Raw genomic sequence first — 113,224 nt, 5'->3', positions numbered from 1 at the left:
GCCGGCCCACTGTCGTTGCAGGCCCCAGCCTGTCGACAGATAGTCGGTTGCCGCGAGCACTCCGGCGGTCAGTCGGGTGGCCTGCCCCCAATCCCAATCCCTGCTCAACGCGGTGAAAGAAGGCGCCTCTCGGTCGTCCGTGCCCAGTCGCCGCACCGCGCCCAATGCAAAGTTGAACCCGCCCGGCCCGGCCCATTGCGCTTCGTGAAGACTGGCCGCCGGCACTCGCAAACGCCGCACCTGCCCATCCTGCTCGTGGACCGTAACGTCCAGATCAATCTGATTGCTCAGCAACGGCAGTGCCCTTAGCGTGAACGGACCACTCGGCACCATGGTGGTGTAGATCATCACGCCGTTCTGCCGGACTTCGATGCGGGCCGGCGAATACGCGACACCCTCCACCTGCCCGCGCGCGCCGTCCTGCGCCGTTCGTAACTGGGTGAATGCCGCTTCCGGCAGGATCTGCACACCGTTGAATGACTCACCGGCAAACAAGGTCGACGCGAGATTCAATTGCCCGACCTGCAGACTGGCTTCGATGTCCTCCAGAGTTCGCGCACCGTAGGCATACAGGTGCTCGAACCGTGAGTATTCGGATGTCGAGGTGTAGGACTGCCGGCTGCGCAGCACCCAGTTACCGGCATTCAGGCCGACTTCCGAGCCCAGGCTATCAAACCTGTCGTGCTGCCCTTCGTGCTGGCTGCCGACCATCAGCGCGTCGTAGTTGAAAATGCCGGCAGTACCGCCATGGGTGAAGTTATTTGCCGGGCGCTGCGGCAACGCCAGACTTTCGGTCGGCACCAGCAACTCAATCAGTTCGCGTCCCGGATCCAGTCGCACGACCGCACCGGGAAAACCCTCCATCAGCGTCAGACACTGCCCCGGTCGCAGCGGGGTCATCAAAGGCGGCGGACGTACTCCAGCGGCTTTCAGCCATTGAGGTTGCAGGCACAATTCTCCGCGCTCGTTGAATGACACCAGCATACGACCTCTGGCCTGTCCGTTGACCTCAAGCGCAACGGAACGCTCGCCTTGCGTGAAGCGCGGCGCCTCACGAAAGTACGCCGCCAATGCAGGGTCGATGCCACGGTCCCTCAACACCCTGATATCGAAATCCACTGACTCGGCAGCGAACAAGGCACCTGTACCGTTGACTGCAAGCGCCAGCACAATCCAACGAGCGTAAACCCTCATCACCGAGCAACCGGTGCGTCGTAATGATCGACCGCAAAGCCGTAGGTGGTGGCCGGAAAAATCCTCACCGCCATCGTCTGTGCCGAGGCGTGCAAAGGCAAATCTGCGTGCAGTCGCTCGCCGGGCAAAATGTAGGTCCGGGGCAGGTTCACCGAACGGGTGCCGGGTAGAGGCACAATGGTTTTCGCCAGCCGTACCACATAGGGGCTCGGATTGACGACCTGCACACCGCTGGCATCCATCGACCAAGTCAGCCGCTTCCACGGCTCGCGTTCGACGGGCAACCCGGCGGGGCGCAAAATCACTGGCAGGTTCTGCCGCACACCGAGGGTCACCTGCGCTCCGGCGGCGTCACTGACCGGGCTGATCCCCTCGAAGATCACCCGTTTCAGGCGTTCAGTCTTCAGTGGCTGCGGGTTTTGCAGAATGAACCGCACTTGCTGAATGCTGCCCGGCTCGACGCGGGCGATGGGCGGGGTGAAGACCAGCAGGACCTCGTCGCTGTCTTCAATGTTCTCGATGGTGGTATGCAGCAGTGCGGGACGCGTGTCGGTATTGCGCACATTCATCACCGCTTCACCCATGCCCTCCTCCACCAACAGTACCGGCGTCTGCGGAACCATGCCGGCGGCGTGGGCCATCGGTATTGAAAACCATGCGAACAGACACAGCGGTGCCTTCTTCAGAACAGACTTGAAAGAAATGAGCATCGGGGTAATCCGTGAAATCGGGAATGCGGTCCGACAGATGTCGGACCGCGCTCGTACGCACCGGTCAGACCCGGTGCCTTGAGGGGGCACCGGGCAGCCGCCGTCAGAGATAGAACATGTCGAACGTCACGGAACCATCCAGCGGGATGTCGCTGGTAATCGGCAAAGCGTTGCTTGGGCCGATGATCGGCAGCAGATGCATCGGGAAACCGTGATGGCGGGCGGCGACCGGGCCGCTCGCTGCACTGGTGCCCCACGAGTACAACTGCGGTGCGTTGCTGACCAGGGTACTGGTCGGTACACGCCATGCCGGGACCGCCAGCGTGCGGGTCAGCAGTGTCTGAGTATTGCCGTCGGTCTCCGGAATGCCATGGCGCAAGGCGAACCCGCCAATGCGCACACCGTTTATCTCACCCAGCCCGTAAAACAGCGCCGGATCACTCTGCCCGGCACCATCACTGATGCCCGGCAATTTGGTGCCGGCACGGTTGTCGCGCACCGACACTTCCACGGGGGCCGGAGCGTCGCAATTGATGTGCAGGGAAACATCGCGACCGGCCAGCAATGTTTGTGTGGTCGAGTTCAGCGTAGAGGCGGAAATCTTGCGCAGATCCACCGTGCCGCCACCGGCAAAGGCCGGAATGCAGGAGGTCGGAATAATGGTGCCGATGACATTCAGGTCAACGCTTTCTGCCATTGCCACTGCTGGCAGCAACGCCGCCGCCAGTACTGCAAGACGGGATGTCTTTTTCATAAGCCGTAATCTTCCATTTGATTGACAGTTCAGTCCCTACAAACTTGGTATGTAAGTAAGCGAGCTGATGATTGCGGCTTATGAGAGATAAATCTGTAGGAAACGGCAGCGTCTGAACAGCGAAATTACGACTTAACAAATAGGCACAAGTAGACAGATCAATAACTCCTACATTAATGCGAACAGATGCTCCCGACTGTTGAGGAACTCATGTCCAGCTGATGGTCATAAGCTACTCGCCCCTCCACCGAGCGAGTCGAATGGACCGCTCCATCGAGCGCGCAACACTCCATACTTGCCGTGCCATACTCCAGACTTTGCCCCGACCCGGAACGACCCGACTTGAGCTCCAGACACTCTTTGCCGTTTGCAATGTTGCTCGTCCTGCTGCTCGCCGGGTGCGCGTCACTGGATGTTCCACGAGAACCGAGCCAGGCTCTGCCGGCGAACGGATCAGCGTTCGGACGTTCAATCCAGGCTCAGGCCGCTCCCTATCAGGGACAATCAGGCTTTCGTCTGCTGTCCAACAGCACCGAAGCCTTCACCGCCCGCGCCGAATTGATCCGCAACGCCCAGAGCAGCCTCGACCTGCAGTACTACATCGTCCACGACGGCATCAGTACGCGAATGCTGGTGGAAGAAGTGCTCAAGGCTGCCGACCGTGGTGTGCGAGTGCGCATTCTGCTGGACGACACCACCAGCGACGGCCTCGACCTGATCATCGCCACGCTGGCGGCGCATCCGAACATCCAGATCCGTCTGTTCAACCCCCTGAACCTGGGGCGCAGCACCGGCGTGACCCGTGCGGCCGGGCGGCTGTTCAACCTGTCACTGCAGCATCGGCGGATGCACAACAAGCTGTGGCTGGCGGACAACAGCGCCGCCATCGTCGGCGGGCGCAATCTGGGTGACGAGTACTTCGATGCCGAGCCGAACCTGAACTTCACCGACATCGATATGCTCAGCGTCGGGCCGGTCGCCGAGCAGCTCGGGCACAGTTTCGACCAGTACTGGAACAGCGCCCTGAGCAAACCGATCGACGAATTCCTCTCCAGCAAACCCTCGGCCAAAGACCTGCAGAACACCCGCACGCGCCTGGAAGAATCCCTCGAAGAAACCCGCAAGCAGAACCACGCGCTGTACCAACAGTTGATGACCTTCACCACCCACCCGCGCATGGACATCTGGCGCCGGGAGCTGATCTGGGCCTGGAACCAGGCGTTGTGGGACGCGCCGAGCAAGGTGCTGGCGGACGGCAAGCCTGATCCACAACTGCTGCTGACCACGCAACTGGCACCGGAGCTGCGGGGCGTCAGCAAAGAACTGATGATGATTTCCGCCTACTTCGTGCCGGGTCAGCCGGGGCTGGTCTACCTGACCGGCCGTGCCGATGCGGGTGTGTCGGTGAGCCTGCTGACCAACTCGCTGGAAGCCACCGACGTGCCGGCAGTGCACGGCGGTTACGCACCCTATCGCAAGGCGTTGCTGGAACATGGCGTGAAGCTGTACGAGCTGCGGCGCCAGCCTGGGGATAAGTTCGGAAGTGGCCCGCACCTGTTTTACAGCAAGTCGTTTCGCGGCTCGGACTCCAGCCTGCACAGCAAGGCGATGATTTTCGACGGGAAAAAAGCGTTCATCGGCTCGTTCAATTTCGACCCGCGCTCGGTGCTGTGGAACACCGAAGTCGGGGTGCTGGTGGACAGTCCCGAACTGGCTGCCCGCGTTCGGGAACTGGCCTTGCAGGGCATGGCGCCGGCGCTGAGTTACGAGGCAAAACTTCAGGACGGGAAAGTCGTCTGGGTCACCGAGGACAACGGCCAGATGCACACGCTGACCAAGGAGCCCGGCAGCTGGTGGCGGCGGTTCAATGCGTGGTTCAGCACCACGGTGGGGCTGGAGCGGATGCTGTAGCAGCCCGCTCCAGCCGGATCATCAGGCCGGCTCCGGCACCTTGCCGAACGCCCCTTGCCGCGACAGCAGAATCACCAGACCGAACGCCCCGGCCGCCATGAACCACGGCAATGCGTGCCCGCTGATCCATTGACTGCCCGCCCCCGCCGCCAACGGCCCGATCAGGCAACCGACACCCCACAGTTGCGCGACATGCGCATTGGCCCGCACCAGCGCGTCGTCGCGGTAGCGCTCGCCGATCAGGATCAGCGACAGGGTGAACAAACCACCGGCACTGGCGCCGAACAGCACCCACAGCGGCCAGATCAGCAAGGTGTCGATCAGCATCGGGATCGCCAGGCTCGACAGCATCAGCGCCACGGCGCAACCGGTGAACAAGGTCCGCCGCGACAGGTAGTCGGCCAGCGCACCGATCGGCAATTGCAGCAGCGCATCGCCGACCACCACGGTGCTGACCATCGCCAGCGCGATTTCCGCCGTGAAGCCCTGTTGCAGGCAGTACACCGGCAACAGCGTCAGGATCATCGCCTCGAATGCGGCGAACAGCGACACCGCCCAGGCAATTGCCGGTAATTCGCGACTGAAGCCCCACAGATCGCCGAACGTCACGCTGCTGGCCTCGCTGCTCGGCGCCCCGCTGCGCCCCAGCAGCAGAAGCGGCGCAGCGATCAAAAGGCCGACACCCGCCCAGAAGCCGTAATCATGCTCGGTGCCGAGCGCACCCAGCAGTAACGGGCCAGACAGTTGGCTCAATGCATAACTGCTGCCATACAGCGCCACCAATCGCCCGCGCCACTGCTCGACCACCAGTTGATTGATCCAGCTCTCGCCGAGGATGAACACGATCGTCAGGATTACCCCGATCATCAGCCGCAGTACCAGCCAGATCGGATAACTCGGCAACAATGCCAGCAGGCCGATGGACAATGCCCCGCCCCACAGGCACAGGCGCATCAGGTTCGCCGTACCGAAGCGCGCCGCCAGATGACTTGAAACCTTAGCCCCCAGCAACACACCGATGGCCGGCATCGCCGCCATCACGCCGATGGCGAACGAACCATAACCCCAGCCCTCCAGACGCAACGACACCAGCGGCATGCTGACACCCAGGGCCAGGCCAACACTCAAGACAGACGCCAACACGGCGAAATACGTCGCCCAACGCATGGTCCACGCTCCTGTGGATAATTTTTATGTGCACCACAAAACACTGTGGGAGCGAGCTTGCTCGCGATAACGGTTTCACATTCAGCCGATGTGCTGACGGATACACCGCTTTCGCGAGCAAGCTCGCTCCCACAGGGATCTTTGTATCGTTCGGGAGCCTGCCGGAGCAGGCCCCCTCAACGGTTTACAGCTTGATCCAGGTCGCCTTCAGCTCGGTGTATTTGTCGAACGCGTGCAGCGACTTGTCACGGCCGTTGCCCGACTGCTTGAAGCCGCCGAACGGTGCGGTCATGTCGCCGCCATCGTACTGATTGACCCACACGCTGCCGGCACGCAGTGCCTTGGCGGTCAGGTGAGCCTTGGAAATGTCCTGCGTCCAGACCGCTGCCGCCAGGCCGTAAGGCGTGTCGTTGGCGATGTTGATCGCTTCCTCGGCCGTGTCGAAGGCGATGACCGACAGCACCGGGCCGAAGATTTCTTCCTGAGCGATCTTCATCGCGTTGCTCACGCCGTCGAAAATCGTTGGCTCGACGTAAGTGCCACCGGTTTCCTGAAGGATGCGCTTGCCGCCGGCCACCAGTTTGGCGCCGTCGGTGTGGCCCGACTCGATGTAGGACAGCACGGTGTTCATCTGCTGGGTGTCGACCAGCGCACCGACGTTGGTGGCCGGATCCAGCGGGTTGCCTGGCTTCCAGGCTTTCAGCGCCTCGATCACCATCGGCAGGAATTTGTCCTTGATCGAACGCTCGACCAGCAAACGCGAACCGGCGGTGCAGACTTCGCCCTGGTTGAAAGCGATGGCGCTGGCAGCGGACTCGGCCGCAGCCTGCAGGTCCGGCGCATCGGCAAACACGATGTTCGGGCTCTTGCCGCCGGCTTCCAGCCAGACGCGCTTCATGTTCGATTCACCGGAATAGATCATCAGCTGCTTGGCGATCTTGGTCGAACCGGTGAACACCAGCGTGTCGACGTCATTGTGCAGCGCCAAGGCTTTGCCGACGGTGTGGCCATAACCCGGCAACACGTTCAGCACGCCTTTCGGAATGCCGGCTTCAACCGCCAGTTCGGCGATGCGGATGGCGGTCAGCGGGGATTTTTCCGACGGCTTGAGGATCACCGAGTTACCGGTCGACAGCGCCGGGCCAAGTTTCCAGCAGGCCATCATCAGCGGGAAGTTCCACGGCACGATGGCGCCAACCACGCCCACTGGCTCGCGGGTCACCAGTCCCAACTGATCGTGCGGAGTCGCGGCGACTTCGTCGTAGATCTTGTCGATCGCTTCACCGCTCCAGCTCAGCGCTTGCGCCGCGCCCGGAACGTCGATGTACAACGAATCGCTGATCGGCTTGCCCATGTCGAGGGTTTCGAGCAGGGCCAGCTCTTCGGCGTGCTGCTTGAGCAGGCCGGCGAAACGGATCATGGTGGCTTTGCGTTTGGTCGGTGCCAGGCGCGACCAGACGCCGGAATTGAAAGTGGCGCGAGCGTTTTCCACAGCGCGCTGGGCATCGGCGGCGTCACAGCTGGCAATCTTGCCCAGCAGACGGCCATCGACCGGGCTGATGCACTCGAAGGTCTCGCCGGAGACGGCATCGGTGTACTCGCCATTAAGGTAGGCGCGGCCTTCGATCTTCAGGTCGCGGGCGCGTTGTTCCCAGTCGGCACGAGTCAGGGTGGTCATTCGAGTGTCCTCCTCTTGTTGAATACGAGCGCCGCGCGATCTTCGCCGGCGTCCTCAGGAATTCTGCCCGGCCAGCCTGTTTTCGGCCCAAGGCACCCGCCACCCTAAACCAGCGGCTGGGGTTGTTTCAATATATTTGACATAAGGCGGTTATACAGCCTTGCGGCGTTCAATTTAATCAACATAGACTTTGGCCCCTTCAAGCCACCGCGCCGTCATCACGGGAGAAAATAACAATGAACATCCAGAACGTCGTCGACATCAGCCTGACCATGGACCAGGCCGAACGCTACCGCCCGGACCCGGCAAAAGTCCTCAAGGGCGATCCCGAACAAGCGGTGTTCAATCAATACGACAGCCCTTGCGGGCAAATGGGCGTCGGCGTGTGGGAAGGTGCAGTCGGGCAATGGACAGTGAATTACTCCGAGCATGAATACTGCGAAATCCTGCAAGGCGTTTCGGTGCTACGTGACGGCGAAGGCAATGCCAAAACCCTGCGTGTCGGTGACCGCTTCGTGATTCCGGCCGGCTTCCGTGGCACCTGGGAAGTGCTGGAAGCCTGCCGCAAGGTCTATGTGATCTTCGAACAGAAGGCCTGAGGCCTTTCATCAGGCAACAAAAAAGGCCCGTATCGTGAGATACGGGCCTTTTTCGTAAGTCGGGAAAAATCAATTACTTGATTTTGCCTTCCTTGTAGATCACGTGCTTGCGAACAACCGGATCATATTTCTTGATCTCGATTTTGTCCGGGGTAGTACGCTTGTTCTTGTCGGTAGTGTAGAAGTGACCAGTACCGGCGCTCGAGATCAAACGAATCAATTCACGCATGATTAGCTCCCTTAAACCTTGCCGTCGCGACGCAGCTCGGCCAGCACAACGCTGATGCCACGCTTGTCGATGATACGCATGCCTTTGGCGGAAACGCGCAGGCGTACGAAACGTTTCTCTTCTTCAACCCAGAAGCGGTGATGCTGCAGGTTCGGCAGGAAACGACGACGGGTTTTGTTGTTTGCGTGGGAAATGTTGTTCCCAGTCACCGGACCCTTACCGGTAACTTGACATACTCTAGACATGCCTCAGCCCTCTAAAACCACATGCCCAACCCGGCATGGGTTGGCCGCTTAATCTCTAGTCATTGTGGCGCCAGGCGCCGCGATTCTTTAGAGGTCTTACCGGCTACACCTACAAGCGAAGGAACCGGGCCCCTAGAAAAGAGCGCTGCTTTATACCAGAAAGACCACGGAGCAACAACTTTCCGTGTGCAAAGAATGGCTAAAAAGCCGCTTTTTCCGCCCGCAAGCGGCTTGGGCAAAGGCTGGCGGCAATTTTTACCATTCGTCGAAGAAAACCGATCATACCCGCAATCGAGACTTTTCCTGCCGCCACTTCCGATAAATCCTCAGCCGCGCAGCCCCGAAAATGCAAAAAGGGGATAGTCATTTGCAATCGCGACCACTAGGGTAGGCCTTTTCCAGACTGCACTTGCAGATGGGCCTTCGATCTGTAAAGGAAGCCGACCATGCGCCTCGCTGCCCTCCCCCTGCTGCTCGCCCCGCTATTGCTGAGCCCCCTGGCCCATGCCGCCGCCCTGAGCGTGTGCACCGAGGCCAGCCCCGAAGGGTTCGACGTGGTGCAATACAACTCGCTGACCACCACCAACGCTTCGGCCGACGTGCTGATGAATCGCCTGGTGGACTTCGATACCGCCAGCGGCAAGGTGGTCCCGAGCCTGGCCGATAGCTGGGAAGTCAGCACCGATGGCCTGAGCTATGTGTTCAAACTGCACCCGCAGGTGAAGTTTCACACCACCGACTACTTCAAGCCGACCCGCGAGCTGACCGCCGAAGACGTCAAATTCAGCTTCGACCGCATGCTCGACCCGGCCAACCCGTGGCACAAGGTCGCCCAGAGCGGCTTCCCGCACGCCCAGTCGATGCAGTTGCCGAGCCTGATCAAGAAGATCGACGCACTGGATCCGCTGACCGTGCGCTTCACCCTCGACCACCCGGACTCGACGTTCCTCGCGACCCTGAGCATGGGTTTTGCCTCGATCTATTCCGCCGAATACGCCGACAAACTGCTGAAAGCCGGCGCGACCGACAAGCTCAACAGCCAACCGGTCGGCACCGGCCCGTTCGTCTTCACCCGCTTCCAGAAAGACGCGTCGATCCGCTACAAGGCCAACCCGGACTACTTCGGCGGCAAGCCTGCGGTGGATCCGTTGATCTTCGCCATTACCCCGGACGCCAACGTGCGCCTGCAAAAGCTGCGGCGTAACGAGTGCCAGATTGCCCTGTCGCCAAAACCATTGGACGTACAGGCTGCGAAGGAAGAACCGACGCTGAAAGTCGAAAAAACTGACGCGTTCATGACCGCATTCGTCGGCATCAACAGCCAGCATCCGCCACTGGACAAGCCGGAAGTTCGTCAGGCGATCAACCTCGCCTTCGACAAGGCCAACTACCTCAAGGCTGTGTTCGAAGACACCGCCGAAGCCGCCAACGGCCCGTATCCACCGAACACCTGGAGCTACGCCAAGAGCCTGCCGGGCTACCCGCACGATGTGGAGAAAGCCAAGGCGTTGCTGGCCAAGGCCGGATTGAAGGACGGCTTCCAGACCACCATCTGGACGCGTCCGTCCGGCAGCCTGCTCAACCCGAACCCGAGCCTGGGTGCACAACTGCTGCAATCAGACCTGGCGGAAATCGGCATTCAGGCGGAAATCCGCGTGATCGAATGGGGCGAACTGATCCGTCGTGCCAAGGCTGGCGAGCATGACTTGCTGTTCATGGGCTGGGCCGGCGACAACGGCGACCCGGACAACTTCCTCACGCCGCAGTTTTCCTGCGCGGCAGTGAAGTCCGGCACCAACTTCGCCCGCTACTGCAACGCCGACCTGGACAAACTGATCAGCGCCGGCAAGACCACCAGCGAGCAAGGCGTACGCACCAAGCTCTACGAACAGGCACAGGCGCAGATCCAGCAGCAGGCATTGTGGCTGCCGCTGGCGCATCCGACGGCGTATGCATTGACGCGTAAAGACGTGCAGGGTTACTCGGTCTCCCCGTTCGGGCGGCAGGATTACTCCAAGGTCACCCTGAAGTAATCCGCCCCGGCTTGCAGCGACTGCAGTCGCTGCAAGCTACATCCAGCCACACTCCGCCATCGACAACGGCTCGCCATCTCCGACGATGAAGTGATCGAGCACTCGCACATCGATCAGCTCAAGCGCTTTCTGCAATCGCTTGGTCAATAATCGATCAGCCTGACTGGGATCCGTGTTTCCCGACGGGTGGTTGTGGCACAGAATCACGGCCGCCGCATTGTTCGCCAGCGCACGTTTCACCACTTCCCTGGGATGTACGGCGGTGTTGTCGATGGAGCCGCGAAACAGCGGTTCGAAGGTCAGCACTTGGTGTTTTGAGTCCAGAAACAGGCAACCGAACACCTCGTGTGGCTCGTGGCGCAGCATGGCTTTGAGGTAGTCGCGTACGACCTGTGGATTTTCCAGCGTCGGTTTCTGGCGCATGCGCTCGGCCAGATGCCGCCGGGCCATCTCCAGCACCGCCTGCAATTGAGCAAATTTCGCCGGCCCCAGCCCCAATTGCTCGCTGAACGCCCCGAGATCTGCCTCCAGCAACGCACGCAGGCTGCCGAACTGATTCAACAAGTGTCGCGCCAGATCCACCGCGCTTTTCCCGGATACGCCGGTGCGTAAAAAAATCGCCAGCAATTCGGCATCGGAAAGACTTCCCGAGCCCTGTTCAAGCAGCTTCTCCCGCGGCCTTTCCGCCGCTGGCCAATCGCGAATACTCATACACATTCCTTGTCTGTGGGCGCCGCTGTTCCGTAGCGGTCGCTGTGATATCGTAGCCCATCTTTTTTGCGGGCGAATTCACCCTGGGGAGGGGGTTTCGCCACGTATGTCACCAACGAAATGAAAGGCAGACCTATGCAGCGGCTGTATCGGAAACGCATCGTTCTGGGCGTCGGCGGCGGTATCGCTGCCTACAAGAGCGCTGACCTAGTTCGCCGCCTGATCGACCAGGGCGCCGAAGTGCGCGTGGTCATGACCCGTGGCGGCAGCGAATTCATCACCCCGCTGACCATGCAGGCCCTGTCCGGCCACCCGGTTCACCTGGATTTGCTCGACCCGGCCGCCGAAGCGGCGATGGGCCACATCGAACTGGCCAAATGGGCCGATATGGTGCTGATCGCCCCGGCCACCGCCGACCTGCTGGCCCGTCTGGCTCAAGGCATTGCCAACGATCTGCTGACCACACTGGTGCTGGCCACCGACGCCATCGTCGCTGTCGCTCCGGCGATGAACCAGGCCATGTGGCGCGATCCGGCCACCCAGGCCAACCTGCAACTCCTTGAAAGCCGTGGCCTGAAGACCTTCGGCCCGGCCTCCGGTAGCCAGGCCTGCGGCGACGTCGGCATGGGCCGCATGATGGAAGCCACCGACCTGGCCCAGCTCGCGGCAGACTGCTTCCAGCGTCAGGCACTGACCGGCAAGCACGTGGTGATCACTGCTGGCCCGACCCAGGAAAACATCGACCCGGTGCGCTACATCACCAACCACAGCTCCGGCAAAATGGGCTTCGCCCTGGCGGAAGCGGCGGTGGAAGCCGGCGCCCGTGTGACCCTGATCAGCGGCCCGGTGCATTTGCCGACGCCGGATCGTGTCACCCGGATCGACGTGGTCAGCGCCCGCGACATGCTCGCCGCGTGTGAAGCCGCGATCCCTTGCGACATCTTCATCGCCTCGGCGGCGGTCGCGGACTACCGTCCGGAAGTCGTCGCCCCGCAAAAATTAAAGAAAGATCCTACGAGCGGTGACGGCTTCGTCCTGCAAATGGTGCGCAACCCGGACATCCTGGCCACCATCGCGACCCGTCCCGACCGTCCGTTCAGTGTCGGCTTCGCCGCCGAGACCGAACACCTGCTCGACTACGCTGCACGCAAGCTGAAGGACAAGAATCTCGATCTGATCGTCGCCAACGACGTCGCCAACCCGAGCATCGGTTTCAACAGCGAAGAAAACGCCTGCAGCGTCATCGACCGTGCGCTGCATGCCACGGTTTTCGCCCAGACCAGCAAGAGCAAGATCGCTCGCCAGCTGGTCACTTTTATCGCCGAACGTCTGAACCAGGTTTAATTTACATGCACGCTTTGCAAGCCAAGATCCTCGACCCACGCATCGGTACCGAGTTCCCGCTGCCGCAATACGCCACGCCAGGCTCCGCCGGCCTCGACCTGCGCGCCATGCTGCAAGAGGAAATCGTGATCAAGCCGGGTGAAACCGTGCTGATCCCTACCGGTCTGTCGGTGTACATCGGCGACCCGAACCTCGCCGCACTGATCCTGCCGCGCTCGGGCATGGGCCATAAGCACGGCATCGTGCTGGGCAATCTGGTCGGTCTGATCGACTCCGATTACCAGGGCCCGCTGATGGTCTCCTGCTGGAACCGTGGCCAGACCGAATTCACCATGCCGGTCGGCGAGCGTCTGGCGCAACTGGTGCTGGTGCCGGTGGTGCAGGCGCACTTCGAAATGGTTGAAGAGTTCGTCGAAACCGAGCGCGGCGCTGGCGGTTTCGGCCACTCCGGCACCAAGTGATCGGCTAGAAATCTGTCGTGGCGAGGGCGTGTTTCTCGCCACGAATTTCAAAATGTCATCTGCAAGGTTTAGCACCGAAAATCAAGGCATTGGCAGGCCAAAGCCACGCCGGACAAGGCGTCATGGCCCTTTCACACCACGAACTCTCTGTGAAAACCGCCGTCATACCCTTCAGTTTGAGCCAGCCGCCGAGATGATTCGTCGGCGTGTCCCGCCACTTTCGAGATGGAGCATTTCCGCAGATGAGCACCCCCGCCCAAGTCGCCCCGAAGCTTCCCGACAGCATCTTCCGCGCCTATGACATTCGCGGCACCGTGCCGGAATTCCTCAATGCCGAAACCGCCTACTGGATCGGCCGCGCCATTGGCTCCCAGAGCCTGGCCCAGGGTGAACCGAACGTGTCCGTTGGCCGTGACGGCCGCCTGTCCGGTCCCGAACTGGTTGCCGCGCTGATTCGCGGCATCGCCGAAAGCGGCTGTCACGTCAGCGACGTCGGCCTGGTGCCGACCCCGGCGCTGTATTACGCCGCCAACGTGCTGGCCGGCAAATCCGGCGTGATGCTTACCGGCAGCCACAATCCGTCGAACTACAACGGCTTCAAGATCGTGATCGCCGGCGACACCCTCGCCAACGAACAGATCCAGGTTCTGCACGAGCGTATCAAGACCGGCAACCTGAGCAGCGGCCAGGGCAGCGTGACCCAGGTCGAGATCCTCGACCGCTACACCACCGAAATCGTCCAGGACATCAAACTGGCCCGGCGCCTGAAAGTCGTGGTCGACTGCGGCAACGGCGCGGCCGGCGTGATCGCCCCGCAACTGATCGAAGCGCTGAACTGCGAAGTCATCCCGCTGTTCTGCGAAGTCGACGGCAACTTCCCGAACCACCACCCGGACCCGGGCAAGCCTGAAAACCTTGTCGACCTGATCGCCAAGGTCAAGGAAACCAAGGCTGACATCGGCCTGGCCTTCGACGGTGACGGCGACCGCGTCGGCGTGGTGACCAACACCGGCACCATCGTGTTCCCGGACCGCCTGCTGATGCTGTTTGCCCGCGACGTGCTGGCCCGCAACCCGGGCGCGGAAATCATCTTCGACGTCAAATGCACCCGTCGCCTGATCCCGCTGATCAAGGAATATGGCGGCCAGTCGCTAATGTGGAAGACCGGTCACTCGTTGATCAAAAAGAAAATGAAACAGACCGGCGCGTTGCTGGCCGGTGAAATGAGCGGGCACATCTTCTTCAAGGAACGCTGGTTCGGTTTCGACGACGGCATTTACAGCGCCGCACGGCTGCTGGAAATCCTCAGCAAGGAAAAATCCGACGCGGAAACGCTGTTCGCGACCTTCCCGAACGATATTTCCACGCCGGAAATCAATATCCATGTGACCGAAGAGAGCAAATTCAGCATCATTGATGCACTGCACGATGCACAGTGGGGCCCAGGCGCCGACCTGACCACCATTGACGGCGTGCGGGTCGATTACGCCAAAGGCTGGGGCCTGGTGCGCGCCTCCAACACCACACCGGTGCTGGTGCTGCGTTTCGAGGCCGATGACGAGGCTGAATTGCAGCGCATCAAGGCTGTGTTCCATGCCCAACTGAAACGCGTTGCACCTGATCTCCAACTACCGTTCTGATTTCTGATTCACCCGGAGCCCTGAATGACCCTCGAACGCGAAGCCGCCGCCCACACCGCCCAGGTCCTGTCCGAAGCGCTGCCTTACATCCGACGTTATGTCGGCAAGACCCTGGTGATCAAATACGGCGGCAACGCGATGGAAAGCGAGGAGCTGAAAACCGGCTTCGCCCGCGACATCGTCTTGATGAAAGCCGTGGGGATCAACCCGGTCGTGGTTCACGGCGGCGGCCCGCAGATCGGTGATCTGCTCAAGCGCCTGTCGATCGAAAGCCACTTCGTCGACGGCATGCGCGTGACCGACGCGGCGACCATGGACGTGGTGGAAATGGTCCTCGGCGGTCAGGTCAACAAAAGCATCGTCAACCTGATCAACCGTCACGGCGGCAGCGCCATCGGCCTGACCGGTAAAGATGCGGGGCTGATTCGCGCCAAGAAGCTCACCGTCACCCGCCAGACCCCGGAGATGACCCAACCGGAAATCATCGACATCGGCCAGGTGGGCGAAGTGGTCGGGATCAACACCGAACTGCTGAACCTGCTGGTCAAAGGCAACTTCATCCCGGTGATCGCGCCGATCGGCGTGGGTGAGAACGGCGAGTCGTACAACATCAACGCTGACTTGGTGGCCGGTAAAGTCGCCGAAGCGCTGAAAGCCGAGAAGCTGATGCTGCTGACCAACATCGCCGGCCTGATGGACAAGTCGGGCACCGTGCTGACCGGCCTGAGCACCCAACAGGTCGACGACCTGATCGCCGACGGCACCATCTACGGCGGCATGCTGCCGAAGATCCGCTGTGCACTGGAAGCGGTTCAGGGTGGCGTGGGCAGCTCGCTGATCATCGACGGCCGCGTGCCGAACGCGATCCTGCTGGAAATCTTCACCGACACCGGAGTGGGCACGCTGATCAGCAATCGCAAGCGTCCGTAAGCGGTAGCGCAAACAAAAAGACCCCGCTCAGCCAGGCTGAGCGGGGTCTTTTTTTGCCCGGAAGAAGCGATCAGACGCCGAACTGGGCGCGATAGGCTTCAACGGCTGGCAGGTGCTGCTTGAGCTGCGGGTCGTCAGCCAGGAATTCCAGCACCTGGTTCAGCGACACGATGCTGATGACCGGGATGCCGAAATCACGTTCGACTTCCTGAATGGCCGACAGCTCACCGTTGCCGCGCTCCTGACGGTTCAGGGCGATCAGCACGCCGGCAGCCTTGGCGCCGTCCTGGGAAGCGATGATCTGCATCACTTCACGGATCGCGGTGCCGGCGGTGATCACGTCGTCGATGATCAGCACGTCGCCGGTCAACGGCGCGCCGACCAGGCTGCCGCCTTCGCCGTGGGCCTTGGCTTCCTTGCGGTTGAAGCACCATGGCAAATCGCGGTTATGGTGCTCGGCCAGCGCCACGGCAGTGGTTGCCGCCAGCGGGATGCCTTTGTAGGCCGGGCCAAACAGCACGTCGAACGGAATTCCGCTCTCGGCGATGGCTGCGGCGTAGAAACGACCCAGCTGCGCCAGCGCGGAGCCCGAGTTGAACAGGCCGGCATTGAAGAAGTAAGGACTGGTGCGCCCGGACTTCAGGGTGAACTCACCGAAGCGCAAAACGCCGCGATCGATGGCAAAACGAATGAAATCGCGCTGATACGCTTGCATGAAAAAAACCCCAAATACCACGGATTTAGCTAATTAGCTTGACGCCGTGTATCATACACGCACGCGATTTTTGGGGCCATTTATGCGGATCATCAGTGTGAACGTCAATGGTATTCAGGCTGCAGTCGAGCGAGGTTTGCTCAGTTGGCTGCAGGCACAGAATGCCGACGTCATCTGCCTGCAGGACACCCGTGCCTCCGCCTTTGAACTGGACGACCCAGCCTTCCAACTGGATGGCTACTTCCTTTATGCCTGCGACGCAGAAGTTCCCGCCCAAGGTGGCGTGGCTTTGTACTCGCGGTTGCAACCGAAGGCTGTCATCAGCGGTCTCGGTTTCGAGACGGCCGACCGCTACGGGCGCTACCTGCAAGCAGATTTCGACAAAGTCAGTATTGCCACCTTGCTGCTTCCTTCGGGGATGAACGGCGATGAGGACTTGAACCAGAAGTTCAAGCTCATGGACGACTTCGGCAAGTACCTGGACAAACAGCGGCGCAAACGTCGCGAGTACATTTATTGTGGCTCGCTGTACGTCGCGCAGCAGAAGCTCGACATCAAGAACTGGCGCGACAGCCAGCAATCTCCGGGTTTCCTGGCGCCAGAACGCGCCTGGATGGACGAGATTGTCGGCAACATGGGCTACGTAGATGCCCTGCGCGAAGTCAGCCGCGAAGGCGACCAGTACAGCTGGTGGCCGGACAACGAACAGGCCGAGATGCTGAATCTGGGCTGGCGCTTCGACTACCAGATCCTGACCCCGGGCCTGCGGCGCTTCGTGCGCAGTGCACGCCTGCCGCGTCAGCCACGGTTCTCGCAGCACGCGCCGCTGATCGTCGACTACGACTGGACGCTGACCATCTAAGCGTCGATTCGTGGATGCAAAAAAGCCGACATCGCTGTCGGCTTTTTTGTGGGCGCTGATTTTTGCTTTTATGCAGGGGACTCGAGTTGATCGTTATTTGAGCAATCGCCAAGTGAACGGATAGCGGTAAGGGAATCCGTTGTTAGCCTTCACCCCAGCAATAATCGGCAGCACAAACGAGCAAATGACCACCGGGATAATCAGCAGATACCCAATAAGCACTACCGTCAGCCCCACGCCAATGAGCGTAGCAATGGTCATCGTGATCTGAAAATTCAGCGCTTCCTTACCCTGCGCATCAATAAACGAGTCCTTCTCACGCTTCATCTGCCAGAGGATCAGCGGCCCGATCAAACTGCCAAATGGAAACCAGATCCCCAGCAAGCCGGACAAGTGACAGAACATCGCCCATTGGCGAACCTCCTGGCTCGGCTTGGGCAGTAACTCTTGCTCATCACTCATCGCGTCTTCCTTGTGGGTACGAACCGTCTCAGTCGGCCAGTGCGGCCGTTTGCAGTTCGAAGATCTCGTTCATGCCTTTCTTGGCCAGCTCCAGCATCGCGTTCAGCTCTTCAGGCTGGAACGGCGCGCCTTCGGCGGTGCCCTGCACTTCGATGAAACCACCGGTGCTGGTCATGACCACGTTGAGGTCGGTCTCGGCGGCGGAATCTTCAAGATAGTCCAGGTCCAGCACCGGCTCGCCCTGGTACATGCCCACGGAGACCGCACCGATCATTTGCTTGAGCGGGTCGCCGCCCTTCAGGCCGCCGCGCTTCTTGATCACTTTCAAGGCATCGACCAGTGCAACCATCGCGCCGGTGATCGACGCGGTACGGGTGCCGCCGTCAGCCTGGATCACGTCGCAATCGACGTACAGGGTGACGTCGCCCAGCTTGGACATGTCCAGCGCGGCGCGCAGGGAACGGCCGATCAGACGCTGGATTTCCAGGGTGCGGCCGCCCTGCTTGCCACGGCTCGCTTCACGCTGGTTACGCTCGCCGGTGGCGCGCGGCAGCATGCCGTACTCGGCGGTCAGCCAGCCCTGACCCTGGCCTTTGAGGAAACGCGGTACGCCGTTTTCGACGCTGACGGTGCAGATGACTTTGGTATCACCGAATTCGACCAGTACCGATCCTTCGGCGTGCTTGGTGTAGTTGCGGGTAATGCGGATCGAGCGGAGCTGATCGGCAGCGCGACCACTTGGACGTTTCATAGGAGATACCTGTACTGGGGACGGAAAACTGCGGAGCATTATAGAGCTGCGCACCGCGCCTGGGCACTGCTTAAAAATTCCGGCCGTCGATCAAGGGCCCTGAAACGCACTTCGCCGACGGCCTGCAGCCCTTTGTCACACCGTGTGTTTGGGCGCATCTGCCGCACTGCGCTACAATCCTGCGCCTTTGCTGCCAGTCGGCTTAAATTCATTGATATCGAGCTGCGGAGCTTCAATCCGCGCCGATCTGTATCGCGAGGTCACCGCCATGGTGCACAGCATGACCGCCTTCGCCCGCGTCGAGAAAGCCGGCGTTCAGGGCACCCTGAGCTGGGAACTGCGCTCGGTCAACAGCCGCTACCTGGAACCCCATCTGCGCCTGCCGGAGTCGTTCCGCGACCTCGAAGGCGCCGTCCGCGAAGCCCTGCGCCAGGGCCTGTCGCGCGGCAAACTGGAATGCACCCTGCGCTTCACCGAAGAAAGCACCGGCAAGCCGCTGCAAGTGGACCGCGAGCGCGCTGCGCAACTGGTCGCTGCCGCTGAAACCGTCGCCGGCCTGATCAAGAACCCGGCCGCGCTGAACCCGCTGGAAGTGCTGGCCTGGCCCGGCGTACTGGTCGCCGACGCCACCGACCCGCAGGCGTTGAACGCCGAGGCGCTGGCCCTGTTCAATCAAGGCCTGAAAGATCTCAAGGCCGGCCGCGAGCGCGAAGGCGCGGAGCTGGCACGCCTGATCAACGATCGTCTGACTTCCATCGAGGAAGATGTGGTGACCCTGCGCGAACTGGTTCCGCAGATGCTCGCCACCCAGCGCCAGAAAGTCCTCGACCGCTTCGCCGACATGAAGGCCGAGATGGACCCGCAGCGCCTGGAACAGGAAATGGTCATGCTCGCGCAAAAGAGCGACGTGGCCGAAGAGCTGGATCGCCTGAGCACCCACATCATCGAAGTTCGCCGGGTGCTGAAATCCGGCGGTGCCGCCGGTCGGCGCCTGGACTTCCTGATGCAGGAACTCAACCGCGAAGCCAACACACTGGGCTCCAAAGCCTTCGACCCGCGCAGCACCCAGGCGGCGGTCAACCTCAAAGTGTTGATCGAGCAGATGCGCGAACAAGTGCAGAATATTGAGTAAGGCTACCCCGACATGACCCACAGCACCGGCACCCTGTACATCATTTCCGCCCCTTCGGGCGCGGGCAAGAGCAGCCTGGTCAAGGCCCTGACCGACGCCAACCCGGAAATCCGCGTCTCGATTTCCCACACCACCCGCGCCATGCGCCCGGGCGAAGTGGACGGCGTGAACTATCACTTCGTAACCCGCGAAGAGTTCGTGAAGATGGGCGAGCACGGCGATTTCCTCGAACGCGCCGAAGTCTTCGGCAACTTCTACGGCACCTCGCAAAGCCGACTGCAGCAGACCCTGGACGAAGGCCACGACCTGATTCTGGAAATCGACTGGCAAGGCGCCGAGCAAGTGCGCAAGCTGATGCCGCAGGCCCGTTCGATCTTCATCCTGCCGCCATCGCTGCAGGCCCTGCACCAGCGCCTGACCAACCGCGGCCAGGACAGCGACGAGATCATCGACGGCCGGATGCGTGAAGCGGTCAGCGAGATGAGCCACTACGTCGAGTACGACTACTTGATCATCAACGACGATTTCGCCCACGCGCTGGACGATCTGAAAGCGATTTTCCGTGCCAATCAGCTGCAACAGAAACGCCAACAAGTGCGTTTCGGCAAATTGCTGGCTGAATTGCTGGGCTGAAACAGCACTTCCCAAAACCGCTGCAAGGGCTTTACATTGGTGCTTGCAGCGCGTTGAAGAGTCTGGTCAAAAAATCAGCGCTTCCCTAATCGCTGGTGATTTTTTAAACTGTTGAGTCCGCTCGCCCAACCGGGCAGCGCGCATATTGCATTCGCTCCGAGGAATACCATGGCCCGCGTAACCGTTGAAGACTGCCTAGAACACGTGGAAAACCGCTTTGAGCTGGTCATGCTCTCTACCAAGCGTGCCCGTCAACTGGCCACCGGCGGCAAAGAGCCCCTGGTACAGTGGGAAAACGACAAACCGACCGTAGTTGCGCTGCGTGAAATCGCTGAAGGCCTGATGAGCTACGAGTTCATCGCCGAGCAGGAAATCGTCCACGAAGACCCGGTCTTCGCTGCGTTCGAGGACGAGTCCAACGAGGCCGTCTAAGCCTATGCCTGGTCGACGTAGCACGGCGCGGGATCACAGCCTACGGCAGGAGTTATCATGCCGAGCATAGACGCCCTCGCCGATCGCTTATCGACCTACCTCGGCAACGACCAGGTCAACCTGGTCCGCCGAGCGTATTTCTACGCCGAACAAGCCCACGACGGCCAACGCCGCCGCAGTGGCGAGGCGTACGTCACGCATCCTCTTGCCGTGGCAAATATTCTTGCCGACATGCACATGGACCATCAGAGCCTGATGGCCGCGATGCTGCATGACGTGATCGAAGACACCGGTATCGCCAAAGAAGCGCTGCAAGCGCAATTCGGTGAAACCGTGGCCGAACTGGTCGACGGGGTCAGCAAACTGACCCAGATGAACTTCGAGACCAAGGCCGAAGCCCAAGCTGAAAACTTCCAGAAAATGGCCATGGCCATGGCGCGCGACATTCGCGTGATCCTGGTCAAGCTCGCCGACCGCCTGCACAACATGCGCACGCTGGAAGTGCTGTCCGGCGAAAAACGCCGGCGCATCGCCAAGGAAACCCTCGAGATCTATGCTCCCATCGCCAACCGGCTGGGCATGCACGCGATCCGCATCGAGTTCGAAGACCTCGGTTTCAAGGCCATGCACCCGATGCGTTCCGCGCGGATCTACCAGGCGGTCAAACGCGCCCGGGGCAACCGCAAGGAAATCGTCAACAAGATCGAAGAGTCCCTTGGCCACTGCCTCGCCATCGACGGCATCCAGGGTGAAGTCAGCGGTCGCCAGAAACACCTCTACGGCATCTACAAGAAAATGCGCGGCAAGCGTCGGGCCTTCAACGAAATCATGGACGTCTACGCGTTCCGGATCATCGTCGACAAGGTCGATACCTGCTACCGCGTGCTGGGCGCTGTGCATAATTTGTACAAACCGTTGCCGGGGCGCTTCAAGGATTACATCGCGATCCCCAAGGCCAACGGCTATCAGTCGCTGCACACCACGCTGTTCGGCATGCACGGTGTACCGATCGAGATCCAGATCCGCACCCGCGAAATGGAAGAGATGGCCAATAACGGCATCGCCGCCCACTGGCTGTACAAATCCAGTGGTGACGAACAGCCAAAAGGCACCCATGCCCGGGCCCGTCAGTGGGTCAAGGGCGTGCTGGAAATGCAGCAGCGTGCCGGCAACTCGCTGGAATTCATCGAGAGCGTGAAGATCGACCTGTTCCCGGACGAGGTCTACGTGTTCACGCCCAAAGGCCGGATCATGGAGCTGCCCAAAGGCTCCACGGCGGTCGACTTTGCCTACGCGGTGCACACCGACGTCGGCAACAGCTGCATCGCCTGCCGGATCAACCGTCGTCTCGCGCCGCTGTCCGAACCGCTGCAAAGCGGCTCCACGGTCGAGATCGTCAGCGCCCCCGGCGCGCGGCCGAACCCGGCGTGGCTCAATTTCGTGGTCACCGGCAAGGCGCGGACCCACATCCGCCATGCGCTGAAACTGCAACGCCGCTCCGAGTCCATCAGCCTCGGCGAACGCCTGTTGAACAAGGTGCTCAACGGCTTCGACAGCGCGCTGGAACAGATTCCGGCCGAACGCGTGAAGGCGATGCTCACCGAGTACCGCCTCGAACTGATCGAAGATTTGCTTGAAGACATCGGCCTGGGCAACCGCATGGCCTACGTCGTGGCGCGCCGACTGCTCGGCGAAGGCGAACAATTGCCAAGCCCGGAAGGTCCGCTGGCGATTCGCGGCACCGAAGGCCTGGTGCTCAGTTACGCCAAATGCTGCACGCCGATCCCGGGCGACCCGATTGTCGGTCACCTGTCGGCGGGCAAAGGCATGGTCGTGCACCTGGACAACTGCCGCAACATCAGCGAGATCCGCCACAACCCGGAAAAATGCATCCAGCTCTCGTGGGCCAAGGATGTCACCGGCGAATTCAACGTCGAACTGCGCGTCGAACTGGAGCACCAGCGCGGCCTGATCGCCCTGCTGGCCAGCAGCGTCAACGCGGCCGACGGCAATATCGAGAAAATCAGCATGGACGAACGCGATGGCCGCATCAGCGTCGTCCAACTGGTGGTCAGCGTCCACGACCGTGTGCACCTGGCCCGCGTGATCAAGAAACTGCGCGCCCTGACCGGGGTGATCCGCATCACCCGCATGCGTGCATAACTCAAACATTACAAGGAGTCATACATGACCAAGACCGTTATCACCAGCGACAAGGCCCCGGCCGCCATCGGCACTTACTCCCAGGCGATCAAGGCTGGCAACACTGTCTACATGTCGGGCCAGATCCCGCTGGACCCGAAAACCATGGAACTGGTCGAAGGCTTCGAAGCCCAGACCGTCCAGGTGTTCGAGAACCTGAAAGCCGTGGCCGAAGCTGCCGGCGGTTCGTTCAAGGACATCGTCAAGCTGAACATCTTCCTCACCGACCTGAGCCACTTCGCCAAGGTCAACGAGATCATGGGCAAGTACTTCGACCAGCCGTACCCAGCGCGCGCCGCCATCGGCGTTGCTGCCCTGCCAAAGGGTTCGCAGGTTGAAATGGATGCCATTCTGGTCATCGAGTAATGCGCACGGCGCGGCCCTTCAAGGTCGCGCCGACTGCTCTGCGGTAAAGAAAAGGTTTTGAAAGGATTCCACCATGCGCAAAGCGCTTGCTCTCTCGCTGCTCGCCATTTTCCTCGGCGGTTGCGCCAGCAACCCTGCCGACCGTGACATCAGCGGCACCTGGATCAACCAGGTCGCCATCGATGCCGCCGCCAAGGGCGGCCCCCTGCGCGAAGCGCTTCAGGCCTACGGCCCGAACCTGGAATGGGACATCAACACCAAGGCCAGTCAGGCCCGCTTCACTAACGGTTTTGAGAACGTCGAAGGACGGCTGCTGGGCGAACAGTCCGGCGCCTGGAAAGTCGATTTCTACGGCAGCTCCGGCAGCGAGCTGAAGCGCGACGGTGGCCAGTTGCACCAGGCCGCCAGCGAAAACGAACCACAGCAGCTCTTCGACCGTGCCCAGATCCCCGTGCCGGAAGGCGCACCGATCGGTGCCAGCTTCGAGCGCGCACTCTACGCAGCTTATCTGGGTGGCAACTGGAAGATCGCCAGCGGCCAGGGCGAAGGCGCCACCGTGCAATTCCAGGCTGACGGGCAAGTCTCCGGCCTGCCCGGTGCCGACCGTTATGCCTTGTGTCTGGCGGGCGACTGCGCATCGATGAGCAGCGGCAACGACAGTATGTGGCTGCAGCAGAACGGTCAGGGCAATAACTGGATCTTTGTGCGCAAGGGCAAGGAACTGGAAATCCTGCAGGCCGTGAACACGGCACTGGCGGACGAACAACCGCAGTTCAGCCCCGGCGAACGCAAGTGGTTGCTCGAGAAGCAGTGATCTGCGCTTGAAACAAAAAAGGCGGAAGCAAACCATTGCTCCCGCCTTTTTTACGTCCGGAAGGAAGTCAGCAGCGACCTTCAAGAATCGCGGCATATCCCTCGCGATAACTCGCATACGTCGGTACCCAGCCCAACGCTTTCGCCCGGGCATTGCTGCAACGCTTGCTGCCGGTTCGACGCACGCTCTCGTCTTCCGACCATTCGGTGACACCCAGATACTCGCGCAGCCACGCCACCACCTCGGCCAGCGGTGCCGGCGTATCGTCCACGCCGATGTAGATGTCATCCAGCGCCACACCCTTGCGATCCGCCTCCAGCAGAAACGCCAGCAACCCCGCCGCGTCATCGGCATGAATGCGATTGCCATACAGTGGCGGATCGACCGCCACGCGATAGCCACGACGCACCTGGGTCAGCAGCCATTCACGGCCCGGGCCGTAAATGCCGGTCAGACGCACGATACTCGCCGGAATGCCGCTGCTGAGCGCAACCTGCTCGGCTTCCAGCATCAACCGACCGGAATACCCGGCAGCGACGGTCGCAGAGGTTTCATCCACCCACTCACCGTCCTGCTGTCCATAAACACTGCTGCTGGAGACAAACAGCAGCCGGTCTGGCACCTGGCCGTAGTCGTTCAACCACTCCAGCACATGCTGCAAACCCTGCACATAAGCCGCGCGATAACCGGCTTCATCGTGCTCGGTCGCAGCCGCGCAATACACCAGGTAATCCACGGCGCCGACCGGCCAGGTCTCGGGGCAATCTTCATTGAACAAGTCACCGGCCACACCGATAACGCCTTCCGGCAAACGTGAAACATCCCGGCGCAGGCCATACACCTGAAAACCGGCAGCCAGTAATTGCTTTGCCAGACGGCTGCCGACATCACCGCAACCGGCGATCAAAACAGAGGGCGCGGACATCAAAAATCTCCCATCGGAAAGCGACAGACTAGCCTTGGCAGGGGACGAGCGGCTAGCAATGAAGGAAAAAAAGCAACTCTATTACTTTTGTTAACAAGAATTACTTGCAATAATGCACGCCACTTTTGTTCTCGGCCTCACGAGGCCTGGAAGAGCATCACCGTTTTTCTATCTCAGGTCCGGCCAGCATGACACGCAATCAAATCCCCGCTTCGCCAACCAACCGACCTCGCGCCTGGAGCGCGGTGGCTGCCCTGCTCCTCAGCCTGATGCTGGCGCCAACCGCCGCTTTCGCTGACGCTCAGGCGCCAGCCACTCCAGCCACCCACGAACAGACTGCACCGGCCGCCCCTGCCGCAGCGCCAGCCGCGACCGACCCGGTTCAAGCCGTGGACGCCAGCGCCGAAGACGCACCTGAAGTCCTCGAAGCCGATAACACCCTGGGCATGGCCCACGACCTCTCGCCATGGGGCATGTACCAGAACGCCGATATCATCGTGAAAATCGTGATGATCGGCCTGGCCATCGCTTCGATCATCACCTGGACCATCTGGATCGCCAAGGGCCTTGAGCTGATGGGCGCCAAGCGTCGCCTGCGTGGCGAAATCGCCGCCCTGAAAAAAGCCACCACCCTTAAAGAAGCCAGCGCCACTGCAGCGAAGGAAGGCACCCTCGCCAACCTGCTGGTTCATGACGCCCTCGAAGAGATGCGCCTGTCGACCAACGCCCGCGAGAAAGAAGGCATCAAGGAACGCGTGAGCTTCCGCCTTGAGCGCCTGGTGGCTGCCTGTGGCCGCAACATGAGCAGCGGCACCGGCGTACTCGCCACCATCGGCTCCACCGCACCGTTCGTCGGTCTGTTCGGCACCGTGTGGGGCATCATGAACAGCTTCATCGGCATCGCCAAAACCCAGACCACCAACCTCGCCGTCGTGGCCCCGGGCATCGCTGAAGCGCTGCTGGCCACCGCACTGGGTCTGGTCGCTGCAATTCCGGCGGTGGTGATCTACAACGTGTTCGCCCGCTCCATCGCCGGTTACAAGGCTCAGGTGTCCGATGCGTCGGCAGAAGTCCTGCTGCTGGTCAGCCGCGACCTCGACCACCAGCCTGAGCGCAGCAGCTCGCAACCGCACATGGTGAAAGTGGGGTAATCGGCCATGGGCCTGCATTTGAAAGAAGGCGCAGACGACGATCTGGCCGAGAACCACGAAATCAACGTCACGCCGTTCATCGACGTGATGCTGGTGCTGTTGATCATCTTCATGGTGGCCGCTCCGTTGGCCACCGTGGACATCAAGGTTGACCTGCCTGCCTCGACCGCCAAACCGGCGCCACGGCCAGAGAAACCGGTGTTCCTCAGCGTGAAAGCTGACCAGCGCCTGTTCCTCGGCGAAGACGAAGTGAAGGCCGAAGCCCTCGGCGCCACCCTCGACGCCCGGACCAAAGGCAAGAAAGACACGACGATCTTCTTCCAGGCCGACAAAGGCGTGGACTACGGCGACCTGATGAGCGTGATGGACAACCTGCGCGCCGCCGGTTACCTGAAGGTCGGCTTGGTCGGACTCGAGAGCGCAGTCAAGAAATGATCACGACGCGCCATAAGCTGACGCGTTACAGCGGTAGCCTGGCCGTGGTGCTGGGCGTTCATGCGCTGGCCATCGCGCTGGCGCTGAACTGGACCGCCCGCCCGCCCATCGAACTGCCGCCCCAGGCAATGATGGTCGAGCTGGCACCGGTTCCGGCCCCGCCACCGCCTGCACCGCCGAAAGTCGTCACGCCACCGCAGCCACCGGCTCCGGTCGAAGAACTGCCGATCCCGAAACTGGCCGAAGCCCCCAAGGCAGAAATTGCTGTGCCCAAGCCGGTGAAGCCCAAGCCGAAACCGCAACCGCCAAAACCGGTTGAGAAGAAACCGGAGCCTGTGAAGGAAAAACCTTCCGAGGAAAAACCGGCAGAAACTCAGCAGACCCAGGCGCCGACGGAGAAATCCGCCCAGCCGGCACCGGGCCCGTCGCCAGCACAACTGGCGGCCAAGGCCAGTTGGCAAGGCACCCTGCTCGCGCATTTGCAGAAGTACAAGAAGTACCCGCAAAGCGCACAGGCACGGGGCAAGGAAGGCTTGAACCGGCTGCGTTTCGTGGTCGATGCCGAAGGCAACGTGCTGTCGTTCGAACTGGTGGGCCGTTCTGGTAACGCTGATCTGGACCGGGCTACCCTGGACATGATCCGCCGCGCTCAACCGCTGCCCAAGCCACCGGCCGACATGTTGACCAATGGCTCGATCGAAATTGTTGCGCCGTTTGTTTACTCGCTGGAACGTCGCCGGTGATCTGCACTGGCAGAACACGGCTCGATCCCGCCAGAAAGGCACCGAAAGGTGCCTTTCTCATATCTGCAAACGGCAAACCGGCATTGCCCGGTGTCGCATTCATCACTCAGTCTGATAACGTGCGTCTATCGATTGCAGCCGGTATGCTTGGCCCGCATCTTCATGGACGCTTGCTATGACCCTCACAGAATTACGCTACATCGTTACCCTCGCCCAAGAGCAGCATTTCGGCCACGCGGCCGAGCGTTGCCACGTCAGCCAGCCGACCCTGTCGGTGGGCGTGAAAAAGCTTGAAGACGAACTCGGTGTGCTGATTTTCGAGCGCAGCAAAAGCGCCGTGCGCCTGACCCCGGTCGGCGAAGGCATCGTCGCCCAGGCGCAGAAAGTACTGGAGCAGGCCCAAGGCATCCGCGAACTGGCCCAGGCCGGCAAGAACCAGCTGACCGCCCCGCTGAAAGTCGGCGCGATCTACACCGTCGGCCCGTACCTGTTCCCGCATCTGATTCCACAACTGCACCGGGTCGCCCCGCAGATGCCGTTGTACATCGAAGAAAACTTCACCCACGTGCTGCGCGACAAACTGCGCAACGGCGAACTGGACGCGATCATCATCGCCCTGCCGTTCAACGAAGCCGACGTGCTGACCCTGCAACTCTACGACGAGCCGTTCTACGTCCTGATGCCGGCCCAGCACCCGTGGACCCAGAAAGAATCCATCGACGCCGCGCTGCTCAACGACAAGAGCCTGCTGCTGCTCGGCGAAGGCCACTGCTTCCGCGATCAAGTGCTGGAAGCCTGCCCGACCCTGACCAAGGGCAACGACGGCGCCAAGCACACCACGGTCGAATCCAGCTCGCTGGAAACCATTCGCCACATGGTCGCGTCCGGCCTGGGCATCTCGATCCTGCCGCTGTCGGCGGTAGACAGCCATCACTACGCTCCGGGCGTGATCGAAGTGCGTCCACTGTCGGCACCAGTGCCGTTCCGCACCGTGGCCATCGCCTGGCGCGCGAGCTTCCCGCGGCCGAAAGCCATCGAGATCCTCGCCGACTCCATTCGCCTGTGCTCGGTCGCCAAACCCGCCGCGCCGGTCACGGCCGGTTAAGCCAGCGTCATGACGGAGCTGTCGCAGGTGTCGGTCACCGCACTCAAGGGTGTCGGTGAGGCCATGGCCGAGAAACTGGCCAAGGTCGGTCTGGAAAACCTTCAGGACGTACTGTTCCACCTGCCGCTGCGTTATCAGGATCGTACCCGCGTGGTGCCGATCGGCGCGTTGCGGCCGGGGCAGGACGCCGTGGTCGAAGGCACCGTCAGCGGTGCCGACGTGGTCATGGGCCGGCGCCGCAGCCTCGTCGTGCGCTTGCAGGACGGCACCGGCGGCTTGAGCCTGCGCTTCTACCACTTCAGCAACGCGCAGAAAGAAGGCCTCAAGCGCGGCACGCGGATTCGCTGCTACGGCGAAGCCCGGCCCGGCGCCTCGGGGCTGGAGATCTACCACCCGGAATACCGCGCCATCAACGGCGACGAACCGCCGCCGGTGGATGAAACCCTGACCCCGGTCTACCCGCTGACCGAAGGCCTGACCCAGGCCCGTCTGCGCCAGTTGTGCATGCAGACGCTGACCCTGCTCAAGCCGGCCACCCTGCCCGACTGGCTGCCGACTGAACTGGCCCGCGATTACCAACTGGCGCCGCTGGCCGACGCAATCCGCTACCTGCACAATCCGCCCGCCGATGCCGACGTCGATGAACTCGCCCTCGGCCATCACTGGGCCCAGCATCGCCTGGCCTTCGAAGAGCTGCTGACCCATCAACTGTCCCAGCAGCGCCTGCGCGAAAGCATGCGCTCCCTGCGCGCACCGTCGATGCCGAAAGCCACGAAGCTGCCTCCGAAATACCTGGCCAACCTCGGCTTCAACCCGACCGGCGCCCAGCAGCGGGTCGGCAACGAAATCGCCTACGACCTCAGCCAGCACGAACCAATGCTGCGGCTGATTCAGGGCGACGTTGGCGCCGGCAAAACCGTGGTCGCCGCCCTCGCCGCGCTGCAAGCACTGGAGGCGGGTTATCAGGTCGCACTGATGGCGCCGACCGAGATCCTCGCCGAGCAGCACTTCATCACCTTCAAGCGCTGGCTCGAACCGCTGGGCATCGACGTGGCGTGGCTGGCCGGCAAGCTCAAGGGCAAGAACCGCGTCGCCGCGCTGGAGCAGATCGCCAGCGGCACGCCAATGGTGGTCGGCACCCACGCGCTGTTCCAGGACGAAGTGCAGTTCAAGAACCTCGCGCTGGTGATCATCGACGAACAACACCGCTTCGGCGTGCAGCAACGTCTGGCGTTGCGGCAGAAAGGCGTCGGCGGGCGCATGTGCCCGCATCAATTGATCATGACCGCCACGCCGATTCCCCGGACGCTGGCGATGAGCGCCTACGCCGACCTCGACACCTCGATCCTCGACGAACTGCCGCCCGGTCGAACCCCGGTCAACACCGTGCTGGTCACCGATACCCGCCGCGTCGAAGTCATCGAACGGGTGCGCAGCGCCTGCGCCGAGGGCCGTCAGGCCTATTGGGTGTGCACACTGATTGAAGAGTCCGAAGAGCTGACCTGCCAGGCCGCCGAAACCACCTTCGAAGACCTGACCGCCGCCCTTGGCGAGCTGAAGGTCGGGCTGATCCACGGCCGCATGAAACCCGCCGAGAAAGCCGCCGTCATGGCCGAATTCAAGGCCGGCAACCTGCAACTGCTGGTCGCCACCACCGTGATCGAAGTCGGCGTCGACGTACCCAACGCCAGCCTGATGATCATCGAAAACCCCGAGCGCCTGGGCCTCGCGCAGCTGCACCAGTTGCGCGGCCGCGTCGGCCGGGGCAGCGCGGTCAGCCATTGCGTGCTGCTCTACCATCCGCCGCTGTCACAGATCGGCCGCCAGCGCCTGGGCATCATGCGCGAGACCAACGACGGTTTCGTCATCGCCGAAAAAGACCTCGAACTGCGCGGCCCCGGCGAAATGCTCGGCACCCGCCAGACCGGTCTGCTGCAATTCAAGGTCGCCGACCTGATGCGCGACGCCGATCTGCTGCCCGCCGTGCGCGATGCCGCCCAGGCATTGCTCGAACGCTGGCCCACCCACGTCAGCCCGCTGCTCGACCGATGGCTGCGACACGGGCAGCAATACGGCCAAGTGTGAGCACCGTCGCAGTTTCTCAAAGCTCGTTCCAACCAAGCTGGTTATACTCCAGCAATTGTTTCAAAAACGGATACAGACCATGACCGAAGCTGCTCTCGCCCCCGAATCCCCGCACGCTCCGTCTGTTATTCGGCTGCTGCTCAACAAGCTGGGCGTCGCCTACGAAGAAGTGCTCGACCACCACGGCCTCAACGCCTCGCGCAAAGTGCAGGCCGTGTTGCTGGACGACGCAGTCGGTGCGCTGATGGTGCTGTTTCCACAGAGCCAGTTGCTGGATCTCAACCGCCTCGCCGAGCTGACGGGCCGTCGCCTGACCGCCGTGTCCACCGAGCGCCTGGAAAAGATGCTCGGCAAACACAGCCTGAGCCTGCTGCCGGGCCTGCCAGCGCTGACCAGTTCGCCGTGCCTCTACGAAGAAAGCCTGCTGCGCGAGCCGAAGTTGCTGATCAACTCCGGCGAGCCGGGCCTGTTGCTGGAAATCGCCAGCGAAGACTTCAAGACCATGCTGACCAAGGCCAGCGCCGCCAACTTCGGCGAAGCCCTGAGCAGCATCCGCCCGAACCTCGACCGCCCGGACGATGACCGCGAGGAAATCACCCAGGCCGTGCAGGCGTTCACCGCGCGGCGCATCCAGCAACGTCTGGAAGCGACCATCGAGATTCCGCCGCTGGCCGAAACCGCACAAAAAATCATCAAGCTGCGCGTCGACCCGAACGCCACCATCGACGACATCACCGGCGTGGTCGAAACCGACCCGGCGCTGGCTGCGCAAGTGGTGAGCTGGGCGGCGTCGCCGTACTACGCTTCGCCGGGCAAGATCCGCTCGGTGGAAGACGCGATCGTCCGTGTGCTGGGCTTCGATCTGGTGATCAATCTGGCGCTGGGCCTGGCCCTCGGCAAGACCCTGAGCCTGCCCAAGGATCACCCGCAACACACCACGCCGTACTGGCAGCAGTCGATCTACACCGCCGCCGTCATCGAAGGCCTGACCCGCGCCATGCCGCGCGCCCAGCGCCCGGAAGCCGGCCTGACCTACCTCGCCGGCCTGCTGCACAACTTCGGCTACCTGTTGCTGGCCCACGTGTTCCCGCCGCACTTCTCGCTGATCTGCCGCCACCTGGAGGTCAACCCGCACCTGTGCCACAGCTACGTCGAGCAACACCTGTTGGGCATCAGCCGCGAACAGATCGGCTCCTGGCTGATGCGTTACTGGGACATGCCGGACGAACTGGCCACCGCCCTGCGCTTCCAACACGACCCGAACTACGACGGCGCCTACGCCGAATACCCGAACCTCGTCTGCCTGGCCGTGCGCCTGCTACGCGGTCGCGGGATCGGCTCCGGGCCGGATGAAGACATTCCGGATGCGCTGCTGGAGCGCGTTGGCCTGACTCGCGACAAGGCCAATGACGTCGTCAGCAAAGTACTGGAAGCCGAAGTCCTCCTGCGCGAACTGGCTTCGCAATTCAGCCAGGCCTGACTTACGCTCATAAAAAAGGCCCCACACTCAACCAAGTGTGGGGCCTTTTTTATTGCTTGGATCGTTCCTACGTCGAGGCGTCGAACCGTCTGCGTGGGAATGCAGCCCGTGACGCTCCGCGTCACCGCCTCACCTCAGACTCAAGCAGCCTTCGGCTTGGCCTTCCGCGGCTTCAAATACTTCATCAACCCCTGAAACCACATCACCAGTGCCGGGTTGCCCTTGAGCTGGATCGACTTGTCCTGAATCCCCTGCATGAACGCCAGCTGCTTGTTCTTCGCCTGCATCGTCGCAAACCCGAACGCCGCGTCTTTAAAGGCAATCGCAAACGCCGGCTCCGCCACCACCCCAGACTTGCTGGTAATGCGCTGATCCTTCACCACGAAATGCCGCGCCACTTTCCCGTCCAGAGTCTGTAGCTGAAACACTAGATCCTTGTCACCCAACTGCTGCTGGAACGCAGGATTTGTCCGACTGGCCTTACCCATCAACAGACCCAGCATCCACAGAAGAAAACGAAATTTCATGCGCACAGCCTCAAAAGGAAAATGAACGGCTGGGGGAGTGTAAGGGATTCGGACGGATTCGCCACTATCCAAGACTGATAGAAGACGATGCAGGTCTTTTCTCGCATGATGACTGCCAAGTCACGCCTTGAGCCTGATCGTTCCCACGCTCTGCGTGGGAATGCATCCCGTGACGCTCCGCGTCACACCATCCCCCGTCCTACACCTGAAGAAACACATTCCTGTAGGAGCTGCCGGAGGCGGCGATCTTTCGGTCCTCTACCCCGCAAATCCTTGGGAAATGTCCTTCAAACTGCGGTGCTGTCCATGAACTAGGCGAACTTGAGCATCATCGATAGCCTCTGTGTGTCACCGCAAAATCGGTGACTCGGACGTGCAAGTCCGATGGGGCACACAATCGCTTATGGCAATTCATCAGGCATTTTCCTATGCTCGCGGATCGTTATGGCGGCTGTGTGTGGGAGGCTTCCAAGCCTGCCGGATAGCTCCACCGGTCTTGCACACCTATGCACAGCTGCCACCACTTTCGAAGTGCGAGCGAAAACGGTGTCGGCTCCTAAAACATGGAGCAAGACCTAATGATCAAACCAACACCGAATCCCCCCGAAATTCCAGAAAACCCGGAAACCTCCCCCTACGAATCACCCGATTCGAAGAAGCTCCACGAAGCCGCCGAACGCGCCCTCGACCACCATTTCAAACCCACCGCCCCACGCCCAAAACGCCTCGGCGGCCTGTTCGCCCTCTGCCCCAATGCCGACGCCGAAGCCCTCATGGCCAACGCCTCCGAAGACCTCCTGTCCATCAGCGCCTTCGCCGCCAACCTGGCCGACGACCTCGACGGCCCCCGCCGCTCGATGGCACTGGGCCTGAGCAGAATGGCGGACGGGGTGCGCTTGATGGTGGAAGGCACGCTCGATCACATTGAGTTTCGAGATTACCAAGCAAAGCCGTAGTTGAATCGCGGGCGGAAAAAAGGGGACGTTAAGTCCCCTTTCCTAATCTTCGGCAGCAGCGACTAGCGAAAATCCTCTGCGCTTTTTGGTCGTGATTCCACCCCTTGGAGCGCCGCACGGTTTATGAAGGAATAACTTCCTGAGCCGCATCGCTGCCTGAATACAACTTTGTCCTCCTTGAGCACCGTCAGAAAACTCACGAAGGCCTGGCTAACGAGGTAGGTATAAGCACCGCTTTTGAATTTGATGATGTTCAGGTTCACGCTGCCTTCCGACGCATCTACAACAAAGAACTTTCCCTTGGGTGGCATAGCATTCTTCGGGTAGACCATCTCGATATTCCCCGGCACGCCGTAACGGTACTGAACAGAACCGGCCGTGGGCTTGCTGTTTCCCCGCGCACAAACAGAAACCGTCTTGCCGCCCTGCAGCGGGCAGCTGAAGTAAATGTCTTCGTCATCCGAGCACAACGTTCCATCCTGCCCGCCCTTCAACGGCGCCGTCTCCTGCGAAACGCGCTCCGGCTTTTTGGCGGCATCGGCACAATTGGACAGGCAAACCAGCTTCGAAAGATCCGGAACATCGCTTTCAGTGAACAGGTACGTCGCTGAACCCTCACGGTTGCGGGCGTGATAAACGGGAACACTGACGGCCAGCCCTTTGGCCGACACCGGCACCTTGGCATCCCCGCCCGAGACGACCCAGCCTTCGGCCTCTCCGCACAACGCCTCCAAAGCGACTTCACTGAACGAGTCTTTCGTTGGCACGACAAACGGCTTGGCATCACCTCGGCAGTCGTAGCCATGCCAGTAGGGCCCGGTGTTCATATCAATGTCGATCGAGAAAACATAAGCGCCGTCGAGCTCCACTTTGCCGCTGCCGTAGGTGAAAACCAGCCAGCGCCGCGTCTTCGACTGTGAGGAGTTTTCTTCCTCCAGGATGTAGCGCTCGCCATCGCGATACAGCCAGAAAACACTCCCCGCTCCGGCCGATACCGGCCTTTCGGAGAGACGCTGCCCGGACTTAGCATCCACCAGGAAATCGTCTCTCAGCGCCAGCGCACAGTCGCTATCGGCGTCCATACAAGACTCGAGTGACGGGAACATCGGCCCCGCCACCGCAGAGAAAGAACACAGCAATAACGCGATCAAACCTAATCTTTTCAACTTGCCACCTGTTTCAAAGTGAGTAATCCATCACTTCTTCCAGCCGCCAGCATTGCCCACGAACAAACCGATACTCGAAGACATAATCGGTATCCGGTTTCTGCAGGATGGCGACGGCGTGATCACCCTGCTCTTCCTTAACGGTCAACGTCAGGCCCTGGGCCTCTCGCTTCGCCAGATCCGGGATGATCGGGAACTTGAGCTGATCGCCGCTGAGGCTGCTTTTTTGCATCTCGGGCTCGGGATCACCGGCCATGGTCGTGACCATTTTCAGCGGCTGTTGGACGAAGGCTTTCTGCACGTCCGCGCGTTCAGAGAAGGCTGAGAGGAACGTTGAAAAGTTGGGTGAGGGGCAAGCAACACTGGTCACGTCATCGTCGGTCTTTAACGCTTTCTGGCGGATCTCCTTTTGCAGTTTCGAATCGGCAATGATCTTTGCATCAAGGTCTGCCAGACGCTTTTTGATACTCGCTGCATCCTTGTAGGCACACACGACATCGACGCCATGCTCAAGGTCTCGGCCGTCGCGACAGTTCTGCAATTCGGGGTCTGGTGGATCACCGCGGAAAAACCGCAAAGACAACTGTTCCCCCTGCTTGATGAGCGGCAATTCCAGCGTCCAATAGGTGTAGCCTTCAAAGTTACCGTATGACTCTTTTAGCTTCGTGAGCACGTACAGGGATTTCCCCGCTTGCTCAGGAAATTTGCGTTCAAAGAAAAACACCGACGCGATTTCATCACCCATGAGCGGCGCCACAAACGAGAGTTCCGGCTTCGTGGGACTCATCGTCGTGTAAAAAACCTCCCCACCGGGAACGTAGGCGCCTGTCGTCTGACCCTTGAGCGTGTTCTTCAAAAACAACACGGTGATCTTCTGCTCGCCCACTGATGCCACCACCGGCGGATGCATTTGCTTGATGGTTTGCAGGTCATCAGCTGCTGCCGGTTGTGCTGTAAAACCGATGATCGATACGAGCATGCACACACAACTTGAGAACCTGGTCACTTCCATTACTTCCTTGTTGATCGACAAATTGATCAATCTTCAAAAAACAGCGCGAGTGGCCTCACGATGATTCAGGTACGCCGCATTTCAGCTCTTTGATTTGCTCGTTCTGAATCGGAATTACACAGGCGAGGCGTTTTTCGCCGGTAGGACGAAGCTCTGTCAGACTAAGCGTCACGTGCAAACCGTCGTCCGCAAAGACGTGATCCTCAAACCCGGCATAGCTATAACCCGACCTGAACGACTTGCCGTCAAAACTGCAAAAGCGCCTGGACGACAACACCCTCCAATTGCCGTCCGGCGCAAGGATTTGCACATCGAGGCACGGACTACCAAACGCGGTGACATAACGAGCAACAACATCACCAAAGCGTTGAGAGGCAGAGTTGGAAACCTTGGCGACATCGACCACTTCACTCGGATCATCCGGCGCGACAGCGTCCAGATAAGCGGCTCGCTCCAGACTCATTCTGGCGATGCAGTTGTTGGTCAGCGTGGCATATGCCTTGGATCCGGTTTCAGTCTCTATGGCTTCGAGAGGGCATGTGGTGTCGCGCAACTTGATCCACGCGCGTTGCGAGTCTCTGGCCATGGCCATGTATGCCTTCGCTTGTTCAGGCTGACGCTTCCATTGAGACTCGAATCGAGTCATCAATAGTTTGTAGCTGGCATTGAGTTTTGCATCGGCACTCTTGCGGTCGGCTTCCACGCATTGGTCGTATTGCCAGCTCACTGTGATGACTTTGCAGTTGTCCTCAGCGAGCGCGATTGAAGCGGACAGCAGGCCTAAGGACAACGCGATAAAGCGCACAAACATGTTCAATGTTTCATTCCCTGAATGACGGATCGCTCAACTGCGCGTTGAGGTATTTTCTGCGCCTTGCCGTCGGCGCTCATCGCGTCGCGGTACTGGCTGTAATAGCGCTGCGCTTCGTCTTTGCGATCAAGGCGCCAGAGTGAATCGGCGATGTTCAACATCAGCACTGTGCGTTTGCCGACGGCCTCAACGCCGCGATAGAACTTCAGCGCCAGCTCATCTTTGCCGCCCTCGGCCAGGTAAAAGCCCAAGTCGTTATAGGCCTGAACATTTTGCGCCGGGGCATGACACGCCATGTAGGACTCCGGACTTAAATAGACCAGGCCCCATTCGATGGACTCTGCGCGAGACTGCGCCAGTTCGTTACTTGTGACATGTTTCAGCAAGTCCTTTGGAGACCTCGTCTCCAGGGCGGGAGTGAGCACATCGCCGTCTTCGGTAACCCATTGATTGCCCTTCCACTGCCCGACACAAAAAGTGGCCGAACGATCAGCCAACACGCAACCAGTCTCCATTGAGATAACCGTGCAATGCTGTTGCGACACCAACTTTTCTTCACCATTTTCGTCCGACAACATGCCGAATATCACTGGGTCGAGCAGCAAGGTTTTCTTGTCAGGACTGAGCATATTGGAGTGCCCATCGGCGCCAATATCGGCGCCAAAGAGCGGGAAGGTTTTGCCATTGGCGGTGAACCATGCGGTCGCCGAATCCACACCGGGCATCGTCCATTCTGTAGCCCGAAACGACACCGTGTGCCCGTCGACACCGACTATCGGCGGGTCCTCGGCAAAGGCGCTCATAGCGCTGCACAGACTGCCGATCATCAATACCCGCTTAAGGCTGCCCATAGTCGATCCTTTTAACCGAGGGACTTTCCGACTGCAGCTGCCTCTTGGTCACGCCATAAGCCTTGATCAGTTCTTCCCAGGACCCCTTCGAACCAAATGAGCGCTGATTATTATCGAAGCTGTATTGCTCCAATCGCCCCACTGTCGAGTAATACCCGTGCCATTCAGGACAGGCACCGCAACCGCCGTAGCCACCTATCGAAACAAGACTGCCCTTGGTTCCTTTCACACAATCCATCGCCACGACAACGTTACTCAGCATCTTCGCTTTCTTACCGTCAGACGTGAGCTGTGAAACCTTGTCGATGTTGCGGCGCAAGACTTTGCCGCCGATGTTGATCGTCTGGTCGGAGCAAACCGGGATGAGGTGGGTTTCCGCGTCATCCACCGTCACGGATCGGCAGGACGACACCATCACCACTTCAACGCCGCCACATTGCATGACATCGCGCTGGGTGTAGGCGTCCTTGGGAGCGGCGAAAGCTGGAAACGAGAGCAACAGCGAAAGGCTGCCCGCGAGTAGTCGGCTCATCCACTCATTCCTCATCAATTGACGGCGATTCCACGTCGGTCATGCCAAGCAGCCGGAACTCATTGTTTACGAATTCGTAGTACCGATCCCGGTTACGGTTTTCCAGGCGTTTTCCCTGGGTGTCTTCTTCACCATCGAGCGTGACGCCGGAAATGATGATCAAGCGACTATCGGGCAAATACGTCGTGTCGAAAGTGCTGCCGTCATAGGCATTCGGAAGACCGCCAACGACATCACCGGTCTGGGCGTCCAGCACTTCGCCACAAATGGCGCCGCCGCCACAGCCGAACCTGTACAGGATGTAATGGCCGGCGAAGTTGACCTTGCCTTGCAGGGCCTTCGCCCGGGTGCCGTCCATGACCGGGTTGCTTTGTTCCTGCTGCACCGGTTCATGGTTGGGGCCGCTGAAAACGGGGGTGACGGCGTAATCCTTGAAGTCGGGATCGGCGGCGAATGCCATGGAAGAGGCAGCTGATAGCAAGCTGCCGAGAACAATCGAAAATCCTTTCAAGTACTAACTCCATAACTGCAGTGGGAAACCGTTGGCTTACTCGGACTGACCTTCATAACGCTGTGTCTGCGGGTTGAATTGCCATAGATGACGCCGAGTTAACGCGTCTTTTCCCATGTAACTGATCTGGTCGCGCTTATCCCTGACGTAGGAATAGATTGCGATGTCTTTGAAGTCTCCGCCGTTCTTGGGCGGACCATCCAAGACCTTCACTCTGGCGAAATAATCTCCACCGACATGCTTCAAGTAACCATGGCACTGGATCAGGAAGGCGAAGGTTGAGTCACCCGCTGATCCGCGACTTGAGTAGGAGGTGAAAATGAAGTCTTCCTGACCGTCGTCATTGAGATCACCGCGGTACACAACCTTGCCGTACTCCACAGAAAATTGGTCCTTGTGGAGGCCGGAAAGTATGTCGTCAGGCTTGTTATCTCGACTCTCTGACCACTGAGAGAGAAAGTGCTTGGTATCAGACTCGGAATTGCACACATCCATCGCCATGCTCGCCATCGGCAACCAGGCCATACACATCAACGACAGTCGCTTCACTTCACATCCTTCGAATTCATCAATTCCAGCTCACCATCCCGATACAACACTTCGCACCCGATCCACGCCAGATCCACCTGCGGCATCACCGCCGAAGGCTTGCGCAGTTCCCGCAACAACGTCGAACCATGCGACAACCGTCCACCCATCCGCGCAATCACCGCCCGCGCGGCCTGATAGTGCGCGTGACGCCCGGGATCGAGGGTGTCTTCCAGCAAGATGTCGGCGCCAAGAATGCCCCTCACCTGCCCCGGGTAAATCATGAACCCGGTGGCCTGTTCGGCACCTTCGCGGCCGTCCTGCCAGAAGCTGCCGTCGCGCGTGCGGATGTCCGGGTGCGGCGCAAACCAGTGATCGCGATCCGCCAGAGGCATGGCGTGATGCAGGCGAAAGAAGATGCGCATCAGGTTGTCCCGATACCACTCGCGCACTTGCAGGTAGTAACCACGCAGGCCCGGCAGGCCGGTCGAATGAGCGAGCCGGATCAGCCCTGACCATTGCGGGAACGCCTGTAATGGCAACGCGCTCGACGCAGGTCGAGGTGTGGCCGGATCGGTCTCCCACGGCAGTCGATGGGGGCTGTTTTCCAGGTTGTCGTAAGCGGTGGGTGGTCGGCCCAGCCAGTCCCCGCCGCTGCTGGCCAGCGCCGTGGCGATGCACAGATTGCCCTGCACCACGAACACATAAAACCGGGTGAACCAGTCGGCCAGTTGCTGACCGTCAGCACCCTGGGCGACGAGGTCGGTCAGCTCCCGGTCGAAACGCTGCAAGCCATGCTCAAGGCTCAGCAAATGCCCGCGAGCGATACGCTGCATGCGCAAAAACAACGGCAGCGAACGCATCATCCGCAGCGGTCGCCACGGCAGATGCGGGGTCGCACCGCCGACTTCACCGGCATAGTTGCTGGCGCTGATGCCCCAGTCGGCCAACCGTGCGAGAAACAGGTCGTTGTTGATGTAGGACGCGCCGCCAAATACCGCCGTGAACGGCTCGTTGTCCTGCAACACCCGCGCATCCCAACGGGCCATGATCGCCGGAATGCTCGCGGCGGCCCGGCGCTGGGCGTACTCCACCAGCACGCTGGGTTGCAGTGGCAGGATCTCGGCGATGTTGGCGGCCGTCAGGTGCCGGCGCCAGCCGTAGTCGCTGATCGGCCGGTATTGCAGCAGCCACAGTTGCGTACCGTCCCAGGCCCATTCGACATCGCCGGGCACATAGTGAAACACCCGCAAGACATCCTGGAGAAAGCGCCACAGCACGTCTTCGGTCAAACCGTGGGCGGCCGTGAATGTTCCGCTGCGCCAGGCATCGCCGAGCCGCGAGAGCGTCGCCCGCTCCGGGCTGATCTGGCCGTCGGCAAGGGACTCAAGATGACCTTCAACCCACTCGAGTTCCACCGACAGATGACGCACAAACGCGATGCCCGACACCTGCGGCGTGATGAAGCGCTGCACCACCACTTCCTCGACACCTTCGGCAGTCAGCTCGACGATGCGCGCCGGCACGATGGCGGCCGGCTCGCGCAGATAGGTCGTGCTCAAACCGGCATTCGCCGAGTCGGCCTGATCTTCGCCGTAACTGGAGGAACGTACCGCCCAGGTCGCCTGTGGTTGGCTGGCGAGGAAGGTCGGTAGTCGCGGGTCGTTGCAATCGTTGAGAGTCAGCGCCGTCGGCACCGGTTGCCGGGCCAGTTCCGCCAGACGCAAACGCCCGCCCTTGGTGTGCGCGACAAACCCGCGTTCGCCCGACTCCAGCCACTGCGCAAACTGCGCGGGCGCGTCGATCCATGGGTAATGGCCCCAACCGGGTTTGAGGCTGATGGTCAGGTCTGCGCGCGCAAGAATTGCCGACCATGCCGCCGCTTGTTCGATGCCAAGCACCTTGTCCTGATCGCCCCAGACCAACTCGACCGGGTCGGTGATCCACTCCAGCAAGGGCAGCGCGGTGTCGGCACGGATCAGATCCCAGTGCGGCACAAACGCACGGCAGCGCGCATAACCGGCGCCCATGCGCTGGTACTGCGCGGGCGTCCAGGTCTGGTTGGAAAACTTGCGGGCGAACAGCGTGGGTTTGTTCGACAGCAGCCAGTGAATGGACTTGCGGATCGGCAGCGGTGACATCAGCGCCGGCAATCGGCGCTGCCACAAAAAGGCGCCCACCGGCGCCAGCAACACACTGCGAGAAAAGTGCCCGGGCCGACGTTGCAGTGCATGCAGCACCAGCAACGCGTTGACCCCGACGGCCATGATCGCGCTGCCCTTTTGCGTCATCGCCAACAAGGTCTGGGCGTAAGCCGCCAGATCCTCGCAGGGCGGCTGCGGGTTGGCGCCGAAGCCCGGCAGCTCCAGCGGCACCACGTCGTAACGCTGAAAATGCGGCAGCGCATCATCCCACCAATCGGCGGCGCTGCCGTTGCCGGCCAGCAGGTACATCAGAGACTTGCTCATGGGCGATCCTCAGGCCAGATCGCGCAGCGCGGCGTCGAGGGTCGGATAGCGGAACGTGTAGCCCGCCTCACTCAAACGCTGCGGCACTACGCGTTGACCGTCGAAAAACAGCTGAGCCATTTCCCCGGCCAACGCACGCACTGGCGCTGCAGGAATGTGGAACCACACCGGACGCTTGAGGACCTTGCCAACATTCTCGGCGAACGCTGCCTGACTGACGGTTTCGGGCGCGACCATGTTGTAGGTGCCACGCAAATTTTCATCGTGGAAAGATCGAGCGATCACCTGAATCACATCGTCGCGGTGCACCCAGCTCATGATCTGCTGACCATCGCCCATGCGCCCGCCGAAGCCCAGGCGAAACGGAATCAGCAATGGCAACAACGCACCGCCCGGCCCAAACACCACACCGAGGCGCAGCACCACCTGACGCACGCCAAACTGCGTCGCGGGTTGCGCCGAAGCCTCCCAACGCGCACAGAGCTCGGCCATGAAACCGTCGCCCTTGCTGGCCTGTTCATCGAGGTTTTCGCTGGCATCACGCACACCGTAAAAACCGATGGCCGAGGCCTGAATCCATAGCGCGGGTTTATGGCTCGTGTGCTTCAGCCAGGTCATCAAGGCTTCGGTGGTATCGACCCGACTGGCGAGTAGTTGCGCCTGCCGTTTGGGGCTCCAGCGTGGACCGGCGACCGGTGCGCCGGCGAGGTTGATCACCACGTCGAAGGGTTCGTCGCAGCCGAGTTCGCTCAACGACCGCACACAGCGAACGCGACCATCGAACAGGTTCGCTGCTTTCAACGGATCCCGCGCCAACACACTGACCGTGTGGCCGGCGTCGAGTAACTGATTGACCACGGCTTCACCGATAAACCCGGTGCCCCCGGTGATCAGCACGCGCTTGTAGGCCCCGCCGACAAAGGGGTTGGACTTGCTTACGGTTCTTTCTGGCGGGGACGACCGACGATCATGGCGCAGCAACCAGATCAGCGGCGGCAACAGCACCAGCAGCGCAAAACCGTCTAGCCACAGATGCGACCAGACTTGCTGTTGCGCCGAAAGCCACATGTCCTGCGGCGCCCATAACAGCACGCCCGCCATCAACCATCCCCAAATTGCGGGAGCTCTAAGACGGTTGCCGAGATGCACCAACGCGAGCATGTACAGCGAATAACTTTGCAGCGTCGCGCCGAACAGTGCGAGCCACCACACCTGCTGCTCGTGGCCGGCAGCAGGAACCGCATCGGCGCCCCAGAACGCGAGTTCGAGGGTGTGCAAATAGCCGTCGAGTAATCCGGAATGACCGGCCCAAGTCAGCGTGAGACCGGCGAGCACATGCACGATCGCGGCGGCATACAGCCACAGCACCATCGCGGGGCGAAGAGAGAAAGAGGGGGCTGGCATTCCGTGTCCTGAGCGCGTTCCTTGAGGGCGGGGAGTTTAAAGGAAAATGGGGGGTGTCAGATGCACAAGCGTTAAGCGTTTACCTTGACGGGCTCAGGCTCAGCGCTTGTGAAAGCGCGTCACACATGACTGCGACCCGTTCATTCCCCAGTAAGTGCTGAGTAATACTTTGCGTTTCTTGTCGACACGGAGGTTGACGAAACCATCGCCACAATCCGGCTGCACTTCCTCGAAGTCAGCGGTTTTCGGCCGGTAGATGAAAATACGGTGGATGGTGTAGGTGCCCATGCCGTCGTCGATCTGCCAGACCGAAAAATCTTTCATGCCATCGAAGTTGAAATCGTCGATAGCGACGTGCAGGGATTTTTCAGCGGAAAAGTCGATGGTTCGCGACTCGCGAGCATCGACTTGAACCGTCACTTTCGGCCCGCTCACTTCCAACATCACTTCAACGTTTTTAACAGGGCTGAACGATGTTGCCTCTGCCTCCGCCCCCGCCGACGCCGATTCCAACAACCCGAACAGCGCCAGACCCAAGCTCACTCGACTCATTGATCGCCCTGCTCCCACTTGCAACCACCGTCTAGAGAAACATCGACATTGGGGTCAAGCAGGAAACTGTATTCCTTGTCGTTGGACTTCTTGGTGTAAACCATCGAAACGCTCATCGCTGCCTGGGTGACCCACTCATAGGTTCCCGTGACCTTACCGTCGACAATCTCGGACCAGGTACGGGTATTTTGCGTGGGTGCGTCCGGGGCAAGTATTTCTTCCTGATGATCCGTCAGTACGATGGAAATCGGCGTTTTCGACTTGGCGTATTTGACGAAACCACCCGACCAATTGCTGTCATGATCGTAGAAGGTTCTGAGTTCGAACTTGATCGAGTGGGCGTCATCGAAGCAGTAGTTTTCGGAGGTGACCTCGCTGTGAGCAGTCAGGGGGAGGAAAACCGTGAGTAACGGGAGTAGCTTTCTCATCTTGAATCCGTTCAGAAGAAATGACGCGCCTTGGCACTAGTCACAGCGACTGGAAAAAAGAAGCGGGGCAGATCTATTTATCGAGCTCCGCTAGGGCTGAAACCACCAAACTCGAAAAATCCGGCCTGCTCATTTTTTACAAAACACTAAATAAATCCGTCCCCTTTTCTGTCCCCTTTTCTCAGTCCCCTTTTCTCACTGCGGGTAGCGAAAGGGAATAACGCCAAAAAACCAAGACATGACTTGTTAATATTTATCGAAACTCGTTAACCACAAAAAACTTATCAAGTAGCAATGCAGTATTGTTATCAACGAGCGGACAGACTTATTTACGCAGCAAAAAGAGGGCCGAATATATTTAAATAAAACCAATAAACCCGTCCCTTTTCACTCTAATAAATAGGCATCTGGAATCGCATCCGCGCAAGGCATCTCACGCTATCTTCGCCAAACAGTTTTTCTGTCAAAGCACAATTTTTTTGCGCATAATCCTGCCACTCCGGGCCAAAATCCATCGTTCCTCCGACATAATCAACTGCTTTGGCATAGTCCATAGCTGTAGTCTTTTCGTTTACGAGGGACACCGCTTTGTAGAATCCATCTCCAATGACTCCCGTCCGTAGGTAGATTAATTCACTCACCCGAAAACTGGTAAATTGTTTAATACATGAAAGTTTTTCAATCGCGGCCTCTTGACCTGCAGAGCCGTTTTCGCCATCAGCAGCGCAATAGTTTTCCTTTAACTTTATCCAAATTTTTTGCGAAGTTTGCAACTCCTGTTTCAGCGGAGCATCAATACTAGACATCAAACTCTTATATTGCTCATTAAGCACCTTATCAATTTTTTCATAGGCGGCTTTAGAACAGTTGGCAATATCCAAATTCGAAACACTTACCGCTCCGCAAGGAGTGCTTGCTGAAACATACCCTACTAAGCCAAAGAACAGGGCAAAAGTAAAAACAACTCTCCTGCAAACTATTTCCAGCAATTGCATTTTAATGCCTCCTCAAAGAAAACAGCTTCTTTTTCGCGTCTAGTAGCGACACCAGTTGTATTGGGATCGTTCTCCCATAACCTTTTCATCCCACGAAGACGCGAAGGCACTAACTCAGGCTGATCATTATCAAAATCTTCCTTCATCTGCCTCATTTCTAATCGACTTGCATGCTTAGCCGGAGTATTTCCGCTCAGAGCATTGCCTCTATTAATAACCAAAGAAAGTAGCACGCCTTGACAATCAGGATGTAGGTTTACTACTTTTGGATACACATTGACAACTTGTTGAGCATACCGCGCCTTCATAATAGTAACCAACTTAAGCGCATTTTCTTTACTTATTGAAATTGAGCTCACATTATGTACAAAATCTCTAGCTTGCTGACCTTTCTTACCCAGTGCGCCTTTTAAGCGCTCGATTTCTTCAGCCGTATAAAGATCTCTCAGCTCTGCATCCACTGCGGCGGCAGTTTGTTGACCCAGGTCATAACCATACCCAATTGTCACCCCGCTATTATCATCAGCAAGCGCGTATGGATATTGCGCATACTCTTCACTAACCAAAAGAAACTCGAACAGCTTCCTCGAAATAACATACGGCCCGACCGTTGTATTGAAAGTATAAGTTTCTGCCTTACATTTTTCGGGACACCCTGATAAAAACCCACTTAACAAACCTATTGGATGGATGTGCTGAATATTTGCATCTCCAGTTATCCCATATTTTCCAATAAGTTTCTCCCACCAACTTAATTTCTCAATTCTCGACTTTTCCTCAACCCAGTTTTTGTGAGGGTCTGAGTCAGTGTGACCCATTAATTCGTCCAAGGCGTCCCACGATTCTTTTTTATAGAACCATTCGTTCTCATAACGCGTTACCATTTGTGAGATTGGTTGTGAAAACCACGGCTTCCGCAATGCTTCTTTTATTTCTAAGGGCGTAATTTTTTTATCGCCATTTTTATCTAATATTTTGAGAAGCTCTTGCTTTGTAGAACCTTCCTCAGCACTACCGACGTTTGGAAGATAAGCAGCTCGCTCCTGCTCACTAAGACTTTCTTGTGCGTGAAGTAACTCAGCCAAATGCTTAACATTACTATCGCTCTCTTCAATGAAGCGAAATCCTTCCCACTCAAAAGGTGAGTGACGCGACAAAGTGATATCGGGTTCCGCAAACCAACCACTAATTTCATTCCCGTCGGCATCACAGAGCAAACCATCCAGACGCCACCAAAGCGTGTAGGTGGTAGTTCCATTCATAATGACTGGAGCCTTGATTTTTTTCTCTGCTGGTAACGCTTCAAGCGTGCTGACAGGGATCAAAAATTCGCGACCAACCTCCGTGTGTGTGTCTGTCACCTTAGGCGGGTGCGCTGCGCTCATCCCTTGTGCGTGAGTGACCAACACAGTGCCTACAGGTATTTTTACCAATGTTTTTTCGGCAGCTGGCAAACCTGAAGCTTTCTCCTTACTCAAAACGGTGAACGCTTTTACGTCTTCGCAACTAAAAACCTCTAAGTGAAGCAAATTTTTGGGGACAGGATCTGAATGGTTCTGATATTTCCCTACGTGACCAATCAAACTCCCGGCTTTTATAGGAATCGGGTTGGTTAACACATGAACTGCATCTTTTTCTGCTGGTTCACTTTTCGTTTCAAGTAGTCCTTCCCAAACATATCCGAGCACGTCAGTTGCGGCCAATGGAGGGACGGAGTTACCACTCACAATTTGCAAAAGCTTCTGATATTTCCCACGCGCCCCGTCATTACCGATTTTTACCTGAGTACCTTTAGGCAAAATTGCTAGTGTCTCGCTTGATACGCTGGCGGAAGCATGGACTGCCAGTCCTTTCTGTGGCGGTATCATTGGGTCTTTTGCAGCAGTACCAATGATATAGCTATTGGGTGTTGCACCCTCAGTCATCTCTTTTTTGTAAGCCCAGCCGGTGCCCACGGGAAGGCTTGCGTGCGCAGGAGTGACATTCATCACCTTGAGCCAACCGTTTTGTTCCTCGCCAGTTTCAACCAAAGTGCCGCGAGGCAGAACTGCCAAAATCGTGTCATAACCAGGTTTACCACGACGATCCTGCCGAACCCTAAGTCCAAGCATATCGTCTTTAACTGTGGTCATTACCTGCCAAGTACCGCCACCCCAAAAAGTTGGTCTACTAAGGGCAGATGTTTTTTCATAGGTGTCCCAGTGCAGCAAGTGCATATATAAACTGAAGAAAGTCAGACTGGGGCTCGTAGCTGCTGAAGCTGGCGGCCCTCCTGCCGCGGGAGCAGGCGCTGAAGGAGCTGGTGCCTCCAAACGGTGTTTAACCAAGACAAAACCCGTCGAAAACTGGGACTCAGTCGTACCGAAGAATGATTTTGGGTAAGTAGTATCAATACGATAAGCGACCACCTCACCATCAGCGATACACCTTACCTCAGTAAGGTCATTCACTAACCCTGAATCCTCATCGAAATGAACACCGCCATGCCAAAGACCATTGGCTCCCAATGGGTAGTAACCATCTTGTGCTTTAGCTAAGGCTTTGTAGAACTGCTGCGGATCGGTCGCTTCGGCTGTCCCTACTTTCAGGGGATACGACCATTTTTGAACTTTGTTCGTTGTCTCTGTCATTACCAATTACCTGAATTCTGATCCCTGGTGACTTGGATTGCCGTCGATGTCTTACCCGGAAAAATTGAGCATTCGTTTCGGCTTGCGTTTGACCTGTTCTTCAGGCGCATTCAACAACGCCTGATCCATCAAACTCCCCGCCTTATCCTTATCCGCCGCCCCCGGCAGCACCGGCGGTTTGATCCCGATCCCGGTGCCACTCCCCGCCGAACCGCCAGCATTAATCTTCACCACCGGCCCAACCACCGTCACACCACCGCCATCGAGCTTGATGAAACTGCCGCCGCCGAGAATCGTCAGCTCAGTCCCCGCCTCAATGACAATCTTGTCCCCCGCCTTGATGTGAATCTCTTTCCCGGCACTGGTCAGTTGCGCAGTCCCGAGCTTCACATGCTGGTTCTCACCAATGGTCTGGTGGTCGTCCATCCGTGCTTCGATCTTGCGGTCGCTGATGGTGGTGCGGTGTTCTTCGGCCTTGAGTTCGGTGTAGGTGTTTTTCACCACGGTGTCGTGACGTTCATTGCCGACGCGAATCTTCTGGTCGTGTTCGACGTTTTCATCCCAGTCGCGCTGGGCGTGGATGAAGATTTGTTCGGCGCCTTTTTTGTCTTCGATGCGCAGTTCGTTATAGCCACCGCCGCCCGGGGAGCTGAGGGTTTTGAAGACGGTTCGGGTTTTGTTCGCCGGGAGGGCGTAGGGCACCGGGTTTTCCTTGTGGTACAGGCAGCCGGTGACCAATGGCTGATCGGGGTCGCCTTCGAGGAAGGTGACGAGGACTTCCATGCCGATGCGCGGGATGGAAATGGCGCCGTAGCGGTCGCCGGCCCAGGAGCTGGAGACGCGCAGCCAGCAGCTGGTCTTGTCGTCGGCCAGGCCTTCGCGGTCCCAGTGGAATTGCACCTTGATGCGGCCGTATTGGTCGCAGTGGATTTCTTCGCCTTTGGGGCCGGTGACCATGGCGGTCTGGCTGCCGAGGACGCGAGGTTTCGGGTGTTCGAGGGCCGGGCGGTAGAACACGTCCCACGGGGTGGCGAGGAAGGTGTTGCGGTAGCCCTGGTGGAAGTCGTCCTTGTGGTCGGTGGTGTCGCTGGTCACCGATTCTTCGAGGACTTGCGGCTGTTTGCCTTCGTGGAAGATTTCGGTGAGCAGCCACAGGTCGTTCCACTCGCTGCGCGGGTGGTCGGACATTTCCATGAAGTGGCCGCTGACCAGTCGGGTCTGGTCGCCGCGACCTTCGGCCTGACGGTAGTCGGCGCGGTGACGTTCGAGGGCGCGCTGGCTGAGGAATTTGCCACGCGCGCGGTCGATGAAGCGGCCGGGGTAGTCGTAGTCTTCGAGATCCGGTTCTGTGCTCTCGCCGTCCGGTTTGTAGGCGGCTTCCATCTGCAGGCGCGGCTTTTCGAAATCGTAGTCGCGGCGGGTGGTGCGGCTGGTGCGGGTTTCCAGGCGCAGCCGGAAGCCTTTGATTACCGGCTCTTCGGCGACCATGCCGCTGCCCTGCACATACGCTGTCGGTTGGCCGAGGTTCGGGAACACGGTCTGGTCGTCACCGAACACCAACAGATGCCCTTTCGGGTTGTGCTGGAAGTGGTAGTGAATGCCTTCTTCTTCGCACAGGCGCTGGACGAAATGCAGGTCGGTTTCGTCGTACTGCACGCAGTAGTCGCGATCCGGGCACGGCTGGCTCAGCTGGAAGCTGTAGGCGTTACCCTTGATGCCGTGCTCGTCGAGGATCAGCGCGATGATTTTCGGCGCCGACATCTGCTGGTAGATGCGCTGGTTGGTGCGGTGATGCAGGTATTGCAGCTGCGGCACCAGCGAAACCTTGTAGCGGGTCAGGCGCTTGCCGGCATCGCCTTGGGCGACGCGGTAGATCTGGCCGTGGATGCCCGAGCCCTGCGGATCGAGGGCGAGGAACGCCTGTTTGTGCAGGAGCTTTTCCAGGTCCAGATCCGGGTTTTCGCTGACCAGTTCCAGGTCGAAACGGAACGGCTGGCTGATGCCTTCGGTGCCGGTGAACGACAGGACTTGCAGGTCGCCTACGTAGTCTTCAACGGTAAGGCTGAAGTGCGTTTCGTTAGCTGGGTTGAACATAGTGTGCTCCCTGTTCGAATGTCATCCGTTACGCCCGCAGTCGCAAACGCTGCAGCCAGGACGAGGTGGCGCCCAAGGCGTCACGCAATTGTTCGGCAGAAATGCTGCGCTCTGCCGCGTCAAAGGCCAGAGCGGTGCGCAGCGCTGGCCAGCAGTGTGTCGGCAGATTTGCCGGGGCTTGCAGTTCGCGATCCAGGTGTTCGTCACGGGCCTGGGTCGAGGGCAAGCGGCGGAACGGGTGTTTGCCGCCCGCCAGCTCATAGATCACGCAGGCCACGCCGTACACGTCCGCGCTGGCCGACAGCGGTTGGCCCTCAAGCAGTTCGGGGGCGGCGTAGCCCGGGGTCCAGGCGTTGAAGCGCTCGCGGCTCAGGTGCGGCAGGCCGGGCAGGATGCCCTCCTCGGCTTGCCCGAGACCGAAGTCGAACAGGCGCACGCCGTCTTCGCAGAGCATGACGTTGCTCGGTTTCATGTCACCGTGCAGCACGCCGCGACGGTGGGCGTAGGCCAGCGCGTCGAGCAGCGGCAGCGCGATGTCGCGCAGTTCTTTCCACGGCAGGCCCAGTGGCCGCTCGCAGAGCAGTTTGTCCAGGGTCAGGCCACGCATGAGTTCCATGGTGATGAAGGCCCGCTGGCAATCGGTGTCCACTTCAAACGTGTGCGGTCGCAGCACGTTGTCGTGGCGCAGACGTCGGGTCAGGGCGAACTCGCTGTAGAGCAAGGCACTGGCGTCCGGCGACTCGGCAAATTCTTCGCTGAGGATTTTCAGCGCAATGTAAGGATCGGGATCGCCGAACTGTTCGTGCAGCAGATCCCGGGCCCGGTAAACCGCACCCATGCCGCCGGCCCCTAGCAGACGCTCGAGGTGATAGCGGCCGGCGAGTACGTCCGGCAGTGCACCGATGCTGGCCTTGGTCGGCGCCAGCAGAGGCTCTGCCTTGTTTTCCTTGGCGAAGGCGAAATAGGTCAGGTTGTTGGCCTGCTCTTCACTCATCAGCAAATCATCGACTGAGGATTCGAGTTCAGTCATTGGCGGATCACCACGGCAGTCAGATTGTCGCGAGCGGCACCCCGCAGGGCGCCGTCGAACAGACGTTCCAGCGCCACATGTGGCGCCGCCAGGCTGAGAGCGTTGCCGAGGGCATCGCTGCTCAGGCCTTGATACAAGCCATCGCTGCACAGCAGGAACACATCGCCCGGATAGACCTCGAGTTCCAGCACATCCAGGGTCAGTTGTTCCGCCGCGCCCACCGCCCGGGTCAAGGCCTGGGCGGCCGGGTGCGCCGCAGCCTGCTCGACGCTCATCTGTTGCTCGTCGATCAGTTGCTGTTGCAGCGAATGGTCCTTCGACAGCTGATACAACCGCTGCCCGCGCCACATGTAGCAACGGCTGTCGCCGGCCCAGATGCAGGCCGCGCGATTGCCGTCCACCAGCAGCGCCACGACGGTGCTGCCCATGATGCTGTCGTGACGCCCGGCGGTGACGGTCAACTCTTGCCCCAGGCGCCGGTTCAGCCAGTGCAGGCACTGGCGGATGGCTTTGAGGCGTTCGTCGAAGTCTTCGTGTTGCGGCAATTCAGCCAGGCTGGCGACGATCAACTGGCTGGCGATGTCGCCACCCTGATGACCGCCCATGCCGTCCGCGACCACCCACAGCCCATGCTGCGGGGTATCGAGGAAGGCATCTTCGTTGCGCGACCGCACCTTGCCCGGGTCGGTTCGCGCCGCGCTGCGCCAGGGACTGGCCACCAGCATCAGAGCTGCACCGGCATACGGAAGGTGCGCATCACGCCCATGTCGAACGGGTTCGGTGTGCGCTGGCTGGTCAGCAGGTAGTTGGCGCGCAGGCCACCCACGTCGGCTTTCAGCACCAGCACGTCGCGACCGGTCAGGTACTCGGTCTGCATCAGGTCGAACAGACGGAACAGCGACCACGGGCCGGAGTTCTTCTCGATGCCGATCGGGCGGCCGGCCATCTTGTCCATGACGAGGCTGGTGCGACCGTCTTCAGCATCGGTCGGCCACTTGAAGTTCATCGGCAGGATCGGACCGTGGCGGTATTCCATGGTCTTGTCGCCGAACTTGAACTCGGAACGGCTGACCGCCGGATCGAGGGTGTACGGTTCCAGCTTGAACTGCACGGTCGGCTCGGCCGGGTTGATCGAGAAGAAGCTTTGGCGAATGTTCAGTGCGGCTGCCATCTGGTCGAGGAAGACCTTGGACACCGGCAGGCTGCGACCGTCGATGCTGCGCATCCGGTAGCTGCCCGGATCACCGCTGACGAATGGACGCATGTAGCTGTCGAAGAAGCGGTCGATGGTACCTTGAGCCCGGAAGAACTCGCGGAAATCGCTGATCGCCACGTCGCTGGTGCTCGACGCGCTGAACGGGTAACGCTGGTTGATGGTCTTGCCATACACGCTGTACAGCTCGCTCTGATAACGGCCGTTCAGGTATTGGTAGGCATCGTTGAGCACCAGGCGCCACGAGTCTTCGGCCAGCACGTTGAACCAAACGCTCAGCGGACGCGGCAGACGACCCGACGCATTGCGCAGGTTGGTCAGCGCATCACGCTGGCCGCTCATGCGGGTCTTGGCCAGTTCGAACGCGGCTTGCTCCGGCGTGCTGGAACGGGCGAGGCCCGCCAGTTGCAGTTGCAGGTCGTTGAGCGCGGCAAATGCCGGTGTCAGGTCAGCGGCCGGGCCGTTGTTGTCGTCGAGCAGTTTATGCAGCGGTTCAAAGCGACGTTGCAGCGACTTCTTGGCAGTGTCCGGCAGGTTCTTCGCCACGTTCATGGCCGCAGCCTTGTCCGTCAACGCCGAAGCAAGTTTGCCGACCTTGCCCAGTTTGCCCTTCTGCCCTGCCAGCGCATCGGCGGCGTCACCGGCTTCGTCCACCGGTTCAGGAGCTGCCGGGAAGCGAGTGTTTTCACGCACTTCGGTCAGCAGCGCCAGCACCGGCGAGTTGGCCGAAGTCAGGCCCGCCAGTTGCTCGGCGCCTTCACCGGCATCGCTGATCGGTGGCAGCGCCACCTGGCCAACGGCCTCGCTCCAGTAGTTGGCGTAGTCGCGGAAGTACAGTTGCTCCAGCTCGACCATCAGGCGACGCAGATCCATGTCGCTGATGCCGGCGCCTTCGCCCAGCACCCAGTTGTCACGCAGGATGTCGGTGACCAGCGCCGAGCCCTGTACCGAGAAATACTGCTGATAACCGGTCTGGGTGTAGAAGCCCGGGATCACGTATTCGGTGCCAATGAACAGCGAGCCCTGCGGGCCGAGGTGCTGGCTGAAGCGATAGTCCGGCAGGTTGCGCGCCTGCTCACGGAGCATGCGGTAAACCACGTTTGCCAGCGATTCACTGCGCAGAACCTGACGGGCCTGAGTCACCAGTTGCTCGTTGAGCGGGTAGATAAACGGCAGCTTCAGCAGACGCTCAAGGTGCGCGTTCAAACCGTTCTGCACCGCGGTGTTGCCGGTGTAGCGCTGCGACCAATCGGTGGCGACCCAATCCTTGAGCCAAGCCGCGTCACGACGATCCTTCATGTTCAGCATCAGGTACGCGCGCAGGCTGTTGATCAGCTTTTCGCGGTCCTTCATGTTGGCGCGGATCTGGCCTTCGAGCATGGTGGCGACGCGCGGCAGCAGTTGCTTTTCAAGCTCGCGCTCGTACGCCTCCTTGACCACCGGATTGACGTCCTGGCCCTGATACAGACCGACGCGCTCGTGGTACGCGGCGTCGCCCTTCTTCGGGAACACCTGAGTCGCGGCGTAGCTGGTGTCGAGGGTTTTCAGCGTGCCCATGGCGTCATCGCGCGGCGACAGTGCCGTGCGTTGCTGGGTCCAGTTCTGCGCCAGATTGCGCAGGTTTTCCAGACGCTCGTAGTTGGCCGAGAAACCACCGGCCCAGAGCATGCCGAACAGCGCCAGCGCGCCCAGTGCACCGACGTACAACGCGCGCTGGCCCCAATGGATGCGGCTGCGCTCGCGCTTGTCCAGACCGGCCAGATCGGCCTCCGGGAAAATCACCCGGCTGAGCAAGTGGTGGATGAAACGCGAACGACCGCTGCGCAGCGTCGGCAGCACGCCGGCGCTCATGCCCAGACTCGCGCCGATGCCGGCGGTGGTCGAATCCATTTCGTGGGTCAGGTGCGGAGCGCTGGTCAGGTAGAAACCACGCAGTTGCGTCGCTCGCTGATAGCGGTTGCCGGTGAACGCCATGTCGACGAACAGGCACAGGCGCTCGCCGATCTGACCCATCTGGTGCGGGAAGTCGAGGATGCGGCCACGGCGCTGGGTGTCGCGCTCGGAGTGCATGCGCATGATCACCTGGCTGTTGAGGCGACGCAGCAGCTCTTCGAACTCGCTGCGCAGCACAGCCACGTCGGTGCCGACCTGATCCTTGCGGAAACTGGTACCCAGCACCTGATCGCTTTCTTCGCGGGTCAGTTGGTCGAAGAACTCGTCGAAGCCCAGCAGCTTGTCAGCCTTGCTCAGCACCAGATACACCGGCACGTCGACGTGCAGTTTCTGATAGACGTCTTGCAGACGTGCACGTACCTGGCGAGCCAGAGTGTCGATGTCCTGCTCGCTGCCACTGGTGAGGGTTTCCACCGGAATGGTCACCAGCACGCCGTTCAGCGGACGGCCACGACGACGCTTGCGCAGCAGTTCCAGCAGAGTGGTCCAGGCGCTGCCGTCGACTTCCGAATCCGGCTGGGTCAGGTAGCGGCCGGCGGTGTCGATCAGCACACCGTGGTCGGCGAAGTACCAGTCGCAATGACGGGTGCCGTGGGTGTCGCGGGTCAGCTTGCGGTCGATCTTGTTGATCGGGAATTCCAGCCCGGAGAAATCCAGCAGGCTGGTCTTGCCGCTGGCCTGCGGGCCGATCAGCAAGTACCACGGCAGATCACTGCGCCAGCGCTCGCTGCGGCCGCGATACAGGCTCGAAGTCTTCAGGGTTTTCAGGGCGTCCTTGAAACGCTCCTTCAACTCTTTCTGCTCTTCTTCGATCAGGTCATCACGACGGATACGGTCCTGGCCGTCTTCGGTTTCTTCGACGGCTTTCTTGCGGATACCGGCGCGCCAGCTGACGAAGACCATGGTCAGGCCCCAGATCAGGAACAGCACGCTGATGGTCAGCAACCGGGAGGTCGAACCTTCCCAGAACTTGTAGTCATCCACCGCCAACAGCGGGCCGACAAACCACACCAGCAGCGCCACGAACAGCACCAGCAGCAAGGTCCAGACCCAGGTCTGGCGCAGGAAGGCGCCGACTTTCTTGAAAAACTTTTTCATCACACGTCCCTGTTTACGGCTGCGACTGCGGCTGGACCGCGGCCGGATCAAGCGGCTGATAAGGTTGCAGCACGGTGTCGCGCTGCTCGCCCAAGACCCAGGCGAAGCCCGAATACATCATCACCAGGCAGACGAAGGTGAACAGCACCACCATCCACGCCGGCACGATGCGCACCAGGTTGCGGCGCTGATCGTTGAGGCCTTCCCACTGCGGCGACAATTCGCGCGGCACGTCACCACGCAACTGACGGATCTGCCGGTACAGGGCGTCGCGGATGCCTTCGAGTTCCAGCATGCCGCGCGCCTGTACGCGGTACTTGCCCTCGAAACCGAGGGACAGGCACAGGTACATCAGCTCCAGCATCGGCAGGTGCTTGACCGGGTTTTTCGACAGCCGATCGAGCAGCTGGAAGAACTTCTCGCCACCGAAGGTTTCGTTGTGGAAGCTGCTGAGCAGGCTCATCTGCGACCACTCGCTTTCGTTGCCCCACGGCGTAGTCACGACGGCTTCGTCGACCACGGTGCAGAGCACGTAACGCGCGGCCATCACCTGGCTGCTTTCGGCGCCGTTGTGCAGGGCGCGCACTTCAAACAGCTTGAGCCCGGCGGTCAGGCGCTCGTTGAGCGCGTAGAGGTCTTCGCGGGTTTCGCTGTGCTTGAGCCGCACCACTTCCGACAACAGTTCGGACGACGCCGCCACCAGCGAATTGAGGCTGATGTTGAAGGCCTCCGCCGGGCGCAGGCGCGCGGCGTAGATCATCCGTTCTTCCAGTTGTTCGAAACGCGGTGGCGCAGCGAAGTCGGTCAGCGGACTCGCCGCCGGGCCATGGCCCTGACGGTCGAGCAGGACGGTTTTGTCGTCCTGGTTGTGTTCCATGTCCTTGATCATGTCGGTCAGTTCCTGATGGCCCAGAATTTCAGTTCAAGCTCGGCGAATTCGCCGGACACGTGGAACGCGAAGCCGCCGGAGCGCTCGAGTTGTGCCAGGTCTTCGGAACTGAGTTCGAGGATGAAATAGGTTTTGTTCGAGTGGAACGCGATCTGCCGCGGGGCCACCGGCAACGGTTTGACCTTGATCCCCGGCAGGTGCAGGTTGACCAGTTGGCGGATGCGCTCCACCGGGCCGACCTTGAGGTGCGCAGGCAAGCGGTTGCGCAGTTCTTCGGAGTCGCAGTTGGCACTGGCTGCCAGCACGAACGACGCCGAGCCCAGCAGTTTGTGGTCGTGCAGCGGCGACACGATGATCCCGTACTGACGCGCTTGCAGGATCAGTTCGATGGCGTGCTGTTCCAGCACCATCGACAGCACCTGACGGATCGACTCCATCAGTTTGCGGAAGCTCGCACCCTGGTCGGCGTGGGAGTAACGGCTGTCCAGACGCGGGCGTTTGCTGTCGCTGGAGAAGGTCGCCAGATCGCCGAGCATGGTCAGCAGCGTGCGGTACAACTCTTCCGGGTGAACCTGCTCCAGCCCCAGGTAATGGCGCAGCAGCAGTTCGGTGCGGTTGATCAGTTGCAGCATCATGAAGTCGCCGATTTCCGCGCCGCCGACCTTGCCGTTCGAACGAATGCGCTCGGCAATGGTGTCGCCCCGGTGACCGAGCATGCTGATCACTTCTTTCAGGCACGACAGCAGGTAGCTGGAGGCGTGGGCCTGAATGTAGGTCGGCACGAAGTCCGGGTCGAGGCTGATCACGCCGTCCGGCGTGGTGTCGAGCACGTCGCAGATCTTCAGCTTCACGTAGGCCTGGTCGCTCTGCTGCTCGCCGAGCAACAGCTTGAAGTCCGGGCGACCGCATTTGACCTGGCTCGCCGAATCGTCGCCGGCGTTGGAGTCGGCCACTTCGGTTTCGTAGGCGGTATAACGCGCCAGCACGTCGGACTGCTCCGGGCGACGGGCCTCGATGTGGTTACCGGTGACCAGCGGCAGCGCCAGGTAGATCGGCATGTTGCCGGTGTTCGGCGGCACGTCCAGCGCCAGCGGTTCGGTGTTGCCACCGAGTTCGAACAGGCTGCCGTCCGGCAGGATCCCCGAGGCTTCACTGATCACCAGTTTGCCCATGTTGAGGAACTGCAAGTCGATCTCGAGATTCAGGAAACCCCAGGTGTAGCCGCCCAGCAACTGGGTGCGGGTCTTCATCTGGTGATCGTAGTAGCGGTCGTTGTGCTGGAAGTGCTGCGGACGCAGCAGCATGCCTTCCTGCCAGATGACTTTATGGGTATTCATGATCAGTCATCCGCCTTGGCGAGCACTTCGTTGGTTTTGCGGATACCGGCCTGGTCCAGCGTCAGATCGGCTTCGGTGACTTCCAGCGGCGTGATCGGGAACGTGTGGCGCCACTTGGTTTCCGGCAGGTCACGGTAGGCGGCGAGGATGCCGATGTAGCGGCTGCCCTCCTCCACGCTGAGTTTCAGTTCCACGGTTTCACCCGGGCGCAGTTCGAGTTCTTCGCTGGCCACCAGGTCCGGGTTGAGGGATTCCTTGGCGCGCTCATAGAGGCTGAAGAAATCGGCGTTCTCGAAGGTCACCGGGTGCTTGAGTTCGAACAGGCGCACCACGATCGGCGACGGACGCCCGTTGAGGTCCGGGTTCAGTTGATCGCTGCCGGTGATCTTGAGGTTGATCTTGGTCACTTTCGAATACGGCGACATCGACGAGCAACCGGCGAGCAGCACCAACAGGGTGAGCGCGGTCAGCGTCTGGAAAAAAGCGGTCGAGCGGCGAGACATGCGCATCATCCTTGGTGGTCGGTGTGGAGGGTGGAGATCAGGCGGATCTGTTCTTCGTAAGCCTGGGCGAAGTCGCGGGCCAGCAGGCGCTCGCTCCACTCATCGTCCTGACGCAGCGCGTGGTGGTAGCGGTTGAACGCTCTCCAGCGGCCGCCGGAAGTGGCGAGCAACGGCTTGTTGTCGCGCTCGAAACGCAGGGTCAACTGCTCCGGCGAGAAGTGCTCCAGGGTGCCGCGCACCGCCGCACGGCTGGCGGTCAGCAGCGCCACCTGATGCGCCTGCAAGTCGCGGAACGCACGAGAGATTGCCTGCTCGGCCGGCAAGTGGCCCGGCTTGTGCGGCTGCAACAGGATGTCCAGCGCTTCGCTCGGATCGACGGCGAATTTCAGCGGATTCTTGTTGGTGCCTTGCACGGTGGTCTGGGCCAGGCGCAGTTCGTTTTTCAGCTCGGAGCGGGTGCGCAGGCTCTGTTGCAGGCCGCCGATGCTCTGGCGCAGCAGACGTGCGGCATTGACCGCCAGCGCTTCGCGCTCGTCATGGCTCAGGCCTTTCAGATCGACACCCAGCGCTGCACCGAAGTGATCCCAGAAACCCTGTGGCTGACGCTCGACCTCTTTCGGTGCCGGCGCAGGTTCAGGCTTGGGCTCGACGATCAGCTCCGGCACCATCAGGCTTTCCATGTCGATGCGCGCATAGTCGGCGCGCTGACGGGAGTCTTCAGGGTCGGTGACCGGCGCGAGCATTTCCTCGAACTCCGAGTACACACGCTCTTGCTGCTCCAGCGACTTCAGCGGATCGAGGTCGAGGAACGCGTCGTCCGGAATGATGGTGCCGGCGGCGCGTGGCAGGCCCGCTTCACCGTCGAACGTCGCCGGGTCGCGCACCAGACGCGCGCGAATCTCGAAGTCGCCCAGCACGTAGGTGCTGCCGTGCTCGATGCGCACCGGTTCGCCCTTGTGCAGACGTGCACCACTGTCGCCGTCCTGCACACCGTTGCTGCTGGTGTCGGTCAGGAAGAACGTGCCCTCGCGATAACTGACGATCGCGTGGTGGTTGGACAAGTGACGCTTGCGGTCTGGGATGATCCAGTCGCAGTCCTCGCCCCGCCCGATCACGCCGCCGGCCTGTTTGAAGGTCCGCTGGCACAGCTCGGTGGGCACGAACTGCTTGGTGTTCAGCATTTCGAAAACCAATTCCATGTTTGATGCTCCTTGCGGTCACTTGCCGCGATTGACCGCCTGCGGATCACCCAATGGGCGGTAATCGTTATCGTTGAATTTGTAATTGCCGCTACAGCCGCCGAGGCCGCATAGAACGACGAGGGTCAGCAGGACAGCGTACCAGTGACGAACAGACATCAGAGGGTCTCCAGGTGTAGACAAAGCACAAAGCGCCGACCCTTTCGGGCGGCGCTGATATAAGCGGACGAGGTGAAACCGACGGACTTTTGCCTACCCATCGAAGTCACCCAGATTGATGTTCAAACGGCCTAGCCGGTAAAGCAGCGTGCGCCGGGGCAAGCCCAGTTCCCGGGCGGCGAGCGTCTGGTTGCCGTCGTTCTTGCGCAGGCAATCGAGCAGCAGATTGCGTTCGACCGCTTCCAGTCGTTCGCGCAGATTGAGGCCGCAGTGGTCTTCCGGCGCCGGTGCCGGTTCCATGCGCAGCGAGAAATGCTCGGCGAGCAACTCACCGCCCTCGCACAGCAAAACCGCCCGTTCGACCAGACCTTTGAGTTCGCGCACGTTGCCGGGGAAGGTGTAACCGGACAGGTGATCCATCGCCGCTTCCGACCAGCGCACCGGATCGCGTTGCAGGAATGCGCAGGCCTTGTCGGCGAAGTGCTTGGCCAGATCGAGGATGTCGCCTTCGCGCTGACGCAGGGCCGGCAACTCGATCGGGAATTGCGCGAGGCGGTAGTACAAGTCCTCGCGGAATTTGCCTTCGCTGACCAGCACCGACAGATCGCGGTGCGTTGCGGCGATGATGCGCACGTCGATCTTGTGGGTGTCGTTGGAACCCAGCGGACGAATCTCGCCTTCCTGCAACACGCGCAGCAATTTGGCCTGCAACGCCAGCGGCATGTCGCCGATTTCGTCGAGCAACAGCGTCCCGCCATTAGCCGCGTCGAACAGCCCGGCGCGGTCGCGGTCGGCGCCGGTAAAGGCGCCTTTGCGGTAGCCGAACAGCTCGCTTTCCAGCAGGTTTTCCGGGAACGCCGCGCAGTTCTGCACGATGAACGCCTGAGACCGGCGCGGGCCGCAATCGTGGATCGCCCGCGCCACCACTTCCTTGCCGGTGCCGGTCTCGCCGCGCAACAGCACGGTGTACGGGCTGTGCAGGACCTTGCTGATCAGCGAATAGGTCTGGCGCATCGCCGCGCTCTTGCCGATCAGGCCGTAGCCGCTGGCACTCGGCAGGCTGCGCACCACTGGCGCCGCCGCATCCATGGGTTGCCGCAGGCGTTGCAGCAGGTGCAACTGACCGAGCACGAACGAGCCGAGCTGACCGAGGGAATCGGCAAACCCTTGCAGGTTGATGTGGCGACGGCTGGCGCACAGCAACAGGCCTTCGACCGCCTTCTGCCCGTTGACCAGCGGCACGCACAACAGCGACTGCCACGGCGTGGACGACGCCGGCAGAAAACTGGTTTCTTGCAGGCTGCCGCCCAGGTCGTCGAAGCACACCACGCGGTTCTGGCACAGGGCGAACTGCAGCAATTGCTCGCCGTTGTAATCCGCCGGCAGGCTCGCCGCACCACGCGGTTGCAGCAAGCCGTCGAGGCACTCGGCGTTCATTCCGAGGCTGGTGTGCGTGGCGTCGAGCAGGTACAGCTGCGTCAATTCGCAACCGCTCAACCCGGCCACACCGCGCACGAAGTCACCCAGCAGCGCAGCACCGTCCGCCGAGCGCGACAGGCTGGCGAACTGCGCCAGCAAGGCTTCGGCATAGAGCAGTGGCTGCGGCACTTGAGTGAACATCACACTCACCTCAGGCGAACTCGCAGGTCACGCTGGCGTCGCCGTCGAGCGTCGCATGCACGCGCTTGAGGCTTTCACCGGTGGCCATGGCGTCGAGCAAGCGGTCGGCCACCAGCGGCAACACGTGCTGGTCGAGCAAGTGGTCGATCAGGCGCGCACCGCTTTCGCTCTGGGTGCAGCGCTCGGACAGGTGATCGACGAGGTTCTGGCACCAGCTGAAATCCAGCTGACGACGGTTCAGGCGCTCGCCCAGACGACCGAGTTTGATCTCGATCAGCTCGCGCAGCACCGGGCCGCCGACCGGGTAGTACGGCACCACTTTCATCCGCGCCAGCAGCGCCGGTTTGAAGTGTTTGCTGAGCACCGGGCGAATGGTTTCTTCCAGCACTTCGGCGGTCGGGCGCGCGCCGTCTTCGCAGAGGTCGCTGATCTTGTCGCTGCCCAGGTTCGAGGTCATCAGGATCAGCGTGTTGCGGAAATCGATCTCGCGCCCTTCGCCGTCGTTGGCCACGCCTTTGTCAAAGATTTGGTAGAACAGGTTGAGCACGTCCGGGTCGGCCTTCTCGACTTCATCGAGCAACACCACCGAGTACGGCTTCTGGCGCACGGCTTCGGTGAGCATGCCGCCCTCGCCGTAACCGACGTAGCCTGGCGGTGCACCGATCAGGCGGGAAACAGTGTGCTTCTCCTGGAACTCGGACATGTTGATGGTGGTGATGAAACGGTCGCCGCCGTACAACAGGTCGGCGAGTGCCAGTGCGGTTTCGGTCTTGCCGACGCCGCTCGGGCCCACCAGCAGGAACACGCCGACCGGTGCGTCAGGCTTGTTCAGACCGGCAGCGGTGGCGCGCATCGAGCGATCCAGTGCGTGGACGGCTTGTTCCTGACCACGGATGCGGGTGCGCAGGTCGGTGGCGAAGCTTGCGACTTTGGCGTTGTGTTCACGGGCCAGTTGCGCCAGCGGCACGCCGGTCCAGGCGCTGATCACTTCGGCCACCAGACGCGGGCAGACTTCGAAGCTGACCAGACGCTCCTTGACCTGAGCGGCGGTCAGGGCGCTGTGGGTTTCGTTGAGTTGCGCTTCCAGCGCTTCGACGCTGAGGGTCTCGTCGATTTCGGCGGCGTGGGTTTCGATCACGGTGCCTTCGGCGTCTTCTTCAACAGTCACTGTCGGCTCGACCGCCGCCGCTTCACGGGCCTTGGCCAGTTGCTGACGCAGTTCCAGCAGGCGCTCGGCCAGTTGTTTCTGCTCGGTCCACAGGGTTTCCAGTGCGACCATTTCGTCTTCGGCTTCGTCCAGACGTGCTTCCAGTGCATCCAGCGCTTCGTGGTCGATCAGCAGACCGGCTTCGGCATCGCGGCGCAGGGCCTGACGCTGACGGCCACCTTCAGCCAGCTCGCCACGCAGGCGTTCCAGGCTTTCCGGGGCAGCGGCGAGGCTGATGCGAACGCGGGCGCACGCGGTGTCGAGCACATCGACAGCCTTGTCCGGCAGTTGGCGACCGGCCAGGTAACGGGCGGACAGTTCCGCCGCCGAGACCACCGCGTCATCGCGCAGGTAGATGCCGTGGCTCTTCTCGTAGACCTGAGCCAGGCCACGCAGGATGGTCACCGCTTCGCTCACGGTCGGTTCGTGCAACTGAACCGGTTGGAAACGACGGGCCAGTGCCGGGTCTTTCTCGAAGTATTTCTTGTACTCGGCCCAGGTGGTCGCGGCGATGGTGCGCAGTTCACCACGGGCCAGCGCCGGTTTCAGCAGGTTGGCCGCGTCGGAACCGCCGGCATTGCCACCCGCGCCGATCAGGGTGTGGGCTTCGTCGATGAACAGGATGATCGGCTTCGGCGAGGCTTTGACCTCGTCGATCACGCCTTTCAGACGACGCTCGAATTCACCTTTGACACTGGCGCCGGCCTGCAACAGGCCCATGTCCAGCGACAGCAACTCGACACCCTTGAGCACTTGCGGCACTTCACCGGCAGCGATGCGCGAGGCCAGGCCTTCGACGATGGCGGTTTTACCGACACCGGCTTCACCGACCACGATCGGGTTGTTCTTGCGGCGACGGGCGAGGATGTCGACCATCTGGCGGATCGCGCCATCGCGGCACAGCACCGGGTCGAGTTTGCCGTCGCGGGCCTGTTGGGTCAGGTTGTGGGTGAAGCGCTCCAGCAGCGATTCGCCTTGGGCAGCCGGTTTGCCGTTGGCCGCTGCTTGCGGCTGTTGCGACAGGGCAAATTCCTTCAGACGATCGATGTTCAGTTTGGCGAGCAACGGCTGGTAGCGACTGCCGGCGTAGCGCATCGGGTTGCGCAGCAGCGCGAGGATCAGCGCCGCGTCTTCGACCGAGGTCTGACCCAGTTCAAGGTTGGCCACCAGCAGCGCGTCTTGCAGCCACTGCACCAGTTCCGGAGCGAACACCGGGTTGCGCGAAGCGCTGTGTTCGACCCGCGATTGCAGTGCAGCGCTCAGCTCGCCAGCGTCAACGTCGGCATCTTGCAACGCGCGGGAGAGCAGACCGTTCGGGCGCTCCAACAGGCCCAGCATCAGGTCTTCGACCAGAATCTTGCTGCCGCCACGAGCGACGCAGCGCTCGGCCGAACGCTCCAGATCGCGACGGGTTTCGGCGTCCAGCGCCTGGATGAGTTGTTGCAGGTCTACGTTGATCATGGCTCACGTCCTTAATGAATTTTGCTGCCGAGTGTCACCACGCCGTCTGCTTTCTCGCAGCCCAGCCAACTGGTCCACCCCAGGCGACAGTCGTTCTTCTCGCCAATGCGCAGTTCGCGGATTTCTTCCGGGCGCAGCACCAGGCGAATGTCGTAATCGAGCGGGTCACGCAAGGTGAACCGCACCAGCGCGCAGAGCGGCTGGTAACCGAAACCGATGGGCAGGAATTCGTGGAAGCGTTCCCAGTCGAGTTCGGTGATGTGAATGCGGAACTTGCCGCTGCGGTCGCGCACGTGTTCGCCCAGCACCAGGTCTTCACCCAGCACGCTGTTGGCGAAGCCGAGGCGGTTGCGTTGCTCTTCGAGGATTTCCACGCGGCGCTCGATGCACTGCTCGATGACCAGGTCTTCGTGCTTGAAGTAGTAACGCAGCACCGCTTCGATCAGCGCCGCCGAGTGCGCCCGCAGGCTGAGCAGGCCGAGGTACGGCAGCAGGCGTTTCCAGTTCAGTTCCTTGGCCCGGCGGATCTCGTCGCCGCCGAGGCCGATCAGGGCGAACAGCTGCGACGAGAACGGGTCAACCGCACCGCTCTGGAAGCTCGCGCGATAGCGATACTTGCGCCAGATCGGCAGCAGCAGGCGTTGCAGGCGATGGTGGAACAGGTCGAGGAAATTGCGCGTCGGGTTGCCGTCTTCACTGTCGCCCAGGGCTTGTTCGCCGTAGAACGCCGGCAGCGGCGAACCGGAACCGACCAGGCCGATCAGGTTGAAACGCAGGCGCGCGCGCATCTGCCCGTGTTCTTCGAAAAACTCCACGCGATCGACGTCGCTGCCGGGAAATCCCAGGCTCGGGTTGGCCTGGAATTCCAGCTGGTCGTACAGGTCTTCTTCGCTCAGGTACGGGTGTGCGTCGCGCAGCCGGTCGATCACCAGCAGCACGGCCTGAAACAGCGAGTACTCGCGTATTACCCGGGTCAGCCCGCTTAAAGCAGGGGCTGCAGACCCATACGTGGTGTCCATTGGTACACCTCTCCCTGTGTGCTTTTTACCCGCAGCTCGTGGAACGAATTGAGACTGGCGTAAAGCGCGAAAAACTCGTTGAGAACCGAGGCGAAGACGAACAGGTCGCCTTCACCGATATACCCTTCCGGGTCGATGGTCAGTTCGGTGCGCAAACCGCGCACCGGCAGACCACGGTGCAGCCGGTCCACGTGGTGATGCTTGATCAGTTTCAGACCGCCGAGCAGGCGCTTGCTGACCTTCTCCGCATGCTGGTCGTAGTAGCGCGGCAGGTCGTAGGTTTCGAGAATCACCTTCAGTGCATTGACGTCGGCCAGCGACAGATAGTTAAGCGACATGTTGCTGATCAGCTTCCACAGGAAGTCACGGTTCAGCGGCGGCGCAAAACTGGACGTGGCCGGGGTGATGTTGCGGAAACTCAGGAACTCCGGGGTCTCTTCGCAGGCCATGCAGATCTGCCCGAGCTTGAGTTTGCGCGGCAGGTTCTGGTTGGTGCAGACCAGCTCGATCGACAGGGTTTCGTGGGCTTCGGTGTGGCGGATGCCGAAGCTCAGGTAGGTGTCGAGGCCGTCGTGCAACAGCGACGAACGCTGGCGGATGCTGTAATGCGGACGGCTGTTGGGCACGTCGAAACTCGGGTCGTGCTCGAAGGATTCGAACGGCACGTATTCCTGATAACCGAGGCCGCCGGGCTTCCAGCCGGTCACGGTTTCCACCGAAAACACGCCGCAGTTTTCCAGATCGAATTCCGCCGGCAGCAGCAGGTATTCATCCTGTTTGCCGTCGAGGCGGATCGGCAGCGCGTCGTGCTTGAACAGGTTGACGATCGGTGTGCAGAACAGCTTCACGTTATCCAGGGTCGGACGCATGCGCATGATGCCGCTCTTGCGGATATCGAAGCGCAATTCCAGGCCACGCATCTGCTTGAGGGTGTCTTCCGGCAGCGCCTTGAGAATGTCCAGACCGTGGACATCGACGAACAGGAACTTGTCCTGGAAGGCGAAGTATTCCTGCAGGTAGCGATAGCCCCGGAAGGTGTTCAGCGGATACGGGATCAACGCTTCTTCTTCGGCAAAACCCACTGGCTTGACGCGGTCGCCCGGAATCTTGAACGCCATCGGTTTGCCGCTCACACCGTCGATAGGCTTGCCGGCGCCGTCGAGCGGGATCAGTTCGATGCCGTCGAGGTTGCGCAGCAGGCTCAGGTAGAGCATCTGGCTGATGTAGCGCTCACCGGCAAAGTGCAGACGCAGCTTGCTCAGCTCCAGCTCGCCGAGGTGGCCGTCGGCACTCATTTCCAGGCGCAGGCTGAGCAGCGAACCGTCGCCCTTCACCGAGTAGTTCAGCGCGGCCAGATCCAGCGCCATGACTTCGGTCGGGTAGCAGGTGCGGAAGCGGCAACGCACGTCTTCGATCGGCACGCTTTCAATCGGTGTATCCCGCTCGACCTTCAGCGCCGGCCCCGAGCGCTTGAGCGGATCGAACTGCAGAATGCTGAACGCCGGCAGCGGGCGCATGTAGTTCGGCCACAGCAACTGCATCAGCGAATGGCTGAGCTCCGGCAACTCGTCATCGAGCTTCTGGCGCAGCCGCCCGGTCAGAAACGCAAAGCCTTCCAGCAACCGCTCCACGTCCGGATCCCGCCCGGCCTGCCCCAGGAACGGCGCCAACGCCGGACTACGCTCGGCGAAACGGCGGCCCAGTTGGCGCAGTGCGGTGAGTTCGCTTTGGTAGTAGTGGTTAAAGGACACGGGTTACCTGCCTGGTAGTGGAACTCATCAAAAAAATATCCTGTAGAGCGCGACCGTCACGCCGGCACAGCAGTAACCGGCGATCAGGAGATACGGCACGAGCAGAATCCAGCCGTAGGCCATGAAAGCATCGTTGAACGGCCCGGCGACCAGACTGCACAAGCCATAAAGCATCCAAGGCACCGCGTAGAAAGGGATGAACTTCAACGGCGCCAGCCAGACCATCCGCAGCGCCTGCTGCTCATTGCGGCTCTTCGCGGCCCGCGATACCCACAGCGCAAACAACAGCAGCCCGGGCATACCGAACCACAACAGATACACCCAGTGGGTCTCGGACGAATCGAATGTCGAATATTCGCCAATCCACAGGCCATAGGATGAAAACGCCAGCATGAGCAGCAATGGCGACCACAAGGCAGCCATGAAGAAATTCAGTTGTGCGCGGCTAAGCAGCGTCAGCGATGTATTCATGCGGGAGGCACCGATGAGTAGTAACCGCCGGCGATTTCGATTGTGACCAGCGAAACCAGAACCATGAACGTCAGTGCTCGATGCAACCATGACTGGCGCAGACGTTTGCTGATCGCCGTGACGATCAACATAAAACTCAGGATCGCGATGCCGCCGAACAGATTGCTGTCGGCGATGAACATCAGATACATGCGCATCTCGTCGGATACCGCGATCATGGGCAAAACACTCCATCCTTGAGAATCCAGCTGCGTTGCAGTCCATCGCGCTCGCGTTTGGCACCGAGCAAGGCGTGGCGCATTTCATCTGCGCTGACGAGGCGCTCACGCTCCGGCCCTTTCACAGAGAGCGAATAGCGACCGCTGATTTGCTCGTCGACGTCTTCACCGTAGGACTTGTAGCTGGCAACACTGACTCGCTCGCCCGGTGCAATCAGACGCGGCGTGATCGGCGGCAACCAGTTGGTCGAATGCTGCGGTTGCACTTCAAGCGGTACGCCACAGGTGTTGACGAGGTAAATGTCGTTTATATAAACCAGCTGCGTCGTGCAGCCCCCGAACAACAGGCCAACCGCCGACAGCGATGTCATGCAGGCGCTGAATTTCACTGAACACGCCCTCCCTTGCTCGTCGTGACCGGCACGTACGAATCAACGAAGAGGTATTCACCGTCGAAAGCGCTGACCCGATTCATCGTCAACGGTTTGCCATCGTGAGTGGCGAAGCGCACCCAGCCTTCCTTGACGAGACTGCCGCCCTCTGAGCGCACCTCAATGAAGTAGTCCGGTGGACTCGACCGGGTAATTTCGATGAAGTCGCCACCATCCTCGGCACCACGCCAAACCGCGTCGGGATGACCGGGCAATACCGGTTTTTTCGAGTGACTCCAGCTCAATTTGCTCACGACCATCACGACCGCGATGATTGCCAATGCTCCGATCAGGCTCAGCAGGTGGTTGAGCCATTTCCATACGCGCGGCCAAGGCATCATGGCGTGCACCATGTACGCACATCGCGCTTGTCGAAGCCTGTGCACTGGTTGTTTTTGGCGATCAGGCGCATTCCGGCACCCACCAGTCTTCATAACCCTGCGTACCTGGATACAGCACCGTCGCTCCTCTGAAATCCGGAGGCTCAACAAAAACTTCAGTCACCCGAAAATTCCATTCGGACGATTCCAGCAGCGTGCCGTCAGCGGTGTACACGCGGAAAAAGTACTCACTGGCGAACAACTCGAACACACTCCCGATCAATCCCAGCTTGTGATAGCCAGGCGCGTAGGTTACGAGATAGCACTCGCCCGAATCGTTCGAGTGCCGGGTGATGGGCTCTGCCGTTACACCACCGAAAATCTTCAACCCAAGCAAAACAGTACAAATGCACACACCGACCAGCGCGGCCACCAACAGCATTCGCGATGTCGCTCGACGCGGATGAATCGTCAGCGGTTGCGCCCCAGTCTGCCGGCGCCAGCGGGTGTACACCGAATTTATGGCGCTGGTCAGCAGGATCGCGCCAACCGTCAAGCCACCCGTAAGTGCGCAGTACGCCAAACCCCGGATGGGATACTGCGGCAGCAGGTAAAACAGGATCGTCAGCATCATGAAAATCACCAGGCCAAACGCAATGGCCTGGCGCTGAATGAAGACCAGAATCAGATTCAGAGAAACGAAAAAGTAGAAAATCAGGTACATCGCCATGCCAATGGCAACGCCACGCGAGGTCAGCCCACCGACCAGCTGTTTGTAGGCGGGCACGGCATAGCCATTCAGGACGATATAAATCACGCAGGCCAGCACATGCACGGCCAGACCGATGACTCGACGGCTATTCATACGCAACCCCGGCCATGGCTTTATCAGCACTCAGAATCTGCGTTTGCTGAAGGTAAATAACGCCTTCACCGGCGAAGAACATCACGCTGTCGGCAGTCAGTGGCTGGCTGTTCTGGTCTCCATATTTCAGCCACCCCTGATCCCACAACGAGCCGTTTTCATTGCGGATCTGCACGAAATAATAGGGAGGTTCCGATCGGCTGATTTCTACGAACTGGCCACCGTCGGCACCCCCGCGCCAACGCGCGTTCGGGTGTTCGCTTAGCACACGCGGCTGCGCTTTGGAGAAATCCATGTAGCTGACAATCACCCCGAGCGCCACGCAGGCGAGCGCGCCCATCACCATGAGGAGGCGCTGCAGCCACATCAGTGCGAGGCGGCCTGAGCGGGTCATGCGACCACCTCCTGCGAAGGACGGGCAGGCAACGTCCGCCCCGTCAGCAGGCGGTTTTCCCAACGCAGCTCAATGACCTGCGTGAGCAGAATCGCCAGCAACGTGACGCCACCTTGGGCCACGGTGTAGAACAGCGCACGCAAGGGGTTGTGGGGCACCATCATGAACAAAATCCAGGCAACCATCAGCGCGAGCAAAGCGAGTTTGCCCCACAGGCTGGGGAGAACGGCGGCCAGTGCATTCACCCCGAAAAAAATATAAATGAACGTGTAATGCGCGATACCGATGCCCACGCCACGCGTGGTAAAGCCGCCATTGAAGGCTTTATAGGCATCGACCACAGCGTCGTTCAGGAACGTGTACGCAACGCATCCTGCGACGTGGAAAGCCAGGCACATGGCAACGCGGACGTAGGTGTTCATTCCGGTTTCATGTTCCCAGAAAAAAACAGCGACAGTCTCCCCGCCGAACGACCCGCCACCGACGCCAAGGTCACACCCCTGAACTCATCATGTAATAAACCCCGATGGCAAACATCAGCGGAATAGCCATCACACACAGAAAATTCAGCACTTGATGAATCCTGTTGTTGCGAAACTTCGGAAACAGCCCCAGTAAACCAACAACAAAACAAACAAGGGCGAGATCGCCAAAATAATTATCATCGATTAAATCAAGGAAATACCTTTCCATCTCTTTACTCCTTATTGAACTCGAGAAAATTCCAACGATAAAGTTCAAAGATGGAAAGATAATTTTCCTTCACGACTCCCGTACCTGGATTATGGTAGGTCCAGGATTCCCCAGTCTTTTCAAAGTACCCTTTTTGAACGGGAACACCTGCATACAGGATGCTCTGAGGATCAGCCATATTCATCCCGAGGGCGGTCACAATCCAGGTGAATGGTCGAACGATGGGCAAAGCGGCGTTGCCCTGACGGATATCAATCCTGTCATCAGCTACTTCAAGGGCTAGCTGAATGTGGTGAGCGATGCCCTTATCTTTGTCTTTTGCCTGAGCCAGAATATCGCCTGACATCAGCTCTGTCGGAGACGCGACTACAACGGTGTTGACATCGACTTTCTGCATGTCGCGAGCGCCATAGCTCTTCATCACCATCTCAGCGAAACCATACTGATCGGAGGTGTAATCGGAATGCTGACCTGGATTGTAATTCTCCATATTCCGGTATGTTCTAACACCCGTTGTCAATTTAACGGGAAGTCCGTACTTCTGCGCAAACTCCGACAACACCCTGATCGCAAAATCCTCACAGGTGAATTCATTATTTCTCGTCTCTCCGGCCGAGTTCTTATATTGGGAACTCATTAGCCGCTCAACGATTGCAGGTACTTCTTTATGGTAGTTGGCGATGTATGTTTCATCCCAATGCTCAGTGGTTGCCCAAAAAACCTTGAGAACAACTTCCTTACCTGCCTGTTCGGCTTTCGGAGTGAGCGCCACCGACCTCATGGTCAACATCGAAAGTACTTCAGCACTCACTTTTCGAGCTCCTTGACTGCCGGGTGAAAATCAAAACTTTCACCTTCTTTACCACCGACCTGTTGGCTTCTACCCATTGCATCGGTTCTACCCGTAATGACTTCTCCTTTGGCGTTTCGGATGCAGTAAGGGATACCTTGCAATGGATTACCGTCCTGATCTTTCATCACTACGTGTTGTGTGTGAGAGAACAGCATCAGCGGCAACGGCGGCACAAACGGCACCGGCGAATGCGAGTTACCAATAATCACCGTGCCGGAACCCGCCGTAACCTTGTTCCCATGCGTACCTTCGGAATCGACGGTAGCAGCTGACTTGCCGTTGATTTTTACAGTTGTGGCCAAACCGCCGACCAGCGCACCACCACACGCGGAGGCATCGCCTTCGCGGGCGGCCGCGAGGCCGTCGAAGAACACGTCGCCGGAACCGGCGGCGATCGGGTTGGTGCCGTGGCCGGGAAGCGGGCAAGCGGTGGGGTCGGATACGCGTGCTGCAGGTTTGCCAGACATCGGTGTTCTCCTTAGTTGACCTTGGCTTGATGACTGTTCATTTCTTGACTACACGCTGGAATATTCCAGCCTTCGTAACCCGTCGCTGTCGGGTAGATCGCATGACCGTACACCCACTGCGAGCGTTCATCGGTGGTGAACTCGTTCTGCCAGAGCAACCATTCGGACGATTTCAGCAGCGTGCCGTCTTTTGCGTAGACCCGGAAAAAGGCTTCGCTGGCAAACAGCTTGAAGATCATTCCCGGTATGCCGACGGCCGAATACTGCGGAATATAGGACTGGATGTAGCAAGTACCGGCGTCGTTCCAGTCCGTGGAGTACACGTGTGCAAGCCGAGACGCCGCCGTTTTCACGTAACAGGCAGCTGCAACCAAGGCAACGAAAGCCAGGGCAAGCAGCAGCAACGCGCTACGCCCCCACTTCACCCACGAGGAGGAACTCACGGCGCTTCCTGCCAACGTCGCGAAATCTGCTGTTCGACCATCCAGCGAACGCTCAACGCCAACAGGCTCATGACACTTGTCAGGGCGCTATAAGCCATCGCTCTCACCGGGTTGTCAGGCAGGAAATAAAGCATGATCACGCCCACCATCACCGCGATCAAACCAAGCTTTATCGAATGCCAGGGCATAAAAAAAACTGCAGCATTGACCACAATAAAAAAATAAAACGTCAGCTCAGCAGTGATGCCAGTCCCGACACCTCGATCAGTAAAACCGCCCATATGCGCTTTATAAAAAACAACACCAAAATCATGGACGAAAAAATACAGCGCACCGACCAGCAGGTAGACAGGCAATCCCACGATGACTTTTCTCACCGGCATTCTGGAATTACCCAACTTTCCCAGCCCTCAGAGCCCGGATATAAAATCATCTCGCCTTGAAACTCCGGGGCAGCGCCTGGGTCGCCTTCCCTCATCCACAGATACCACTCCGACGTTTTCAAGAGCCGACCGTCTGTTGCGTAAACACGGTAGAAAAACTGACTGCTGAACAGTTCGAAAATACCGCCCATCACGCCCAGGAACGCGTAATCAGGTGCATATCGGGAGATATGGCATTTACCGGATTCACTTTCATAGATTTTCAATGGCTTTGCAGTCAGCGAACTGAGCACTTTCAATACGATGAACATCACCAGAAACAAGGGAACCGCCATCAGGAGAAAGAACCCGGATTTTCTGGTGGAACGTGCAGCGGGTTTGCCAGACATCGGGGTTCTCCTTAGTTGACCTTCACTTGACCGCTGCCATCCAGGCGCGCGGCGAAACTGACCTGACGCTTGAAACCCTCGACTTCCAGCAGGCCTTCGATGCTGAAGGCCAGGCGAAGCTGATCGTGGTCACGCGGCAGGGAAATGACACGCACGTTGCTCAGGCGCGGTTCGTAGGCTTCGATGAAGCTTTCGATGGCCAGGCGGGCCTGACTCAGGGAGTCGTGCAGGCTCAGGCGCATGTCATTGAGATCGGGCAACCCGTAGTCGGACAGCGTTTGCACGCTGCCGGCCCGGGTGCTGAGCATTTTGGCCAGATGGGCAGCCACCGACGCCATGGCAGAAGCCTCGAGGCTCCTGCCCTTGCGTAGTTCCGCGTCGCCGTTGAGGCGTTCGAAAAGGCTGCCGTATCCGTCCATGAGTCGCTCTTACTCTTTGTCCAGCTTGCCAACCAGCGACAGGGTGAAATCGGCACCCATGTACTTGAAGTGCGGGCGCACGTTCAGGCTGACGCGGTACCAGCCCGGCTCGCCTTCAACGTCGCTGACGATCACTTGCGCAGCGCGCAGCGGACGACGGCCACGCACTTCGGCGCTCGGGTTTTCCTGGTCGGCCACGTACTGGCGGATCCACTTGTTCAGTTCCAGCTCGAGGTCGGTACGCTCTTTCCACGAACCGAGTTGCTCGCGCTGCAGCACTTTCAGGTAGTGAGCCAGGCGGTTGACGATCATCATGTACGGCAGTTGGGTGCCGAGCTTGTAGTTCAGCTCTGCAGCCTTGCCTTCTGCGCTGATGCCGAAGAACTTCGGCTTCTGCACCGAGCTTGCGGAGAAGAACGCCGCGTTGTCGGAGCCTTTACGCATGGTCAGGGAGATGAAGCCTTCCTCGGCCAGTTCGTATTCACGACGGTCGGAAACCAGAACTTCGGTAGGAATCTTGGTCTCGATTTCGCCCATGCTTTCGAAGTGGTGCAGAGGCAGGTCTTCAACGGCGCCGCCGCTCTGTGGGCCGATGATGTTCGGGCACCAGCGGAACTTGGCGAAGCTGTCAGTCAGCTTGGTGCCGAACGCGTAAGCGGTGTTGCCCCACAGGTAGTGCTCGTGGCTGTTGGCAACGTTTTCCTTGTACACGAACGATTTGACCGGGTTTTCTTCCGGGTCGTACGGGTTACGCAGCAGGAAACGCGGAACGGTCAGGCCAACGTAGCGGGAGTCTTCCGAGGTACGGAAGCTCTGCCATTTGGTGAATTGCGGGCCTTCGAAGTGATCTTTCAGATCTTTCAGGTCCGGCAGACCGGTGAAGCTTTCCAGGCCGAAGAATTTCGGGCCGGCAGCGGCGATGAACGGCGCGTGGGACATGCAGGATACGCTGGCCACGTACTGCATCAGTTTCACGTCCGGCGAGCTTGGGGACAGGTAGTAGTTGGCGATGATCGCGCCAACCGGCTGACCACCGAACTGGCCGTATTCAGCGGTGTAGATGTGCTTGTACAGGCCCGACTGCATCACTTCCGGCGAATCTTCGAAGTCGTCCAGCAGGTCGTCCTTGGAGACGTTGAGGATTTCGATCTTGATGTTTTCGCGGAAGTTGGTGCGGTCGACCAGCAGTTGCAGGCCACGCCACGACGATTCCAGCGACTGGAAGTCCGGGTGGTGCAGGATTTCGTCCATCTGACGGCTGAGCTTGGCATCGATCTCGGCGATCATGCGGTCAACCATGGCTTTCTTGACCGGCTCACCGTTGTTCTGCGGCTTGAGCAGCTCTTCGATGAACGCCGACACACCGCGCTTGGCGATGTCGTAGGCTTCGTCGTCCGGCGTCAGGCGGGTTTCGGCGATGATGCTGTCGAGGATGCTGTATTCGCCGTTTTCAGCGGCGTTCTGTTGTGCTGCGCTAGTGCTCATTGTGTTGGCTTCCTTGGCTGCTGGAGTCTCAGGCGTCCGGGGCTGCGGCGTTCAGGCCCAGCTCACCGAGTACGCGACCGCGGGATTCATCGTCGGCGAGCACGCCTTCGATGGCTTTACGGAACGCAGGTGCGTTACCCAGCGGGCCTTTGAGGGCCACCAGCGCGTCGCGCAGTTCCATCAGCTTTTTCAGCTCAGGCACTTGCTCGACCAGGCTGGCCGGGTTGAAGTCCTTCATCGAATTGACGCGCAGTTGCACGGCCAGTTCGTCAGCTTCGCCATCTTCCTGCAGACGGTTCGGTACGCTCAGTGTCAGCTGCAGCTCTTGCTTGGCCAGCACTTCGTCGAAGGTCATCTTGTCGATGCTGATCGGCTTGCGATCCTCGATCTTGCGATCGTCCTTGCGGTGGGTGTAGTCACCGATTGCCAGCAGCTTCAGCGGCAGTTCAATCTCTTCCTGAGCACCGCCGGTGGCGGGTTTGAAGGTGACGTTGATGCGTTCCTTGGGGGCTACCGAGCCTTCTTTGGCCATGGCTTTTCTCCTTGCGGTTGTGGCCCTGGGGCCTATTCGAGTACCACTTCGAGATCGAGGTGGCACAGCCTGCGATAAATCTCTTCCTTGCGTTCACGTACGGCATGGTTCTGCGGTAACAACTCGCAGCAACTGTGCAGCAGGTGCAGCACTTCCAATGCAAGATCGGGCTCCCAGGCGTGCAGGCCTGAGTCCTGTAATGTCTGATCGAGGGTTTCGAGCTGGTTCTTGGCGAGTTCGTATTTCTTGGCCAGGAAGCACAGCCGCGCGAGGGCGAACTGCCAGAAGAAGCGCTCGCGGCCGCCGTGAGCCGATTGCAGACCCTGCTTGAGGATCTGCACGGCAGGCTTGAGGCCTTCCTTGCGCAGGATCGGCTGGACTTCTTCCAGCGCCTTTTCCCAGGCCGGCTGAGTCTGGACGTCATCGGACTCGACCTTGCGCGGCGCGCTGGCGCTTTGCAGGTGCGGCATGACGTTGCCGGCGATCCACGCCCGGGTGGACGGATCGGCGAACGGTGCGCCGTCATGGAATCGCAGCTCGATGATGCCGGGCAGGCGCTGAACCAAAAGCGCGAAGTGGATTTCCACTTCGCGCATGGCGAGCTCGGCGTTGAGGTTCTGGAGGCATTCCCAGACCATTCGTTGGCCATCGAACCAGAACGGCGCCTTCGCCAGGCTCGCCTCCAGTTCCACCAGCAGGTCGGCATATTTGCCCTGGTCGAAACGGTCCTGATACTGCTTGAGCTTGTCGACCGGCAACCCGCGCAGCATGGTGATCTGCTCGGCGTTGCGCTCGGGCACCGCGTCGATCGTCATCCACAGCAAGGTGCGGTTGAGGCGCAGGGCGCGCAGGTCGGTAGCCTTCTGCTTGAGCCACCAGGCGCACAACGGACGGGCGCTTTCCTGCTGGGCACGCAGGGCCTTGTGGGCTTCTTTCTCGTTGTCGATCGGCGCGCCGGGCGCCAGCAACTGGCTGGCGGCCTGTTTGACCTGCGCCACCGCCGCGCCCACAACACCGGGGGCCGGCTGGTTGTCGGCGGCACGCTGGATCATGGTTTTCAGGCGGCGGGAGAGCGGCAGCAGCAGCGGCGCATCATCGCCCAGATGTTCGGTACAGGCCGCATCGAGACCGGACAGATGCTCGGACAACTGCCGGAACATCGGCAACTGTTCCTTGATCGCGATGTTCTCGGTGATCACCTGCTCCAGACGCGGCACCAGCCAGCCGATGGCAGCGGCCCGGGTGCGGGGTTTGAGCGGATGGACCTCGGCCCAATTATTTTCCGACAAGTGGTGCAGCAAACCGAGGCCGGCGAGCAGCCCGGGGAAGGATTCACGCTGGTACAACGACCAGGCGAGCCAGGCCCCAACGCGCAAATCCTTGGATTGGGTACGCAGCAGGTTTTCGCTGTTTTCGCGGATTTTCAGCCAGTCGATCTGCCCGCTTTCGTGCATCGACGAGGCTTTGGCCAGCTCGCTTTCCAGGGCCTCGAATTCGCTCGAAAAACGAACGTCTTCGCCCGCGAAATTCTCTTTGGAAACAGAGACTTTAGCGAGTTCGAGGTAATGGGCGGAAAGTTTGCTTGAGTAGGACATCCATGGCCTTTATTTGGATTACGGTCGTGCGCCTATTGGAGTTGCTGCGGCGCGGGGACAGTATCGAAGAGCAGTGAGAAGACTCATCCAATTGAGTGTGTGCTCTTTCAAGTGCGCGCATCGTAATCACAATGATGGCCACTAGCAAGCATCCGATTAAACAACAAGACGAACTGTTCATTGGGGTGTGTAGGAGATCGCCCTATATGTGACAGGGGTTTCCCTGATATCGGTTTATATTTCACATTTTCGACCTCAAACCCCGTAAGCATTGATCTAGAGCGCCCAGCGAAAGCCAGCAACAGTGATGGCACGCCCGTTCCATAAATACGGATGAAAGCATGACAAAACCGGAAAAAATTTGAAGTAGGACGCTTCCGAAAATACACCCTCATCTATTAACAAATGAATGGCGACAACTGCGGACAATAAAAGTGCCATCAAATTGATGGCAATTCATATGTTGAATATTGTTGGAATACCTGCTCAGACAGGATTATCGCGCGGGTTCTTTATCGCCTTGAATCACTTTCCCACAGGCATTTCCCACAACCCTGAGGTTGTTTTACAACACGGAATACTCCGACTTAAACCAGGGACTCTTCTTACATAAATTTGTTTCATGCCTTGTTAGCGTGCCGGGCAATGTTCGCGTGCGCAGACCAGGGAGGGTTTTGACATCACGCCAAATTTCCCTCTCTGCTTAAGGACAAGCGTATGTCTGGAGCTGTCAGTTCTGCGCGCTTTACGCTGCAGATCCCCGCCGTTCGCAACGACTTCAAGGTACTGGCTCTCGAAGGCTCCGAGGCCGTCAGCACGCTTTATGCCATCAAGGTTGAACTCGTCAGCGAGGTCCCTGACTTCGACGTGGAAAGTTTGCTGGGGCAGCCGGCGTTCCTGCGATTCGGGCTGGACGGCGAAGGTATTCATGGGCGCATCGAGAATGTGCAGGCCGGTGAGTCGGAAAAGCGACTGTCGCACTATGGCCTGACACTGGTTCCAGAGCTTCACTATTTGCAGTTCAGTCACGACCAACGGATTTTCCAGAACCAGACTGTCCCGCAGATCATCACGCAAGTGCTCAAACGGCACGGCATCCTTGCCGATGCGTTCAGGTTCCATGTCCAGACCTTGCCACCACGTGCGTATTGCACCCAGTACGGTGAAACCGATTTCGAGTTCATCCAGCGGTTGTGCGCCGAAGAAGGTATTGCGTGGCATCACCAACACTCGGCCGAGGGGCATCTGCTGCTGTTCACCGATGACACGGTGTTCCTGCCAACTCTGCGTGCGACTCCCTATCGGCAGGATTGTGGGATGGTGCCCGAGCACCCGGTGGTCAGCCGGTTTTCGCTGCACGCCCGAACACGCACCAGTCATGTCACACGCCGCGATTACGATCTGAAACGCCCGCATCTCTTGCTGGAAAGCCGCTTCAGCGCCGGGTTCACGCCGCGACTTGAAGACTATCGCTACCCATTAGCGATGGAGAACGAAAAACGCGGCAAACAACTTGCCCGTCAGGCCCTGGAGCGCCGTCGCGCCGACTATGAAACGGCCGAGGGCCAGAGCAACCAGCCGACCCTGCGCTGTGGTTACCTGTTCGAGCTGACCGAACACACCCGCAAGCAATGCAACGGCCTTTGGCAGTTGCTTGAAGTCACCCACACCGGGCGACAACCTCAAGTGCTGGAGGAATCGGCCACCAACCAACTCAAGCCCACCGACGGTTTCACCCAGGGATACCGCAACAGCTTCCGCGCCATTCCTGCCGATGTGGTTTTCCGCCCGCCTCTGCCTGCGCACCGGCCACCGCTGGTGAGCCAGACCGCGCGGGTGACCGGGCCAAAAGGTGAAGAGATCTACTGCGATGAATTCGGTCGCGTGAAAATCGAATTCCCCTGGGACCGGGCCGCGTTGAACAGCGAACGCAGCAGTTGCTGGGTACGCGTGTCGTCGAGCTGGGCCGGAAACGGCTTCGGTGCCGTCACCCTTCCCCGCATTGGGATGGAAGTGGTGGTGACCTTTCTGGAGGGCGACCCCGACCATCCGCTGATCACCGGCTGCGTGATCAACAAGCTCACGCCTGCGCCTTACAAACTGCCCGAGCACAAGACCCGAACCGTGCTGCGCAGTCGCAGTTCACCCGACACCGGCGGCTACAACGAACTGACGCTTGAAGACCGTGCCGGCCAGGAACTGGTTTATCTGCGTGCCCAACGCGACATGGAGCGGCAGATTCTCCATGACAGTCGGCTGGAAGTCGGGCGTGATCGATGGGAAAGCATCCAGGGCAGCAGCCAGACATCTGCCGGAAAGGTCATTGCCGTCGAGGCGGGACAGCAAGTGCAGATCAAGGCCGGTGCCAATGTGGTGCTGGATGCGGGCGCCAGCATCACGCTGAAAGCGGGCGGTCACCACATCGTGATCGACGAAGGCGGGATCCACAGCAGTACCGAGATTGTGACGGGGGGAAAGTTATCCGCAGGTAAAGCAGCTGAACTTCCAGCGGCCGAAATGGCGGCGGCCCTGGCCGCTGGACAGGCGGCTGCCTCTACTCAAGCTCCGGAGAACGGCGAACTCGAAGAAGAGGAAGAAGAAGTCGAGTTGGAGGATGAAAAGCCTGCCGGGATTACGTTGCGGATCGGCGTGTTTTTCGATGGGACGGGGAACAATCTGTTCAACAGCGAGCAGGTGAAAGGTTGCTATGCGCGGGATGTGAATCTTGAAGAGGAAGCCGAGGACATTCAACAGTTCTGCCAGATGCATGGGTATGACGGACAGGGCAATGTGCCGGATAGCAGTTATGGGAATGACACTAGCAATGTGGCGAAGTTGTATAGGTTGTATCGCGATGACCAAGGACGGCGACTGGCAGAAGAAGAAACCATCTGGCACCTACCGATTTACTTTGATGGCATAGGTACGAGTGCCAATGAGGACGACTCGGTGTTTTCGCAAATGACCGGCACAGGTGCACAAGGTGTATTGGCGAGAGTCAAGCAAAGCCCAGCGAGCATCATTGCCGGGATTCGCGTTTTTGAGCTGGCAAACCCGACCTTGAAAGTGGAATCCGTTCAGTTCGACATCTTCGGCTTCAGCCGCGGTGCCGCTGCTGCGAGACACTTCGCCAATGAAGTAATGAAAGGCGAGCAAAGCCCGCTGGCGCAATTACTTCCCGCGGGCTCGTCACTGTTCCTTGAGAGCTTCTCCTGGCGGGCCAACATCGATGTCAGCATCAACTTCATCGGCATCTTCGACACCGCTGCCGCCATAGGAAGCATGGCTGACGGCGATTTCAGCGTCCATGACGCCAACAACCCCGGAGTCAATCTGTATCTGGCGCCGGACATTGCAAAGAAAGTTGTGCACCTGGTTGCCCGGGACGAACGCCGCCACAACTTTTCGCTCAACAGCGGTGGAAGCGCCGACATTGTGTTGCCGGGCGTCCACTCCGACTTGGGCGGCGGGTACTTACCGAATCTTGTTGAACGGGTACTGCTGAGCAAGCCGCGCTGCAGTCGCGACGTGGATTTTGATACCCCCTCGTCGTCGACCAATGCTTATCGATTGGCCGAGCAAGAACTCGGCAGGCTTCAGGACCAACTGCATCTCTATGGGCTGACGCTTCAAGTCAAAACCTGGGCGGTGGAAACGGTCAGCAACGTCAAGGGCGATCGGCGCAAATCAAAGAATGTGTATGCGGCGGTTTACAGCGAACGAGTCGTGCGCAATGACCTGTCCCTGATATACCTGCGAATCATGCGGGAGCTGGCGAGCCGGCACGGGGTCGAGTTCGAAACGATTAGCCAAGAATCTCAGAGTTACCCGTTACCGGAAGAGCTCATAGGTATCGCTCGAAAAATGATGACGTTTGCGCTGGGTGAATCCCGCAGTCTCGATCTGAGCCTGAACGAGCATGCGCTACTCGCTCAACGCTACATTCATCTGTCATCCAACTGGAATGCTGCGAAGGGACTCAACGAAACCGGGCTGAGCATCCTGTTTATCAACCGCCCCGCCGATCAGTCTGTTCGTGTGGTGCACCCCAATGCGTGAGAACTCGTACATGCTCAAGATTGGCTTTGCATTGATATTCATTGTGTTGCTGGGCGGCTGCACATCCGGTGGTACAAGATCGCTGCCTTATGACGGCTGGATGCTCAGGTTTTTCACACCCGACTACATGGAGGCCTGGATCGAAAATGCTGACGTCGTGGACGTCAACAAACGCGTGTTTCTGGACGCAGCCGGAGGAGTTCCAGCCTTTGCCTATCCTCGACCGTACAGCAAAGGCGTGCCCACCACTTTCCGTGGGCAGGCACCAGGATGGCCGGAACATCCGGTAGGCAAAGGTCGACGTGTCACGGGGGCCGCGCTGCCCTATCTGGTCTTCGTCCGCTGGCAGTCTATGGCCGAACCACAGACTTACAAAGCCTTCATAAAAATCCCGGACTCAGTGCGCCAGATCATGCTCAAGGGTGAGAGAGTTTTCTGTCGGGCTGACGGCAAGTGGATCACGGATTACCGAAATATGATGGTCATCGGCCTCGCGCCAGGCGGCATCGCCAAGGTCTGGCTGGGCGGCCAGTGTCTTTTGTCGACCGAAGTCATGCGGGTCCAGGGCAAGATCGATCCCAAAGGTCCCTACGGTGGCAAGACCAACGGAAGACACAGGCAGCTCTATGAAGAATCCAAAGCCTACATCGAAAAATACGGCATCCCCTACGATTCCTGGTGACCACCCGATTGTCAGGCACCGTCTACCGCCAGCGACCACAATAAACTCACTGCAACTCATCACTGATACGGACATTGGCAAATGGATGAAAACAGAAGGCCCATCAAGACGCGCTCGGCGGGCTGGGCGAAACGCTTCACGGATGAACTGGTCAAGCGGGACATTTCCCCCAACCAGATCTCTGTCATCAGCATGCTCTTCGCGCTGTTCGGTGCCGTGACGCTGAACATCGATAACGGCGTGGCCGGTTCGATCCTGTGCATCGTCGGCATTCAATTGCGGCTGTTGTGCAATCTGTTCGACGGGATGGTGGCGATCGAGGGCGGCAAGCAGTCGGCCATTGGCAGCCTGTACAACGAGTTTCCGGATCGGGTGGCGGACAGCCTGCTGATCGTCGGGCTGGGTTTTGCCATCGGGCAGTCCGATCTTGGCTGGTTTGCCGCGCTGGCCGCCGCGTTGACGGCGTATGTCCGGGTCTTCGGCGGTTCACTCGGGCTCACGCAAAGCTTCATGGGGCCGATGGCCAAGCAGCACCGGATGGCAGTGATGACGGTGGCCTTGGTGTTGAACGTGTTCGAAACCAGTTACTACGCGACGCACTACGCTTTGCTGATCGCGCTGGTGATCATCGCCCTTGGCTCAGTCGCCACCTGCGTGACGCGAACCCTGGCCATCGCCAGACAACTGAAGGGGAACGCCCATGTGGATCAGTAATGCACTGATTTCGGTGTTGCGCTTCTTGATCGGCGTGACCGCCCGCTGGGAAAGCCCACCGGACCTCTCGCGCCAGCGCATCTATTTCGCCAACCACACCAGCCACATGGACACCCTGGCGATCATCGCCGCGCTGCCTCCGGAAGCCCGGGTGAACGTGAAGCCGGTGGCCGCCGCCGACTACTGGGGCAAGAACCGCTTCCTGTCGTACATCTCGCAGAAAGGCCTGAATGCGGTGCTGATCGAACGCAATCCGGCGCCGGGCGTCAACGTGCTGGAACCGATCTTCGACGTGGTGCGGGCCGGTCATTCGATCATCATCTTCCCCGAAGGCACCCGCTCGACGCAGGCGTTGCCCGGTGAGTTCAAATCCGGAATCTTCCGTTTGGCCGAGACCTTCCCCGAGGTCGATCTGGTGCCGATCTACCTGGAAAACCTGCATCGCTCGATGCCAAAAGGCAAACACGTACCTTTGCCGATCATTTGCACGATCCGCATCGGCGACCCGCTGCAACGGATTGCAGGCGAGGAGAAACAGGTGTTCCTGGAGCGGGCGCGTGACGCCATCGTGAGGTTGTCGAAATGAGTCTGGAAACCAAGTTCCTGTGGTTCTTCGCGGCAATCGCCGGGTTGCTGGCGGTGGCTTCGCTGATTGGCGGCGTACTGGCCAGACGCGCACAAAGCGAAAGCTCGATCGCAACCATCGAAAACCTCAACCAGCGTGTAAATGCCTGGTGGGGGATGGTCATTATTTTCTTCGTGTCCTGGCTGCTCGGCCCCAATGCGACGGTGGTGTTGTTCGGTTTCATTTCACTGTTTGCACTGCGTGAGTTCATCACGCTGACGCCCACGGCGCGTGGTGATCATAACGCGCTGTTTTCGGCGTTTTTCATTCTGATCCCGCTGCAATACCTGCTGATCGGCACTCATTGGTATTCGATGTTCACCCTGCTGGTACCGGTGTACGCCTTCCTGCTGCTGCCGGCGATTGCCGTGCTGAGCCAGGACACCGAGGGTTTTCTGGAGCGCACGGCGAAGATTCAGTGGGGCGTGATGATCTGCATCTACTGCATCAGCCATGCGCCCGCGCTGTTGTTGCTGGATCTGCAGGGATTCCAGGGCCAGAACGCACTGCTGCTGTTCTACCTGGTGTTCGTGGTGCAGATGAGTGACGTGCTGCAGTACGTGTTCGGCAAGCTCTTCGGTAAACGCAAGGTGGCGCCGCTGGTGAGCCCGTCGAAAACCGTAGAGGGGCTGGTCGGTGGCGGGCTCTCCGCCACGCTGATCGGTGGCTGCATGTTCTGGATGACGCCGTTCAGCTTCTGGCAATCGCTGCTGATGTCGCTGGTCATTGTGGTGATGGGTTTCCTCGGCGGCCTGGTCATGTCCGCGATCAAGCGCAGCCTGAGCGCGAAAGATTGGGGGACGATGATCAAGGGCCACGGCGGGATGCTCGACCGGATGGACTCGATCTGCTTCGCCGCACCGATTTTCTTTCACCTGACCCGGTACTTTTTCTCGGTCTGAGCCGTGCAATTGCTACAGGCACAAAAAATGGGCACCCGACCGCAATCGGTGTGCCCATTTTTTCATTACGGTTCTCCCCCGTTACTCAGGGAGTGCGCCGCAATTATGGATTGACGCTGTCTTTCAACGATTTGCCTGGCTTGAACGCAACGGTGTTGCTGGCCTTGATCTTCACCGGCTCACCGGTTTGCGGGTTTTTGCCGGTGCGGGCACCGCGATGGCGTTGCAGGAAGGTGCCGAAGCCCACCAGCGTGACGCTGTCCTTGCGATGCAGGGCGCCGGTGATTTCTTCGAGGACGGCGTTGAGAACGCGGTTGGCCTGCTCTTTGGTCAGATCCGCTTTTTCAGCGATTGCAGCGGCGAGTTCTGGTTTACGCATTAGTGAAGCCCCTTTGAGTCGGTTTTTTGTTGTTATGTCCGTGCTGTTCTCGTTGGAACAGCGCCCAAGGCGCCGCAGGCTCTACTCTGCGGCAGACGGGAGTGAGGATGGCACGCGGTTAAGGGCGGCGCCAGTCTCCCCGCGACCTTTGTGGGGGCAAAAGCGGGGTGATTCCGACAGAACGACCAGTATTTACGCCAGCAAGGCCGGAAGCTGTTTGTTCAGCGCGAGTTTTTCCATCACCGCCGCGCCCGTCAGTGCATAACCGAGCAATTGCCCTTCTGCGTCGTGACACAGCGCCTTGACGTCGGCCCCCTGCCCTTCGACCGTCCAGACGCCTTCGCGGCCCCGTGGCGGTGGCGAAACCACCAGCGGGCAGACCGGCGTTTTAACCGTGATCGGCATCGGCCCGTAGTTCACCGCCGTCGGGTTACCGGCCAGGGTCTGTGCCAGCGCTCGCGCACAACTCATGAGGGGCATCACGTACAAAAGATTCAGCCCGTCGACCTCGGCGCAGTCGCCCAAGGCGTAAATGTTGGCGTGAGAGGTTTGCAGATGGCGGTCGACCATCACGCCGCGATTGGTCTGGATACCGGCTGCTGCCGCCAGATCGATCCGTGGGCGCAGACCGATGGCCGACACCACCACATCGCAAGGGACAACCTGGCCGTCGGACAGGTGGGCTTCCAGTCCATCGGCGACTTTTTGCAGTCGGGTCAGCACCGGGCCGAGGTGGAAACGCGCACCGAGGCTTTCCAGCCCGGCCTGCACCGCTGCCGCTGCGGCCGGGTGCAGCAGGGTCGGCATCACTTGCTCGCACGGCGCAACCAGTTGTACCTCATAACCGCCGAGGATCAGGTCGTTGGCGAACTCACAGCCGATCAGGCCGGCACCGAGCAGCAACACCCGACGCTTGCCCGCCGCCGCCGCGCGAAACCGTGCGTAGTCTTCGAGATCGTTGATCGGGAACACAAGATCCGCGCCATCGCCTTCAATCGGCACACGCACGGTTTCGGCGCCCCAGGCGAGGATCAGGTCGCGATAGCTCACCGCTTCCTCACCGATCCACAACCGCTTGTGGCCCGCGTCGATACCGCTGATGCGGGTGTGCGTGCGAATCTCGGCCTTCAATTGCTCGGCCATGGCGCCAGGTTCGGCCATGCTCAGGCCGTCGGCGTCCTTGTTCTTGCCAAAGCCGGTGGAGAGCATCGGCTTGGAGTAGGAACGACCGTCATCGGCGGTAATCAACAGCAGCGGGGTTTCGCCATCGAGTTTGCGAAACTCGCGGGCCAGGTTGTAACCCGCCAGCCCGGTGCCGACGATTACGACAGGTGCGCTCATGCCTTACTCCTTGTGGGTTCTCAGTTGATTTCGATCATTTCGAAGTCCATCTTGCCGACACCGCAGTCCGGGCACAGCCAGTCTTCCGGCACGTCCTGCCACAGGGTGCCCGGCGCGATGCCGTCGTCCGGCCAGCCATCGGCTTCGTTATAGATCAGGCCGCAGACCACACATTGCCACTTCTTCATTCAGGTACTTCCTCAGGGTTCAGGCTTTAGCCGGCGCGGACGGTCGATGGTGCAGCGCTGCCGTCCGGCTCAGGGCGTTTTGTACTGATCGTACCGGCCAGATGCAAGCCTGTTCGGCGCAATGGCGGCCCGGATCAATCAAACTCGCGGTTCGCCATGGTAAGCTCGCCGCCTCATTTGCTGCCAATAATGACTCATTGTGCAACTCAAAAACGCCCCGCTGTGGCGCCTGCAAAGCCACCTGAACCCCCTCCCCGACACGTCCACGCTCGACTGGCTGTTCGACGAAGGCTCCCTGACCCGCCGCCTGACCCGCCTGTCCGATGACGGCTTCAGCGTCACGCCGCTGTTCGAAGGCTGGCAGACCCTGCGCGACGACGAATGCGCGGCGCTGGAGCTGGCCGAAGGCAGCGAAGGCTGGGTGCGCGAGGTGTATTTGCGCGGTCATGGCGAGGCCTGGGTGTTCGCCCGCAGCGTGGCGTCGCGCAGTGCCTTGCAGGGCGACGGGTTGCATATGGATGAGTTGGGCAGCCGCTCGCTGGGCGAACTGCTGTTCTGCGATCACGCGTTCCAGCGGCGCGCCATCGAAGTCTGCCATTACCCGGAACACTGGCTGCCCGAGGATTCCCGGGCTCCCGGACTGTGGGGCCGCCGCTCGCGTTTCGACCGTGGTGCATTGAGCGTACTGGTGGCGGAGATTTTCCTGCCTACGCTGTGGGAAGCCGTCCGCACCCGTCCGGAGAACTGCTGATGTATCAAAGCCTGCTCAAATCCCTGAATCGCCTGAACCCGCGTGCCTGGGATTTCATTCAGTTGACCCGGATGGACAAGCCGATCGGCATTTACCTGCTGCTGTGGCCGACGCTCTGGGCCCTGTGGATTGCCGGCAAAGGCTCGCCGTCGCTGGCCAACATCGTGATTTTCGTCCTCGGCGTGGTACTGACCCGCGCCGGCGGTTGCGTGATCAATGACTGGGCCGACCGCAAGGTCGACGGCCATGTGAAGCGCACTGCCGAACGCCCGCTGGCCGCCGGCCGGATCAGTTCGAAAGAGGCGCTGGTATTCTTCGCCCTGCTGATGGGCGTGAGTTTCCTGCTGGTGCTGTGCACCAACGCCGCGACGATCTGGTTGTCGCTGGGTGGCCTGGCGCTGGCGTTCACCTACCCGTTCATGAAGCGCTACACCTATTACCCGCAAGTGGTGCTGGGCGCGGCATTCTCCTGGGGGATGCCGATGGCGTTCACCGCCGAAACCGGTGAGCTGCCGGCCACCGCGTGGCTGCTGTGGATCGCCAACCTGCTGTGGACGGTGGGTTACGACACCTATTACGCGATGACCGACCGCGACGATGACCTGAAGATCGGCGTGAAATCCACGGCGATCCTGTTCGGCGAAGCGGACCGGGTGATCATCCTGACCTTGCAGGCCCTGTCGCTGGGCTGCCTGTTGCTGGCCGGGTCGAAGTTCGAGTTGGGAATGTGGTTCCACCTCGGCCTGCTGGTGGCGGCCGGGTGCTACGCCTGGGAGTTCTGGTACACCCGTGATCGCGACCGGATGCGGTGCTTCAAGGCGTTTTTGCACAACCACTGGGCCGGACTGGCGATTTTCGTCGGGATCGTGCTGGATTACGCGTTGCGCTGACCTCAAAGCATCGCGGCCCGAGGCAATGCCTGCGGGCCGCGATCCAGCTCACTGCCAATGGCTTACTTGTGCTCGTGAACCACGTGCCACACGTCCTTCATGCCATCGCCTTTCATCTCTCCAGGCTTCTCGTCCTTCATGAAGGTGTACAACGGCTTGCCGTCGTAGGCGTATTGCATCATGCCGTCATCACGTTTGATGACCGTCCATTTGCCTTCGGCCTTGGCGCCCGCCGGAGCCATCATCGGTGGCCAGTTCTTGGCGCAATCGCCGTTGCACATCGACTTGCCGCCAGCGTCCTTGTCGAACGTATAAACGGTCATGCCTTTGTGATCGACCATCATGCCGTCTTTCATCATGGCCGGCTCGGCCGCCATCGCCAGTCCAGGAAGAGTCAGGGCGGCAGCCATCAGCAAAGCCTTAAAGGAAGCAGTCATTTGAGTCATGGAAACCTTCTTTTGTGGTTGTCAGGATTCGGACTTAGAGCTTAGTTCAGGATCTGCACAATCGCCGCTGGACTAAAATACTGTCACACGACTGCAATAATTCCGTTATCTAATGCGGCGCAAGACAGTTAAATGACAAGAGGATTAAGGCATGGTTGGCAGGAGCATTCTGATCGTCGACGACGAAGCGCCCATTCGCGAAATGATCGCCGTTGCGTTGGAAATGGCCGGCTATGACTGCCTCGAGGCAGAGAACTCGCAGCAGGCGCACGCCATTATCGTCGACCGCAAACCGGACCTGATCCTGCTCGACTGGATGCTGCCCGGCACCTCCGGCATCGAGCTGGCCCGCCGCCTCAAGCGTGACGAGCTGACCGGGGACATCCCGATCATCATGCTCACCGCCAAGGGCGAAGAAGACAACAAGATCCAGGGTCTGGAAGTCGGTGCCGACGACTACATCACCAAACCGTTTTCCCCACGCGAACTGGTGGCACGCCTCAAGGCTGTGCTGCGTCGCGCCGGCCCGACCGATGGCGAAGCGCCGATCGAAGTCGGCGGCCTGCTGCTCGACCCGATCAGCCACCGCGTGACCATCGACGGCCGTCCGGCCGAAATGGGCCCGACCGAATACCGTCTGCTGCAATTCTTCATGACCCACCAGGAACGTGCCTACACTCGTGGCCAGTTGCTGGACCAGGTCTGGGGCGGCAACGTCTATGTTGAAGAGCGCACGGTCGACGTGCACATCCGACGCCTGCGCAAGGCGCTCGGCGACGCCTACGAAAATCTGGTACAAACCGTGCGCGGCACTGGCTATCGGTTCTCCACCAAGGCCTGAGCCGAGCGCCCTCCCCGCAGACAAGGACCGCATTTTCCGTGAACCAAAACTGGCATGGCACCCTGATTCGCCACATGCTGTTGCTGGTCACCGGCTGCCTGGTGATCGGCCTGATCACCGGCTACTACGGCTGGAGTCTGGCGGCGGGACTGGGCCTGTACCTGGCCTGGACGCTCAAGCAACTGCTGCGCCTGCACGAATGGCTGCGCCTGCACCAACCCGATGAAGCACCGCCCGACGGCTATGGCCTGTGGGGTGAAGTATTCGACAGCATCTACCACCTGCAACGCCGCGACCAACGGGTACGCGGACGCCTGCAAGCGGTGATCGACCGCGTTCAGGAATCCACCGCCGCGCTGAAAGACGCGGTGATCATGCTCGACAGCGACGGCAACCTGGAATGGTGGAACCGCGCCGCCGAAACCCTGCTCGGCCTGAAAACCCCACAGGACAGCGGCCAACCCGTGACCAACCTGGTTCGCCATCCGCGCTTCAAGGAATACTTCGAGCAGGAAAGCTACGCCGAACCGCTGGAAATCCCCTCGCCGACCAACGATCGCGTACGCATCCAGCTGTACCTCACGCGCTACGGCAACAACGAACACTTGATGCTGGTGCGCGACGTCACGCGCATCCATCAGCTGGAACAGATGCGCAAAGACTTCATCGCCAACGTCTCCCATGAGCTGCGTACCCCGCTCACGGTGATCTGTGGCTACCTGGAAACCCTGCTCGACAACGTCGAGGAAGTGAACCCGCGCTGGAGCCGCGCCCTGCAGCAGATGCAGCAACAGGGCGGGCGCATGCAAACCCTGCTCAACGACTTGCTGCTGCTGGCCAAACTGGAAGCCACCGATTACCCGTCGGATAACCAGCCCGTGCATATCGACACCCTGCTGCAGTCGATCAAGAGCGATGCGCAGCAGTTGTCAGGCTCGAAGAATCAGCGCATCACCCTGGAAGCCGACACCAGCATCCTGCTCAAGGGCAGCGAGGCGGAACTGCGCAGCGCGTTTTCCAACCTGGTGTTCAACGCCGTCAAATACACCCCGGCCGAAGGCAATATCCGCATCCGCTGGTGGGGCGACGATCAGGGCGCGCACCTGAGCGTGCAGGATTCGGGGATCGGCATCGACAGCAAACACCTGCCGCGCCTGACCGAACGCTTCTACCGCGTCGACTCCAGCCGCAACTCCAACACCGGCGGCACGGGCCTGGGCCTGGCCATCGTCAAACACGTGTTGCTGCGCCACCGCGCGCGGATGGAGATCAGCAGCGTGCCCGGCCATGGCAGCACATTCACCTGCCATTTCGCCCCGGCGCAGGTCGCTCAGGCGCGGGTCATCAGCGCCGCTGAGTAATGCCGGACTAGGCAATCGCCAGGTCAGCCGCTACATTGGCTGACTTGCGCCTGCCTTTCAGGCGCGATTTCTTCTCTCTTACGAATCACACGGAACCCGCAAAACTCCATCATGGACCCTTCCCCTGGCTTGTCCCTCGCAACAATATTCGCCGATTTCGGCATGATTCTTTTCGCTCTGATCCTGGTTCTGCTCAACGGCTTCTTCGTTGCGGCGGAGTTCGCCATGGTCAAACTACGCTCGACCCGGGTCGAAGCCATCGCTGAACAGCACGGCTGGCGCGGGCACATCCTGCGCACGGTGCACAGTCAGCTCGATGCTTACCTCTCGGCGTGCCAGCTCGGTATCACCCTCGCCTCCCTCGGCCTGGGCTGGGTCGGCGAGCCGGCGTTCGCGCACATTCTCGAACCGCTGCTGAGCGCGGTTGGCGTGCAGTCGGCCGAAGTCGTCAAAGGCATCTCGTTCTTCACCGCGTTCTTCATCATTTCCTACCTGCACATCGTGGTCGGCGAACTCGCACCCAAATCCTGGGCGATCCGCAAACCCGAGTTGCTGTCGCTGTGGACGGCGGTGCCGCTGTACCTGTTCTACTGGGCCATGTACCCGGCGATCTACCTGCTCAACGCCAGCGCCAACACCATCCTGCGCATCGCAGGGCAAGGTGAACCCGGCCCGCATCACGAGCACCACTACAGCCGTGAAGAACTGAAACTGATCCTGCACTCCAGCCGTGGCCAGGACCCGAGCGACCAGGGCATGCGCGTGCTGGCCTCGGCGGTGGAAATGGGCGAGCTGGAAGTGGTCGACTGGGCCAACTCCCGGGAAGACTTGATCACCTTGGAGTTCAACGCCCCGCTGAAAGAAATCCTGGCGATGTTCCGTCGCCACAAGTTCAGCCGTTATCCGGTGTACGACAGCGAGCGCCAGGAGTTCGTCGGCCTGCTGCACATCAAGGATCTGCTGCTCGAACTGGCGGCGCTGGATCACATCCCCGAGTCGTTCAACCTCGCCGAACTGACCCGCCCGCTGGAGCGCGTATCGCGACACATGCCGCTGTCGCAGCTGCTTGAGCAGTTCCGCAAGGGCGGTTCGCACTTCGCCGTGGTCGAAGAGGCCGACGGCAACATCATCGGCTACCTGACCATGGAAGACGTGCTGGAAGTGCTGGTCGGCGATATCCAGGACGAACACCGCAAGGCCGAACGCGGCATCCTCGCCTACCAGCCGGGCAAGCTCTTGGTACGGGGCGATACGCCGCTGTTCAAGGTCGAGCGCCTGCTGGGGATCGACCTGGATCACATCGAAGCCGAAACCCTCGCCGGGCTGATCTATGAAACCCTGAAACGGGTGCCGGAAGAGGAAGAAGTGCTGGAAGTCGAAGGTCTGCGGATCATCATCAAGAAGATGAAAGGCCCGAAGATCATTCTGGCCAAGGTACTGATGCTCGACTGACGGGGATTACCGCTTGCCCAACGCAAAGTTGGGCAACGCCCCCAGCGGCTGGTTGAACTGATACGGAATCGACACCAACCCCCCACCTGTATTGCGCTGCACCACGAAGTGCAGGTGCGGGCCGCTGCTGTTGCCGGTATTGCCGGACAGCGCCAGCGGACTGCCCACCGCCACTCGCTGCCCTTCCCGCACACCCACCGACCCTTGCTTGAGATGCAGATACACGCCCATCGTGCCGTCGTCGTGCAGCACCCGCACGAAATTGCCGGAAGGATCGGTGCCGCGCCCGCTCTGGGAGTTCTCGGTCTTCACCACCACCCCGGCCCGCGCCGCGATAATCGGCGTACCGACCGGCATGGCGATGTCCATCGCGTATTTGTTCTTCGGCCCGTAATGGCTGTAGTCGCCATTGGCACCCTGACTCAGCCGGAATGGCCCGCCCCGCCACGGAAACGGATAGCGATAGCTCTGAGCCGCGCCAGCGGGGTCACCCAGGGAATACTGGAACATCGGGGTGTACACCAGCGGCTTGCCACCGGACACCGCCGTCAGCAACGCCAGCCGCGTGTTGCTGCGCGCCGGCAGCACCCGGCGGATCGTTTCAGCCGGTGCGCCACGCACGTTGCTCATCCCGGTAAACGCCAGTGCAACCTCGACCGGCGCATACAGGTCGTTGCGCACGAACACCACGTCCGTGCCCTTCTGCTTCTTGATGTCGAGATAGACCTGGCGTTCGAGGCGCTCGACCATCCGGTCCTGAAACACGAACACCTGGGAGCCTTTGCTCGGACGGTCGCTGTACGAAACCACTCCGTTGGCATCGGTGGATTTGTAGATCGTCATGGCCACAGTCGAGGTGGAGGCCATGAGCAGACCACAGAAAAACAGCAGGCGCAGGGGCATGGGCAAAAGTTCTGTCGAGTGAGGCCTGGGAATGAGCCTAGCAGCTGAAGCAGACCAGGCTAGTCGACAGATGTTTCAAATTTGGCACAGCACAAAACAAAAGGTCGCAGCCCAGGGCAGCACCCGCATCGGAATTCGATCCTTTGCGGGGCTGCCCCAGGCTGCGACCTTTTTGGCCGCGACGCTTACGCGCCCGGAACGAAGTGCTTCTGCGCCGTGCCGCGTGCGATCAGGCGGGAGATGTAGTCGAGCTTCTGCGCGTCCTGGTCGACGAAACGGAAGGTCAGTTGCAGCCAGTCGCTGTCGGCTTTCTGCTCATGCGCCACGATGGCGTGCAGGTAGCCGTTGAGGCGGGCGATTTCGGCGTTGTCGCCCTGCTCCAGATCGAGCACGGCGCTGTCGAGGATCTGCGGCAGGGTGTCGGTGCGTTTCACCACCAGCAGCGCTTCCTTGATGCTCAGGGCCTTGATCACGCATTGCTGGGTGCCGCTTGGCAGGCGCAGCTGGCCCTGACCACGACCGCTGGCCGGAGCGGCGGAGGCTGCCGGTGCTTTCACGGGCGGGCTGTTGAGCAGGCCACGCTGTGGCGCGGCGGCAGGTGCCGGGGCCGCGGCAGCAGGCTTGGCGAATGGATTCACAGGTGCTGCCGCCGGTGCGGAACCGATGACCGCGGCCTTGCCGCCCGTCAACGCGCTCAGGGAGTCGTTGCCGAACGCCGAGTTCATCTTGGTCGGGGCGCTGTTCATCAGAGTGTCGAGCTTGCCGACCTTGTTCAAGGCCTGCTTGACCTTGGTCAGCAGTTGCTCGTTGGTGAACGGCTTGCTGACGTAGCCGGAAACGCCGGCCTGAATCGCCTGCACCACGTTTTCCTTGTCGCCACGGCTGGTGACCATGACGAACGGCATGGTCTTGAGATTGTCCTGCTCACGGCACCAGGTCAGCAGTTCGAGGCCGGACATTTCCGGCATTTCCCAGTCGCACAGAACCAGGTCGAACGCTTCCTTGGCCAGCATGGCCTGAGCCTTTTTACCGTTGACGGCGTCCTCGGTGCGGATCCCCGGGAAGTAATTACGCAGGCACTTTTTCACCAGGTCACGAATGAACGATGCATCGTCCACGACCAACACACTGATCTTGCTCATCCAACACCCCTATTAAAATCCCGGCAAGCATAACGCTGGCTGATGGCACATTGCCAAAACTCTTCAGTCACGCCGGGACTTTTCGTTCGCGGGTGCTGCTTTTTAATTCGCTTTTTAACTCGGTTCTGCCTTCTGAAAAGCAGAAACAAAAACGCCCGGCCAAAGGGCCGGGCGCTTTTCTCAGGCAATCTTACTTATCGTCAGCATCGCCCGGAACATTAGCGGTTTCACCACTTGTTCCTTCAACTTCTTCCTTCATGCGCTTGAGGCCCATGTGGCGCACGTCGGTGCCGCGCACCAGGTAAATCACCAACTCGGAGATGTTGCGTGCGTGATCGCCGATCCGCTCCAGCGAACGCAGCACCCAGATAATGCTCAAGACCCGCGAAATAGAGCGTGGGTCTTCCATCATGTAGGTCGCCAGCTCACGCAGGGCAGTCTTGTATTCGCGGTCGATGATCTTGTCGTACTGCGCCACCGACAACGCCAGATCGGCGTCGAAGCGGGCAAATGCGTCCAGCGCATCGCGGACCATGTTGCGCACCTGGTCGCCGATGTGACGCACTTCGACGTAACCGCGCGGCGCTTCACCTTCTTCGCACAGCTGGATCGCACGACGGGCGATCTTGGTCGCTTCGTCGCCGATGCGTTCCAGGTCGATCACCGATTTGGAGATGCTGATGATCAGACGCAGGTCGGACGCCGCTGGCTGACGACGGGCCAGAATGCGCAGGCATTCTTCGTCGATGTTGCGTTCCATCTGGTTGATCTGGTCGTCGATCTCGCGCACTTGCTGGGCCAGACCCGAGTCGGCCTCGATCAGCGCGGTGACCGCGTCGTTGACCTGCTTCTCGACCAGCCCGCCCATGGCCAGGAGGTGGCTGCGCACTTCTTCCAGTTCGGCGTTGAACTGCGCGGAAATGTGGTGGGTAAGGCCTTCTTTACTAATCATGTTGGCGTCCTTGGAGCGTCCGGTAAGGTGCGGCGGGCCGCAGCGTCAATTCAGTGAGCAACAACCAGTGTCTGCTAGCCGTAACGACCGGTGATGTAGTCTTCGGTCTGCTTCTTGGCCGGATTGGTGAACAGGGTATCGGTGTCGCCGAATTCCACCAGTTTGCCCATGTACATGAACGCCGTGTAGTCGGACACCCGCGCCGCCTGCTGCATGTTGTGGGTCACGATGACGATGGTGAACTTGGATTTGAGCTCGTAGATCAGCTCTTCGACTTTCAGGGTCGAGATCGGGTCGAGGGCCGAGCACGGTTCGTCGAGCAGCAGCACTTCCGGCTCCACGGCGATGGTACGGGCGATCACCAGACGTTGCTGCTGACCACCGGACAGGCCGAGTGCCGAGTCATGCAGACGGTCTTTCACTTCGTCCCACAGGGCCGCGCCTTTCAACGCCCACTCGACAGCTTCGTCGAGGATGCGTTTCTTGTTGATGCCCTGGATGCGCAGGCCGTAGACCACGTTCTCGTAGATGGTCTTCGGGAACGGGTTAGGCTTCTGGAACACCATGCCGACCCGGCGACGCAGCTCGGCCACGTCCTCGCCCTTGCGGTAGATGTTGTTGCCGTAGAGGTTGATCGCGCCTTCGACACGGCAGCCATCCACCAGGTCGTTCATGCGGTTGAAGGTACGCAGCAGCGTGGACTTGCCGCAGCCGGACGGGCCGATGAAGGCGGTCACGCGCTGTTTCGGAATGTTCATGCTGACGTCGTACAGCGCTTGTTTCTCGCCGTAGAACAGGCTCAGGCCCGGCACTTCGATGGCCACGGTTTCCTGTTCGAGGTTCAGGCTCTGCTTGTCGCGGCCCAGGGCAGACATGTTGATGCCGTGGGTATGTGTTTCGTGCTGCATGGGAGGCTCCCTGTGCTAACAAATTCGGTTCGGTTGGCTGCCGGGAATCAGGCCGGCAGCCCTTCAATTCTTGTAACGGCGATCAGCTGTCCAGCGCCTTGTACTTCTCGCGCAGGTGGTTACGAATCCACACCGCCGACAGGTTGAGCACGGCAATCACCAGCACCAGCAGCAACGCGGTGGCGTACACCAGCGGTCGCGCGGCTTCGACGTTCGGGCTCTGGAAGCCGACGTCATAAATATGGAAGCCCAAGTGCATGATCTTCTGGTCCAGGTGCAGGTACGGGTAGTTGCCATCCACCGGCAGCGACGGCGCCAGTTTCACCACACCCACCAGCATCAGCGGCGCCACTTCACCAGCGGCGCGAGCCACGGCGAGGATCATGCCGGTCATCATGGCCGGGCTGGCCATCGGGATCACGATCTTCCACAGGGTTTCAGCCTTGGTCGCGCCGAGGGCCAGCGAGCCCTCACGCACGGTGCGAGGAATCCGCGCCAGACCTTCTTCGGTGGCCACGATCACCACCGGCACCGCCAGCAGCGCCAGGGTCAACGAAGCCCACAGCAGACCCGGCGTACCGAAGGTCGGTGCCGGCAGCGCTTCCGGGAAGAACAAGCGGTCGACCGAACCACCCAGCACGTAGACGAAGAAGCCCAGGCCGAACACGCCGTAAACGATCGCCGGAACACCCGCGAGGTTGTTCACCGCGATCCGGATGATCCGGGTCAGGGCGTTCTGCTTGGCGTACTCACGCAGGTACACCGCCGCCAGCACGCCGAACGGGGTCACGATCATCGCCATGATCAGGGTCATCATCACGGTGCCGAAGATGGCCGGGAAGATACCGCCTTCGGTGTTCGCTTCACGCGGATCGTCGGACAGGAATTCCCAGATCTTGCTGAAGTAGAAACCGACCTTGGTGAAGGTGCTCATGGCGTTCGGCTGGTAGGCGTGAACCACCTTGCCCAGACCGATTTCGATTTCCTTGCCGTTGGCATCACGAGCGGTCAAAGCGTCACGGTTGAACTGCGCGTGCAGGTCGGCCAGACGGGCTTCAACGTCTTGATAGCGGGCGTTCAGCTCGGCGCGCTCGGCATCCATGTCCGCTTGCGCGGTGGCGTCGAGTTTGCCTTCCAGCTCCAGTTTGCGACCGTGCAGACGAATGCGCTCGAGACCGGCGTTGATCGCGCCGATGTCGGTTTTTTCCAGCGACTTCAGCTGCGCGGCCAGGCCGTTCACACGGTTGATCCGCGCTTGCAGTTCAGGCCAGGCCGCTTCGCCTTCGGCGATGACCTTGCCGTCCTGTTTGACGTTGACCAGGTAGCCGTAGAAGTTGCCCCACTCGCGACGCTCGATCGCCATCAGCTCTGGCGGCGTAGTCTGGTTGGTCAGCCACTCGCCGACGATCCAGGTGAAGTCGTTGCCGTTCAAGTCACGGTTGCCGACCTTGATCAGCTCGCGAGTCATGAATTCCGGGCCGGCGTCCGGCACCGGCAGACCGGCGCTCTTCAGACGTGCACGCGGCACTTCTTCCTTCTGCACCACTTCGCCGATGACCAGGTGATTGCCCTGGCCCGGGACGTCGTAGCTGGCATGCACCAGATCCGCCGGCCAGAAGTGACCCAGACCGCGCACGGCAATCACCGCCAGCAGGCCAATGGTCATGATGACCGCGATGGACACCGCGCCACCGCTGATCCAGACGCCCGGGGCGCCGCTCTTGAACCATCCATTCAGGGAGTTCTGTTTCACAGACTTCTACCTTTCTTAAAGCGACGAGTATTTCTTGCGCAGACGCTGACGAATCAGTTCCGCGAGGGTGTTCATGACGAAGGTGAACAACAGCAGCACCAGCGCCGAGAGGAACAGCACGCGGTAGTGGCTGCCGCCGACTTCCGACTCCGGCATTTCCACCGCGACGTTGGCGGCCAGGGTGCGCAGGCCTTCGAACAGGTTCATTTCCATGACCGGGGTGTTGCCAGTGGCCATCAGCACGATCATGGTTTCACCGACCGCACGGCCCATACCGATCATCAGCGCCGAGAAAATGCCCGGGCTGGCGGTCAGGATCACCACGCGAGTCATGGTCTGCCACGGCGTGGCACCGAGGGCCAGCGAGCCCAGGGTCAGGCCGCGCGGCACGCTGAACACGGCGTCTTCGGCGATCGAGTAGATGTTCGGGATCACCGCAAAACCCATGGCCAGACCAACCACCAGTGCGTTGCGCTGGTCGTAGGTGATGCCCAGGTCGTGGGAGATCCACATGCGCATGTCACCGCCGAAGAACCAGTTCTCCATGAACGGGCTCATGTACAGCGACAGCCAGCCCACGAACAGGATTACCGGGATCAGCAGCGCACTTTCCCAGCCATCCGGGACCTTCAGGCGGATCGACTCAGGCAGGCGGCTGAAAGTGAAACCGGCGACCAGGATGCCGATCGGCAGCAGCATCAGCAGGCTGAAAATGCCCGGCAGATGCCCTTCCACATACGGCGCGAGGAACAGGCCGGCGAAGAAGCCGAGGATCACCGTCGGCATCGCTTCCATCAGCTCGATCACCGGTTTGACCTTGCGGCGCATGCCCGGGGCCATGAAGTACGCGGTGTAGATCGCAGCAGCAACGGCCAGCGGTGCAGCCAGCAGCATCGCGTAGAACGCGGCTTTCAGGGTGCCGAAGGTCAGTGGCGACAGGCTCAGTTTCGGTTCGAAATCGGTGTTGGCAGCGGTCGATTGCCAGACGTATTTAGGCTCGTCGTAGTTCTCGTACCAGACCTTGCTCCACAGCGCGCTCCACGAGACTTCCGGGTGCGGGTTGTCGAGCAGCAGCGGTTGCAGCTTGCCGCCGGCCTCGACGATCACACGGTTGGCACGCGGCGACAGACCGAACAGGCCCTCGCCTTCGACCACCTGATCGACCAGCAAGGTGCGGTGCGCGGTGCTGTGGAACACGCCGAGCTTGCCGCTGGCATCCAGGGCCAGGAAGCCCTTGCGACGTTCTTCAGCGGTGATTTCAACGATCGGCGTCTTGCCCATCTGGAAGGTACGGATCTGCTTCAGGCGCAGTTCGCCATCGGTGTCGCGGGCCATGAACCACTGGGCCAGGCCACCGGTGGAGTCGCCGACGATCAGCGAGATACCGCCCACCAGTTGGGTGGAAGCGGTAACTTGCGCGTCGGCGTTTTCCAGCAGTTTGTAGCGACCGTTGAGGCTCTTGTCGCGCAGGCTGAACACGTCGGCCTGGGCACGGCCGTTGATCACGTAGAGCCATTGCTGACGCGGGTCGACGAAGATGTTTTTCACCGGCTCGGTCATCTGCGGCAGATCGATACGCTTCTGCTCGTTGGTGACTTCGCCGGTCATCATGTTTTCTTCGCTGGTCAGCGACAGCACATTGAGTTGCGAACCGGTGGAGCCGACCAGCATCAGGGTCGAGTCGGTGGCGTTGAGGCTGACGTGCTCCAGTGCACCGCCGCTCTCGTTCAGCGCAATCGGCGTCTCGCCGTACGGGAACTCGACCGCCGGGGTGATGGTTTTCTTGCCATCCGGGTAGCTGACTTTATAGGTGTGACGGAACACCAGCGCCTGACCGTTGGACAGGCCCACGGCCACCAGCGGATGACCCGGCTGGTCTTCGCCGATGGAGGTCACACTGGCGCCTGCCGGCAAAGGCAGATCGACGCGCTTCAATTCAGCGCCACTGTCGATGTCGAAGAACAGCGCCTGGCCCTTGTCGGAAACGCGCATGGCCACCTGATTCTGCTCTTCGAGCGAAATCATCAGCGGCTTGCCGGCGTCCTGCATCCAGGCCGGGGTGATTGCATCTTTCGCGGTCAGGTCAGCGCCCTTGAACAGAGGCGCGACGACGTAAGCGAGGAAGAAGAAGATCAGGGTGATGGCTGCCAGCACCGCCAGACCGCCGACGAGGACGTACCAGCGGGTGAAGCGATCCTTGAGCGCGCGAATGCGGCGCTTGCGTTGCAACTCAGGCGTATTGAAGTCAATGCGCTTGGGAGGGTTCGTAGTCATTTTGGAATTGGCCAGATCATTCATGCGCACACCCTAGCGATCCTGTATGACAGAAAGATGACAATGCAGTGACGCACCAAATCCGCCGCCAGCAGGGCACTGGCAGTGGATAAAAGAATTCGGGGAGTGTGGGAGCCGGGCCGCTTGCGGGCCGGGCCCCACACGTGAGTCAGGCGGGGTTCACCCCTGACTCAGTTTGTTACTTTTTTGCGACTTCAGCGCCGCCTTCCTGCAGGCCCAGGTCAGCCAGTGCTTTTGCAGCAACCTTGGCCGGCAGTGGGATGTAGCCGTCTTTCACTACCACTTCCTGGCCCTGTTTCGACAGAACCAGTTTCACGAACTCGGCTTCCAGCGGGGCCAGAGGCTTGTTCGGGGCTTTGTTGACGTACACGTACAGGAAACGGGACAGCGGGTACTTGCCGTTCAGGGCGTTTTCTTCGGTGTCTTCGATGAAATCGGTGCTGCCTTTCTTCGACAGAGCAACGGTTTTCACGCTGGCGGTCTTGTAGCCGATGCCCGAGTAACCGATGCCGTTCAGCGAGGAGCTGATCGACTGCACGACCGAAGCCGAGCCTGGTTGTTCGTTGACGTTAGGCTTGTAGTCGCCTTTGCACAGGGCTTCTTCCTTGAAGTAGCCGTAGGTGCCGGATACCGAGTTACGACCGAACAGTTGAACCGGCTTGTTGGCCAGGTCACCGGTCACGCCCAGGTCGCCCCAGGTTTTAACGTCGGCTTTGGCGCCGCACAGACGAGTGGACGAGAAGATCGCGTCAACCTGTTCCATGGTCAGGTGCTGGATCGGGTTGTCCTTGTGCACGAATACAGCCAGGGCGTCCACGGCAACCGGGATAGCGGTTGGCTTGTAGCCGTACTTCTGTTCGAAGGCCGCCAGTTCGGTGTCCTTCATCTTGCGGCTCATCGGGCCCAGGTTGGAGGTGCCTTCGGTCAGCGCAGGTGGCGCGGTGGCGGAGCCAGCGGCCTGAATCTGGATGTTTACGTTCGGGTATTCTTTTTTGTAGTTCTCGGCCCACAAGGTCATGAGGTTGGCCAGGGTATCGGAGCCGACGCTGGACAGGTTGCCCGACACACCAGTGGTCTTGGTGTAGCTCGGGATCGACGGGTCAACAGCGGCGAACGCGTTGGCGGTCGCAACGCCAGCAGCGACAAAAGTCATTGCCGCCATCAAACGCTTCAGTTTCATGCCTTACTCCTAGCAGATAGGGGGTGTTAAGTCGGGGCCAAGTATCAGCAGGCCGTGTGAACACTCTATGGCTGAAATATGACAATTGGATGAAAGGCCAGCATCCCCTGTCGGAAGGCTGGCCTTTCAGTTGTAACCGAACGTGTGAGGCTGATTCAGCGGCGTGATTCAGCGGCCCTTGCTCCACAACCAGGCGCCGACCAGGATCCCCATCCCGCACAGTACCGCCACGTAATAGGCAGGCCCCATCGCGCTTTCCTTCAGCAGCAGACTGACCACCATCGGGGTCAGGCCGCCGAAGATCGCGTAAGCGACGTTATAAGAGAAGGACAGACCGCTGAAGCGCACCACCGGCGGGAACGCCTTGACCATCACGTACGGCACCGCGCCGATGGTGCCGACCAGAAAACCGGTCAGCGCATACAGCGGGAACAGCCAGTTCAGGTGATCGGCGAGGCTGTGATAGAAGGTCCAGGAGCTGATCAGCAAACCCAGGCAACCGAACACGAACACGCGACCGGCACCAAAGCGATCGGCCAATGCACCGGAAATGATGCAGCCCAGGCTCAGGAACACGATCGCCAGGCTGTTGGATTGCAGCGCGGTGGTCGGCGAGAAGTGATAGACCGTCTGCAGCACGGTCGGGGTCATCAGAATCACCACGACGATGCCGGCGGACAGCAGCCAGGTCAGCAGCATCGAAATGGCGATCGCACCGCGATGGTCACGCAGCACCGCGCGCAGCGGCACTTCTTCGGCCAGGGCCTTGCGCTGTTGCAGCTCGGCGAATACCGGGGTCTCGTGCAGCCAGCGGCGCAGGTAGACCGAGAACAGACCGAACACGCCACCGAGCAAGAACGGGATCCGCCAGGCGTAATCCGAGACTTCCACTGGCGTATAGATGCTGTTGATCGCCGTGGCGACCAGTGAGCCCAGCAAGATGCCGGCGGTCAGGCCGCTGGTCAGGGTCCCGCAGGCGTAACCAATGTGCTTCCCGGGTACGTGTTCGGAAACGAAGACCCACGCCCCCGGCACTTCGCCGCCAATCGCCGCGCCCTGGATGACGCGCATCAACAGCAGCAGGATCGGCGCCCACATGCCGATCTGTGCATAAGTCGGTAGCAGGCCCATGATCAGGGTCGGCACCGCCATCATGAAAATGCTCAGGGTGAACATCTTCTTGCGCCCCAGCAGGTCGCCGAAGTGCGCCATGACGATCCCGCCCAACGGCCGTGCGAGGTAACCGGCGGCGAAGATGCCGAAGGTCTGCATCAGGCGCAGCCACTCGGGCATGTCGGCCGGAAAGAACAACTTGCCGACCACGGTGGCAAAGAACACGAAAATGATGAAATCGTAAAACTCCAGCGCGCCCCCCAGGGCCGATAGCGACAGAGTCTTGTAGTCATTGCGGGTCAACGGTCGTGCGGGTTGGTCGGGCTGCGCGAGGCTCGAAGGCGCTGTGGTCATGGCAAGGTCTTCTCTTATAGTCGGATCTGCCGCCACAACAACGCTGGCTGTGGCTCGGGCAGGTTCGGCACCATAGCAAATTGTTCGAAAAAGCACATAGAGGCGCGTTTTTGACGGTCGAAATGAGAACCGGACGGTCGTCGCGGAGTCTACCGACCGATATACTCGCAATCTTGCTCCCGCTTGTAGGGGGTTGCTGTGCGAAAACGTTGCTGTCATCCGACGCTGTGAGAACGTAGCGAGCGAAAGCAAGACAAGGAAAAAACAGGCGAGGACGCGGAGTTTACGGGTTGTAAATGAGCAGTCCGAGCCTGTTTTTGACGCTGGATTGCTGAGCGCAGTAGTTCTCACAGTGTCGGCAGTCGGTTTCGCAGAGTTTCCCCTTTAGTTGCCTTATGGAAAACGTGACGAACGTAGTATGTTCGGTGCTGAATCGTTTTTCCTGAAGACGGCTACCACCAGCAATACCCAACGAAGAGTCACGGGTCAGAGGCACCCCCGGCATGATAGAGCTCGAACAAGAAGATCCGATCCCGCAAGGCGACCTGGCCCTGCAAATCACCGCGCTTCCTCGCGAAACCAACGGCTTTGGCGATATTTTCGGCGGCTGGCTGGTGGCGCAGATGGACCTGGCCGGCACTGCAATGGCCAGCCGCGTCGCCGGTGGCCGTGTCGCGACCGTTGCCATCGATCGCATGGCGTTTCTGGTGCCGGTGGCTGTCGGCGCGCAATTGTCCTTTTATACCCAGACCCTGGAAATCGGCCGCAGCTCGATCCAGATGATGGTCGAGGTGTGGAGCGACGACCCGCTGTCCAGCGAGTGGCGTAAAGTGACCGAAGCGGTGTTCGTGTTCGTTGCCATCGATGGCAGCGGTCGCACCCGTTCGGTTCCGCCACGCGCACGTTAAACCTCGCGGCCGTTTGAAGGTCGATAGTCGTCCCAAGTTGCTGATTCGAGAGTTGTCCCATGAACACGCCCAACGTTGAAGCCGTGAAACTGGATGAACTGAACTGCTGGCGCATCCGCCACGGTCAGGCCGAAGTGCTGGTCGCCCAGCAAGGCGCGCACATCCTCAGTTATCAGGTGGACGGCCAGCCGCCGTTGATCTGGCTGAACGACAAGGCCGTGTTCAAGACCGGCAAGAGCATCCGCGCCGGCGTGCCGGTGTGCTGGCCGTGGTTCGGCGTCTTTGCCCGCAACCCGCAGAGCGTGCAGACGATGCGTGTCAGCGAGGAACCGGCCGCCGCCCACGGGTTTGTCCGGGCGATGGATTGGGAACTGGGCGGTATCGAAACCGAGGGCGAAAGCCTGAAAGTGGAGTTCAAGCTGCCCTACCCGGAAGGTGGTTTCCCGGGTTGGCCGCATCAGGTCGATCTGACCCTGACCCTGCGCCTCGACGATCAACTGCACATCAGCCTGACCAGCCACAACCGTGGCGTCGACACCGTCAGCATCAGCCAGGTGCTGCACAGTTACTTCGCCGTCAGCGATGTGCGCAACGTGCGCGTCGAAGGCGTGGACGGCCTGGATTACATCGAGACCCTGGATGACTGGAAGACGCACAACCAGCAAGGCGACCTGCGTTTTGCCGGGGAAACCGACCGCATCTACCTCGATGCTCCGCCGCAACTGAGCATCGTCGATCCAGCCTGGGAACGACGCATCGTGCTGACCGCTACCGGTTCACGCACGGCGGTGATCTGGAACCCGTGGATCGACCGCGCCGCCGCGTTCAGCGACATGGACAACGATGGCTGGCAGCGCATGCTGTGCATCGAGACGGCGAACGTGATGGACGACGTGGTGACCCTGGCACCGGAGGCCAGCCACACCATGGGTGTCAGCGTCGGCAGCCAGCCACTCTGAAAACAAAAATCGCAGCCCAAGGGCTGCGATTTTTTTTGCCGCTCGGAATTACAGATCCTTTTCCTGCACCACCCGCACCTTGTCCGCTTCCAGCGCATACGCCGCATCGGCCAGGTCATTGCTGACCTTTTCGATCTTCAGCGTGCCGGTCACCCACAGCGGTGTATAGATGTCGTCCAGCTTCAAACCCTTTGGATAACGCACCAGCACCAGTTGGTTCGGCGGCGGTGGCGGCACGTGGATGCACGCGCCCGGGTACGGCACCAGGAAAAACAACGTGCTGCGGCCCTTGGCGTCGGACTCCAGCGGCACCGGATAACCGCCGATGCGGATGTGTTTGTCGTTCATCGACGCCACGGTCTTGGTCGAATACATCACCGCCGGCAAACCTTTGGCCTGCTTCATCCCGCCCTTCTCGGTGAAGGTGCCGGTGGCTTCCGGGGAGTTGTGGTCGATTTCAGGCATGGCCTCGAGGGCTTTCTGATCCGACTTGGGCATCAGTTCCAGCCAGTCGGTTTCCGGCAGATCGCCGGCGTGGGCCAGACCGCTGCCCAGCAAAAGGAGAGTCAACAGAAGACGGCGCATGAAGATGCTCGTAGGGAGGAGGAAACAGTCAATCGCCGAGCATTCTAGCCCTCTCCACCGGTTTGGCAGAGAGGGCTTTGTCGCTTTGGATCAGTTCTTTTTGATCAGACCGTAGATCACCAGCAGGATGATCGCGCCCACCAGCGCACCGATAAAGCCTGCGCCCTGGCCCGCGTGATAAATGCCCAGGGCCTGACCGCCGTAAGTGGCTGCCAGCGAACCGCCGATGCCCAGCAGGATGGTCATGATCCAGCCCATGCTGTCATCGCCCGGTTTCAGGAACCGTGCCAGCAGGCCAACGATCAGGCCGATAAAAATGGTTCCGATAATTCCCATGGCATTTCCCTCTGATTGATTGGCTATAGCCTAGCCAGACTTTGGCATCCTGCCATCAGAGAACGGCGGCCCCTAATGGTTCCGCCGCTGCCACATGAAACTGTTGTTACTCGGCGATCAGCGCTTCGACCTTGAGGATCTGCTGCTCGAGCGTCGCCTTGTCCTTGCAGCGCAGGTTGGCGTGACCGACCTTGCGCCCGGCCTTGAAAGCCTTGCCGTAGTGATGCAGGTGGCAATCGTCGATGGCGATGACTTTTTCAACCGGCGGAACGACACCGATGAAGTTGAGCATCGCGCTCTCGCCGACCTTCGCGGTCGAACCCAGCGGCAGACCGGCTACGGCCCGCAGGTGGTTTTCGAACTGGCAGCACTCGGCGCCTTCGGTGGTCCAGTGCCCGGAGTTGTGCACGCGCGGGGCGATTTCGTTGGCCTTGAGGCCACCGTCAACTTCAAAGAACTCGAACGCCATCACGCCAACGTAGTCCAGCTGCTTGAGGACACGGCTGGAGTAGTCTTCGGCCAAGGCCTGCAACGGGTGATCGGTACTGGCGATCGACAGCTTGAGAATGCCGCTGTCGTGGGTGTTGTGCACCAATGGATAGAACTTCGTCTCGCCATCACGGGCGCGCACGGCGATCAGCGACACTTCGCCGGTGAACGGCACGAAGCCTTCCAGCAGGCAGGCCACGCTGCCCAGCTCGGCGAATGTGCCGACCACGTCTTCAGGCTTGCGCAGGACTTTCTGGCCCTTGCCGTCGTAACCCAGGGTGCGGGTTTTCAGCACGGCAGGCAGGCCGATCGAAGCGACGGCGGCGTCCAGATCGGCTTGCGACTGGATGTCGGCGAACGCCGGGGTCGGGATCCCCAGGTCCTTGAACATGCTCTTCTCGAACCAGCGGTCGCGAGCGATGCGCAGGGCTTCGGCGCTCGGGTAGACCGGCACGAATTGCGAAAGGAACGCCACGGTTTCAGCCGGGACGCTTTCGAACTCGAAGGTCACCAGATCGACTTCATCGGCCAGCTGACGCAGGTGATCCTGATCGCCGTAATCGGCCCGCAGGTGTTCGCCCAGTGCAGCGGCGCAAGCGTCCGGCGCAGGGTCGAGGAAAGCGAAGTTCATGCCCAGCGGGGTGCCCGCCAGGGCCAACATGCGACCCAACTGGCCGCCACCGATTACACCGATCTTCATCTCAACAACCTCAGGCAATACGTGGGTCTGGATTGTCCAGGACGCTGTCTGTCTGCTCGGCACGGAAGGTCTTCAGTACCGCGTGGAATTGTGGATGCTTGGCGCCCAGGATGCTCGCAGACAGCAAGGCTGCGTTGATCGCGCCCGCCTTGCCGATGGCCAGGGTGGCAACCGGGATGCCGGCCGGCATCTGCACGATCGACAGCAGCGAATCGACGCCCGAGAGCATCGCCGACTGCACCGGTACGCCCAGCACCGGCAGGTGGGTCTTGGCCGCACACATGCCTGGCAGATGGGCTGCGCCACCGGCACCGGCGATGATCACCTCGATGCCGCGGCCTTCAGCCTCTTCGGCGTACTGGAACAGCAGATCCGGGGTGCGGTGGGCAGAAACCACCTTGACCTCGTACGGGATGCCGAGCTTTTCCAGCATATCGGCGGTGTGGCTAAGGGTGGACCAATCGGACTTGGAGCCCATGATCACGCCAACCAGTGCACTCATCGTCGCGCCTCTTCTCTCTGGGCGCCCGCAGGCGCGTCAAAAACAACAAGCCACGCAGGATGCGTGGCTTGTTGTAGGAAAAATGGCCGGACGAACCGGCCGAAGGCCGCGCAGTATACCGCAAAGAAAGCAATAAACAGCCCCCGATGCGACCATCTGTCAAATGAGCCAAAGCCCCGGTTTTATTGACTCAAAGGTCAGCGCCAGCGCATTCAGGAAGATTGTGCCGCACCGCCTTCAAGCTTGCGCCACAACAACCGTACATTGGCCTTGCGCACCAGCGCGCAGCGGTACAGGCGAATTTCCAGCGGCACGTGCCATTGCGGGCCCCCGCAGACCACCAGTTCGCCACGGGCGAGTTCGTTGCGTACGCTCAGTTGCGGCACCCAGGCAATGCCGAGGCCTTCGAGGGCCATGCTTTTCAGGCTGTCGGCCATGGCGGTTTCATAAATAGTGGTGAAGCGCAGCGCACGCTGGCGCAACAAGCCGTTCACCGAGCGCCCGAGAAACGCCCCGGCGCTGTAGGCCAGCAGCGGCACACTGGCCTCGCCTTCAAGATCGAACAGCGGTTTGCCATTGGCATCCGCCGCGCACACCGGAAGCATTTCGGTCTGCCCCAGGTGCAGCGACGGGAAAATTTCCGGGTCCATCTGCATCGCTGCGTCCGGGTCGTAGAACGCCAGCATCAGATCGCAGCCACCTTCACGCAGCGCGTGCACCGCGTCGCCAACGTTGGTCGCCACCAGCCGCGTGGCGATGTTCAGGCCTTCGTTGCGCAGTTGCGCGATCCAGCGCGGGAAGAAACCGAGCGCCAGCGAGTGCGCCGCCGCCACTTGAATCACTTCGCCCTGCCCGCCTTCCAGATGATGGAGGTGGCGCAGCACTTCGCCGAGCTGTTCGACCACCGTGCGCGCGGTCACCAGAAACAGTTGCCCCGCCGCCGTCAGTTCGACCGGCGTGCGCGAACGGTTGACCAGCGTCAGCCCGAGCGCCGCTTCCAGGCTGCGGATCCGCCGACTGAAGGCCGGCTGGGTCACGAAGCGCCGTTCGGCCGCCTGCGAGAAGCTGCGGGTGGCGGCCAGAGCACTGAAGTCCTCGAGCCATTTGCTTTCCAGATTCATCACGTCCTCCCGGACACGCACCAAAACAGGTCACACGTCTGCCGCGCACGCGGCGTCACACGGGCATTATGCCGAATGTGCATAGGGCAGTGTTTAACAGCATTGGCCCAAAATTTCCCACAAGCCTAGCATTCGCAGCGTTCCGGCACAGACCGGGTCCATATCGAGATGATTTCTATCATGTCCTCCGCTGCATCATTCCGCACAGAAAACGACCTGCTTGGCGCCCTCGAAGTCCCTGCTCAAGCGTATTACGGTATCCAGACCCTGCGAGCGGTGAACAACTTCCGTCTCTCGGGCGTTCCGATTTCGCACTACCCGAAGCTGGTTGTCGGCTTGGCAATGGTCAAACAGGCCGCTGCTGACGCCAACCGTGAGCTGGGTCACCTGAGTGAAGCCAAGCACGCTGCCATCAGCGAAGCCTGTGCACGTCTGATCCGCGGTGATTTCCACGAAGAGTTCGTGGTCGACATGATTCAAGGTGGCGCCGGTACCTCCACCAACATGAACGCCAACGAAGTGATCGCCAACATCGCGCTGGAAGCGATGGGTCACCAGAAAGGCGAGTACCAGTACCTGCACCCGAACGACGACGTCAACATGGCGCAGTCGACCAACGACGCCTACCCGACCGCGATCCGCCTGGGTCTGCTGCTGGGTCACGACGCGCTGCTGGCCAGCCTCGACAGCCTGATTCAGGCATTCGCGGCCAAGGGTCAAGAATTCAACCACGTCCTGAAGATGGGTCGTACCCAGCTGCAAGACGCCGTGCCGATGACCCTGGGTCAAGAGTTCCGCGCTTTCGCCACCACCATGGGCGAAGACCTGGCCCGTCTGAAGACGCTGGCCCCGGAACTGCTGACTGAAGTGAACCTGGGCGGCACTGCGATCGGCACCGGCATCAACGCCGACCCGCGCTATCAGGCCCTGGCCGTACAGCGTCTGGCACTGATCAGCGGTCAACCGCTGGTTCCAGCCGCCGACCTGATCGAAGCCACCTCCGACATGGGCGCCTTCGTGCTGTTCTCCGGCATGCTCAAGCGCACCGCGGTCAAGCTGTCGAAGATCTGCAACGACCTGCGCCTGCTGTCCAGCGGCCCACGTACCGGCATCAACGAAATCAACCTGCCGGCGCGTCAGCCAGGCAGCTCGATCATGCCAGGCAAGGTCAACCCGGTTATTCCGGAAGCCGTGAACCAGGTGGCATTCCAGGTCATCGGTAACGATCTGGCGCTGACCATGGCAGCCGAAGGCGGCCAACTGCAACTGAACGTGATGGAGCCGCTGATCGCCTTCAAGATCCTCGACTCGATCCGTCTGCTGCAACGCGCCATGGACATGCTGCGCGAGCACTGCATCGTCGGCATCACCGCCAACGAAGCGCGCTGCCGTGAACTGGTCGAACACTCGATCGGTCTGGTCACCGCACTGAACCCGTACATCGGCTACAAAAACGCCACCCGCATCGCCCGTATCGCCCTTGAAAGCGGCCGCGGCGTGCTGGAACTGGTGCGCGAAGAAGGTCTGCTCGACGAAGCCATGCTCGCCGACATCCTGCGCCCGGAAAACATGATTGCTCCGCGTCTGGTGCCTCTGAAGGGCTGATCCGACGCGTTACTTGTAGCACCGCTCACCAGGTCGAGGGACTAGACACCTCTCACCTTTTGAGGGCTTGGAGATCATTCTCCAAGCCCTTTTTTTTAACTATTTGAAAGGACAAACGTCTTCTGTGGGAGCCATCCCGCAAAAGCCCGACGCCGGTAACGTCGGGTGTTTCAAAGCCTCGTTTCGTCGCTTGCACCACAACCGTGCAGACGGGCGCCGCACTGATCGGTATAGTGCCGCCCCTCTTCGCGTGAGCGGTCGTCGGTAACGAGGCCATAACCCATGCGAAACCCGAACTAATAACAAACCCGCGAAATGGAACCGGGACGAAACCCTCGCCTCGCCTGTCGTGCCGAACGCACACCGGTGTAACGCGATGTTTCCGACCATCCAGTATTTGCTTACACAAAAAACAGCGAGGAAAAATCCATGCTCGAAGTCATCAACGACTTCCTCTCAGGGAAAGTACTGATCGTGCTCATTGTCGGGCTCGGTAGCTACTTCACGATTCGCTCGCGTTTCGTTCAATTGCGTCACTTCTTCCACATGTTCGCGGTGTTCCGCGACAGCCTCAAAGGCAGCGCCGGGCAACTCAGCTCGTTCCAGGCCCTGATGCTCAGCCTCGCCGGCCGCGTCGGTGCAGGCAACATCGCCGGTGTCGGCATCGCCGTGACCCTCGGTGGTCCGGGTGCGGTGTTCTGGATGTGGGTGACCGCACTGGTCGGAATGTCCAGCAGCTTCTTCGAATGCACCCTGGCCCAGGTCTACAAGCGCGCCGATGGCGACGGTCTGTACCGTGGTGGCCCGGCCTACTACATCCAGCACGGCCTGAAGCTCAAAGGCATGGCGGTGGTGTTCTCGATCCTGTTGCTGGTCACCTACGGCTTCGCCTTCATTGGCCTGCAGTCCTACACCGTGACCCACTCGCTGCAAAACGCCTTTGCGTTCGACCCGCAACACACCGGTATCGTCCTGGCAGTGCTGCTGGCCATCACCTTCATCGGCGGCATCAAGCGCATCGCTTCGGTGTCCGACCTGCTGGTACCGATCAAGACCCTGGCCTATATCGGCGTGACCCTGTACGTGATCGGCACCCAGATCGAACACGTGCCAGCCATGCTGGAAACCATCTTCAAGAGCGCCTTCGGTCTCGACCCGGCCTTCGGCGGCCTGCTCGGCAGCGCGATTGTCATGGGCGTGAAACGTGGCGTGTTCGCCAACGAAGCGGGCCTGGGCAGTGCGCCGAACGTCGCCGCCGTGGCCGCCGTGAAGCACCCGGGCGCCCAGGGCGTGGTTCAGGCGTTCAGCGTGTTCCTCGACACCTTCGTGATCTGCACCTGCACCGCGCTGCTGATCCTGCTGTCGGGCTTCTACACCCCGGGCTTCGAAGGTGACGGCATCGTCCTGACCCAGAACTCGCTGGCCGCCGTGGTCGGTGACTGGGGCCGCATGTTCGTCAGCGTCGCGCTGTCGCTGTTCGTCTTCACTTGCATCCTCTACAACTACTACCTGGGCGAGAACAGCCTGCAGTTCCTCACCCGAAACCGCGCTGCGCTGATGACTTTCCGCGGCCTGGTGCTGGCACTGGTGGTCTGGGGTTCGATGCAGGATCTGTCGACCGTGTTCGCCTTCGCCGACATCACCATGACCTGCCTGGCCTTCGTCAACCTGATAGCCCTGGCCATGCTGTTCAAGGTCGGCATGCGCGTGATGCGTGACTACGACGAGCAGCGCCGCGCCGGCGTCAGCCAGCCAGTGTTCGACTCCAGCAAATTTACCGATCTGGACCTGGACCTGAAGGCCTGGCCGACCAATCCGTCGTCCGACACCCAGGCCAACACTCAGCCGCAAGGCATCCCCGCAGCGCAACGCTGATCGGGTAAAAACCGGGCGCAGGTCTTGCGCCCGGCGTGACACAAGCGGCGGTCAGCGTCATGCTCGACCGCATGCTGTCTTCGTTCAGGAGAACTCCCCATGAATTCCTCGACCTACCCTGCCGCCCAGCACGTCATGGTGCTGTACACCGGTGGCACCATCGGCATGCAGGCCAGCGCGAACGGCCTGGCCCCGGCTTCCGGTTTCGAAGCGCGGATGCGCGATTACCTGCACAGTCAGCCTGAGCTGGTGGTGCCGCAGTGGCGCTTTCGCGAGATGTCGCCGCTGATCGACAGCGCCAACATGACCCCGACCTACTGGCAGCAACTGCGTGAAGCCGTCGTCGACGCCGTTGATGTGCAAGGCTGCGACAGCGTGCTGATCCTGCACGGCACCGACACCCTGGCCTACAGCGCCGCCGCCATGAGCTTCCAGTTGCTCGGCCTGCATGCCCGCGTGTGCTTCACCGGTTCGATGCTGCCGGCCGGCGTCACCGACAGCGACGCCTGGGAAAACCTCAGCGGCGCGCTGGTCGCCCTCGGCCACGGCCTGGCGCCGGGTGTGCATCTGTATTTCCACGGCGAACTGCTGGCCCCGACCCGTTGCGCGAAAGTGCGCAGCTTTGGCCGTCATCCGTTCAAACGCCTGGAACGTCAGGGCAGCGGCGTGAAAGCCACCTCGCTGCCAGCCGCGCTGAACTACAACCAGCCCAAGCAACTGGCCAGGGTTGCGGTGTTGCCGCTGTTCCCGGGCATCGGCGCCGAGATCATCGACGGCCTGCTCGACAGCGGCATTCAGGGTCTGGTGCTGGAGTGCTACGGCAGCGGCACCGGGCCGAGCGACAATCCAGAGTTCCTCGCCAGCCTCGGCCGTGCGCGGGATAAAGGTGTCGTCGTGGTTGCGGTCACGCAGTGCCATGAAGGTGGTGTGGAACTGGATATCTACGAAGCGGGCAGCCGCTTGCGTGGCGTTGGCGTGTTGTCCGGTGGCGGCATGACCCGTGAGGCGGCGTTCGGCAAGTTGAATGCTTTGCTGGGTGCAGGCCTTGAAACGGCCGAAGTGCGGCGTCTGGTCGAACTCGACCTGTGCGGCGAACTCATCTGATCGCAACAAGCTGTGGGAGCCCCTCTGCTCCCACAGCCCGGCATGCAACTTGCTGCCGTTTCCAGCATCCCAAGGCTGGAAGATCTTATGCTCCACTCCCACCTCACCACACTCAATGCGGTCTCGTTGATCCTCAACACGTTCAAGACCGAAGGCTTGTCCAGTGAAGCGCTGCTCGCCGGCAGCGGCATCAGCGCGGCGGACCTGAGCCGGGCCGACACCCGCATCACCACCAATCAGGAGATGCAGGTCTGCGCCAACGCAGTCGCGCTCAAGCACGACATCGGCCTGGAACTGGGCCGGCGCATGCACGTTTCCTGCTACGGCATCCTCGGTTACGCGCTGCTGACCTGTGCCACCTTCGGTGACGCTTTGCGCCTGGCGATCCGTTATCCGGCGCTGCTGGGAACACTTTTCGAGCTGAGCCTGGAGGACGACGGCGAACGCATCTGGTTCGTCGCTGCCGATTACCGCGAAAGCCCGGGGATGGCGGTGTTCAACGCGGAGTTCTGTCTGGTGTCGCTGAAAGTCATCTGCGATGACCTGCTCGGCCATCCACTGCCACTACTCGCCACCCGTTTCGAACACGCCGCGCCGGATTACCGCGACAGCTACGCCGAACACTTCAACGCGCCCCTGCACTTTGGTGCCAAGGACAACGCCTTTGCCTTCGACCGGCGCTGGCTCGATCAGCCGCTGCCGCTGGCCGACATCATCACCCACCAGGCCATGGCCGAACGTTGCCGCAAACAGAACACCGAGTTCACCGGCAGGCAGGCGTGGCTCGGGCGGATCCGCCAGTTGCTGACCGCACAACTCAACGCCGCACCGGGGCTGGAAGGTCTGGCGCAACAGATGAACTGCTCGCCGCGCACCTTGCGCCGGCATCTGAAAGACATGGGTTGCAGCTATCAGGAACTGCTCGACGAACTGCGTTTCGAACGGGCCAAGCAGATGCTTTGCGAAGATCAACTACCGATCTACCGCATCGCCGAGACCCTGGGTTTCAGCGAGACCGCGAGCTTCCGCCATGCGTTCGTGCGCTGGAGCGGTGTGGCGCCGAGTCAGTTCCGCGCTTGAGATAAATCAGGCATCGCACAACTGACTGCACTACATTACGCGGCCCGCCCCCATTGCCGGTGTTTTTGCTTGATGCTTCTTTTCCGTCGCTATTCACGCCTTGCCTTGCTCGCTGCACTGTTCAACCTGCCATTGGCCGCGCAGGCCATCGAACTGAACTGGTGGGGGCTCCCGCCGCACTCGGTGGTTGACGCACCCGAATATGGCAAAACCATCATTCCGATCCCCGCCGCGGCTGAAACGCCCGGAGTTGCGAAACCTCTGACAGGCTTGCTCAGCAGCTTTCGCGGTCTGTTCTACCTGAACGTTTACAGCGATGAGAACTACCGCGAACGTGTGCACAAACTGGGACCGATCCCATTGCTCACCGCCGAAGAGTTTCACAGTTGCATCACCGAGTTTCAGTACATGAATCTGAGCTCGTCGGCCATGCGCACCGACATCGCGCCGGGTATCGTGGTCGATACCCTGAGTTTCGACTGTGTCAAAACCAGTGGCTGGGAAACCAAGCGCTACCTGCTGATCGACTGGCGCACGCCCGGTGAACCATTGATGGCGTTGGGACGGGTGCGCAACGATCACCTGCTGTCGTTCCAACCGCTGCAGGAAACTTCTGCAACCGTGCTCGACACCTGGCTCAAAGGCATCGAAGGTGCCCGGGACGCCATGCGTTACAGCGTACCCGACGCCCCTCTGAGTATCGAAGTCGATCCACAGCCCTACCAGGCTGGCGACGGCGCCCTGCAACTGTGGGAGCTGCACCAGCAACTGAGCAAGGCCAGCGACAAAGGCCCTGGACTGAAGAAGGTCGATGAGCTGTTTTTGAACCAGGACTTTCGCCGAATCGGTGCCGATCAGAAAGACTTCCCCGGCCAGCTCAACGACATTGCTTACTGGAAAAGTGAACTGGCGCCAGACGAAGCTTCCCGGCAATGGCTGCTGGAAGTAGCACGTCGCGCACCACAACG

110 protein-coding genes and 1 pseudogene (2 of these 111 cut by a window edge) are annotated in these 113,224 nt (G+C 60.2%); 38 read left to right on the top strand and 73 right to left on the bottom strand.

Annotated features, from left to right (window positions below):
- The 3 genes from AC1RR7_RS09250 to AC1RR7_RS09240 form a co-directional block, all read right to left on the bottom strand.
- Nucleotides 1-1,137, bottom strand: partial view of a fimbria/pilus outer membrane usher protein gene (locus tag AC1RR7_RS09250; RefSeq protein WP_493157188.1) — the 5' end (the start) only. Its footprint begins 1,236 nt before the window's first position; only the first 1,137 of its 2,373 coding nucleotides appear in the window; it begins with the start codon at nt 1,135-1,137; the stop codon falls past the left edge of the window.
- 56 nt (nt 1,138-1,193) lie between these two features.
- Nucleotides 1,194-1,904 (bottom strand): fimbria/pilus chaperone family protein, encoded by a 711-nt coding sequence (locus tag AC1RR7_RS09245; RefSeq protein WP_493157186.1) that lies wholly within the window; start codon nt 1,902-1,904, stop codon nt 1,194-1,196.
- A gap of 103 nt (nt 1,905-2,007) precedes the next feature.
- Nucleotides 2,008-2,658, bottom strand: coding sequence for a DUF1120 domain-containing protein (locus tag AC1RR7_RS09240; protein WP_493157184.1), 651 nt, complete (start codon nt 2,656-2,658; stop codon nt 2,008-2,010).
- A gap of 372 nt (nt 2,659-3,030) precedes the next feature.
- On the opposite strand from AC1RR7_RS09240, the gene AC1RR7_RS09235 reads away from it, so the two are divergent.
- Nucleotides 3,031-4,569, top strand: coding sequence for a phospholipase D family protein (locus AC1RR7_RS09235; RefSeq protein WP_493157424.1), 1,539 nt, complete (start codon nt 3,031-3,033; stop codon nt 4,567-4,569).
- 21 nt (nt 4,570-4,590) lie between these two features.
- On the opposite strand, the gene AC1RR7_RS09230 is transcribed toward AC1RR7_RS09235, so the two are convergent.
- Nucleotides 4,591-5,736 carry an MFS transporter gene (locus AC1RR7_RS09230; RefSeq protein WP_493157182.1) on the bottom strand — a complete coding sequence of 382 codons (1,146 nt, stop codon included), beginning with the start codon at nt 5,734-5,736 and terminating at the stop codon, nt 4,591-4,593.
- Nucleotides 5,737-5,920: 184 nt separating this feature from the next.
- Nucleotides 5,921-7,414 carry an aldehyde dehydrogenase gene (locus AC1RR7_RS09225; RefSeq protein WP_085708877.1) on the bottom strand — a complete coding sequence of 498 codons (1,494 nt, stop codon included), beginning with the start codon at nt 7,412-7,414 and terminating at the stop codon, nt 5,921-5,923.
- A gap of 236 nt (nt 7,415-7,650) precedes the next feature.
- On the opposite strand from AC1RR7_RS09225, the gene AC1RR7_RS09220 reads away from it, so the two are divergent.
- Nucleotides 7,651-8,013, top strand: coding sequence for a cupin domain-containing protein (locus AC1RR7_RS09220; RefSeq protein WP_273540707.1), 363 nt, complete (start codon nt 7,651-7,653; stop codon nt 8,011-8,013).
- A 73-nt stretch (nt 8,014-8,086) separates the two neighbouring features.
- Here AC1RR7_RS09220 and rpmG read toward each other — a convergent pair whose 3' ends face one another.
- Together rpmG and rpmB are read right to left on the bottom strand one after the other, a co-directional pair.
- Complete coding sequence (gene rpmG, locus AC1RR7_RS09215; RefSeq protein WP_003177274.1) at nt 8,087-8,242, bottom strand: 50S ribosomal protein L33; 156 nt, start codon at nt 8,240-8,242, stop codon at nt 8,087-8,089.
- 11 nt (nt 8,243-8,253) lie between these two features.
- Complete coding sequence (gene rpmB, locus AC1RR7_RS09210) at nt 8,254-8,487, bottom strand: 50S ribosomal protein L28 (protein ID WP_003177273.1); 234 nt, start codon at nt 8,485-8,487, stop codon at nt 8,254-8,256.
- A 446-nt stretch (nt 8,488-8,933) separates the two neighbouring features.
- On the opposite strand from rpmB, the gene AC1RR7_RS09205 reads away from it, so the two are divergent.
- Entirely contained in the window at nt 8,934-10,520 is a 1,587-nt protein-coding gene (locus AC1RR7_RS09205; protein ID WP_096817289.1) for an ABC transporter substrate-binding protein, read from the top strand.
- A gap of 36 nt (nt 10,521-10,556) precedes the next feature.
- On the opposite strand, the gene radC is transcribed toward AC1RR7_RS09205, so the two are convergent.
- On the bottom strand, nt 10,557-11,231 hold the full coding sequence (radC, locus tag AC1RR7_RS09200; protein WP_096817287.1) for a RadC family protein: 675 nt from the start codon (nt 11,229-11,231) through the stop codon (nt 10,557-10,559).
- Nucleotides 11,232-11,366: 135 nt separating this feature from the next.
- Here radC and coaBC point away from each other — a divergent pair, with 135 nt between their 5' ends.
- From coaBC to argB, 4 genes and pseudogenes are all read left to right on the top strand, one after another.
- The gene (gene coaBC / locus AC1RR7_RS09195; protein WP_096817285.1) at nt 11,367-12,575 is read left to right on the top strand and encodes a bifunctional phosphopantothenoylcysteine decarboxylase/phosphopantothenate--cysteine ligase CoaBC; all 1,209 of its coding nucleotides are present in this window, start codon (nt 11,367-11,369) and stop codon (nt 12,573-12,575) included.
- 5 nt (nt 12,576-12,580) lie between these two features.
- A complete protein-coding gene (dut, locus tag AC1RR7_RS09190; protein ID WP_096817283.1) occupies nt 12,581-13,036 on the top strand; it encodes a dUTP diphosphatase in 456 nt (151 codons plus the stop codon).
- 236 nt (nt 13,037-13,272) lie between these two features.
- Nucleotides 13,273-14,676: pseudogene (locus AC1RR7_RS09185) on the top strand (phosphomannomutase/phosphoglucomutase); the annotation flags it as partial.
- Between the two features lie 24 nt (nt 14,677-14,700).
- Nucleotides 14,701-15,606 (top strand): acetylglutamate kinase, encoded by a 906-nt coding sequence (argB, locus tag AC1RR7_RS09180; RefSeq protein ID WP_003229488.1) that lies wholly within the window; start codon nt 14,701-14,703, stop codon nt 15,604-15,606.
- Between the two features lie 70 nt (nt 15,607-15,676).
- Here the strand turns inward: argB and pyrE are convergent, their stop codons facing one another.
- On the bottom strand, nt 15,677-16,321 hold the full coding sequence (pyrE, locus tag AC1RR7_RS09175) for an orotate phosphoribosyltransferase (protein ID WP_011336558.1): 645 nt from the start codon (nt 16,319-16,321) through the stop codon (nt 15,677-15,679).
- An 82-nt stretch (nt 16,322-16,403) separates the two neighbouring features.
- Between pyrE and crc the strand changes: the two genes are divergently transcribed.
- Nucleotides 16,404-17,183 (top strand): catabolite repression control protein Crc, encoded by a 780-nt coding sequence (gene crc, locus AC1RR7_RS09170; protein WP_007920349.1) that lies wholly within the window; start codon nt 16,404-16,406, stop codon nt 17,181-17,183.
- Nucleotides 17,184-17,276: 93 nt separating this feature from the next.
- On the opposite strand, the gene AC1RR7_RS09165 is transcribed toward crc, so the two are convergent.
- Together AC1RR7_RS09165 and rph are read right to left on the bottom strand one after the other, a co-directional pair.
- Entirely contained in the window at nt 17,277-17,645 is a 369-nt protein-coding gene (locus tag AC1RR7_RS09165; RefSeq protein ID WP_096817279.1) for a DUF4870 domain-containing protein, read from the bottom strand.
- Nucleotides 17,646-17,673: 28 nt separating this feature from the next.
- On the bottom strand, nt 17,674-18,396 hold the full coding sequence (gene rph, locus AC1RR7_RS09160) for a ribonuclease PH (RefSeq protein ID WP_085731379.1): 723 nt from the start codon (nt 18,394-18,396) through the stop codon (nt 17,674-17,676).
- A 268-nt stretch (nt 18,397-18,664) separates the two neighbouring features.
- Here rph and AC1RR7_RS09155 point away from each other — a divergent pair, with 268 nt between their 5' ends.
- From AC1RR7_RS09155 to AC1RR7_RS09130, 6 genes are all read left to right on the top strand, one after another.
- Nucleotides 18,665-19,528 (top strand): YicC/YloC family endoribonuclease, encoded by an 864-nt coding sequence (locus tag AC1RR7_RS09155; RefSeq protein ID WP_007954440.1) that lies wholly within the window; start codon nt 18,665-18,667, stop codon nt 19,526-19,528.
- 12 nt (nt 19,529-19,540) lie between these two features.
- Nucleotides 19,541-20,161 (top strand): guanylate kinase, encoded by a 621-nt coding sequence (gene gmk / locus AC1RR7_RS09150; RefSeq protein WP_003229498.1) that lies wholly within the window; start codon nt 19,541-19,543, stop codon nt 20,159-20,161.
- Nucleotides 20,162-20,329: 168 nt separating this feature from the next.
- Nucleotides 20,330-20,593, top strand: a complete 264-nt coding sequence (gene rpoZ / locus AC1RR7_RS09145; RefSeq protein WP_003229503.1) for a DNA-directed RNA polymerase subunit omega — start codon at nt 20,330-20,332, stop codon at nt 20,591-20,593.
- Nucleotides 20,594-20,650: 57 nt separating this feature from the next.
- Complete coding sequence (gene spoT, locus AC1RR7_RS09140) at nt 20,651-22,756, top strand: bifunctional GTP diphosphokinase/guanosine-3',5'-bis pyrophosphate 3'-pyrophosphohydrolase (protein ID WP_007954439.1); 2,106 nt, start codon at nt 20,651-20,653, stop codon at nt 22,754-22,756.
- A 24-nt stretch (nt 22,757-22,780) separates the two neighbouring features.
- On the top strand, nt 22,781-23,161 hold the full coding sequence (locus AC1RR7_RS09135; RefSeq protein ID WP_003229509.1) for a RidA family protein: 381 nt from the start codon (nt 22,781-22,783) through the stop codon (nt 23,159-23,161).
- Between the two features lie 73 nt (nt 23,162-23,234).
- Nucleotides 23,235-23,975: a putative periplasmic lipoprotein gene (locus AC1RR7_RS09130; RefSeq protein ID WP_096817275.1), complete on the top strand. Its 741-nt coding sequence runs from the start codon at nt 23,235-23,237 to the stop codon at nt 23,973-23,975.
- A 67-nt stretch (nt 23,976-24,042) separates the two neighbouring features.
- Here AC1RR7_RS09130 and AC1RR7_RS09125 read toward each other — a convergent pair whose 3' ends face one another.
- The gene (locus tag AC1RR7_RS09125) at nt 24,043-24,900 is read right to left on the bottom strand and encodes an SDR family oxidoreductase (protein ID WP_493157178.1); all 858 of its coding nucleotides are present in this window, start codon (nt 24,898-24,900) and stop codon (nt 24,043-24,045) included.
- A gap of 188 nt (nt 24,901-25,088) precedes the next feature.
- On the opposite strand from AC1RR7_RS09125, the gene exbB reads away from it, so the two are divergent.
- The 6 genes from exbB to AC1RR7_RS09095 all read left to right on the top strand — a co-directional run bounded on the left by exbB (nt 25,089) and on the right by AC1RR7_RS09095 (nt 31,899).
- Entirely contained in the window at nt 25,089-26,051 is a 963-nt protein-coding gene (gene exbB, locus AC1RR7_RS09120) for a tonB-system energizer ExbB (protein WP_493157176.1), read from the top strand.
- Nucleotides 26,052-26,057: 6 nt separating this feature from the next.
- Entirely contained in the window at nt 26,058-26,486 is a 429-nt protein-coding gene (gene exbD / locus AC1RR7_RS09115; protein WP_096817269.1) for a TonB system transport protein ExbD, read from the top strand.
- Entirely contained in the window at nt 26,483-27,229 is a 747-nt protein-coding gene (locus tag AC1RR7_RS09110; RefSeq protein WP_096817268.1) for an energy transducer TonB family protein, read from the top strand. The genes exbD and AC1RR7_RS09110 overlap by 4 nt, the downstream gene beginning before the upstream one ends.
- 175 nt (nt 27,230-27,404) lie before the next feature.
- Entirely contained in the window at nt 27,405-28,334 is a 930-nt protein-coding gene (locus AC1RR7_RS09105; protein ID WP_007954418.1) for a hydrogen peroxide-inducible genes activator, read from the top strand.
- 9 nt (nt 28,335-28,343) lie between these two features.
- Entirely contained in the window at nt 28,344-30,419 is a 2,076-nt protein-coding gene (gene recG, locus AC1RR7_RS09100; protein ID WP_493157174.1) for an ATP-dependent DNA helicase RecG, read from the top strand.
- Nucleotides 30,420-30,498: 79 nt separating this feature from the next.
- Nucleotides 30,499-31,899, top strand: a complete 1,401-nt coding sequence (locus AC1RR7_RS09095; RefSeq protein ID WP_085708861.1) for an aminoacyl-tRNA deacylase and HDOD domain-containing protein — start codon at nt 30,499-30,501, stop codon at nt 31,897-31,899.
- A gap of 140 nt (nt 31,900-32,039) precedes the next feature.
- On the opposite strand, the gene AC1RR7_RS09090 is transcribed toward AC1RR7_RS09095, so the two are convergent.
- Nucleotides 32,040-32,426, bottom strand: coding sequence for an SCP2 sterol-binding domain-containing protein (locus tag AC1RR7_RS09090; protein WP_011336568.1), 387 nt, complete (start codon nt 32,424-32,426; stop codon nt 32,040-32,042).
- A 578-nt stretch (nt 32,427-33,004) separates the two neighbouring features.
- Between AC1RR7_RS09090 and AC1RR7_RS09085 the strand changes: the two genes are divergently transcribed.
- Nucleotides 33,005-33,382, top strand: a complete 378-nt coding sequence (locus AC1RR7_RS09085; RefSeq protein WP_273537420.1) for a DUF6124 family protein — start codon at nt 33,005-33,007, stop codon at nt 33,380-33,382.
- Nucleotides 33,383-33,444: 62 nt separating this feature from the next.
- Here the strand turns inward: AC1RR7_RS09085 and AC1RR7_RS09080 are convergent, their stop codons facing one another.
- The 43 genes from AC1RR7_RS09080 to tssA form a co-directional block, all read right to left on the bottom strand.
- A complete protein-coding gene (locus tag AC1RR7_RS09080; protein ID WP_493157172.1) occupies nt 33,445-34,464 on the bottom strand; it encodes a hypothetical protein in 1,020 nt (339 codons plus the stop codon).
- A 97-nt stretch (nt 34,465-34,561) separates the two neighbouring features.
- Nucleotides 34,562-35,527 (bottom strand): hypothetical protein, encoded by a 966-nt coding sequence (locus AC1RR7_RS09075; protein WP_256580564.1) that lies wholly within the window; start codon nt 35,525-35,527, stop codon nt 34,562-34,564.
- Between the two features lie 88 nt (nt 35,528-35,615).
- Nucleotides 35,616-36,371: a lysozyme inhibitor LprI family protein gene (locus tag AC1RR7_RS09070; protein ID WP_102620701.1), complete on the bottom strand. Its 756-nt coding sequence runs from the start codon at nt 36,369-36,371 to the stop codon at nt 35,616-35,618.
- Between the two features lie 2 nt (nt 36,372-36,373).
- Nucleotides 36,374-37,222, bottom strand: coding sequence for a tetratricopeptide repeat protein (locus AC1RR7_RS09065; protein ID WP_102620700.1), 849 nt, complete (start codon nt 37,220-37,222; stop codon nt 36,374-36,376).
- Nucleotides 37,209-37,754, bottom strand: a complete 546-nt coding sequence (locus AC1RR7_RS09060; RefSeq protein ID WP_102620699.1) for a hypothetical protein — start codon at nt 37,752-37,754, stop codon at nt 37,209-37,211. Before AC1RR7_RS09060 ends, AC1RR7_RS09065 begins: the two co-directional genes overlap by 14 nt.
- Before the next feature lie 4 nt (nt 37,755-37,758).
- Complete coding sequence (locus tag AC1RR7_RS09055; protein ID WP_102620698.1) at nt 37,759-38,214, bottom strand: hypothetical protein; 456 nt, start codon at nt 38,212-38,214, stop codon at nt 37,759-37,761.
- Between the two features lie 87 nt (nt 38,215-38,301).
- Nucleotides 38,302-38,814 carry a hypothetical protein gene (locus AC1RR7_RS09050; RefSeq protein ID WP_256580563.1) on the bottom strand — a complete coding sequence of 171 codons (513 nt, stop codon included), beginning with the start codon at nt 38,812-38,814 and terminating at the stop codon, nt 38,302-38,304.
- Entirely contained in the window at nt 38,811-41,261 is a 2,451-nt protein-coding gene (locus tag AC1RR7_RS09045; RefSeq protein ID WP_102620697.1) for an alpha/beta fold hydrolase, read from the bottom strand. The genes AC1RR7_RS09050 and AC1RR7_RS09045 overlap by 4 nt, the downstream gene beginning before the upstream one ends.
- A gap of 9 nt (nt 41,262-41,270) precedes the next feature.
- The gene (locus AC1RR7_RS09040) at nt 41,271-42,665 is read right to left on the bottom strand and encodes a TIGR01777 family oxidoreductase (RefSeq protein WP_102620696.1); all 1,395 of its coding nucleotides are present in this window, start codon (nt 42,663-42,665) and stop codon (nt 41,271-41,273) included.
- A gap of 99 nt (nt 42,666-42,764) precedes the next feature.
- The gene (locus AC1RR7_RS09035; RefSeq protein WP_493157169.1) at nt 42,765-43,208 is read right to left on the bottom strand and encodes an XAC2610-related protein; all 444 of its coding nucleotides are present in this window, start codon (nt 43,206-43,208) and stop codon (nt 42,765-42,767) included.
- Between the two features lie 5 nt (nt 43,209-43,213).
- Nucleotides 43,214-43,645: a hypothetical protein gene (locus AC1RR7_RS09030; RefSeq protein ID WP_493157168.1), complete on the bottom strand. Its 432-nt coding sequence runs from the start codon at nt 43,643-43,645 to the stop codon at nt 43,214-43,216.
- Nucleotides 43,646-44,037: 392 nt separating this feature from the next.
- Entirely contained in the window at nt 44,038-44,640 is a 603-nt protein-coding gene (locus AC1RR7_RS09025) for a lysozyme inhibitor LprI family protein (RefSeq protein WP_493157166.1), read from the bottom strand.
- Nucleotides 44,622-47,270, bottom strand: a complete 2,649-nt coding sequence (locus AC1RR7_RS09020) for a pesticin C-terminus-like muramidase (RefSeq protein WP_493157164.1) — start codon at nt 47,268-47,270, stop codon at nt 44,622-44,624. Before AC1RR7_RS09020 ends, AC1RR7_RS09025 begins: the two co-directional genes overlap by 19 nt.
- 51 nt (nt 47,271-47,321) lie before the next feature.
- Nucleotides 47,322-49,364, bottom strand: a complete 2,043-nt coding sequence (locus AC1RR7_RS09015) for a type VI secretion system Vgr family protein (RefSeq protein WP_493157162.1) — start codon at nt 49,362-49,364, stop codon at nt 47,322-47,324.
- 28 nt (nt 49,365-49,392) lie between these two features.
- Entirely contained in the window at nt 49,393-50,394 is a 1,002-nt protein-coding gene (locus AC1RR7_RS09010; protein WP_493157160.1) for a serine/threonine-protein kinase, read from the bottom strand.
- Complete coding sequence (locus tag AC1RR7_RS09005) at nt 50,391-51,119, bottom strand: PP2C family protein-serine/threonine phosphatase (RefSeq protein WP_011336583.1); 729 nt, start codon at nt 51,117-51,119, stop codon at nt 50,391-50,393. Before AC1RR7_RS09005 ends, AC1RR7_RS09010 begins: the two co-directional genes overlap by 4 nt.
- On the bottom strand, nt 51,119-54,658 hold the full coding sequence (gene tssM, locus AC1RR7_RS09000; protein ID WP_273535747.1) for a type VI secretion system membrane subunit TssM: 3,540 nt from the start codon (nt 54,656-54,658) through the stop codon (nt 51,119-51,121). The genes AC1RR7_RS09005 and tssM overlap by 1 nt, the downstream gene beginning before the upstream one ends.
- Nucleotides 54,659-54,671: 13 nt before the next feature.
- Nucleotides 54,672-55,547, bottom strand: a complete 876-nt coding sequence (gene icmH, locus AC1RR7_RS08995; RefSeq protein WP_007954389.1) for a type IVB secretion system protein IcmH/DotU — start codon at nt 55,545-55,547, stop codon at nt 54,672-54,674.
- Between the two features lie 5 nt (nt 55,548-55,552).
- A complete protein-coding gene (tssK, locus tag AC1RR7_RS08990) occupies nt 55,553-56,884 on the bottom strand; it encodes a type VI secretion system baseplate subunit TssK (protein WP_096817226.1) in 1,332 nt (443 codons plus the stop codon).
- Between the two features lie 2 nt (nt 56,885-56,886).
- Nucleotides 56,887-57,387 (bottom strand): type VI secretion system lipoprotein TssJ, encoded by a 501-nt coding sequence (tssJ, locus tag AC1RR7_RS08985; protein ID WP_102620680.1) that lies wholly within the window; start codon nt 57,385-57,387, stop codon nt 56,887-56,889.
- A 5-nt stretch (nt 57,388-57,392) separates the two neighbouring features.
- On the bottom strand, nt 57,393-58,586 hold the full coding sequence (tagH, locus tag AC1RR7_RS08980) for a type VI secretion system-associated FHA domain protein TagH (protein ID WP_096817222.1): 1,194 nt from the start codon (nt 58,584-58,586) through the stop codon (nt 57,393-57,395).
- Nucleotides 58,587-58,604: 18 nt separating this feature from the next.
- The gene (locus AC1RR7_RS08975; RefSeq protein ID WP_493157159.1) at nt 58,605-58,745 is read right to left on the bottom strand and encodes a type VI secretion protein; all 141 of its coding nucleotides are present in this window, start codon (nt 58,743-58,745) and stop codon (nt 58,605-58,607) included.
- A gap of 93 nt (nt 58,746-58,838) precedes the next feature.
- On the bottom strand, nt 58,839-60,365 hold the full coding sequence (locus AC1RR7_RS08970) for a sigma-54 interaction domain-containing protein (RefSeq protein WP_493157157.1): 1,527 nt from the start codon (nt 60,363-60,365) through the stop codon (nt 58,839-58,841).
- A gap of 10 nt (nt 60,366-60,375) precedes the next feature.
- Nucleotides 60,376-63,033: a type VI secretion system ATPase TssH gene (gene tssH, locus AC1RR7_RS08965; protein ID WP_493157154.1), complete on the bottom strand. Its 2,658-nt coding sequence runs from the start codon at nt 63,031-63,033 to the stop codon at nt 60,376-60,378.
- Between the two features lie 11 nt (nt 63,034-63,044).
- Nucleotides 63,045-64,052 carry a type VI secretion system baseplate subunit TssG gene (gene tssG / locus AC1RR7_RS08960; protein WP_192559319.1) on the bottom strand — a complete coding sequence of 336 codons (1,008 nt, stop codon included), beginning with the start codon at nt 64,050-64,052 and terminating at the stop codon, nt 63,045-63,047.
- Entirely contained in the window at nt 64,016-65,803 is a 1,788-nt protein-coding gene (gene tssF / locus AC1RR7_RS08955; RefSeq protein WP_096817214.1) for a type VI secretion system baseplate subunit TssF, read from the bottom strand. The genes tssG and tssF overlap by 37 nt, the downstream gene beginning before the upstream one ends.
- A 27-nt stretch (nt 65,804-65,830) precedes the next feature.
- Nucleotides 65,831-66,274, bottom strand: a complete 444-nt coding sequence (locus AC1RR7_RS08950; RefSeq protein WP_493157152.1) for a hypothetical protein — start codon at nt 66,272-66,274, stop codon at nt 65,831-65,833.
- Complete coding sequence (locus AC1RR7_RS08945; RefSeq protein ID WP_096817211.1) at nt 66,271-66,492, bottom strand: hypothetical protein; 222 nt, start codon at nt 66,490-66,492, stop codon at nt 66,271-66,273. Before AC1RR7_RS08945 ends, AC1RR7_RS08950 begins: the two co-directional genes overlap by 4 nt.
- The gene (locus AC1RR7_RS08940) at nt 66,489-66,881 is read right to left on the bottom strand and encodes a hypothetical protein (RefSeq protein ID WP_493157150.1); all 393 of its coding nucleotides are present in this window, start codon (nt 66,879-66,881) and stop codon (nt 66,489-66,491) included. The genes AC1RR7_RS08945 and AC1RR7_RS08940 overlap by 4 nt, the downstream gene beginning before the upstream one ends.
- Nucleotides 66,878-67,264 carry a hypothetical protein gene (locus tag AC1RR7_RS08935; RefSeq protein WP_096817207.1) on the bottom strand — a complete coding sequence of 129 codons (387 nt, stop codon included), beginning with the start codon at nt 67,262-67,264 and terminating at the stop codon, nt 66,878-66,880. The genes AC1RR7_RS08940 and AC1RR7_RS08935 overlap by 4 nt, the downstream gene beginning before the upstream one ends.
- Before the next feature lie 61 nt (nt 67,265-67,325).
- On the bottom strand, nt 67,326-68,138 hold the full coding sequence (locus AC1RR7_RS08930; RefSeq protein ID WP_493157148.1) for a hypothetical protein: 813 nt from the start codon (nt 68,136-68,138) through the stop codon (nt 67,326-67,328).
- Nucleotides 68,101-68,502: a hypothetical protein gene (locus AC1RR7_RS08925; protein WP_493157147.1), complete on the bottom strand. Its 402-nt coding sequence runs from the start codon at nt 68,500-68,502 to the stop codon at nt 68,101-68,103. Before AC1RR7_RS08925 ends, AC1RR7_RS08930 begins: the two co-directional genes overlap by 38 nt.
- Nucleotides 68,499-68,924, bottom strand: coding sequence for a hypothetical protein (locus AC1RR7_RS08920; RefSeq protein ID WP_102620675.1), 426 nt, complete (start codon nt 68,922-68,924; stop codon nt 68,499-68,501). The genes AC1RR7_RS08925 and AC1RR7_RS08920 overlap by 4 nt, the downstream gene beginning before the upstream one ends.
- 70 nt (nt 68,925-68,994) lie before the next feature.
- Nucleotides 68,995-69,195, bottom strand: coding sequence for a hypothetical protein (locus AC1RR7_RS08915; protein WP_096817204.1), 201 nt, complete (start codon nt 69,193-69,195; stop codon nt 68,995-68,997).
- Between the two features lie 4 nt (nt 69,196-69,199).
- Nucleotides 69,200-70,006 carry a hypothetical protein gene (locus tag AC1RR7_RS08910; protein ID WP_102620674.1) on the bottom strand — a complete coding sequence of 269 codons (807 nt, stop codon included), beginning with the start codon at nt 70,004-70,006 and terminating at the stop codon, nt 69,200-69,202.
- Nucleotides 70,003-70,515, bottom strand: a complete 513-nt coding sequence (locus AC1RR7_RS08905; protein ID WP_273535712.1) for a PAAR domain-containing protein — start codon at nt 70,513-70,515, stop codon at nt 70,003-70,005. Before AC1RR7_RS08905 ends, AC1RR7_RS08910 begins: the two co-directional genes overlap by 4 nt.
- 11 nt (nt 70,516-70,526) lie before the next feature.
- Nucleotides 70,527-70,958 carry a hypothetical protein gene (locus tag AC1RR7_RS08900; protein ID WP_273535711.1) on the bottom strand — a complete coding sequence of 144 codons (432 nt, stop codon included), beginning with the start codon at nt 70,956-70,958 and terminating at the stop codon, nt 70,527-70,529.
- Entirely contained in the window at nt 70,955-71,341 is a 387-nt protein-coding gene (locus AC1RR7_RS08895; protein WP_096817197.1) for a hypothetical protein, read from the bottom strand. The genes AC1RR7_RS08900 and AC1RR7_RS08895 overlap by 4 nt, the downstream gene beginning before the upstream one ends.
- Nucleotides 71,332-71,730, bottom strand: coding sequence for a hypothetical protein (locus AC1RR7_RS08890; protein ID WP_273535707.1), 399 nt, complete (start codon nt 71,728-71,730; stop codon nt 71,332-71,334). Before AC1RR7_RS08890 ends, AC1RR7_RS08895 begins: the two co-directional genes overlap by 10 nt.
- Nucleotides 71,731-71,741: 11 nt before the next feature.
- Nucleotides 71,742-72,149 carry a type VI secretion system baseplate subunit TssE gene (gene tssE, locus AC1RR7_RS08885; RefSeq protein WP_007954373.1) on the bottom strand — a complete coding sequence of 136 codons (408 nt, stop codon included), beginning with the start codon at nt 72,147-72,149 and terminating at the stop codon, nt 71,742-71,744.
- A 9-nt stretch (nt 72,150-72,158) separates the two neighbouring features.
- On the bottom strand, nt 72,159-73,634 hold the full coding sequence (tssC, locus tag AC1RR7_RS08880; RefSeq protein WP_096817193.1) for a type VI secretion system contractile sheath large subunit: 1,476 nt from the start codon (nt 73,632-73,634) through the stop codon (nt 72,159-72,161).
- 28 nt (nt 73,635-73,662) lie between these two features.
- A complete protein-coding gene (gene tssB / locus AC1RR7_RS08875; RefSeq protein ID WP_096817191.1) occupies nt 73,663-74,166 on the bottom strand; it encodes a type VI secretion system contractile sheath small subunit in 504 nt (167 codons plus the stop codon).
- Nucleotides 74,167-74,198: 32 nt separating this feature from the next.
- Nucleotides 74,199-75,761: a type VI secretion system protein TssA gene (gene tssA, locus AC1RR7_RS08870; protein WP_102620672.1), complete on the bottom strand. Its 1,563-nt coding sequence runs from the start codon at nt 75,759-75,761 to the stop codon at nt 74,199-74,201.
- A 717-nt stretch (nt 75,762-76,478) separates the two neighbouring features.
- Between tssA and tssI the strand changes: the two genes are divergently transcribed.
- The 5 genes from tssI to AC1RR7_RS08845 all read left to right on the top strand — a co-directional run bounded on the left by tssI (nt 76,479) and on the right by AC1RR7_RS08845 (nt 82,743).
- Nucleotides 76,479-79,820, top strand: a complete 3,342-nt coding sequence (gene tssI / locus AC1RR7_RS08865; protein ID WP_493157143.1) for a type VI secretion system tip protein TssI/VgrG — start codon at nt 76,479-76,481, stop codon at nt 79,818-79,820.
- A gap of 10 nt (nt 79,821-79,830) precedes the next feature.
- Entirely contained in the window at nt 79,831-80,502 is a 672-nt protein-coding gene (locus tag AC1RR7_RS08860; protein WP_273535699.1) for a DUF2931 family protein, read from the top strand.
- Nucleotides 80,503-80,583: 81 nt separating this feature from the next.
- Nucleotides 80,584-81,216 (top strand): CDP-alcohol phosphatidyltransferase family protein, encoded by a 633-nt coding sequence (locus AC1RR7_RS08855; RefSeq protein ID WP_102620669.1) that lies wholly within the window; start codon nt 80,584-80,586, stop codon nt 81,214-81,216.
- Entirely contained in the window at nt 81,203-81,802 is a 600-nt protein-coding gene (locus tag AC1RR7_RS08850) for a lysophospholipid acyltransferase family protein (protein ID WP_102620668.1), read from the top strand. The genes AC1RR7_RS08855 and AC1RR7_RS08850 overlap by 14 nt, the downstream gene beginning before the upstream one ends.
- Nucleotides 81,799-82,743: a phosphatidate cytidylyltransferase gene (locus AC1RR7_RS08845; RefSeq protein ID WP_273535694.1), complete on the top strand. Its 945-nt coding sequence runs from the start codon at nt 81,799-81,801 to the stop codon at nt 82,741-82,743. The genes AC1RR7_RS08850 and AC1RR7_RS08845 overlap by 4 nt, the downstream gene beginning before the upstream one ends.
- 103 nt (nt 82,744-82,846) lie before the next feature.
- Here AC1RR7_RS08845 and AC1RR7_RS08840 read toward each other — a convergent pair whose 3' ends face one another.
- The 3 genes from AC1RR7_RS08840 to AC1RR7_RS08830 form a co-directional block, all read right to left on the bottom strand.
- Nucleotides 82,847-83,122: an HU family DNA-binding protein gene (locus tag AC1RR7_RS08840; RefSeq protein WP_003213368.1), complete on the bottom strand. Its 276-nt coding sequence runs from the start codon at nt 83,120-83,122 to the stop codon at nt 82,847-82,849.
- Nucleotides 83,123-83,314: 192 nt separating this feature from the next.
- Nucleotides 83,315-84,463, bottom strand: coding sequence for an NAD(P)/FAD-dependent oxidoreductase (locus tag AC1RR7_RS08835; protein WP_096817182.1), 1,149 nt, complete (start codon nt 84,461-84,463; stop codon nt 83,315-83,317).
- A gap of 20 nt (nt 84,464-84,483) precedes the next feature.
- Complete coding sequence (locus AC1RR7_RS08830; RefSeq protein ID WP_007954349.1) at nt 84,484-84,651, bottom strand: rubredoxin; 168 nt, start codon at nt 84,649-84,651, stop codon at nt 84,484-84,486.
- Between the two features lie 199 nt (nt 84,652-84,850).
- On the opposite strand from AC1RR7_RS08830, the gene AC1RR7_RS08825 reads away from it, so the two are divergent.
- Complete coding sequence (locus tag AC1RR7_RS08825) at nt 84,851-85,402, top strand: chorismate--pyruvate lyase family protein (RefSeq protein WP_102620665.1); 552 nt, start codon at nt 84,851-84,853, stop codon at nt 85,400-85,402.
- Nucleotides 85,402-86,292, top strand: a complete 891-nt coding sequence (gene ubiA / locus AC1RR7_RS08820; RefSeq protein ID WP_096817178.1) for a 4-hydroxybenzoate octaprenyltransferase — start codon at nt 85,402-85,404, stop codon at nt 86,290-86,292. The genes AC1RR7_RS08825 and ubiA overlap by 1 nt, the downstream gene beginning before the upstream one ends.
- Before the next feature lie 62 nt (nt 86,293-86,354).
- On the opposite strand, the gene AC1RR7_RS08815 is transcribed toward ubiA, so the two are convergent.
- Nucleotides 86,355-86,738, bottom strand: coding sequence for a COG4315 family predicted lipoprotein (locus AC1RR7_RS08815; protein WP_096817176.1), 384 nt, complete (start codon nt 86,736-86,738; stop codon nt 86,355-86,357).
- 151 nt (nt 86,739-86,889) lie between these two features.
- Here AC1RR7_RS08815 and phoB point away from each other — a divergent pair, with 151 nt between their 5' ends.
- From phoB to AC1RR7_RS08800, 3 genes are all read left to right on the top strand, one after another.
- Entirely contained in the window at nt 86,890-87,579 is a 690-nt protein-coding gene (gene phoB / locus AC1RR7_RS08810) for a phosphate regulon transcriptional regulator PhoB (RefSeq protein ID WP_003229608.1), read from the top strand.
- A 74-nt stretch (nt 87,580-87,653) separates the two neighbouring features.
- Nucleotides 87,654-88,940: a phosphate regulon sensor histidine kinase PhoR gene (gene phoR, locus AC1RR7_RS08805; protein WP_218887987.1), complete on the top strand. Its 1,287-nt coding sequence runs from the start codon at nt 87,654-87,656 to the stop codon at nt 88,938-88,940.
- A gap of 111 nt (nt 88,941-89,051) precedes the next feature.
- Nucleotides 89,052-90,392, top strand: coding sequence for a hemolysin family protein (locus AC1RR7_RS08800; protein WP_096817174.1), 1,341 nt, complete (start codon nt 89,052-89,054; stop codon nt 90,390-90,392).
- Between the two features lie 6 nt (nt 90,393-90,398).
- On the opposite strand, the gene AC1RR7_RS08795 is transcribed toward AC1RR7_RS08800, so the two are convergent.
- The 8 genes from AC1RR7_RS08795 to AC1RR7_RS08760 form a co-directional block, all read right to left on the bottom strand.
- Nucleotides 90,399-91,295: a peptidoglycan DD-metalloendopeptidase family protein gene (locus AC1RR7_RS08795; RefSeq protein ID WP_096817172.1), complete on the bottom strand. Its 897-nt coding sequence runs from the start codon at nt 91,293-91,295 to the stop codon at nt 90,399-90,401.
- 185 nt (nt 91,296-91,480) lie between these two features.
- Nucleotides 91,481-92,437 carry a response regulator gene (locus tag AC1RR7_RS08790; protein WP_096817171.1) on the bottom strand — a complete coding sequence of 319 codons (957 nt, stop codon included), beginning with the start codon at nt 92,435-92,437 and terminating at the stop codon, nt 91,481-91,483.
- A 190-nt stretch (nt 92,438-92,627) separates the two neighbouring features.
- Nucleotides 92,628-93,389: a phosphate signaling complex protein PhoU gene (gene phoU / locus AC1RR7_RS08785; protein WP_007954334.1), complete on the bottom strand. Its 762-nt coding sequence runs from the start codon at nt 93,387-93,389 to the stop codon at nt 92,628-92,630.
- A 74-nt stretch (nt 93,390-93,463) separates the two neighbouring features.
- Nucleotides 93,464-94,297, bottom strand: a complete 834-nt coding sequence (pstB, locus tag AC1RR7_RS08780; RefSeq protein WP_065258233.1) for a phosphate ABC transporter ATP-binding protein PstB — start codon at nt 94,295-94,297, stop codon at nt 93,464-93,466.
- 82 nt (nt 94,298-94,379) lie between these two features.
- Entirely contained in the window at nt 94,380-96,050 is a 1,671-nt protein-coding gene (gene pstA / locus AC1RR7_RS08775) for a phosphate ABC transporter permease PstA (protein ID WP_463554525.1), read from the bottom strand.
- A gap of 15 nt (nt 96,051-96,065) precedes the next feature.
- Entirely contained in the window at nt 96,066-98,099 is a 2,034-nt protein-coding gene (locus tag AC1RR7_RS08770; RefSeq protein ID WP_173861303.1) for an ABC transporter permease subunit, read from the bottom strand.
- Between the two features lie 424 nt (nt 98,100-98,523).
- A complete protein-coding gene (locus AC1RR7_RS08765) occupies nt 98,524-99,525 on the bottom strand; it encodes a phosphate ABC transporter substrate-binding protein PstS (RefSeq protein ID WP_065258236.1) in 1,002 nt (333 codons plus the stop codon).
- Between the two features lie 168 nt (nt 99,526-99,693).
- Nucleotides 99,694-100,992: an MFS transporter gene (locus AC1RR7_RS08760; protein WP_493157139.1), complete on the bottom strand. Its 1,299-nt coding sequence runs from the start codon at nt 100,990-100,992 to the stop codon at nt 99,694-99,696.
- Between the two features lie 503 nt (nt 100,993-101,495).
- On the opposite strand from AC1RR7_RS08760, the gene AC1RR7_RS08755 reads away from it, so the two are divergent.
- Both AC1RR7_RS08755 and AC1RR7_RS08750 read left to right on the top strand, forming a co-directional pair.
- Complete coding sequence (locus AC1RR7_RS08755; RefSeq protein WP_003229628.1) at nt 101,496-101,900, top strand: acyl-CoA thioesterase; 405 nt, start codon at nt 101,496-101,498, stop codon at nt 101,898-101,900.
- Between the two features lie 59 nt (nt 101,901-101,959).
- Complete coding sequence (locus AC1RR7_RS08750) at nt 101,960-102,859, top strand: D-hexose-6-phosphate mutarotase (RefSeq protein WP_493157137.1); 900 nt, start codon at nt 101,960-101,962, stop codon at nt 102,857-102,859.
- 48 nt (nt 102,860-102,907) lie between these two features.
- Here AC1RR7_RS08750 and AC1RR7_RS08745 read toward each other — a convergent pair whose 3' ends face one another.
- The 5 genes from AC1RR7_RS08745 to AC1RR7_RS08725 all read right to left on the bottom strand — a co-directional run bounded on the left by AC1RR7_RS08745 (nt 102,908) and on the right by AC1RR7_RS08725 (nt 106,592).
- Complete coding sequence (locus AC1RR7_RS08745; protein ID WP_096817160.1) at nt 102,908-103,444, bottom strand: DUF3299 domain-containing protein; 537 nt, start codon at nt 103,442-103,444, stop codon at nt 102,908-102,910.
- Between the two features lie 90 nt (nt 103,445-103,534).
- A complete protein-coding gene (locus AC1RR7_RS08740) occupies nt 103,535-103,780 on the bottom strand; it encodes a GlsB/YeaQ/YmgE family stress response membrane protein (RefSeq protein ID WP_096817158.1) in 246 nt (81 codons plus the stop codon).
- A gap of 106 nt (nt 103,781-103,886) precedes the next feature.
- Nucleotides 103,887-104,969, bottom strand: coding sequence for a 5-(carboxyamino)imidazole ribonucleotide synthase (locus AC1RR7_RS08735; protein WP_493157136.1), 1,083 nt, complete (start codon nt 104,967-104,969; stop codon nt 103,887-103,889).
- 10 nt (nt 104,970-104,979) lie between these two features.
- Nucleotides 104,980-105,471, bottom strand: a complete 492-nt coding sequence (gene purE / locus AC1RR7_RS08730; protein WP_007954291.1) for a 5-(carboxyamino)imidazole ribonucleotide mutase — start codon at nt 105,469-105,471, stop codon at nt 104,980-104,982.
- A 212-nt stretch (nt 105,472-105,683) separates the two neighbouring features.
- The gene (locus tag AC1RR7_RS08725) at nt 105,684-106,592 is read right to left on the bottom strand and encodes a LysR substrate-binding domain-containing protein (protein WP_096817154.1); all 909 of its coding nucleotides are present in this window, start codon (nt 106,590-106,592) and stop codon (nt 105,684-105,686) included.
- A gap of 180 nt (nt 106,593-106,772) precedes the next feature.
- Between AC1RR7_RS08725 and aspA the strand changes: the two genes are divergently transcribed.
- The 5 genes from aspA to AC1RR7_RS08700 form a co-directional block, all read left to right on the top strand.
- Nucleotides 106,773-108,197, top strand: a complete 1,425-nt coding sequence (gene aspA / locus AC1RR7_RS08720; RefSeq protein WP_096817152.1) for an aspartate ammonia-lyase — start codon at nt 106,773-106,775, stop codon at nt 108,195-108,197.
- A 429-nt stretch (nt 108,198-108,626) separates the two neighbouring features.
- Nucleotides 108,627-110,072 carry an alanine/glycine:cation symporter family protein gene (locus AC1RR7_RS08715; RefSeq protein WP_096817150.1) on the top strand — a complete coding sequence of 482 codons (1,446 nt, stop codon included), beginning with the start codon at nt 108,627-108,629 and terminating at the stop codon, nt 110,070-110,072.
- Nucleotides 110,073-110,171: 99 nt separating this feature from the next.
- Nucleotides 110,172-111,176, top strand: a complete 1,005-nt coding sequence (locus AC1RR7_RS08710) for an asparaginase (protein ID WP_493157134.1) — start codon at nt 110,172-110,174, stop codon at nt 111,174-111,176.
- A gap of 87 nt (nt 111,177-111,263) precedes the next feature.
- Complete coding sequence (locus AC1RR7_RS08705; RefSeq protein ID WP_102620657.1) at nt 111,264-112,256, top strand: AraC family transcriptional regulator; 993 nt, start codon at nt 111,264-111,266, stop codon at nt 112,254-112,256.
- A 72-nt stretch (nt 112,257-112,328) separates the two neighbouring features.
- Nucleotides 112,329-113,224, top strand: the 5' end (the start) of a protein-coding gene (locus AC1RR7_RS08700) for an ankyrin repeat domain-containing protein (protein ID WP_493157132.1). It continues 994 nt past the right edge of the window; 896 of the gene's 1,890 nt are visible here — the first part of the coding sequence; the start codon lies at nt 112,329-112,331; its stop codon lies off the right edge, out of view.

This window comes from Pseudomonas sp. GW821-FHT11G12 (assembly GCF_058808055.1).
The sequence above is the reverse complement of the archived record's forward strand: the minus strand, read 5'-3'. Positions and strand labels throughout refer to the sequence as shown.

Excerpts from the sequence above, each read along its gene's own strand:
- AC1RR7_RS09245 (WP_493157186.1), bottom strand. The coding sequence starts at position 1,904 with ATGCTCATTTCTTTCAAGTCTGTTCTGAAGAAGGCACCGCTGTGTCTG.
- AC1RR7_RS09240 (WP_493157184.1), bottom strand. The coding sequence starts at position 2,658 with ATGAAAAAGACATCCCGTCTTGCAGTACTGGCGGCGGCGTTGCTGCCA.
- AC1RR7_RS09235 (WP_493157424.1), top strand. The coding sequence starts at position 3,031 with ATGTTGCTCGTCCTGCTGCTCGCCGGGTGCGCGTCACTGGATGTTCCA.
- AC1RR7_RS09230 (WP_493157182.1), bottom strand. The coding sequence starts at position 5,736 with ATGCGTTGGGCGACGTATTTCGCCGTGTTGGCGTCTGTCTTGAGTGTT.
- AC1RR7_RS09225 (WP_085708877.1), bottom strand. The coding sequence starts at position 7,414 with ATGACCACCCTGACTCGTGCCGACTGGGAACAACGCGCCCGCGACCTG.
- AC1RR7_RS09220 (WP_273540707.1), top strand. The coding sequence starts at position 7,651 with ATGAACATCCAGAACGTCGTCGACATCAGCCTGACCATGGACCAGGCC.
- rpmG (WP_003177274.1), bottom strand. The coding sequence starts at position 8,242 with ATGCGTGAATTGATTCGTTTGATCTCGAGCGCCGGTACTGGTCACTTC.
- rpmB (WP_003177273.1), bottom strand. The coding sequence starts at position 8,487 with ATGTCTAGAGTATGTCAAGTTACCGGTAAGGGTCCGGTGACTGGGAAC.
- AC1RR7_RS09205 (WP_096817289.1), top strand. The coding sequence starts at position 8,934 with ATGCGCCTCGCTGCCCTCCCCCTGCTGCTCGCCCCGCTATTGCTGAGC.
- radC (WP_096817287.1), bottom strand. The coding sequence starts at position 11,231 with ATGAGTATTCGCGATTGGCCAGCGGCGGAAAGGCCGCGGGAGAAGCTG.
- coaBC (WP_096817285.1), top strand. The coding sequence starts at position 11,367 with ATGCAGCGGCTGTATCGGAAACGCATCGTTCTGGGCGTCGGCGGCGGT.
- dut (WP_096817283.1), top strand. The coding sequence starts at position 12,581 with ATGCACGCTTTGCAAGCCAAGATCCTCGACCCACGCATCGGTACCGAG.
- argB (WP_003229488.1), top strand. The coding sequence starts at position 14,701 with ATGACCCTCGAACGCGAAGCCGCCGCCCACACCGCCCAGGTCCTGTCC.
- pyrE (WP_011336558.1), bottom strand. The coding sequence starts at position 16,321 with ATGCAAGCGTATCAGCGCGATTTCATTCGTTTTGCCATCGATCGCGGC.
- crc (WP_007920349.1), top strand. The coding sequence starts at position 16,404 with ATGCGGATCATCAGTGTGAACGTCAATGGTATTCAGGCTGCAGTCGAG.
- AC1RR7_RS09165 (WP_096817279.1), bottom strand. The coding sequence starts at position 17,645 with ATGAGTGATGAGCAAGAGTTACTGCCCAAGCCGAGCCAGGAGGTTCGC.
- rph (WP_085731379.1), bottom strand. The coding sequence starts at position 18,396 with ATGAAACGTCCAAGTGGTCGCGCTGCCGATCAGCTCCGCTCGATCCGC.
- AC1RR7_RS09155 (WP_007954440.1), top strand. The coding sequence starts at position 18,665 with ATGGTGCACAGCATGACCGCCTTCGCCCGCGTCGAGAAAGCCGGCGTT.
- gmk (WP_003229498.1), top strand. The coding sequence starts at position 19,541 with ATGACCCACAGCACCGGCACCCTGTACATCATTTCCGCCCCTTCGGGC.
- rpoZ (WP_003229503.1), top strand. The coding sequence starts at position 20,330 with ATGGCCCGCGTAACCGTTGAAGACTGCCTAGAACACGTGGAAAACCGC.
- spoT (WP_007954439.1), top strand. The coding sequence starts at position 20,651 with ATGCCGAGCATAGACGCCCTCGCCGATCGCTTATCGACCTACCTCGGC.
- AC1RR7_RS09135 (WP_003229509.1), top strand. The coding sequence starts at position 22,781 with ATGACCAAGACCGTTATCACCAGCGACAAGGCCCCGGCCGCCATCGGC.
- AC1RR7_RS09130 (WP_096817275.1), top strand. The coding sequence starts at position 23,235 with ATGCGCAAAGCGCTTGCTCTCTCGCTGCTCGCCATTTTCCTCGGCGGT.
- AC1RR7_RS09125 (WP_493157178.1), bottom strand. The coding sequence starts at position 24,900 with ATGTCCGCGCCCTCTGTTTTGATCGCCGGTTGCGGTGATGTCGGCAGC.
- exbB (WP_493157176.1), top strand. The coding sequence starts at position 25,089 with ATGACACGCAATCAAATCCCCGCTTCGCCAACCAACCGACCTCGCGCC.
- exbD (WP_096817269.1), top strand. The coding sequence starts at position 26,058 with ATGGGCCTGCATTTGAAAGAAGGCGCAGACGACGATCTGGCCGAGAAC.
- AC1RR7_RS09110 (WP_096817268.1), top strand. The coding sequence starts at position 26,483 with ATGATCACGACGCGCCATAAGCTGACGCGTTACAGCGGTAGCCTGGCC.
- AC1RR7_RS09105 (WP_007954418.1), top strand. The coding sequence starts at position 27,405 with ATGACCCTCACAGAATTACGCTACATCGTTACCCTCGCCCAAGAGCAG.
- recG (WP_493157174.1), top strand. The coding sequence starts at position 28,344 with ATGACGGAGCTGTCGCAGGTGTCGGTCACCGCACTCAAGGGTGTCGGT.
- AC1RR7_RS09095 (WP_085708861.1), top strand. The coding sequence starts at position 30,499 with ATGACCGAAGCTGCTCTCGCCCCCGAATCCCCGCACGCTCCGTCTGTT.
- AC1RR7_RS09090 (WP_011336568.1), bottom strand. The coding sequence starts at position 32,426 with ATGAAATTTCGTTTTCTTCTGTGGATGCTGGGTCTGTTGATGGGTAAG.
- AC1RR7_RS09085 (WP_273537420.1), top strand. The coding sequence starts at position 33,005 with ATGATCAAACCAACACCGAATCCCCCCGAAATTCCAGAAAACCCGGAA.
- AC1RR7_RS09080 (WP_493157172.1), bottom strand. The coding sequence starts at position 34,464 with ATGGACGCCGATAGCGACTGTGCGCTGGCGCTGAGAGACGATTTCCTG.
- AC1RR7_RS09075 (WP_256580564.1), bottom strand. The coding sequence starts at position 35,527 with ATGCTCGTATCGATCATCGGTTTTACAGCACAACCGGCAGCAGCTGAT.
- AC1RR7_RS09070 (WP_102620701.1), bottom strand. The coding sequence starts at position 36,371 with ATGTTTGTGCGCTTTATCGCGTTGTCCTTAGGCCTGCTGTCCGCTTCA.
- AC1RR7_RS09065 (WP_102620700.1), bottom strand. The coding sequence starts at position 37,222 with ATGGGCAGCCTTAAGCGGGTATTGATGATCGGCAGTCTGTGCAGCGCT.
- AC1RR7_RS09060 (WP_102620699.1), bottom strand. The coding sequence starts at position 37,754 with ATGAGCCGACTACTCGCGGGCAGCCTTTCGCTGTTGCTCTCGTTTCCA.
- AC1RR7_RS09055 (WP_102620698.1), bottom strand. The coding sequence starts at position 38,214 with ATGGCATTCGCCGCCGATCCCGACTTCAAGGATTACGCCGTCACCCCC.
- AC1RR7_RS09045 (WP_102620697.1), bottom strand. The coding sequence starts at position 41,261 with ATGAGCAAGTCTCTGATGTACCTGCTGGCCGGCAACGGCAGCGCCGCC.
- AC1RR7_RS09040 (WP_102620696.1), bottom strand. The coding sequence starts at position 42,665 with ATGCCAGCCCCCTCTTTCTCTCTTCGCCCCGCGATGGTGCTGTGGCTG.
- AC1RR7_RS09030 (WP_493157168.1), bottom strand. The coding sequence starts at position 43,645 with ATGAGAAAGCTACTCCCGTTACTCACGGTTTTCCTCCCCCTGACTGCT.
- AC1RR7_RS09025 (WP_493157166.1), bottom strand. The coding sequence starts at position 44,640 with ATGCAATTGCTGGAAATAGTTTGCAGGAGAGTTGTTTTTACTTTTGCC.
- AC1RR7_RS09020 (WP_493157164.1), bottom strand. The coding sequence starts at position 47,270 with ATGACAGAGACAACGAACAAAGTTCAAAAATGGTCGTATCCCCTGAAA.
- AC1RR7_RS09015 (WP_493157162.1), bottom strand. The coding sequence starts at position 49,364 with ATGTTCAACCCAGCTAACGAAACGCACTTCAGCCTTACCGTTGAAGAC.
- AC1RR7_RS09010 (WP_493157160.1), bottom strand. The coding sequence starts at position 50,394 with ATGACTGAACTCGAATCCTCAGTCGATGATTTGCTGATGAGTGAAGAG.
- AC1RR7_RS09005 (WP_011336583.1), bottom strand. The coding sequence starts at position 51,119 with ATGCTGGTGGCCAGTCCCTGGCGCAGCGCGGCGCGAACCGACCCGGGC.
- tssM (WP_273535747.1), bottom strand. The coding sequence starts at position 54,658 with ATGAAAAAGTTTTTCAAGAAAGTCGGCGCCTTCCTGCGCCAGACCTGG.
- icmH (WP_007954389.1), bottom strand. The coding sequence starts at position 55,547 with ATGATCAAGGACATGGAACACAACCAGGACGACAAAACCGTCCTGCTC.
- tssK (WP_096817226.1), bottom strand. The coding sequence starts at position 56,884 with ATGAATACCCATAAAGTCATCTGGCAGGAAGGCATGCTGCTGCGTCCG.
- tssJ (WP_102620680.1), bottom strand. The coding sequence starts at position 57,387 with ATGTCTCGCCGCTCGACCGCTTTTTTCCAGACGCTGACCGCGCTCACC.
- tagH (WP_096817222.1), bottom strand. The coding sequence starts at position 58,586 with ATGGAATTGGTTTTCGAAATGCTGAACACCAAGCAGTTCGTGCCCACC.
- AC1RR7_RS08975 (WP_493157159.1), bottom strand. The coding sequence starts at position 58,745 with ATGTCTGTTCGTCACTGGTACGCTGTCCTGCTGACCCTCGTCGTTCTA.
- AC1RR7_RS08970 (WP_493157157.1), bottom strand. The coding sequence starts at position 60,365 with ATGTTCACTCAAGTGCCGCAGCCACTGCTCTATGCCGAAGCCTTGCTG.
- tssH (WP_493157154.1), bottom strand. The coding sequence starts at position 63,033 with ATGATCAACGTAGACCTGCAACAACTCATCCAGGCGCTGGACGCCGAA.
- tssG (WP_192559319.1), bottom strand. The coding sequence starts at position 64,052 with ATGGACACCACGTATGGGTCTGCAGCCCCTGCTTTAAGCGGGCTGACC.
- AC1RR7_RS08950 (WP_493157152.1), bottom strand. The coding sequence starts at position 66,274 with ATGAATACATCGCTGACGCTGCTTAGCCGCGCACAACTGAATTTCTTC.
- AC1RR7_RS08945 (WP_096817211.1), bottom strand. The coding sequence starts at position 66,492 with ATGATCGCGGTATCCGACGAGATGCGCATGTATCTGATGTTCATCGCC.
- AC1RR7_RS08935 (WP_096817207.1), bottom strand. The coding sequence starts at position 67,264 with ATGATGCCTTGGCCGCGCGTATGGAAATGGCTCAACCACCTGCTGAGC.
- AC1RR7_RS08925 (WP_493157147.1), bottom strand. The coding sequence starts at position 68,502 with ATGACCCGCTCAGGCCGCCTCGCACTGATGTGGCTGCAGCGCCTCCTC.
- AC1RR7_RS08920 (WP_102620675.1), bottom strand. The coding sequence starts at position 68,924 with ATGAACACCTACGTCCGCGTTGCCATGTGCCTGGCTTTCCACGTCGCA.
- AC1RR7_RS08915 (WP_096817204.1), bottom strand. The coding sequence starts at position 69,195 with ATGGAAAGGTATTTCCTTGATTTAATCGATGATAATTATTTTGGCGAT.
- AC1RR7_RS08905 (WP_273535712.1), bottom strand. The coding sequence starts at position 70,515 with ATGTCTGGCAAACCTGCAGCACGCGTATCCGACCCCACCGCTTGCCCG.
- AC1RR7_RS08895 (WP_096817197.1), bottom strand. The coding sequence starts at position 71,341 with ATGCCGGTGAGAAAAGTCATCGTGGGATTGCCTGTCTACCTGCTGGTC.
- AC1RR7_RS08890 (WP_273535707.1), bottom strand. The coding sequence starts at position 71,730 with ATGTCTGGCAAACCCGCTGCACGTTCCACCAGAAAATCCGGGTTCTTT.
- tssE (WP_007954373.1), bottom strand. The coding sequence starts at position 72,149 with ATGGACGGATACGGCAGCCTTTTCGAACGCCTCAACGGCGACGCGGAA.
- tssC (WP_096817193.1), bottom strand. The coding sequence starts at position 73,634 with ATGAGCACTAGCGCAGCACAACAGAACGCCGCTGAAAACGGCGAATAC.
- tssB (WP_096817191.1), bottom strand. The coding sequence starts at position 74,166 with ATGGCCAAAGAAGGCTCGGTAGCCCCCAAGGAACGCATCAACGTCACC.
- tssA (WP_102620672.1), bottom strand. The coding sequence starts at position 75,761 with ATGTCCTACTCAAGCAAACTTTCCGCCCATTACCTCGAACTCGCTAAA.
- tssI (WP_493157143.1), top strand. The coding sequence starts at position 76,479 with ATGTCTGGAGCTGTCAGTTCTGCGCGCTTTACGCTGCAGATCCCCGCC.
- AC1RR7_RS08860 (WP_273535699.1), top strand. The coding sequence starts at position 79,831 with ATGCTCAAGATTGGCTTTGCATTGATATTCATTGTGTTGCTGGGCGGC.
- AC1RR7_RS08855 (WP_102620669.1), top strand. The coding sequence starts at position 80,584 with ATGGATGAAAACAGAAGGCCCATCAAGACGCGCTCGGCGGGCTGGGCG.
- AC1RR7_RS08850 (WP_102620668.1), top strand. The coding sequence starts at position 81,203 with ATGTGGATCAGTAATGCACTGATTTCGGTGTTGCGCTTCTTGATCGGC.
- AC1RR7_RS08845 (WP_273535694.1), top strand. The coding sequence starts at position 81,799 with ATGAGTCTGGAAACCAAGTTCCTGTGGTTCTTCGCGGCAATCGCCGGG.
- AC1RR7_RS08840 (WP_003213368.1), bottom strand. The coding sequence starts at position 83,122 with ATGCGTAAACCAGAACTCGCCGCTGCAATCGCTGAAAAAGCGGATCTG.
- AC1RR7_RS08835 (WP_096817182.1), bottom strand. The coding sequence starts at position 84,463 with ATGAGCGCACCTGTCGTAATCGTCGGCACCGGGCTGGCGGGTTACAAC.
- AC1RR7_RS08830 (WP_007954349.1), bottom strand. The coding sequence starts at position 84,651 with ATGAAGAAGTGGCAATGTGTGGTCTGCGGCCTGATCTATAACGAAGCC.
- ubiA (WP_096817178.1), top strand. The coding sequence starts at position 85,402 with ATGTATCAAAGCCTGCTCAAATCCCTGAATCGCCTGAACCCGCGTGCC.
- AC1RR7_RS08815 (WP_096817176.1), bottom strand. The coding sequence starts at position 86,738 with ATGACTCAAATGACTGCTTCCTTTAAGGCTTTGCTGATGGCTGCCGCC.
- phoB (WP_003229608.1), top strand. The coding sequence starts at position 86,890 with ATGGTTGGCAGGAGCATTCTGATCGTCGACGACGAAGCGCCCATTCGC.
- phoR (WP_218887987.1), top strand. The coding sequence starts at position 87,654 with ATGCTGTTGCTGGTCACCGGCTGCCTGGTGATCGGCCTGATCACCGGC.
- AC1RR7_RS08800 (WP_096817174.1), top strand. The coding sequence starts at position 89,052 with ATGGACCCTTCCCCTGGCTTGTCCCTCGCAACAATATTCGCCGATTTC.
- AC1RR7_RS08795 (WP_096817172.1), bottom strand. The coding sequence starts at position 91,295 with ATGCCCCTGCGCCTGCTGTTTTTCTGTGGTCTGCTCATGGCCTCCACC.
- AC1RR7_RS08790 (WP_096817171.1), bottom strand. The coding sequence starts at position 92,437 with ATGAGCAAGATCAGTGTGTTGGTCGTGGACGATGCATCGTTCATTCGT.
- phoU (WP_007954334.1), bottom strand. The coding sequence starts at position 93,389 with ATGATTAGTAAAGAAGGCCTTACCCACCACATTTCCGCGCAGTTCAAC.
- pstB (WP_065258233.1), bottom strand. The coding sequence starts at position 94,297 with ATGCAGCACGAAACACATACCCACGGCATCAACATGTCTGCCCTGGGC.
- AC1RR7_RS08770 (WP_173861303.1), bottom strand. The coding sequence starts at position 98,099 with ATGCAGGACGCCGGCAAGCCGCTGATGATTTCGCTCGAAGAGCAGAAT.
- AC1RR7_RS08765 (WP_065258236.1), bottom strand. The coding sequence starts at position 99,525 with ATGAAACTGAAGCGTTTGATGGCGGCAATGACTTTTGTCGCTGCTGGC.
- AC1RR7_RS08760 (WP_493157139.1), bottom strand. The coding sequence starts at position 100,992 with ATGACCACAGCGCCTTCGAGCCTCGCGCAGCCCGACCAACCCGCACGA.
- AC1RR7_RS08755 (WP_003229628.1), top strand. The coding sequence starts at position 101,496 with ATGATAGAGCTCGAACAAGAAGATCCGATCCCGCAAGGCGACCTGGCC.
- AC1RR7_RS08750 (WP_493157137.1), top strand. The coding sequence starts at position 101,960 with ATGAACACGCCCAACGTTGAAGCCGTGAAACTGGATGAACTGAACTGC.
- AC1RR7_RS08745 (WP_096817160.1), bottom strand. The coding sequence starts at position 103,444 with ATGCGCCGTCTTCTGTTGACTCTCCTTTTGCTGGGCAGCGGTCTGGCC.
- AC1RR7_RS08740 (WP_096817158.1), bottom strand. The coding sequence starts at position 103,780 with ATGGGAATTATCGGAACCATTTTTATCGGCCTGATCGTTGGCCTGCTG.
- AC1RR7_RS08735 (WP_493157136.1), bottom strand. The coding sequence starts at position 104,969 with ATGAAGATCGGTGTAATCGGTGGCGGCCAGTTGGGTCGCATGTTGGCC.
- purE (WP_007954291.1), bottom strand. The coding sequence starts at position 105,471 with ATGAGTGCACTGGTTGGCGTGATCATGGGCTCCAAGTCCGATTGGTCC.
- AC1RR7_RS08725 (WP_096817154.1), bottom strand. The coding sequence starts at position 106,592 with ATGAATCTGGAAAGCAAATGGCTCGAGGACTTCAGTGCTCTGGCCGCC.
- aspA (WP_096817152.1), top strand. The coding sequence starts at position 106,773 with ATGTCCTCCGCTGCATCATTCCGCACAGAAAACGACCTGCTTGGCGCC.
- AC1RR7_RS08715 (WP_096817150.1), top strand. The coding sequence starts at position 108,627 with ATGCTCGAAGTCATCAACGACTTCCTCTCAGGGAAAGTACTGATCGTG.
- AC1RR7_RS08710 (WP_493157134.1), top strand. The coding sequence starts at position 110,172 with ATGAATTCCTCGACCTACCCTGCCGCCCAGCACGTCATGGTGCTGTAC.
- AC1RR7_RS08705 (WP_102620657.1), top strand. The coding sequence starts at position 111,264 with ATGCTCCACTCCCACCTCACCACACTCAATGCGGTCTCGTTGATCCTC.